The sequence below is a fragment of the Streptomyces sp. NPDC002671 genome (genome assembly GCF_053592475.1).
This window is the reverse complement of the sequence record NZ_JBSFVU010000002.1, coordinates 227,106-339,954: the sequence shown is the minus strand read 5'-3', so window position 1 is coordinate 339,954 and position 112,849 is coordinate 227,106. Positions and strand designations below refer to the sequence as shown.

The 112,849-nt window shown below is 71.4% G+C and carries 106 protein-coding genes, 1 tRNA gene and 3 pseudogenes (1 of these 110 running past the window's edge); 73 read left to right on the top strand and 37 right to left on the bottom strand.

Annotation, left to right across the window (positions count from 1 at the left end; all coding sequences use genetic code 11):
• Positions 1-51 precede the first annotated feature (51 nt).
• The 3 genes and pseudogenes from ACWD35_RS04330 to ACWD35_RS04320 all read left to right on the top strand — a co-directional run bounded on the left by ACWD35_RS04330 (position 52) and on the right by ACWD35_RS04320 (position 1,706).
• Complete coding sequence (locus tag ACWD35_RS04330; protein WP_451349610.1) at positions 52-825, top strand: SDR family oxidoreductase; 774 nt, start codon at positions 52-54, stop codon at positions 823-825.
• A gap of 18 nt (positions 826-843) precedes the next feature.
• Positions 844-1,071, top strand: a pseudogene (locus ACWD35_RS04325) (AMP-binding enzyme); the annotation flags it as partial.
• Positions 1,072-1,112: 41 nt separating this feature from the next.
• Entirely contained in the window at positions 1,113-1,706 is a 594-nt protein-coding gene (locus ACWD35_RS04320; protein ID WP_451349609.1) for a TetR/AcrR family transcriptional regulator, read from the top strand.
• Positions 1,707-1,757: 51 nt separating this feature from the next.
• Here ACWD35_RS04320 and ACWD35_RS04315 read toward each other — a convergent pair whose 3' ends face one another.
• Positions 1,758-2,972, bottom strand: a complete 1,215-nt coding sequence (locus ACWD35_RS04315; RefSeq protein ID WP_451349608.1) for an acyl-CoA dehydrogenase family protein — start codon at positions 2,970-2,972, stop codon at positions 1,758-1,760.
• A 5-nt stretch (positions 2,973-2,977) separates the two neighbouring features.
• Entirely contained in the window at positions 2,978-4,009 is a 1,032-nt protein-coding gene (locus ACWD35_RS04310) for a phosphotransferase family protein (RefSeq protein WP_451349607.1), read from the bottom strand.
• Between the two features lie 188 nt (positions 4,010-4,197).
• On the opposite strand from ACWD35_RS04310, the gene ACWD35_RS04305 reads away from it, so the two are divergent.
• On the top strand, positions 4,198-5,133 hold the full coding sequence (locus ACWD35_RS04305; RefSeq protein ID WP_451349606.1) for an NADP-dependent oxidoreductase: 936 nt from the start codon (positions 4,198-4,200) through the stop codon (positions 5,131-5,133).
• 39 nt (positions 5,134-5,172) lie between these two features.
• On the opposite strand, the gene ACWD35_RS04300 is transcribed toward ACWD35_RS04305, so the two are convergent.
• From ACWD35_RS04300 to ACWD35_RS04285, 4 genes are all read right to left on the bottom strand, one after another.
• A complete protein-coding gene (locus tag ACWD35_RS04300) occupies positions 5,173-5,499 on the bottom strand; it encodes a DUF202 domain-containing protein (protein ID WP_451349605.1) in 327 nt (108 codons plus the stop codon).
• The gene (locus tag ACWD35_RS04295; protein WP_451349604.1) at positions 5,487-5,879 is read right to left on the bottom strand and encodes a YidH family protein; all 393 of its coding nucleotides are present in this window, start codon (positions 5,877-5,879) and stop codon (positions 5,487-5,489) included. The genes ACWD35_RS04300 and ACWD35_RS04295 overlap by 13 nt, the downstream gene beginning before the upstream one ends.
• A 21-nt stretch (positions 5,880-5,900) precedes the next feature.
• Positions 5,901-6,416: an NUDIX domain-containing protein gene (locus tag ACWD35_RS04290; RefSeq protein ID WP_451349603.1), complete on the bottom strand. Its 516-nt coding sequence runs from the start codon at positions 6,414-6,416 to the stop codon at positions 5,901-5,903.
• Between the two features lie 320 nt (positions 6,417-6,736).
• A complete protein-coding gene (locus ACWD35_RS04285) occupies positions 6,737-7,630 on the bottom strand; it encodes a DMT family transporter (RefSeq protein ID WP_451349602.1) in 894 nt (297 codons plus the stop codon).
• Positions 7,631-7,968: 338 nt separating this feature from the next.
• Between ACWD35_RS04285 and ACWD35_RS04280 the strand changes: the two genes are divergently transcribed.
• The 3 genes from ACWD35_RS04280 (at position 7,969) to ACWD35_RS04270 (ending at position 10,430) form a co-directional block, all read left to right on the top strand.
• A complete protein-coding gene (locus ACWD35_RS04280; protein ID WP_451349714.1) occupies positions 7,969-8,973 on the top strand; it encodes a hypothetical protein in 1,005 nt (334 codons plus the stop codon).
• A gap of 112 nt (positions 8,974-9,085) precedes the next feature.
• Positions 9,086-9,820 carry a molybdopterin-dependent oxidoreductase gene (locus tag ACWD35_RS04275; RefSeq protein ID WP_451349601.1) on the top strand — a complete coding sequence of 245 codons (735 nt, stop codon included), beginning with the start codon at positions 9,086-9,088 and terminating at the stop codon, positions 9,818-9,820.
• A complete protein-coding gene (locus ACWD35_RS04270; RefSeq protein WP_451349600.1) occupies positions 9,804-10,430 on the top strand; it encodes a cytochrome b/b6 domain-containing protein in 627 nt (208 codons plus the stop codon). The genes ACWD35_RS04275 and ACWD35_RS04270 overlap by 17 nt, the downstream gene beginning before the upstream one ends.
• A gap of 85 nt (positions 10,431-10,515) precedes the next feature.
• On the opposite strand, the gene ACWD35_RS04265 is transcribed toward ACWD35_RS04270, so the two are convergent.
• Complete coding sequence (locus tag ACWD35_RS04265) at positions 10,516-11,913, bottom strand: GntP family permease (protein WP_451349599.1); 1,398 nt, start codon at positions 11,911-11,913, stop codon at positions 10,516-10,518.
• 59 nt (positions 11,914-11,972) lie between these two features.
• Positions 11,973-12,491 (bottom strand): gluconokinase, encoded by a 519-nt coding sequence (locus ACWD35_RS04260; RefSeq protein WP_451349598.1) that lies wholly within the window; start codon positions 12,489-12,491, stop codon positions 11,973-11,975.
• A gap of 142 nt (positions 12,492-12,633) precedes the next feature.
• On the opposite strand from ACWD35_RS04260, the gene ACWD35_RS04255 reads away from it, so the two are divergent.
• Positions 12,634-13,335 (top strand): FadR/GntR family transcriptional regulator, encoded by a 702-nt coding sequence (locus tag ACWD35_RS04255; protein WP_451349597.1) that lies wholly within the window; start codon positions 12,634-12,636, stop codon positions 13,333-13,335.
• Between the two features lie 46 nt (positions 13,336-13,381).
• On the opposite strand, the gene ACWD35_RS04250 is transcribed toward ACWD35_RS04255, so the two are convergent.
• Positions 13,382-13,759, bottom strand: a complete 378-nt coding sequence (locus ACWD35_RS04250) for a YchJ family protein (RefSeq protein WP_451349596.1) — start codon at positions 13,757-13,759, stop codon at positions 13,382-13,384.
• Positions 13,760-13,889: 130 nt separating this feature from the next.
• On the opposite strand from ACWD35_RS04250, the gene ACWD35_RS04245 reads away from it, so the two are divergent.
• Together ACWD35_RS04245 and ACWD35_RS04240 are read left to right on the top strand one after the other, a co-directional pair.
• Complete coding sequence (locus ACWD35_RS04245) at positions 13,890-14,201, top strand: dsRBD fold-containing protein (RefSeq protein ID WP_451349595.1); 312 nt, start codon at positions 13,890-13,892, stop codon at positions 14,199-14,201.
• Positions 14,202-14,239: 38 nt separating this feature from the next.
• Positions 14,240-15,352: a CapA family protein gene (locus ACWD35_RS04240; RefSeq protein WP_451349594.1), complete on the top strand. Its 1,113-nt coding sequence runs from the start codon at positions 14,240-14,242 to the stop codon at positions 15,350-15,352.
• A gap of 92 nt (positions 15,353-15,444) precedes the next feature.
• On the opposite strand, the gene ACWD35_RS04235 is transcribed toward ACWD35_RS04240, so the two are convergent.
• The gene (locus tag ACWD35_RS04235; RefSeq protein WP_451349593.1) at positions 15,445-16,353 is read right to left on the bottom strand and encodes an oxidoreductase; all 909 of its coding nucleotides are present in this window, start codon (positions 16,351-16,353) and stop codon (positions 15,445-15,447) included.
• A 70-nt stretch (positions 16,354-16,423) separates the two neighbouring features.
• Here ACWD35_RS04235 and ACWD35_RS04230 point away from each other — a divergent pair, with 70 nt between their 5' ends.
• From ACWD35_RS04230 to ACWD35_RS04220, 3 genes and pseudogenes are all read left to right on the top strand, one after another.
• On the top strand, positions 16,424-17,419 hold the full coding sequence (locus ACWD35_RS04230; RefSeq protein WP_451349713.1) for a DUF5937 family protein: 996 nt from the start codon (positions 16,424-16,426) through the stop codon (positions 17,417-17,419).
• Positions 17,420-17,433: 14 nt separating this feature from the next.
• A pseudogene (locus ACWD35_RS04225) lies at positions 17,434-17,790 on the top strand (JmjC domain-containing protein); the annotation flags it as partial.
• Complete coding sequence (locus ACWD35_RS04220; protein ID WP_451349722.1) at positions 17,766-18,152, top strand: hypothetical protein; 387 nt, start codon at positions 17,766-17,768, stop codon at positions 18,150-18,152. The pseudogene ACWD35_RS04225 and the gene ACWD35_RS04220, both read left to right, overlap by 25 nt.
• Before the next feature lie 14 nt (positions 18,153-18,166).
• On the opposite strand, the gene ACWD35_RS04215 is transcribed toward ACWD35_RS04220, so the two are convergent.
• Both ACWD35_RS04215 and ACWD35_RS04210 read right to left on the bottom strand, forming a co-directional pair.
• Positions 18,167-18,254, bottom strand: a tRNA-Leu gene (locus tag ACWD35_RS04215).
• Between the two features lie 98 nt (positions 18,255-18,352).
• Positions 18,353-20,021: pseudogene (locus ACWD35_RS04210) on the bottom strand (IS200/IS605 family accessory protein TnpB-related protein).
• Positions 20,022-20,333: 312 nt separating this feature from the next.
• Here ACWD35_RS04210 and ACWD35_RS04205 point away from each other — a divergent pair.
• From ACWD35_RS04205 to ACWD35_RS04195, 3 genes are all read left to right on the top strand, one after another.
• Positions 20,334-21,659 carry a M20/M25/M40 family metallo-hydrolase gene (locus tag ACWD35_RS04205; protein ID WP_451349592.1) on the top strand — a complete coding sequence of 442 codons (1,326 nt, stop codon included), beginning with the start codon at positions 20,334-20,336 and terminating at the stop codon, positions 21,657-21,659.
• Between the two features lie 147 nt (positions 21,660-21,806).
• Entirely contained in the window at positions 21,807-22,040 is a 234-nt protein-coding gene (gene chpH, locus ACWD35_RS04200; RefSeq protein WP_451349591.1) for a chaplin ChpH, read from the top strand.
• A gap of 116 nt (positions 22,041-22,156) precedes the next feature.
• The gene (locus ACWD35_RS04195) at positions 22,157-22,930 is read left to right on the top strand and encodes a chaplin (protein ID WP_451349590.1); all 774 of its coding nucleotides are present in this window, start codon (positions 22,157-22,159) and stop codon (positions 22,928-22,930) included.
• Positions 22,931-22,999: 69 nt separating this feature from the next.
• Here the strand turns inward: ACWD35_RS04195 and ACWD35_RS04190 are convergent, their stop codons facing one another.
• Positions 23,000-23,188 carry a DUF5703 family protein gene (locus tag ACWD35_RS04190; protein WP_043407302.1) on the bottom strand — a complete coding sequence of 63 codons (189 nt, stop codon included), beginning with the start codon at positions 23,186-23,188 and terminating at the stop codon, positions 23,000-23,002.
• Positions 23,189-23,235: 47 nt separating this feature from the next.
• On the opposite strand from ACWD35_RS04190, the gene ACWD35_RS04185 reads away from it, so the two are divergent.
• Positions 23,236-23,958, top strand: a complete 723-nt coding sequence (locus ACWD35_RS04185) for a hypothetical protein (protein WP_451349589.1) — start codon at positions 23,236-23,238, stop codon at positions 23,956-23,958.
• 97 nt (positions 23,959-24,055) lie between these two features.
• On the opposite strand, the gene ACWD35_RS04180 is transcribed toward ACWD35_RS04185, so the two are convergent.
• Together ACWD35_RS04180 and ACWD35_RS04175 are read right to left on the bottom strand one after the other, a co-directional pair.
• Complete coding sequence (locus ACWD35_RS04180; protein WP_451349588.1) at positions 24,056-26,302, bottom strand: helix-hairpin-helix domain-containing protein; 2,247 nt, start codon at positions 26,300-26,302, stop codon at positions 24,056-24,058.
• The gene (locus ACWD35_RS04175) at positions 26,299-27,282 is read right to left on the bottom strand and encodes an aldo/keto reductase (protein WP_451349587.1); all 984 of its coding nucleotides are present in this window, start codon (positions 27,280-27,282) and stop codon (positions 26,299-26,301) included. The genes ACWD35_RS04180 and ACWD35_RS04175 overlap by 4 nt, the downstream gene beginning before the upstream one ends.
• A gap of 150 nt (positions 27,283-27,432) precedes the next feature.
• On the opposite strand from ACWD35_RS04175, the gene ACWD35_RS04170 reads away from it, so the two are divergent.
• A complete protein-coding gene (locus ACWD35_RS04170) occupies positions 27,433-28,488 on the top strand; it encodes an LLM class F420-dependent oxidoreductase (RefSeq protein ID WP_451349586.1) in 1,056 nt (351 codons plus the stop codon).
• A gap of 248 nt (positions 28,489-28,736) precedes the next feature.
• Entirely contained in the window at positions 28,737-29,525 is a 789-nt protein-coding gene (locus tag ACWD35_RS04165) for a ferritin-like domain-containing protein (protein ID WP_451349585.1), read from the top strand.
• Between the two features lie 16 nt (positions 29,526-29,541).
• Here ACWD35_RS04165 and corA read toward each other — a convergent pair whose 3' ends face one another.
• Positions 29,542-30,537 (bottom strand): magnesium/cobalt transporter CorA, encoded by a 996-nt coding sequence (corA, locus tag ACWD35_RS04160; protein WP_451349584.1) that lies wholly within the window; start codon positions 30,535-30,537, stop codon positions 29,542-29,544.
• A 62-nt stretch (positions 30,538-30,599) separates the two neighbouring features.
• On the opposite strand from corA, the gene ACWD35_RS04155 reads away from it, so the two are divergent.
• From ACWD35_RS04155 to mshC, 4 genes are all read left to right on the top strand, one after another.
• Positions 30,600-31,289 (top strand): histidine phosphatase family protein, encoded by a 690-nt coding sequence (locus ACWD35_RS04155; protein ID WP_451349583.1) that lies wholly within the window; start codon positions 30,600-30,602, stop codon positions 31,287-31,289.
• Positions 31,290-31,414: 125 nt separating this feature from the next.
• Positions 31,415-32,005, top strand: a complete 591-nt coding sequence (locus ACWD35_RS04150; RefSeq protein WP_451349582.1) for a DUF3090 domain-containing protein — start codon at positions 31,415-31,417, stop codon at positions 32,003-32,005.
• Positions 31,969-32,838, top strand: coding sequence for an SCO1664 family protein (locus ACWD35_RS04145; protein ID WP_451349581.1), 870 nt, complete (start codon positions 31,969-31,971; stop codon positions 32,836-32,838). The genes ACWD35_RS04150 and ACWD35_RS04145 overlap by 37 nt, the downstream gene beginning before the upstream one ends.
• A gap of 200 nt (positions 32,839-33,038) precedes the next feature.
• Positions 33,039-34,268, top strand: a complete 1,230-nt coding sequence (mshC, locus tag ACWD35_RS04140) for a cysteine--1-D-myo-inosityl 2-amino-2-deoxy-alpha-D-glucopyranoside ligase (RefSeq protein ID WP_451349580.1) — start codon at positions 33,039-33,041, stop codon at positions 34,266-34,268.
• Between the two features lie 59 nt (positions 34,269-34,327).
• Here the strand turns inward: mshC and ACWD35_RS04135 are convergent, their stop codons facing one another.
• The 5 genes from ACWD35_RS04135 to ACWD35_RS04115 all read right to left on the bottom strand — a co-directional run bounded on the left by ACWD35_RS04135 (position 34,328) and on the right by ACWD35_RS04115 (position 40,841).
• Entirely contained in the window at positions 34,328-35,311 is a 984-nt protein-coding gene (locus ACWD35_RS04135) for a PAC2 family protein (protein WP_451349579.1), read from the bottom strand.
• Between the two features lie 287 nt (positions 35,312-35,598).
• Complete coding sequence (locus tag ACWD35_RS04130; RefSeq protein WP_451349578.1) at positions 35,599-37,215, bottom strand: FAD-dependent oxidoreductase; 1,617 nt, start codon at positions 37,213-37,215, stop codon at positions 35,599-35,601.
• A 47-nt stretch (positions 37,216-37,262) separates the two neighbouring features.
• Positions 37,263-38,801 carry a glycerol kinase GlpK gene (glpK, locus tag ACWD35_RS04125; protein WP_451349577.1) on the bottom strand — a complete coding sequence of 513 codons (1,539 nt, stop codon included), beginning with the start codon at positions 38,799-38,801 and terminating at the stop codon, positions 37,263-37,265.
• A 98-nt stretch (positions 38,802-38,899) separates the two neighbouring features.
• Positions 38,900-39,694: an MIP/aquaporin family protein gene (locus tag ACWD35_RS04120; RefSeq protein WP_451349576.1), complete on the bottom strand. Its 795-nt coding sequence runs from the start codon at positions 39,692-39,694 to the stop codon at positions 38,900-38,902.
• 382 nt (positions 39,695-40,076) lie between these two features.
• Positions 40,077-40,841, bottom strand: a complete 765-nt coding sequence (locus ACWD35_RS04115; RefSeq protein ID WP_451349575.1) for an IclR family transcriptional regulator — start codon at positions 40,839-40,841, stop codon at positions 40,077-40,079.
• Positions 40,842-41,136: 295 nt separating this feature from the next.
• On the opposite strand from ACWD35_RS04115, the gene metH reads away from it, so the two are divergent.
• The 4 genes from metH to ACWD35_RS04095 all read left to right on the top strand — a co-directional run bounded on the left by metH (position 41,137) and on the right by ACWD35_RS04095 (position 49,264).
• The gene (metH, locus tag ACWD35_RS04110; RefSeq protein ID WP_451349574.1) at positions 41,137-44,655 is read left to right on the top strand and encodes a methionine synthase; all 3,519 of its coding nucleotides are present in this window, start codon (positions 41,137-41,139) and stop codon (positions 44,653-44,655) included.
• 217 nt (positions 44,656-44,872) lie between these two features.
• A complete protein-coding gene (locus ACWD35_RS04105) occupies positions 44,873-45,613 on the top strand; it encodes an HAD family hydrolase (protein WP_451349573.1) in 741 nt (246 codons plus the stop codon).
• Between the two features lie 399 nt (positions 45,614-46,012).
• Positions 46,013-47,617, top strand: a complete 1,605-nt coding sequence (locus ACWD35_RS04100) for an ABC transporter substrate-binding protein (RefSeq protein ID WP_451349572.1) — start codon at positions 46,013-46,015, stop codon at positions 47,615-47,617.
• Positions 47,618-47,683: 66 nt separating this feature from the next.
• Complete coding sequence (locus ACWD35_RS04095) at positions 47,684-49,264, top strand: ABC transporter substrate-binding protein (RefSeq protein ID WP_451349571.1); 1,581 nt, start codon at positions 47,684-47,686, stop codon at positions 49,262-49,264.
• Positions 49,265-49,326: 62 nt separating this feature from the next.
• Here ACWD35_RS04095 and ACWD35_RS04090 read toward each other — a convergent pair whose 3' ends face one another.
• Both ACWD35_RS04090 and ACWD35_RS04085 read right to left on the bottom strand, forming a co-directional pair.
• On the bottom strand, positions 49,327-49,998 hold the full coding sequence (locus tag ACWD35_RS04090; RefSeq protein WP_365703869.1) for a response regulator transcription factor: 672 nt from the start codon (positions 49,996-49,998) through the stop codon (positions 49,327-49,329).
• A 14-nt stretch (positions 49,999-50,012) separates the two neighbouring features.
• The gene (locus ACWD35_RS04085) at positions 50,013-50,927 is read right to left on the bottom strand and encodes a RecB family exonuclease (protein ID WP_451349570.1); all 915 of its coding nucleotides are present in this window, start codon (positions 50,925-50,927) and stop codon (positions 50,013-50,015) included.
• Between the two features lie 179 nt (positions 50,928-51,106).
• Between ACWD35_RS04085 and ACWD35_RS04080 the strand changes: the two genes are divergently transcribed.
• The 3 genes from ACWD35_RS04080 (at position 51,107) to ACWD35_RS04070 (ending at position 54,351) form a co-directional block, all read left to right on the top strand.
• A complete protein-coding gene (locus tag ACWD35_RS04080; protein ID WP_451349569.1) occupies positions 51,107-52,561 on the top strand; it encodes a site-2 protease family protein in 1,455 nt (484 codons plus the stop codon).
• A 61-nt stretch (positions 52,562-52,622) separates the two neighbouring features.
• Positions 52,623-53,525: a tRNA (adenine-N1)-methyltransferase gene (locus tag ACWD35_RS04075; protein WP_451349568.1), complete on the top strand. Its 903-nt coding sequence runs from the start codon at positions 52,623-52,625 to the stop codon at positions 53,523-53,525.
• A 244-nt stretch (positions 53,526-53,769) separates the two neighbouring features.
• Entirely contained in the window at positions 53,770-54,351 is a 582-nt protein-coding gene (locus ACWD35_RS04070; protein ID WP_451349567.1) for a hypothetical protein, read from the top strand.
• Positions 54,352-54,382: 31 nt separating this feature from the next.
• Here the strand turns inward: ACWD35_RS04070 and ACWD35_RS04065 are convergent, their stop codons facing one another.
• Entirely contained in the window at positions 54,383-54,685 is a 303-nt protein-coding gene (locus tag ACWD35_RS04065; protein WP_451349566.1) for a ferredoxin, read from the bottom strand.
• 625 nt (positions 54,686-55,310) lie between these two features.
• Here ACWD35_RS04065 and arc point away from each other — a divergent pair.
• The 6 genes from arc to prcA all read left to right on the top strand — a co-directional run bounded on the left by arc (position 55,311) and on the right by prcA (position 61,466).
• Positions 55,311-57,077 (top strand): proteasome ATPase, encoded by a 1,767-nt coding sequence (gene arc, locus ACWD35_RS04060; protein WP_451349565.1) that lies wholly within the window; start codon positions 55,311-55,313, stop codon positions 57,075-57,077.
• Between the two features lie 231 nt (positions 57,078-57,308).
• Positions 57,309-58,820 carry a depupylase/deamidase Dop gene (gene dop / locus ACWD35_RS04055; protein WP_451349564.1) on the top strand — a complete coding sequence of 504 codons (1,512 nt, stop codon included), beginning with the start codon at positions 57,309-57,311 and terminating at the stop codon, positions 58,818-58,820.
• Between the two features lie 172 nt (positions 58,821-58,992).
• A complete protein-coding gene (locus tag ACWD35_RS04050; RefSeq protein WP_125499188.1) occupies positions 58,993-59,211 on the top strand; it encodes a ubiquitin-like protein Pup in 219 nt (72 codons plus the stop codon).
• A gap of 49 nt (positions 59,212-59,260) precedes the next feature.
• Positions 59,261-59,866: an endonuclease VII domain-containing protein gene (locus ACWD35_RS04045; protein ID WP_451349563.1), complete on the top strand. Its 606-nt coding sequence runs from the start codon at positions 59,261-59,263 to the stop codon at positions 59,864-59,866.
• A complete protein-coding gene (gene prcB / locus ACWD35_RS04040) occupies positions 59,818-60,660 on the top strand; it encodes a proteasome subunit beta (RefSeq protein ID WP_451349562.1) in 843 nt (280 codons plus the stop codon). Before ACWD35_RS04045 ends, prcB begins: the two co-directional genes overlap by 49 nt.
• Positions 60,661-60,719: 59 nt before the next feature.
• Positions 60,720-61,466, top strand: a complete 747-nt coding sequence (prcA, locus tag ACWD35_RS04035; protein ID WP_451349561.1) for a proteasome subunit alpha — start codon at positions 60,720-60,722, stop codon at positions 61,464-61,466.
• Between the two features lie 60 nt (positions 61,467-61,526).
• Here the strand turns inward: prcA and ACWD35_RS04030 are convergent, their stop codons facing one another.
• Complete coding sequence (locus ACWD35_RS04030; RefSeq protein WP_451349560.1) at positions 61,527-62,543, bottom strand: LacI family DNA-binding transcriptional regulator; 1,017 nt, start codon at positions 62,541-62,543, stop codon at positions 61,527-61,529.
• 117 nt (positions 62,544-62,660) lie between these two features.
• Here ACWD35_RS04030 and ACWD35_RS04025 point away from each other — a divergent pair, with 117 nt between their 5' ends.
• The 16 genes from ACWD35_RS04025 to ACWD35_RS03950 all read left to right on the top strand — a co-directional run bounded on the left by ACWD35_RS04025 (position 62,661) and on the right by ACWD35_RS03950 (position 79,047).
• Positions 62,661-63,920, top strand: coding sequence for an MFS transporter (locus tag ACWD35_RS04025; protein WP_451349559.1), 1,260 nt, complete (start codon positions 62,661-62,663; stop codon positions 63,918-63,920).
• Between the two features lie 9 nt (positions 63,921-63,929).
• Positions 63,930-65,291 carry a Pup--protein ligase gene (gene pafA, locus ACWD35_RS04020; RefSeq protein WP_451349558.1) on the top strand — a complete coding sequence of 454 codons (1,362 nt, stop codon included), beginning with the start codon at positions 63,930-63,932 and terminating at the stop codon, positions 65,289-65,291.
• 144 nt (positions 65,292-65,435) lie between these two features.
• Entirely contained in the window at positions 65,436-66,440 is a 1,005-nt protein-coding gene (locus ACWD35_RS04015; RefSeq protein WP_451349557.1) for an FKBP-type peptidyl-prolyl cis-trans isomerase, read from the top strand.
• Positions 66,441-66,557: 117 nt separating this feature from the next.
• On the top strand, positions 66,558-66,938 hold the full coding sequence (locus tag ACWD35_RS04010) for an FKBP-type peptidyl-prolyl cis-trans isomerase (RefSeq protein ID WP_451349556.1): 381 nt from the start codon (positions 66,558-66,560) through the stop codon (positions 66,936-66,938).
• A 140-nt stretch (positions 66,939-67,078) separates the two neighbouring features.
• A complete protein-coding gene (locus ACWD35_RS04005; RefSeq protein WP_451349555.1) occupies positions 67,079-68,056 on the top strand; it encodes a helix-turn-helix transcriptional regulator in 978 nt (325 codons plus the stop codon).
• 17 nt (positions 68,057-68,073) lie between these two features.
• The gene (locus tag ACWD35_RS04000) at positions 68,074-69,081 is read left to right on the top strand and encodes a helix-turn-helix transcriptional regulator (protein WP_451349554.1); all 1,008 of its coding nucleotides are present in this window, start codon (positions 68,074-68,076) and stop codon (positions 69,079-69,081) included.
• A 29-nt stretch (positions 69,082-69,110) separates the two neighbouring features.
• Positions 69,111-69,371, top strand: a complete 261-nt coding sequence (locus ACWD35_RS03995) for a hypothetical protein (protein ID WP_451349712.1) — start codon at positions 69,111-69,113, stop codon at positions 69,369-69,371.
• A 42-nt stretch (positions 69,372-69,413) separates the two neighbouring features.
• Positions 69,414-69,608, top strand: a complete 195-nt coding sequence (locus tag ACWD35_RS03990; protein ID WP_451349553.1) for a hypothetical protein — start codon at positions 69,414-69,416, stop codon at positions 69,606-69,608.
• A gap of 243 nt (positions 69,609-69,851) precedes the next feature.
• Positions 69,852-70,136, top strand: a complete 285-nt coding sequence (gene tatA, locus ACWD35_RS03985) for a Sec-independent protein translocase subunit TatA (protein WP_451349552.1) — start codon at positions 69,852-69,854, stop codon at positions 70,134-70,136.
• Between the two features lie 48 nt (positions 70,137-70,184).
• Positions 70,185-71,126 (top strand): twin-arginine translocase subunit TatC, encoded by a 942-nt coding sequence (gene tatC, locus ACWD35_RS03980; RefSeq protein WP_451349551.1) that lies wholly within the window; start codon positions 70,185-70,187, stop codon positions 71,124-71,126.
• 105 nt (positions 71,127-71,231) lie between these two features.
• The gene (locus ACWD35_RS03975) at positions 71,232-74,084 is read left to right on the top strand and encodes a DEAD/DEAH box helicase (protein ID WP_451349550.1); all 2,853 of its coding nucleotides are present in this window, start codon (positions 71,232-71,234) and stop codon (positions 74,082-74,084) included.
• Between the two features lie 329 nt (positions 74,085-74,413).
• A complete protein-coding gene (locus ACWD35_RS03970) occupies positions 74,414-76,090 on the top strand; it encodes a sensor histidine kinase (protein ID WP_451349549.1) in 1,677 nt (558 codons plus the stop codon).
• Entirely contained in the window at positions 76,087-76,491 is a 405-nt protein-coding gene (locus ACWD35_RS03965; protein ID WP_451349548.1) for a roadblock/LC7 domain-containing protein, read from the top strand. The genes ACWD35_RS03970 and ACWD35_RS03965 overlap by 4 nt, the downstream gene beginning before the upstream one ends.
• Positions 76,488-76,889 carry a DUF742 domain-containing protein gene (locus tag ACWD35_RS03960; RefSeq protein ID WP_451349547.1) on the top strand — a complete coding sequence of 134 codons (402 nt, stop codon included), beginning with the start codon at positions 76,488-76,490 and terminating at the stop codon, positions 76,887-76,889. The genes ACWD35_RS03965 and ACWD35_RS03960 overlap by 4 nt, the downstream gene beginning before the upstream one ends.
• Positions 76,870-77,490 carry a GTP-binding protein gene (locus ACWD35_RS03955; protein WP_451349546.1) on the top strand — a complete coding sequence of 207 codons (621 nt, stop codon included), beginning with the start codon at positions 76,870-76,872 and terminating at the stop codon, positions 77,488-77,490. The genes ACWD35_RS03960 and ACWD35_RS03955 overlap by 20 nt, the downstream gene beginning before the upstream one ends.
• Positions 77,491-77,541: 51 nt before the next feature.
• The gene (locus ACWD35_RS03950; RefSeq protein ID WP_451349545.1) at positions 77,542-79,047 is read left to right on the top strand and encodes a cytochrome P450; all 1,506 of its coding nucleotides are present in this window, start codon (positions 77,542-77,544) and stop codon (positions 79,045-79,047) included.
• 12 nt (positions 79,048-79,059) lie between these two features.
• Here the strand turns inward: ACWD35_RS03950 and ACWD35_RS03945 are convergent, their stop codons facing one another.
• From ACWD35_RS03945 to ACWD35_RS03935, 3 genes are all read right to left on the bottom strand, one after another.
• The gene (locus ACWD35_RS03945) at positions 79,060-80,016 is read right to left on the bottom strand and encodes an RluA family pseudouridine synthase (protein ID WP_451349544.1); all 957 of its coding nucleotides are present in this window, start codon (positions 80,014-80,016) and stop codon (positions 79,060-79,062) included.
• A gap of 97 nt (positions 80,017-80,113) precedes the next feature.
• Complete coding sequence (locus ACWD35_RS03940; protein ID WP_451349543.1) at positions 80,114-80,959, bottom strand: siderophore-interacting protein; 846 nt, start codon at positions 80,957-80,959, stop codon at positions 80,114-80,116.
• A 192-nt stretch (positions 80,960-81,151) separates the two neighbouring features.
• Positions 81,152-82,072 (bottom strand): 5'-3' exonuclease, encoded by a 921-nt coding sequence (locus tag ACWD35_RS03935; RefSeq protein ID WP_451349542.1) that lies wholly within the window; start codon positions 82,070-82,072, stop codon positions 81,152-81,154.
• A 383-nt stretch (positions 82,073-82,455) separates the two neighbouring features.
• On the opposite strand from ACWD35_RS03935, the gene ACWD35_RS03930 reads away from it, so the two are divergent.
• The gene (locus ACWD35_RS03930; protein WP_451349541.1) at positions 82,456-83,028 is read left to right on the top strand and encodes a helix-turn-helix domain-containing protein; all 573 of its coding nucleotides are present in this window, start codon (positions 82,456-82,458) and stop codon (positions 83,026-83,028) included.
• The gene (locus tag ACWD35_RS03925; protein ID WP_451349540.1) at positions 83,028-83,747 is read left to right on the top strand and encodes a helical backbone metal receptor; all 720 of its coding nucleotides are present in this window, start codon (positions 83,028-83,030) and stop codon (positions 83,745-83,747) included. The genes ACWD35_RS03930 and ACWD35_RS03925 overlap by 1 nt, the downstream gene beginning before the upstream one ends.
• On the opposite strand, the gene ACWD35_RS03920 is transcribed toward ACWD35_RS03925, so the two are convergent.
• Positions 83,659-84,825, bottom strand: a complete 1,167-nt coding sequence (locus ACWD35_RS03920; protein ID WP_451349539.1) for a TDT family transporter — start codon at positions 84,823-84,825, stop codon at positions 83,659-83,661. The two genes, ACWD35_RS03925 and ACWD35_RS03920, sit on opposite strands and share 89 nt — an antisense overlap.
• A gap of 71 nt (positions 84,826-84,896) precedes the next feature.
• Between ACWD35_RS03920 and ACWD35_RS03915 the strand changes: the two genes are divergently transcribed.
• Entirely contained in the window at positions 84,897-85,820 is a 924-nt protein-coding gene (locus tag ACWD35_RS03915) for a LysR family transcriptional regulator (RefSeq protein ID WP_451349538.1), read from the top strand.
• A gap of 9 nt (positions 85,821-85,829) precedes the next feature.
• On the opposite strand, the gene ACWD35_RS03910 is transcribed toward ACWD35_RS03915, so the two are convergent.
• A complete protein-coding gene (locus tag ACWD35_RS03910; protein ID WP_451349537.1) occupies positions 85,830-86,516 on the bottom strand; it encodes a gamma-glutamyl-gamma-aminobutyrate hydrolase family protein in 687 nt (228 codons plus the stop codon).
• A 53-nt stretch (positions 86,517-86,569) separates the two neighbouring features.
• On the bottom strand, positions 86,570-87,307 hold the full coding sequence (locus tag ACWD35_RS03905) for a FadR/GntR family transcriptional regulator (protein ID WP_451349536.1): 738 nt from the start codon (positions 87,305-87,307) through the stop codon (positions 86,570-86,572).
• A 97-nt stretch (positions 87,308-87,404) separates the two neighbouring features.
• Between ACWD35_RS03905 and ACWD35_RS03900 the strand changes: the two genes are divergently transcribed.
• Genes ACWD35_RS03900 through ACWD35_RS03890 form a run of 3 tightly spaced genes read left to right on the top strand, consistent with a single transcriptional unit; the run spans position 87,405 to position 90,933 of the window.
• Positions 87,405-88,769: a glutamine synthetase family protein gene (locus tag ACWD35_RS03900; RefSeq protein WP_451349535.1), complete on the top strand. Its 1,365-nt coding sequence runs from the start codon at positions 87,405-87,407 to the stop codon at positions 88,767-88,769.
• 11 nt (positions 88,770-88,780) lie between these two features.
• Positions 88,781-90,154 (top strand): aldehyde dehydrogenase family protein, encoded by a 1,374-nt coding sequence (locus ACWD35_RS03895; RefSeq protein WP_451349534.1) that lies wholly within the window; start codon positions 88,781-88,783, stop codon positions 90,152-90,154.
• Entirely contained in the window at positions 90,151-90,933 is a 783-nt protein-coding gene (locus ACWD35_RS03890) for a 3-oxoacyl-ACP reductase (RefSeq protein ID WP_451349533.1), read from the top strand. The genes ACWD35_RS03895 and ACWD35_RS03890 overlap by 4 nt, the downstream gene beginning before the upstream one ends.
• A gap of 3 nt (positions 90,934-90,936) precedes the next feature.
• Here ACWD35_RS03890 and ACWD35_RS03885 read toward each other — a convergent pair whose 3' ends face one another.
• On the bottom strand, positions 90,937-92,139 hold the full coding sequence (locus ACWD35_RS03885; RefSeq protein ID WP_451349532.1) for an amino acid deaminase/aldolase: 1,203 nt from the start codon (positions 92,137-92,139) through the stop codon (positions 90,937-90,939).
• 295 nt (positions 92,140-92,434) lie between these two features.
• Here ACWD35_RS03885 and ACWD35_RS03880 point away from each other — a divergent pair, with 295 nt between their 5' ends.
• Genes ACWD35_RS03880 through ACWD35_RS03870 form a run of 3 tightly spaced genes read left to right on the top strand, consistent with a single transcriptional unit; the run spans position 92,435 to position 95,786 of the window.
• The gene (locus ACWD35_RS03880; RefSeq protein WP_451349531.1) at positions 92,435-93,844 is read left to right on the top strand and encodes a hypothetical protein; all 1,410 of its coding nucleotides are present in this window, start codon (positions 92,435-92,437) and stop codon (positions 93,842-93,844) included.
• The gene (gene mycP / locus ACWD35_RS03875; RefSeq protein WP_451349530.1) at positions 93,841-95,028 is read left to right on the top strand and encodes a type VII secretion-associated serine protease mycosin; all 1,188 of its coding nucleotides are present in this window, start codon (positions 93,841-93,843) and stop codon (positions 95,026-95,028) included. Before ACWD35_RS03880 ends, mycP begins: the two co-directional genes overlap by 4 nt.
• Before the next feature lie 26 nt (positions 95,029-95,054).
• Positions 95,055-95,786, top strand: coding sequence for an SseB family protein (locus ACWD35_RS03870; RefSeq protein ID WP_451349711.1), 732 nt, complete (start codon positions 95,055-95,057; stop codon positions 95,784-95,786).
• A gap of 1 nt (position 95,787) precedes the next feature.
• Here the strand turns inward: ACWD35_RS03870 and ACWD35_RS03865 are convergent, their stop codons facing one another.
• Positions 95,788-96,159 (bottom strand): DUF1844 domain-containing protein, encoded by a 372-nt coding sequence (locus tag ACWD35_RS03865; RefSeq protein WP_451349529.1) that lies wholly within the window; start codon positions 96,157-96,159, stop codon positions 95,788-95,790.
• A 386-nt stretch (positions 96,160-96,545) separates the two neighbouring features.
• Here ACWD35_RS03865 and infC point away from each other — a divergent pair, with 386 nt between their 5' ends.
• The 10 genes from infC (at position 96,546) to ACWD35_RS03815 (ending at position 107,464) form a co-directional block, all read left to right on the top strand.
• Complete coding sequence (gene infC / locus ACWD35_RS03860; protein WP_451349710.1) at positions 96,546-97,220, top strand: translation initiation factor IF-3; 675 nt, start codon at positions 96,546-96,548, stop codon at positions 97,218-97,220.
• A 137-nt stretch (positions 97,221-97,357) separates the two neighbouring features.
• Positions 97,358-97,552: a 50S ribosomal protein L35 gene (gene rpmI / locus ACWD35_RS03855; protein WP_004933563.1), complete on the top strand. Its 195-nt coding sequence runs from the start codon at positions 97,358-97,360 to the stop codon at positions 97,550-97,552.
• Between the two features lie 106 nt (positions 97,553-97,658).
• Entirely contained in the window at positions 97,659-98,042 is a 384-nt protein-coding gene (gene rplT, locus ACWD35_RS03850; protein WP_451349528.1) for a 50S ribosomal protein L20, read from the top strand.
• Positions 98,043-98,134: 92 nt separating this feature from the next.
• Positions 98,135-98,995: a TrmH family RNA methyltransferase gene (locus ACWD35_RS03845; RefSeq protein WP_451349527.1), complete on the top strand. Its 861-nt coding sequence runs from the start codon at positions 98,135-98,137 to the stop codon at positions 98,993-98,995.
• Positions 98,996-99,051: 56 nt separating this feature from the next.
• Positions 99,052-100,233: an ATP-binding protein gene (locus ACWD35_RS03840; RefSeq protein WP_451349526.1), complete on the top strand. Its 1,182-nt coding sequence runs from the start codon at positions 99,052-99,054 to the stop codon at positions 100,231-100,233.
• 129 nt (positions 100,234-100,362) lie between these two features.
• Complete coding sequence (pheS, locus tag ACWD35_RS03835; RefSeq protein WP_451349525.1) at positions 100,363-101,508, top strand: phenylalanine--tRNA ligase subunit alpha; 1,146 nt, start codon at positions 100,363-100,365, stop codon at positions 101,506-101,508.
• The gene (gene pheT, locus ACWD35_RS03830; RefSeq protein WP_451349524.1) at positions 101,508-104,030 is read left to right on the top strand and encodes a phenylalanine--tRNA ligase subunit beta; all 2,523 of its coding nucleotides are present in this window, start codon (positions 101,508-101,510) and stop codon (positions 104,028-104,030) included. The genes pheS and pheT overlap by 1 nt, the downstream gene beginning before the upstream one ends.
• A gap of 184 nt (positions 104,031-104,214) precedes the next feature.
• Positions 104,215-105,312, top strand: a complete 1,098-nt coding sequence (locus tag ACWD35_RS03825; RefSeq protein WP_451349523.1) for a PP2C family protein-serine/threonine phosphatase — start codon at positions 104,215-104,217, stop codon at positions 105,310-105,312.
• A 209-nt stretch (positions 105,313-105,521) separates the two neighbouring features.
• Positions 105,522-106,862, top strand: coding sequence for a transcriptional regulator (locus tag ACWD35_RS03820; RefSeq protein ID WP_451349522.1), 1,341 nt, complete (start codon positions 105,522-105,524; stop codon positions 106,860-106,862).
• 65 nt (positions 106,863-106,927) lie between these two features.
• Positions 106,928-107,464 (top strand): NUDIX hydrolase, encoded by a 537-nt coding sequence (locus ACWD35_RS03815; protein ID WP_451349521.1) that lies wholly within the window; start codon positions 106,928-106,930, stop codon positions 107,462-107,464.
• Positions 107,465-107,492: 28 nt separating this feature from the next.
• Here the strand turns inward: ACWD35_RS03815 and ACWD35_RS03810 are convergent, their stop codons facing one another.
• Together ACWD35_RS03810 and ACWD35_RS03805 are read right to left on the bottom strand one after the other, a co-directional pair.
• On the bottom strand, positions 107,493-107,750 hold the full coding sequence (locus ACWD35_RS03810) for a hypothetical protein (protein WP_451349520.1): 258 nt from the start codon (positions 107,748-107,750) through the stop codon (positions 107,493-107,495).
• A gap of 230 nt (positions 107,751-107,980) precedes the next feature.
• A complete protein-coding gene (locus ACWD35_RS03805; protein ID WP_451349519.1) occupies positions 107,981-108,841 on the bottom strand; it encodes a 3-hydroxybutyryl-CoA dehydrogenase in 861 nt (286 codons plus the stop codon).
• Positions 108,842-109,009: 168 nt separating this feature from the next.
• On the opposite strand from ACWD35_RS03805, the gene ACWD35_RS03800 reads away from it, so the two are divergent.
• On the top strand, positions 109,010-110,242 hold the full coding sequence (locus ACWD35_RS03800; RefSeq protein WP_451349518.1) for a glycoside hydrolase family 10 protein: 1,233 nt from the start codon (positions 109,010-109,012) through the stop codon (positions 110,240-110,242).
• A 2-nt stretch (positions 110,243-110,244) separates the two neighbouring features.
• Here ACWD35_RS03800 and ACWD35_RS03795 read toward each other — a convergent pair whose 3' ends face one another.
• Entirely contained in the window at positions 110,245-110,442 is a 198-nt protein-coding gene (locus ACWD35_RS03795) for a DUF1918 domain-containing protein (RefSeq protein WP_451349517.1), read from the bottom strand.
• Between the two features lie 19 nt (positions 110,443-110,461).
• Positions 110,462-111,379, bottom strand: coding sequence for a DMT family transporter (locus ACWD35_RS03790; RefSeq protein WP_451349516.1), 918 nt, complete (start codon positions 111,377-111,379; stop codon positions 110,462-110,464).
• On the opposite strand from ACWD35_RS03790, the gene ACWD35_RS03785 reads away from it, so the two are divergent.
• Positions 111,378-112,849 carry the 5' portion of an aminotransferase-like domain-containing protein gene (locus ACWD35_RS03785; protein WP_451349515.1) on the top strand. The gene runs 1 nt beyond the window's last position, so 1,472 of the gene's 1,473 nt are visible here — the first part of the coding sequence; the start codon lies at positions 111,378-111,380; the stop codon is cut by the window's right edge — 2 of its three bases fall inside, at positions 112,848-112,849. The two genes, ACWD35_RS03790 and ACWD35_RS03785, sit on opposite strands and share 2 nt — an antisense overlap.

The following is a 112,849-nucleotide window of genomic DNA, read 5'->3' as shown; positions in this document are numbered from 1 at the left end:
TGGGCCGCCACAGCCGTCGCGTGCCGCGCGAGCTCGTGTCGAAGGAGACCGATGGTGGAAGCCGTGCAGGATGCGGGAGTGGTCGTCACCGGAGCGGGTGGGGGGATCGGGGCCGCGTTGGCCCGGCGGTTCGCCGACGAAGGGGCCCGGGTCGTCGTGAACGACCTGGACGGGGACAGGGCGAAGGCGGTCGCCGAGGAGATCGGCGGGATCGCCGTGCCCGGGGATGCTTCAGCGATCGTCGGCGCCGCCCGCGACGCGCTCGGCGGCACCGTGGACGTCTACTGCGCCAACGCCGGCGTCGCCTTCGAGGACCAGGGTCCCGGTGAGCCCCTCGACGAGAAGTCCTGGACGCTGTCCTGGGACGTCAACGTCATGGCGCACGTGCGCGCGGCCCACGCCCTGCTGCCGGACTGGCTGGAGCGCGGTCGGGGCCGGTTCGTGTCCACCGTGTCGGCCGCCGGACTCCTCACCATGATCGGCGCCCCCTCCTACAGCGCCACCAAGCACGGCGCGCTGGCCTTCGCGGAGTGGCTGTCGCTGACGTACCGCCACCGGGGCGTCAACGTCCACGCGATCTGTCCGCAGGGCGTGCGCACCGACATGCTGGCCGCCACCGGCACCGCGGGCGACCTGGTCCTGCGGCCCACCGCGATCGAGCCGGAGGACGTCGCCGAGGCCCTGTTCCGGGGCATGGCGGAGGACCGCTTCCTGATCCTGCCGCACCCCGAGGTCGCCGAGTACTACCAGGCGCGGGCCGGCACTCCCGACCGCTGGCTGGCGAACATGAACCACATCCAGCAGAAGTGGGAGGCCGCCCGGTGAGCCCGTCGGCTGTCGCGGGGTGAGCCCGTCGGCTGTCGCGGGGAGACCGTCCAGGCGTACATCAGCCTCCGTCCGGGCACCGGGGCGGACCCGGATGAACCCGCGGTGTACTGCGGGGAGAGACTGACCGCATACAAGTACCCGAGTCAGGTGGAGATCCTGCCCGACCTGCCCAGGGCGGCGAGTGGGAAGATCCTCCGACGGGAACTGCGTTCCCGCGCGCACGACAATCGGCAGACCTCGTAGACCACGCTCGGCAGAGACTCACGGAAAGGCAGGTGGCGGCAGTGCCCAGGACGACGGACGGAGACGGGACGCCTGTTCCGCAGCGGCTGCTGGCCGCCGCCACCCGCCTCTTCGCCGAGCGGGGCTACGACCGCACCTCGGTGCAGGAGATCGTGGAGGCGGCCGGCGTCACCAAGGGGGCGCTGTACCACTACTTCGGCTCCAAGGACGACCTGCTGCACGAGGTGTACGCGCGCGTGCTGCGCCTCCAGCAGGAGCGGCTGGACATGTTCGCGAACGCCGACGCGCCCGTGGAGAAGAGGCTCAGGGACGCGGCGGCGGACGTCGTCGTCACGACGATCGAGAACCTCGACGACACGATGATCTTCTTCTACTCGATGCACCACCTGAGCCCGGAGAAGAGCAAGCAGGTGCGCGCCGAGCGCCGGCGCTACCACGAACGCTTCCGCGCGCTCGTCGAGGAGGGCCAGCGTGAGGGCGTCTTCTCCACGGCGACCCCCGCCGACCTGGTGGTGGACTACCACTTCGGATCCGTCCACCACCTGTCGACCTGGTACCGCCCCGACGGCCCGCTCAGCCCGCAGGAGGTCGCCGACCACCTGGCCGACCTGCTCATGCGGGCCCTGCGCCCGTAGCGGACGTCAGAGCCCGCAACGGCTCGGGCGGGCCGGCGGCTCACGCGAGCGTCAGAGGTACTTCTTCAACTCCCGCCGCGCCAGCGACCGCTGGTGCACCTCGTCCGGGCCGTCGGCGAGCCGCAGGGTGCGCGCCGCCGCGTACAGCTCGGCCAGCGGGAAGTCCTGGCTCACGCCTCCCGCGCCGTACAGCTGGATCGCCTGGTCGAGGATGGCGGTGACCGCCCGGGGCGTGGCGATCTTGATGGCCTGGATCTCGGTATGGGCGCCCTTGTTGCCGACGGTGTCCATCAGCCAGGCCGTCTTCAGCACCAGCAGCCGCAGCTGCTCCACCGTCACCCGGGCGTCGGCGATCCACTCCTGGACCACGCCCTGCTGGGCCAGCGCCTTTCCGAAGGCGTTACGGGACACCGCGCGCCGGCACATCAGCTCGATGGCCCGCTCGGCCATGCCGATCAGCCGCATGCAGTGGTGGATGCGGCCGGGGCCGAGCCGGGCCTGCGCGATGGCGAAGCCGCCGCCCTCCTCGCCGATCAGGTTCGACACCGGCACGCGCACCTGGTCGAAGATCACCTCGGCGTGGCCGCCGTGCGAGTGGTCCTCGTAGCCGAAGACCTGCATCGCGCGCTTCACGGTGACGCCCGGGGTGTCGCGCGGGACCAGGACCATGGACTGCTGGCGGCGGATGTCCGCGCCGTCCGGGTCCGTCTTGCCCATCACGATGAAGATCTTGCAGTCCGGGTTCATCGCCCCGGAGATGTACCACTTGCGGCCGGTGATGACGTACTCGTCGCCGTCCCGTGCGATACGCGTGGTGATGTTCGTGGCGTCCGAGGAGGCGACCTCCGGCTCGGTCATCGCGAACGCCGAGCGGATCTCACCGGCGAGCAGGGGCTCCAGCCACTGCTTCTTCTGCTGCTCGCTGCCGAACTGCGCCAGTACCTCCATGTTCCCGGTGTCGGGCGCCGCGCAGTTCGTCGCGGTGGGCGCCAGGTGCGGGGAGCGGCCGGTGATCTCGGCGAGCGGCGCGTACTGGAGGTTCGTCAGGCCGGCGCCGTACTCGGCGTCCGGCAGGAACAGGTTCCACAGGCCCTGCCGGCGGGCCTCGGCCTTCAGCTCCTCGACCACGGCCGGGGTGTCCCAGGGGGAGGCGAGCGCGGCGCGCTGCTCCTCCGCCACCGCCTCGGCCGGGTAGACGTGCTCGTCCATGAAGGCGAGGAGCTTGGCGCGCAGTTCCTCGGTGCGCGCGTCGAACGCGAAGTGCATGTCCGTCAGCCTTCCTGCAGCGTGGTCAGTCCGTGGTCGATGAAGACGGGCACCAGCTCGCCGATCCGGTCGAAGCCGCCCCCGACCGTCTTGCCCTGCGTGTAGCGGTAGTGGATGCCCTCCAGGATCACCGCGAGCTTGAACCAGGCGAACGCGGTGTACCAGGAGACGGCCGAGACGTCGCGCCCCGAGCGCGCGGCGTACCGCTCGATCAGCTCCTGCGGGGAGGGGTGCCCCGGGGCCTCGGCGGTGGTGGAGACGGGCGAGTCGAGCAGGTCCAGCGGGGTGGAGTACATCACCAGCAGGCCCAGGTCGGTGAGCGGGTCGCCGAGCGTCGACATCTCCCAGTCGAGGATGGCCTTGATCTGGTCGTCGGCGCCGATCAGGACGTTGTCGAGGCGGTAGTCGCCGTGGACGACGGCCGGGGCCGGGGAGGTGGGCAGGGCGCGGCCGAGGGCCGCGTGCAGCTCGTCGATGCCGGCCAGCTCGCGGTTGCGGGAGGCGTCCAGCTGCTTGCCCCAGCGGCGCAGCTGGCGGTCGAGGAAGCCCTCGGGCCGGCCGAAGTCCGCGAGGCCCACCTCGGCGGGGTCCACCGCGTGCAGCTCGACCAGCGTGTCCACCAGGGACAGCACCGCGTTCCGGGTGCGCTCCTCGCCCAGCGGGGCGAGCTGCTGGGCCGTGCGGTACGGGGTGCCCTCGACGAACTCCATGACATAGAACGGCGCCCCGAGCACCTCCTTGTCCTCGGGGTTCTCGCACAGCAGCACCGGACGCGGGACGGGCACCTGCGTGGGGTGCAGCGCGCTGATCACCCGGTGCTCGCGCTTCATGTCGTGCGCGGTGGCCAGGACGTGGCCGAGCGGCGGGCGCCGTACGACCCACCGGGACGTGCCGTCGGCGAGCATGTAGGTGAGGTTCGACCGTCCACCCTCGATCAGCCGTCCGGTCAGCGGGCCGTTCACGAGGCCGGGCCGCTCACGGTCGAGCAGGGCGCGCAGCCGGTCGAGATCGAGCCCGGGCGGGTGGTCGGTGCTCATACATCACTCCTACGAACGGGTGTACACGACCCGACTCATGATGCCGACCGGTCGGTATGCAGTCCAGTGGGCGAGGCCAACAGGACGGCAAACGTGACCGGGGCCACGATAGGCCGACGGCGTCCATGACGGCCGTACTCGGGGTACACCGGTTGCGTGACATGCGCCGACCCCGGAGGGTCGAGACCATGAGGGCGATCAACTACAGCCGCTACGGCGGACCCGAGGTGCTGGACTACGGCGAGGTGCGCGACCCGAAGGTCGGCCCCGACCAGGTGCTGGTCAAGGTGCGCGCGGCGGGCGTCAACCCGGTCGACTGGAAGTGCCGCGAGGGCTATCTCGATCCCTTCCTCGACGCCGTCTTCCCCGTGATCCCCGGCTGGGACGTCAGCGGTGTGGTGGTGCAGCCGGGCCTCGCCGTCACGGAGTTCGCCGTCGGCGACGAGGTCATCGGCTACGTCCGCGAGGACTTCCTGTCCCGGGGCACCTTCGCCGAGTACGTCGCCGCGCCCCTGCGCACCCTCGCCCGCAAGCCGCGCAACCTCTCCTTCGAGGAGGCCGCCGGGCTGCCGCTGGCCGGGCTCACCGCCTACCAGGTGCTCGTCAAGGCGCTGGAGGTCCGACGCGGCGAGACCGTGCTGGTGCACGCGGCGGCCGGCGGGGTCGGCTCCCTGGCCGTCCAGATCGCCGCCCACCTCGGCGCCCGGGTCATCGGCACGGCGAGCGAGCGCAACCACGACTTCGTACGGCAGCTCGGCGGCGAGCCGGTGACCTACGGCGAGGGGCTGGCCGACGGCGTGCGCGGCCTCGCGCCCGGCGGTGTGGACGCGGTCTTCGACACGGTCGGCGGCGAGGCGCTGAGGGTCTCGGCCGAGCTGCTCGCCCCCGAGGGCCGGATGGCGTCGGTCGCCGACCCGGACGTGGTGGGCTACGGCGGTCACTACTGCTTCGTCCGCCCCGACGCCGAGGACCTGCGACACCTGTCCGAACTGGCGGAACAGGGAGTCGTGTCCGTGCACGTCCAGGAGACCTTCCCGCTGGACCGGACGGCGGACGCGCACCGCGTGAGCCAGGAGGGCCGGACCCGCGGCAAGATCGTCGTGACGGTCGACTGGGAGGACTGAACGCCCGAGTACGGCCCGCACCACGAGCTAGACCACGGGCTAGACCACGAGTACGGCCGCGCACACCGCCGTGGCCACCGTGCACAGCACCGCCGCCGTCGCGTACCGGGGCGGCAGCGCGGGCGGCCGGGGGTGTGCGGCGAGGGCGTGGATCCGGCGGTGGGCCACCCAGAGGAAGCCCAGCCAGAGCCCACAGCACAGCGCGCACATCACGACACCGAGGGGCGTCGCACCGCCGTGCAGCGCGGTCTTCCCGGCGAGTACGGCGGCCACGGAGGCGGACAGGGTCGTACGGCGCCAGGCCAGCCGGGTGCGCTCGGGCTGCAGCCCGGGGTCCCGGCCGCCCGCCGGGGCTACCCCGCCCATCCGGCCAGCACCACCACGACCATCGCGACGGCGACCACGGCGACAACCAGGCTCAGCACCGCGGGGAAGCGGGAGGCGGGCAGGTCCTCGCCGCGCCGCATGGCCTGCTCGCAGCGCACCCAGTGGTTCACCGCGCGCAGGGAGCACAGCACCCCGGCGCCGAGCAGCGCGAGGGCCAGCCCGGCCCGCCAGGCCCAGCGCAGGTGCGGCAGGAACTGGTCCACCGCGAACCCGCCGCCGATCAGCGCGAGCGCGGTGCGCAGCCAGGCCAGGAACGTGCGCTCGTTGGCCAGGGAGAAGCGGTAGTCGGGCGTGCCGCCCTCCGCCCGCACCTGCTCCGGTGCGAACCACAGCCGCAGGTTCCGTACGAATCCGATCACGCTCAGGACCCTACCGGCGGGTCAGCGGGCCGCTCGGAACGCCCGCAGCCGCTCGTACGCCGCGAGCCCGTCGGGCACCCACTCCCAGTCGCCGAGCCGCCGCTCGACCTCCTCCTCGGGCAGGAAGTCGTACCACTGGACCTCCTCCGCCTGCGGGCGCACCGGCAGCTCGCAGCGCACCTCGTACACCGCCGACCACCAGCTCTGCCCGTCCCCGTTGTCGTACAGGAACGTGAAGAGGTGCTCCGGCCGGGCCAGGCCCTGCACGCCCAGCTCCTCCTCGGCCTCCCGCAGCGCCGCCTCGTCGTAGGACTCGCCGGCGCCCACGACCCCGCCGACGAACATGTCGTACAGCGAGGGGAACACCAGCTTGGCCGCCGTGCGCCGGTGCACGAAGAGCCGCCCGTCCGCGTCCCGCGCCTGCACGAAGACACACCGGTGACGCAGCCCCCTGGCATACACCTCACCACGCGGCGCCTGCCCGACGACCCGGTCCTGCTCGTCGACGACGTCGAGAATCTCCTCAGCGGGGTTCATACACCCATCCAAGCAGGACCGGGCCGAGCGGGGCGGGCGGGGATCATCCGCCGGCTCAGTGTGGCTGGGGGCCCGGACCTTCGCCGGATTGGGCTCAGGCGGCCGGCGGCCCCGCGTGGGCTCAGTGGGGCCGGGCCTCGCGCGGGCTCAGGCGGTCGGGGACCCCGGGTCGGCCCGAGCGGGACCGGTGGGGATCGCCAGGTCGGGCTCGGTTGGTCAGAAGCCGCGGCGGGCCCGGGCGGCCTGTGCCCTGGACCGACCCCGGCAGGGCCGACGGGATCGCCAGGTCCGGCTCAGTGCGGCCGAGGCCCCGCGAGGGCTCAGTGCGGCTGGAGGTCCCGTGCGGGTTCCTCCTCCGACTGGCCGCGGGGCATCGCCGGGTGCAGGCTCAGGAGGACGATGCCTGCCACGACGGCCGCGAGGCCTGCCGCCTGCCAGGCCAGGGCTCCGGTGTCGGTGCGGAGCCGGTCGCCGAGGAAGCCCACGCCGCACAGGATGCCCGCCAGCGGCTGGGCCGCGGTGAGGGCGGGCAGGGACATGCGCAGGGGAGCGGTCTCGAACGCGCTCTGCACCAGGATCAGGCCGGTGACGCCCAGCGCGAGCACGCCGTACGGCTGCCAGCCGGTGAACAGCTCCGCGAAGCCACCGTCGGAGAAGCGGGTGCTGCTCACCCGGGTCAGCGCGTCCTGCACGCCGTAGAGCAGTCCGGCGGCCAGGCCCAGCAGCACCGGGGCCCAGATCAGGCGGGAGCGTTTCGCGTAGGCCGTCAGGACCAGTGCCGAGCCGACCACCAGGCCGATGATCAGCCAGTGGCGCAGCGGAGCGGTGACGGCGGTGCCGCCGTGCGGCTGGCCCGCGAGGATGAACGCCGAGACGCCACCCGCGAGCAGCACGACGCCCGTCGCGCCCTGGTGGCTCAGTCTGTGCTTGGTCTGGTGCCGGGAGAGCGCGAAGGCGAACAGGAGGTTCGTCGCCAGCAGTGGCTCCACCAGCGAGATCTGGCCGTTGCCCAGGGCGACCGCGCCCAGGATCATGCCGGCCACCATCAGCCCGATGCCGCCCAGCCAGCGCGGCACCTTCATCAGGTCCAGCAGCAGCCGGGGGGAGAGGAAGTCGCTGAGCGGTGCCTCCTGGGCGGCGTTCTGCTGGAGCACGAACCCGAAGCCCAGACAGCAGGCCGCGCTCACGGCGAGAAGGAGAACCAGTACGGACACGCTGCGAACCTCGATCATCGGGCCGGACCACGGGTGCGTAGTGGCCGACTGTAGCGCTCCCGGGGCGGCATTGCCCCGGTGACGGCGGGACCGTACGGCCATCGTCCGCCGCCCGGCGGCACGACGCCATCGCGCACGCCACAGAATCAGCCCAAAGCGGGTATCCGCCCCCCTGCCGGTCTGCCTCGTTCACCTCAAGTTCCCCTTCTTTCACCGTAGTTGAAGCCAGTAAGGCCGTCGTCCGGCTTGACGCGATCCTTGGCTGGGGGTTTGCTGTGAGTGATCGGCTGATGGCAGCCCGAGATACAGGAAGTTCCGCGGTGCCCCCACTCCCGTCTCTGCTCGACCCTGAGGCCGACCCCGGACCCGACCCCGGCCCGGCCGCGGGCGCCCCGGACCCCTCCGGTGCCGGTTCCTCGGGCAGCGCCCACGACCCCGCGCTCGACGGCTCCTTCGACGGCGCTTTCGACGACGCCGAACTGCGCACCGCGCGCGCAGTCCTGGCCCAGGGCCGCCGACAGGCCGCCCGCGCCCTGCTGGTGCACACCGGCGACGACTGGGACCGCCGCGGCCACCGCCTCACCGTCCTCGCGACCGAGCCGTACGCCGCCGCCTGGGCCCGCGACTGGCTGCTCGCCGAACCCGGCTCCGCCGACGCCGCCGGCCTGCTCGCCCTGGCCCTGGTCCACCGCGCCCTGGGCGGCAAGGAGGAGCCCGACCGGGCCCGCGAGGCCTGCCGCACCGCCGCCGCGCTCGCCCCCGCCGACCCCACCCCGTGGCTCGGTTTGCTCCTGCTGGCCCGCACCCTGGGCCCCGAACCCGAGCTGCTCGCCGCCTTCGCCGAGCTGCGCCACCGCCACCCCGAGCACCACCACGCCCACCACCTGCTGATCGCACGCCTCGCCGAGCGGCCCGCGGGCGGCGCCGCCGAGGCCCACGAGGTGTACGACCTCGCCGAGCAAGCCGCCGCCGAGGCCCCCGCGGACTCCCCGCTGGCATTCCTGCCCGTCATCGCCTACGCCGAGCGCTACCGGGTCCTGGCCGCCACCGGCCTGGCCCCGGCCGGCCCCGCCGCCTCCGGGCACTGGTCGGGGCCCCGGGCCCGCCGGATCCTGCGCGCCTCCTTCGACTGGTGGCTGGAGTGGGAGCACGACGGCCACCCCCGCCGCCACGTCGACCTCAACCACCTCGCGTTCGCCATGTCCTGCGCCGGCCGCCCCGCCGAGGCCGCGGCCCTGTTCCAGCACATCGGCCCGCACGCCACCCGGGCGCCCTGGTCCTACCCGCACCACGACCCGGAGACGGCTTTCCGCACGGCCCGCGACCGCGCCCTGAACGCGTGAGGCAGTCACCTCTCAGAGCCACTCTCAGAGCCACGCGGGCCAATCCTTACGGAACCCTGACCGACGGCCGTACTCCCTGGCCCTCGGGGCGCCCGAGTGCTCGAATGATGCTGTGAACCCTGAACGATCCGAGGCGTCCGAGCCCGAAGGCAGGCCGATAGGCCGCCGCATCTTCCTCGGCACGCTCGGCCTGGGCGCCCTGGGCATGGCCGCCGCGCCGACCCTGCAACGCGGCCTGGAGGACTTCCTCGGCGGCATCGCCGGCAAGGACCCCACGGGCCTGACCGGACTCCTGCCCAACGGCGGCGGCTTCCGCTACTACTCGGTCGCCGCGTCCGTCCCGCACAAGAGCCCCGCCGACTACCGGCTCACCGTCGACGGCCTCGTCGACCACCCGCGCGCTTTCACCCTCGCCGAGCTGCGCGCCCTGCCGAGGACGCGGCTGGTCAAGGACGTCCAGTGCGTCACCGGCTGGCGCGTCCCGGGCACCCCCTTCGAGGGCGTACGCCTCTCCCACCTGCTGGACCTGGCGGGTGTCCGCCCCTCCGCCAAGGCCCTCCGCTTCACCTGCTTCGACGGCACCTACACCGAGAGCCTCACCCTCGACCAGGCCCGCCGCCCCGACGTCCTGGTCGCGCTGCGCATGCAGGACAAGGACATCGGCCACGACCACGGCGGCCCCGTCCGCCTCTACGTGGCCCCGATGTACTTCTACAAGTCCGCCAAGTGGCTCTCCGGCATCACCGTCACCGACCATGTCCAGCCCGGCTACTGGGAGAAACTCGGCTACGACGTCGACGCCTGGGTCGGCCGTTCGAACGGACGCACCGATGTCCCTACAAGCTGACGCCCCGGCGCCCCCGAGCGCCCGCATCCGCCGCTTCGGCCGGGCCCAACGGTGGGTGCACCGCACCACGGCCGTACTGATGGGGATCTGCGTGGCGACGGCGGCCATCCTCTACATCCCGCAGCTCGCCGTGCTGGTCGGCCGCCGCGAACTGGTCGTCCGCGTCCACGAGTGCGCGGGCCTGGCCCTGCCGGTGCCGGTCCTGCTGGGCCTGGCCTCCCGCGCCTTCCGGGCCGACCTCGGCTTCCTCAACCGCTTCGGCCCGCACGACCGGGTCTGGCTGCGCGCCGTGCTCCTGCGCGACAAGCGGCGCGCCTCCCGCCCGGCGGGCAAGTTCAACGCCGGGCAGAAGATCTACGCCGCCTGGATCTCCGGAGCGACCCTGGTCATGCTCGGCACGGGCCTGATCATGTGGTTCACCCACCTCACCCCCCTGATGTGGCGCACGTCGGCGACGTTCGTCCACGACTGGCTGGCCCTGACGATGGGCGTGGTCCTGGCCGGGCACATCGGCATGGCGCTCGGCGACCCGGAGGCGCGCAGGGGCCTGCGGACGGGAACGGTGAGCAGGCAGTGGGCCGAGCGGGAGCACCCGCTCTGGCGGCCATGACGAGAGGGCCCACCCGCTTCTCGAACGGGTGGGCCCTCATCGCCGTACTCCTCCTGGACCGCGAGGGTCCTGGATCAGGAGGTTCCTAGACCACGAGCCACAGCAGCATGACCAGCGAGCCGGCGACCACGGAGATGATCGTCTCCATGACCGACCAGGTCTTGAGGGTCTGCACCACGTTCAGCCCGAAGTACTCCTTCACCAGCCAGAACCCGGCGTCGTTGACGTGGCTGAAGAACAGCGAGCCGGAGCCGATGGCGAGGACCAGCAGAGCGGCGTGCACGGTCGACATGTCCGCGGCCAGCGGGGCGACCAGGCCGGCCGCCGACACCGTCGCCACGGTCGCCGAACCGGTGGCGAGCCGGATGCCGACCGCGATCAGCCAGGCCAGCAGCACCGCCGGGATCGACCAGTCCTTGGAGATGTCCAGGATCATCTGGCCCACACCGGAGTCGATCAGCGTCTGCTTGAAGCCGCCGCCCGCGCCGACGATCAGCAGGATGCCGGCGATGGGCATCAGGCCCTTGTCGACGGTCTGCGAGATCTGCTCCTTGCTGAACCCGGCGGGCCGGCCCAGCGTGAAGATGCCGACGAGGACGGCGGTGAGCAGGGCGATGAGCGGGGAACCGGCGATGTCGAAGACGCGCTGCGTCAACTTCGCGGGATCGTCGACGATGATGTCCACCAGTGCCTTGGACAGCATCAGCACGACCGGCAGCAGCACGGTGCCCAGCGTGGCAACGAAGCTCGGACGGCGCTCCAGCTGCTCCGAGGGGCGCTGCGGCAGCATCCGGTCGGGTGCCGGGACGTCCACCCAGCGGGCCGCGACCTTGGAGAACAGCGGACCGGCGATGATCACCGTCGGGATGGCGACCAGGATGCCGAACGCCAGGGTCACGCCCAGGTTGGCCTTGACCGCGTCGATCGCGACCAGCGGGCCGGGGTGCGGCGGGATCAGGCCGTGCATCACGGACAGACCGGCCAGCGCGGGGATGCCGATGCGCATCAGGGAGTAGTTGCCGCGCTTGGCGACCATCAGCACGACCGGGATCAGCAGCACGATGCCGACCTCGAAGAACAGCGGCAGACCGACCACCGAGGCGATGAGCACCATCGCCCACGGCATCGCCCGCCCGCCTGCCTTGGCGAGGATCGTGTCCACGATCTCGTCGGCGCCGCCGGAGTCCGCGAGCAGCTTGCCCAGGATCGCCCCGAGCGCGATCAGGACGCCCACGCCGGAGACCGTGGTACCGAGGCCGGTGGTGAAGCTGGTGATGACCTTGTCGAGCGGCGCCCCCGCGACCGCCCCGAGCACCAGAGACCCGATGGTCAGGGACAGGAACGCGTGGAGCTTGAACTTGGTGATGAGCACAACGATGACGGCGATGCCCACCAGGACGGCGATGCCGAGCTGGGCGTGGCCGGCGGAGGTGATCGGCGGAGGCGCGTCCGCTGCCAGCATCTCGACGCTGAGTCTGGTCACGGGGGTTCCCTTGCAGAGATGGGGAGTGGGGAGGGTGTCTGTTGCGGCGGTAGGGGGAGTTACCGCTGCGCGTCGGGAAGCGTCGCGAGCGCCTTGACGGCCCGCTCGGTGATCTCCTCGGGGGTGCCGGAGACGTCCACGGCGACTCCCGCCTCGTCCGCCTCCAGCGGCTGGAGCGTGGCGAACTGGGAGTCCAGCAGCTTGGTCGGCATGAAGTGACCCTGCCGGTGGGACATCCGGTCCTCGATGAGCCCCCGGTCGCCCGTCAGGTGCACGAACACGACACCGGGGGCCTGCGCGCGCAGGCGGTCACGGTACGACCGCTTCAGCGCCGAGCTGCTGACCACCCCGCCCAGCCCGGCCCGCCCGTGAGCCCAGCTGCCTATGGCGTCCAGCCACGGCCACCTGTCCTCGTCGTCCAGCGGGATTCCGGCCGTCATCTTGTCGATGTTGGCCTGTGGGTGGAAGTCGTCGCCTTCGGCATACGGGACGCCGAGCCGGGTGGCGAGCAAGGGACCGATGGTGGTCTTGCCCGTGCCCGCGACGCCCATCACCACGACGACGTGGGGGGTACGCATTACTGCCTCGCTGTCTTCATCGACGCATGACGTCTGACATCCGACGTCGCGTAGATGAAACCCATTAGGTACGACGAATTCAAGAGTCTGTGAAAATAAGTCTGACTTTTTGTTCCCGTGACCTGCCCCGTACTCTGAGTGCATGAGCAATCCGGGCCGGGGGCTGCACGGCCGCGTACTGGACACCCTTGGCCCCGCGATCACGGCCGGCGAGTACCCGCCGGGCAGCATCCTGCGCACCGACGAACTGGCACAGCACTTCGAGGTGTCACGCTCCGTGATGCGCGAGGCCGTGCGCGTTCTGGAGTCCATGCACCTGGTCGAGTCCCGCCGCCGCGTGGGCGTGACGGTCCGTCCGAAGGCCGAGTGGAACGTCTACGACCCCCAGGTCATCCGCTGGCGCCTCGCGGGCGCCGACCGCCCGCACCAGCTGCGCTCCCTGACCGTGCTGCGCTCCGCGATCGAACCGGTGGCGGCGGGCCTGGCGGCGAAACACGCGACGGCGGAGCAGTGCGCCGAACTCACCGAGTGCGCGCTCGGCATGGTGGCCAACTCACGCGGCCACAGGCTGGAGGGCTACCTGATCCACGACATCGCCTTCCACCGGGTGATCCTCGCGGCCTCGGGCAACGAGATGTTCGCTCGTCTCGGTGACGTCGTCGCCGAGGTACTGGCCGGCCGCACCCACCACGAGGTCATGTTCGAGGACCCCGACCCGGCGGCCGTCACCCTGCACGTCCAGGTCGCGGAGGCGGTCCGCGAGGGCGACGCCCTGCGCGCCGAGGAGCTGACCAGGGAGATCACCGTGGGCGCCCTCCAGGAACTGGACATCCTGGCGCCGTAGCCCTCGTTGCTTGACGAACTCCCCGGCCGCTCCGGGGAGTTCCCGGCTACTCCAGGAAGTCCCCGTCGACGTACACCCATGCCCCGTCGACCCGCTCGAACCGGCTGCGCTCGTGCAGCGAGCCGCCCCGGTACGAGGCCCGGAACGTCACGGTCCCGTTCTGGTGGAAGGCGGACCCGTCGGTGACGCCGAGGATCTCCAGACCGGTCCACCGCATCCCGGGATCCAGTTCCAGCCGCGCGGGCCGGGTCCGCGGATGCCAGGTGCGCAGCAGATACCCCGCGTCCCCCTTCACGAACGCGCTGTACCGGGACCGCATGAGCGCCTCGGCGGTCGGCGCCGCGGCTGCCCCGACGGGGAGGAAGCGCCCGCAGCAGGCGTCGTAGGGCTGGGGGAGGCCGCAGGGGCAGGTACGCGTGGTCATGGCCCCATTCTGCCCGGCCCCGGGGAGGCGCCCGGCGCCCCCGCGAGGCACAGTGGAAGCGGCGCCGTAGAGGAGGCGACCCGCAGTCCCAACAGACCCGGTCTCACCAGGCAGTGAGGAGAGACGGACGATGTCCCGACCCGCGAGCAGTCGTCCAGTGTCCGGCAAGGAATGGCGGCTGAACCTGTACCTGTCCGAGCACGACCCGGACACCACCGCCCGGATCGTCCTGGACACCGGCGACAACGTCCTGGAGAGCCACGCGGAGGCACGCCGCAACCCCCGGGACACGGACATACCGGAGATCGGCGACGAACTCGCGGCCGGACGCGCGCTGATCGCCATGGGCCGCCTGCTGCTGAACGCCGCCGAAGGCGACATCAAGGCGGTGTGCCCGCCCGACGAGGCGGCCCCCGCCCCCCTCTGGCAGTCCCTGGAATGACCCAACCGGTCCCGGACCTCCGCGAGTAGCTTGGGAACATGCCCGAGGGCGCCCTCACCCTGTTCCTCGCCGGCGACGTCATGCTCGGCCGAGGCGTCGACCAGATCCTCCCGCACCCCGGCTGCCCCGCCCTGCGAGAGGACTACGTACGCGACGCCCGGGAGTACGTCGCCCTCGCGGAGCAGGCGAACGGCCCCATACCCCGGCCGGTCGACCCCGCCTGGCCCTGGGGCGAGGCCCTCACGATCCTCGACCGTGCCGCGCCGGACGTACGGGTCATCAACCTGGAGACCGCCGTCACCGGGGGCGGCCACTTCGCGCCGGGCAAGGCCGTCCACTACCGGATGCACCCGGCCAACCTGCCCTCCCTGGCCGCGGTCCGTCCCGACGTCTGCGCCCTCGCCAACAACCACGTCCTCGACTTCGGGCCGGCCGGCCTGGAGGAGACCCTGGACTCCCTCGCCGAGGCCGGGCTGCGCACGGCGGGAGCGGGCCGTGACGAGCGGGAGGCCTGGCAGCCGGCGATCGTCCCGCTGCGGTCCGGCGGACGCGTGCTCGTCTTCTCCTTCGGACTGCCCTCCAGCGGGATCCCGCACGGCTGGGCGGCGACCGCCGAACGGGCCGGGGTGGCCCTCGTGCCCGCGCTGACCGCCGCCGCGGCGGCCGACTTCGCCGACCGCGTGCGCAGGATCGTGCGACCGGGCGACCTCGTGGTCGCCTCCGTCCACTGGGGCGCCAACTGGGGATACGACGTCTCCCACGCCGAGACCCGCTTCGGGCACGCGCTCGTCGACGCCGGCGCCGACCTCGTCCACGGCCACTCCTCGCACCACCCGCGCCCCCTGGAGGTGTACCGGGGCAGGCTCGTCCTGTACGGCTGCGGCGACCTCGTGGACGACTACGAGGGGATCGGCGGCTACGAGCGCTACCGCGACGACCTGCGGCTGCTGTACCTGGTCTCGCTCGACCCCGGAACCGGCCGGCTCGCCGGACTGCGCATGGTGCCCCTCCAGGCGCGCCGGATGCGCCTGGAGCACGCATCGGCCGAGGACACCGCCTGGCTGCGCACCGTCCTCGACAGCCACGCCCGCGGCCTCGGCACCCGCGTCGAGCGGACGGACGACGGCATGCTCACGGCCCAACCGCTCTGACCTGGGGAAACGCCCTGCTGCCATGCCGGGAGGTCAGGCCAGTCGGTGACCGATCAGGAGAAGCGGGCCACGACGTCATCGGGATGATTTGGTCATGCGGCTGTGAGGTGGAGGGAGTCCAGGTCGGCCAGTTCCTCCTCGGAAAGGCGCAGAGAGCCGGCCGCCACGTTCTGGGCGAGATGATCGAGGTCACCGGTGCCGGGAATGGCCAGGACCTGAGGACCGCGGTGCAGCGTCCACGCCAGCCGGACCTGGGCTGTGCTCACCCCCCGGACGCGGGCGATGGCGCGCACCGTGCTGCTGTCGTTCGCAGGCGCGCCGGCCGTGCGTCCGCTGCCGGCGATCGAGTAGAACGGCACGAACGCGATGCGCTGTTCACCACAGAGGCGCAGAAGCTCCTCCTGCTCGGGCGATGCGCCGATGCCGTACATGTTCTGGACGCAGACCACTGGTGCGATGGCCTGGGCCTCGGCGAGGTGATGGGGACGGACGTTGGACAGGCCGAGGTGGCGGATGAGTCCGGCGTCGCGCAGTTCGGCGAGCGCACCGAAGCGGTCAGCGATGGAATCGGAGCCGACGATGCGCAGGTTCACCACGTCGAGGTGGTCCCGGCCGAGCTGGCGCAGGTTCTCCTCGACCTGGCCGCGCAACTGCTCGGGGCTGGCGTGCGGCAGCCAGGCGCCTGAGGGATCGCGTCCGGGCCCAACCTTGGTGGCGATGACGAGATCGTCCGGATAGGGCGCGAGGGCGCGGTTGATCAGCTCGTTGGCACAGCGCAGCGGCGAGAAGTAGAACGCGGCGGTGTCGATGTGGTTCACACCGAGCTCGACCGCATGGCGCAGCACCTTGATCGCCTGGTCGCGGTCGCGCGGGACGGCACGGGACGCGAACGCCTCGCCGTGCTGGGTGAGGCGCATCGCGCCGAAGCCGAGCCGGTTGACCGTGCGGTCGCCGAGCTTCCAGGTCCCCGATGCCGCCGCGGTGATCGTCTGTGAGGTCATGGCGGGATGATCGGTGCACGGTAGCCTGACGGGCCATTGTTTAAGGCATGCCTGAATCCATTGAGAGGCGATTGTCGTGGCGGAGCTGGCGTTCTCAGCGAACGATCTCGCGAAAGTACGGTTCGCCATCTCGCCGATGTGGGAGGTCGCGCCCAGCTTCCGGCTGCTGACGTCGAACGCCGCGCACTCGGTCCACCGGCCCTGGATCGAGCAAGTACGGCCACGCGTGATGGCCGCCGGCCTGGACCGAGGATGGCTCGCCGAGCTGATCGTAGCCTCCGGCTACGTGCCCGACTTCCTCAACCCGGCCCCCACCCAACCGGCCCCCACACCGGCGGCAGAGTGGGGTGCGATCTTGGCCTCGCCCGCCGACCGGGTACGCCAGGACCTCGACCACCTCGCCCGCCACCAAGGACATCTCGGCCCACGCCTATCGAGCCTCCACGCCGACCCAGCCTCCCGCCTGGCGAAAGTCACACAAGAGATCGAAATGTACTGGGAGTTGGCCCTCGCTCCGTACTGGGCGCGAATCAGGGGCGTACTGGACGCCGACATCCTCCATCGGGCCCGCACCGTCGCCGAGCACGGCACAGGCCACGTCTTCAACGACCTGCACACCTCGGTGAGCTGGGACGACAACGCGCTCAGACTGGTCCGCCGAAAACGGAACATGCGCCGCCAGGCCGCAGGCGCGGGACTGCTGCTGATCCCGTCCGCGTTCACCGGCCCCGGTCTGCGCACCCGGGTGCGACCGCCGGACCCGCCACAACTCGCCTATCCCGCCCGCGGCGTCGGCACGCTATGGGAGACGCGGCCTACCACCACTGGAACCTGCACCCTCACCCCCGTCCTCGGCCGCTCGCGAACCCTGCTCCTGACCGAGCTGGAGACCCCGGCCTCCACCACCGAACTGGCCCGCCGCACCGGGCTCTCCCCGGCCGGGGTATCCCAATACCTCACGGCCCTGCGCAACGCGGGTCTGGTCAGCGCCCACCGCGCCGGCCGTTCCGTCCTCTACGCCCGCACCGCCGCCGCCGAAACCCTCCTCAAAGCCTCGTCGACCTGAAGATCCAGGAGTCAACAAAGCGGTGGCGCCTCTGGGGGCTGACCCGTGAGGCGCCCACCTTCCGTGACATGGCGTCGCCGGAGGAACCGGAGTGCGAGCCCGTGGCGGACCTCGCCCTGTCCCCGGGTGACGTGCTCTACCTGCCGCGCGGCAGGTGGCACGCGGTCACCGCCGACCAGTGGACAGAATCCCTGCACCTCACGTTCGGCATGGTCCCGCACACGGGCGCTGACCTGATGCTCTGGGGCGTGGATCAGCTTCGGGCGTCACTCGCGCTCCGCAGGGACATTCCGCGCTTCGGTTCGCCGGCGGAACAGTCGGACTTCCTGGACGACGTCTGCCGGTCGTGGACGGACTCCCAATGGAGGCCGCCCACGACCGGGCGGCCAAGGCGCTTGGCCTCACCTGCCTGGGGCCGCTGGCGTGGGGCTTCCTCGTCACCCTCGGACGCCGAGTGGGCCTTCGAGGCCGAAGTCCTGGACTACCTCAGACGACGGTCCGGGACGGCTGGATCGAACGGGCCTTCCCCCAGTTCCTCGGCATCCCGGCCCCCGCCAAGGTGGAGCGGGTGACCCGTGACGGTGACCCGCACTGGGGCAACCTCAGGCGCTCTCACCGCTTCCAGCGCCAGCCGCCTCGGCCCGTCATCCCTGGTCTGACCATGAAGTTCGCTCGGCTGTTGATCACGTGGTCGGTGACGCCACAGCCGGAGAAACAGAAAAACCCCAGATGAACTGGGGTTTCTGCTGGTGTCCGAGGGGGGACTTGAACCCCCACGCCCGATAAAGGGCACTAGCACCTCAAGCTAGCGCGTCTGCCATTCCGCCACCCGGACAAGGTGTCTGTCGTGCGAGGTTCTTCCCTTTGGTGGGGTTTCCCTCGCGGCGACGAAGAGAACAATACCAGGCTTTCGGGGGTGGCTGATCACCGTTCCTAAGGACTGAGTGGGAGTGGGTCCTGTTGCCAGAACCCATGCTCAGCCGCGTGTCCCGAACGGTGTTGGGCACTCCCCCACTGCCTTAAGGGCGTGGGAGGTACCCCCAGGTCGCCCGCTTTCGCTCCGCGTCCGGGCGGCACGCATCTGGTGCGTGGTCCGGGAACGCGGGGGCGGGGTCCCTCACGCCCCGGGGCGCCTGGTCCGGCCTGGGCGGTCCGATGCCCGTAACGATCACTCCGGTCGTTGCGGGGCGGTGCCGTCCGTCGCCGGATCGGGTGCCCGAGGGCGCGTCGTCCGATCGCCGCGGCTGCCGCGTCGTGGCGCGTGGTTGTACGAGTCTTGGTGGTCAGGGGGTTTTGCCAGTGCTGGGCGCCCCAGCGGCTGGTGTAGGCGGGGTCGACCGCGACGACGGCGATGTCCTGCTCGGCGGCCATCGCCACCAGCCGGGCCCTGAGCTTCGCGGTGGGGAAGCGGGAGATCAGCCGGCGGAAGCGCTTGTTGCGGCCGTGCTTCTCCCGGGATGTGCCGTCGGTGAAGTCGAGATCCTCGACCGCGACCGCCACGGCCCCACTGTGGCGGGTGTGGTGCAGCAGTCGGGTCAGCGCGTGCCGAATCTGGGCGTCCCGGTGCGCGGTGCTGCCGGACAGGTCGTAAGAGAAGCGGCGGGGTTCGCCGACCGGGTTGCCGTGTGCGTCGAGGTGCCAGGCGGCGACGGGGGTGATCGTTCATGTCCACCGCCACCACACCGCGCGCGAGGGCCGCCTCCAGCGGCAACACCGGGGCAGGGGTGCGCTGCCATGAGGCGGTGACATACCAGCGGCCTCGCAGGGTGTCGTGGTGGATGCGGTAGGCCACCGCCCGGTCGGCGGTGATCCGTTCCGCCCACTCCTGGCCGCGGTGCTTGAACTCGGCGGTCGCATCGAGCACGTACCGGCCGTGCGGGGCGTTGGCGAGACGGGCCAGGGCGGCGGGCAGCCTGACCGAGACCTGCCCGGTGGCGGTGACACGGATGGTCTCGTTACCCAGACGCTTGCCGGACTCCCCATCGGCGGCCAGGAACATCCGCGCCGCCTGCCACCGCTGCCGCCACGCCTCCTCACTGAGCCCAGCCTCGTCCAGGTGATGGCGCAGGCGGGCAAGTTGTTTACCGCCGCGCACCACGTGCACCCGGCCTGCCGCCCAGTCCGCCTCCAGCCCTGCCAGCCGGTCCTTGAGCGCGTGCAGGCGGCGGGACTTGGCATGCCACTCTGTCCGCGAGCCGTAGCCGCGCGGCAGCCCCGCCCGTTTGTCGGCCTTGGCGCCCAGCGGCCGTGCCAGGCGGGCTTCGATCGACGTGATCTGCCCGCGCACCCAGGCCGCCTCCGCCGCCTGCCCGCGCCGCGCGAGCGCCCACTGATCGTGGGTGGCCTTGGTGATGCTCCCCGCCCAGCGAGCCGACGAGACCCCTGCCAGCCCCCGCTTCCGCGCCGCCCACGCGCCGGCGTCGTGGCCCAGGCCCTGCCCGCACCGCACCGCGAGATCGCCGGCCGCCAGGGAGCCGAGGAACACCCCGACCTCGGCCAGCACCGCAGCATCCGTCTCCGACACCCGCAGCCGGGTCCGCACGGCCACCCCCGCCGGGCCGGGCATCACGAACGACGCAGCCAGCTCCCGCAGCCCGCCCACCCGCCACCCCCCGTACCGGCGCCGAAGATCCTTTCATCACCTCCAACGACCACCACCCGCAAAGGTCACACATTCGACGCAAGAACCCCTGTCCCCTTCCGGAGATTTACACCCGCAACACGGGACCACCGACACGCACTCATATATGCCAGAACTCACTCGGACCCAGCCAAACCCCAGCAGCTCCCAACCCCGTCCCCGGCGGCCGGTCCGGCGTGAACGGCGTGTGACGGGCCGGGACCGGTCTTGGGTCCGGGCGGGCGCGGGGGCAGGATGAGGAGGACCACAGCAGCCACAGCGGGAGGATGCAGCGTGAGCGACACGCACACGGCCAAGGGCGTCACCGGCGAGGACGAGGTCGTCGACCTCTGCCGGGAGTTGATCCGGTTCGACACCAGCAACTACGGCGACCACTCCGGCCCGGGCGAGCGCAAGGCCGCCGAGTACGTCGCCGAGAAGCTCGCCGAGGTCGGGCTGGAGCCGGAGATCTTCGAGTCCCACCCGGGCCGCGCCTCCACGGTGGCCCGCATCGAGGGCGAGGACCCGTCCCGGCCCGCGCTGCTCATCCACGGCCACCTGGACGTCGTACCGGCCAACGCCGACGACTGGACCCACCACCCGTTCTCCGGCGAGGTCACGGACGGCTGCGTCTGGGGGCGCGGTGCCGTGGACATGAAGGACATGGACGCGATGACCCTCGCGGTCGTGCGCGACCGGCTGCGCAGCGGCCGGCGCCCGCCGCGGGACATCGTGGTCGCCTTCCTCGCCGACGAGGAGGCCGGCGGCACGTACGGCGCCCGGTACCTGGTCGACAACCACCGCGGGCTGTTCGAGGGCGTCACCGAGGCGATCAGCGAGGTGGGCGGGTTCTCGTTCACCGTGAACGAGCAGCGGCGGCTGTACCTGATCCAGACGGCCGAGAAGGGCATGCACTGGATGAAGCTCACCGTGGCCGGTACGGCAGGCCACGGGTCGATGATCCACCGGGACAACGCGATCACCGAGCTGTCCGAGGCGGTGGCCCGCGTCGGCCGGCACAAGTTCCCGGTGCGGGTCACCAAGACCACCCGGGCCTTCCTCGACGAACTGGGCGACGCGCTCGGGACCGAGCTGGACCCGGAGGACATGGAGTCCACCCTCGCCAGGCTCGGCGGCATCGCCAAGCTCATCGGCGCCACCCTGAGCAACACCGCCAACCCCACCCAGCTGAACGCCGGTTACAAGGTCAACGTCATCCCGGGCGAGGCAACCGCCCACATCGACGGGCGCTTCCTGCCGGGCCACGAGGAGGAGTTCCTGGGCGAGCTCGACCGGCTCCTCGGCCCGCACGTCCGGCGCGAGGACGTGCACTCCGACAAGGCGCTGGAGACCAGCTTCGACGGGGACCTGGTGCAGGCCATGCAGTCCGCGCTGCTGGCCGAGGACCCGACCGCCAAGGCGGTCCCCTACATGCTCTCCGGCGGCACCGACGCCAAGTCCTTCGACGACCTCGGCATCCGCGGCTTCGGCTTCGCCCCGCTCAAGCTGCCGCCGGAGCTGGACTTCGCCGGCATGTTCCACGGCGTGGACGAGCGCGTGCCGGTGGACGGGCTGAAGTTCGGCGTGCGCGTGCTCGACCGGTTCATCGACGCGTCGTGAGGCCATGACCCTCGCGCAATCGGGCAGCCGTGCGAGGCCGACTGAGAAGGGTGATTGCGACCATAAGCTCGTAGCTTCATTACTCCCTCCTCGTTACACGTGATGCGATCCCGCACCTTGGGATCGCATTGCCAACAAGGAGGAACAATGATCAAGAAGGTCGTCGCTGCTGCGGCTGCCACCGGTGGGCTGGTTCTCGCGGGCGCGGGCCTGGCCGTAGCCGACTCGGGTGCCCAGGGTGCCGCCGTGCACTCGCCGGGCGTCATCTCCGGCAACGTCGTCCAGGTGCCCGTCCACGTCCCGGTGAACGTGTGCGGCAACACGATCAACGTGATCGGGCTCCTGAACCCCGCCTTCGGCAACGCCTGCGTCAACAAGTGACGCAGGCTCTCTGAGGGGCGTCTGTGACAAGCCGTCGGCCCCGGAGCGCGTCCCATGCGCTCCGGGGCCGACCGGCCTTTTCTTTCCAGGAGAAGCGACAGCAGGGGGCATTCAGCATGCGACAGAGCACTCGTAAGGGCCTGATGACGATGGCCGCCGCGACCGGGGTGATCGCCGCCGCGGGCGGCTACGCCCACGCCGACTCGGGCGCGTCCGGCTCCGCCGCCGGCTCACCCGGCGTACTGTCCGGCAACACGGTGCAGGCGCCGGTGCACGTGCCGGTGAACATCTGCGGGAACACGGTGAACGTCGTCGGGCTGCTCAACCCGTCGGCGGGCAACAGCTGCGCCAACCACAGCGCGGGGGGCGGCACCTCGGGAGGCCACGGCGGCTCCGGCGGCTCGCACGCGGGCGGGCACACCGGGGGCTCGCCCGGCGTAGGCTCCGGCAACACCGTGCAGGTGCCGGTCGACGTGCCGGTCAACGTGTGCGGCAACAGCGTGGACGTCATCGGCGCGGGCAACGCCACCACGGGCAACGACTGCGCCAACGGCGGCGATCGGCACGAGCAGCCACCGGGTGGCGGCGGACACGGCAACCCACCCGGGAACCCGGGGCACCCAGGTCACCCTGGCCATCCGGGGCATCCGGGGCACGGCCATCACGGCCACCCGGGCCACGGTCAGACCGGCACCCCGCACCACCCGGGGACGCCGGGCCGCACCACCCACCACGTCCATCAGCAGGGCGGAGGCTCCGGCCTGCCGCCGACCGTCGCCCAGCTCGCGCACACCGGCAGTGACCTGCCGCTGGGCGTCGTGCTGCCGGCGGGCGCGGGCGCGCTGCTCGCGGGTACGGTGCTCTATCGCAAGGCGCGCGCGTCGGCGTAGTACAGGAGCACGGTGAACCGAGCGGGCCCCGCCACGGCGGCGGGGCCCGCTGCGTTCATGCGTCCCGCCTCACCATGTGGCCCGCACCTGGCGGATGATCCGCCGGCGCAACCGCACCTTGCGGCTGCCGTCGCGGAGCAGGCTCAGTCGGTCCAACTCCCAGTGTCCGTACTCGGCATGGTCCGTCAGCAGACGCGTCGCCTCCTTGCGGGAGACCCCGCGTGGCACGTACACGTCGACAAATTCGTATTCCGGCATCGCATCTATTGTGCGGGCTGGTGCCTGGTACGGATAGCGTCTGCACTATGTCTGATGCTGCGCAGCCCACCGCTGCCGAGGTACGCGCCGCCGCCGAGGCGATCAAGACCGCGCTCGACCGTCATCTGGCCGCGGTCGAACGCAGGTCGGGAGAGGACGACCCCGCCGTCTACGAGGCGTTCAACGAGCTGGCCGCTGCCGCCGAGGTGTACGACGAGCTGCTCTACGACCGCTACGACGAGGTCACACCCTTCGAGATCCCCGGTGCGGACGACTCGTTGCCGCCGTACGCCGGCCCCGAGGAGCCGAACGCGATCAGCGTGCTGATCCGCCGCGACTACACGGTGGCGGAACCCCAGCGGCTGCTGGCGCAGGCCCAGCGGGTCGAGGCTGCGGAGTACGAGGACGGCGGCGAGAGCGAGGATGCCGCCGGTTCGGTTCCCGGGGCGCTGGGTGTCCTCTTCGGCGAGTTCGAGCCGGACGAGATCGCCTCCCGGCACAAGGAGTTCGGCCTGGAGGAGGGCGACTCCACGCTCTGGGTCACCGCCGCGGAGGAGCCCGGCGAGGCCGGTGAGTGGCTGGAGGCGCCGTTCGAGCAGATCGATCCGCAGCGGGTGGTGTGCCGGTTCGACGTCAGCGCGGTGTTCGACGACGAGGACGACGAGGACGACGCGCACGACGAGCACGAGGAGTCCGACGAGATCGACGAAGACGGTCTCGAAGAGCTGGACGAGAACGACGATCTGGAGCCGCTGGACGCGGAGAGGTGAGACGGTACGGCGGTGCCGTGGGACCGGTTCGAGGCCGGCCCCACGGCACCGCCGTCTTTCGCCGTCGCGGCGGCGAAGGCGGAAAAGAGCGAGCAGATCAGCTCGTTGACGCGACCTGCGTCCGCAGCAAGGTCTGCAGGCGCGTCGTGCGGGGCTTCGCCGGGACCTCCGCCACCGCCCTGGGCAGGGCCTGCTCCACGCCGTGCACCACCGAGAGATGACGCTCGGCCCGGCCGAACGCCGTGTACACCCACGGTCTGCTGAGCGCCTGCGCGGCGTCGCCGGGCAGGACGACGACCGCCGCCGGCCACCGGCTGCCCACCGCCTGGTGCGCGGTCAGCGCCCAGCCGTGCCGCACGCACTGCTCCACCCGCTCCCGCGGTACGACGACCCGGGTGCCCGCGCACGACAGGTGCAGCCCGTCGGCGTCGGCCTCCACGACCGTGCCCGGCACCGTACGGCCAGCGGCGGGGGAGTATGCGATCCGGTCGCCGGGGTCGAAGCCGCTGAAGCGGCCGGGGCCCGGGTTGAGACGTTCCTTGAGGGCGGTGTTGAGGGTGCGGGTGCCCGCGGCGCCCCCGTGGCCCGGGGTGATCACCACCGTCTGCTCGGCCGGGACGCCGATCGCGCGCGGCACCGAGTCGGCGACCAGCTGCACGGTCCGGTGCACGGCCTCGCCCGGGTCCCGCACCGGCACGATGACGAGCTCCTTGCCGGGCGCCTCGACCTGGTTCAGCTCGCCGATGCCGATGCCGGAGACCAGCTCGCCGAGCGGGCCGGGGTCGGGGGTGCGGGAGGCGAGCAGCGGGCACGCGCGGGCCGCGAGCAGGTCGGCGAAGACCCGCCCGGGCCCGGCCGACCACAGCACCGCAGGGTCGCCGCTCAGCACCAGCCGCGCTCCGTCGGGCAGCGACTCCACCAGCATCGCGGCGCTCTCCACGTCGAGTTGGGGAGCGTCCAGGACGATCAGCAGGTCGAGGTCCAGGGCGCCGTCCGCGTCCCGGCCCGGCCCTTCCGCACCGGAGAGCAGACCGGCGACCGTGCCGACGGGAGCGGACTCGTCGCCCGCGCCGAGCAGCCCGGCGAAGCGGCGGCTTCCGTCCGGGGTGTGGCAGGCCGCCCAGGCGCGCAGCCCCGCGGCGCGGGCGGCGCCGAGCAGCGCGGCCGGTTCGGCGCGGGCCGCCTCGCCGCCCGTGTGCAGCACCAGGCCGTGCCCACCGACCGCGCGCGCCAGCTCGGCCGCGCCGCCCGTCGCCACGGCGACGGCTTCCTCCCAGGGCTCCGCGGCCTCCTTGGGCAGGGAGTTGAGCAGGCGGGCCAGGCCGTCGGCGAGGCTCTCCTCGGCGAGTGCGTACCGCTCCAGGCCGACGAGGACCCGCACCGGCCGCTCCGCCTCCTCGCCCTCTTCCTCCTCCGAGACCTGAGATGCCTGTGATGCCTGCGGGGCTTGCGTTGCCTGCGGGGCTGGGGCGCCGGGCTCCTCCAGGGCGTCCTGGAAGACCAGGGCCTCGCCCTCCGCGAGCGCGCTCTGCACGGCCGCGTCCGGGTCGGGCACCCCGCGCTGGGCGAGTGCCTGGGTGAGCGCCGACAGCTCCAGGGCGGTGTGCCCGGCCAGGGCCGCCTGCTCCAGGAGCCAGCCGGTCACCGCACGGCCCCGCCGCTCGTCGTCCGGGCGGCACTCGGCGCCGAGCAGCGCCCGCGCGAACCCGTCGGCCTGCTCGGGCCGTACCCCGCCGACCCGGAGCAGCTGCCAGGGGTCCTCGCGCAGCGCGGTGTCGGCGCCCTCGCCCAGGGCCGCGGCCACCTGGGGCGCCAGCGCCTCGGGCGCGCCGCCCTCGGCCAGCACGCGGCGCACGGCCTCGACGGTTTCCGGGGCCGGGGCGGCGGGCGCCGCGACGGCGGGGGCGGGCTGCGGCCGGCGCACGGGCTCCGGGGCCGGGCGGCGCGGGGCGGGCGCGGGCTCGGCGAAGACCGCGGCCACCGGCTTCTCGCCGCTCTCCACCGCGCGGACCGCCGCGAGCAGGTCGGCGGCCTTGCCGCTCAGCTTGGTGCCGCTCTCGATCGGGCCCTTCTTCTCGGCCTTGCGCCGCTCGATGCGCTCCCGCTCGACCCGTTGCGCGGCCAGCTCGGCCTCCGCCCCGGACGGGGCGGGCGCATCGCCGGAGCCGTCACCCTCACCCGCACCGGAGTCCGTGCCGTCGGCTTCGCCCTCGCCGGTGCCCTCACCGGCGCCGTCGGCGCCCTCCGCGCCGTCCGCCGTGTCCTGCTCGGGGGCGTCCGGGCGCTCCGGGGTGTCCGGGGTCCCCGGCCCGGCTTCGTCCGTCGTCTCCGGCTCCGTGCTCACAGCGTGCTCCAGTCGTGATCGGGATAGCGGTGCACGGGCGCCGACACGTCGTCGAGGGCCCGGCAGATCTCGTCAGGAAGACTAAGCGCCTCCACTGACAATGCCGCCGTGAGCTGCTGCCCGTTGCGTGCGCCGACGATCGGCGCGGCCACGCCAGGCCGGTCCCGGACCCAGGCGAGGGCCACCTGGAGCGGGGTGACCGCGAGCCCGTCCGCGGCGGTCGTCACCGCGTCCACGATGCGCGTCGCCGTGTCGTCCAGGTAGGGCGCGACGAACGGCGCCAGGTGCTCGGAGGCACCGCGCGAGTCCGGGGGAGTGGTGTGCCGGTACTTTCCGGTCAGCACGCCCCGGCCCAGGGGGGAGGAGGGCAGCAGGCCGACGCCCAGGTCGAGCGCGGCGGGCAGCACCTCGCGCTCGGCGCCGCGCTGGAGCAGCGAGTACTCCAGCTGCGTGGCGGCGAGCCGGGTGCGCGCGCCCGGTGCCGTCAGCTGCCAGGTGGCCGCCTTGGCGAGCTGCCAGCCGCAGAAGTTGGAGACCGCCACGTAGCGGGCGCGGCCACTGCTCACCGCGAGGTCCAGGGCCTGGAGGGTCTCCTCCAGCGGGGTGCCGGGGTCGTAGGCGTGGACGTGCCACAGGTCGACGTAGTCCGTGCCGAGGCGGGCCAGGGAGGCGTCGAGCGCGGCGAGCAGATGGCCCCGGGAGCCGTCGAAGCGGCGGTCGGGATCGGGCACGCTGCCCGCCTTGGTCGAGATGACCAGGTCCCGGCGCGGCACCAGGCCGTCTATCAGATGCCCGAGCAGATACTCCGCCTCCCCGTCGCCGTACACGTCGGCGGTGTCGACGAGGGTGCCGCCGGCCTCCCAGAACGCCTTCAGCATGTCCGCGGCGTCATGCTCGTCGGTGTCCCGTCCCCAGGTCAGGGTGCCGAGCCCGATCCGGGACACACGCAGGCCGGTGCGGCCGAGTTGCCTCTGCTCCATGCCCGCGAGATTACTGGCCAGAACCGATGCGGTGGGTTGCCTGTGGACAACTCACCGGCCCACGGCTGCGCGGGTCCCCTGCCCCCGGCCCCCACCCCCGCGCTAAGGTCTGCGCCACAGGACGTTACTCATGGGTAAGGGGAATCGGCCATGCAGCTCGGGATCAACCTCGGCTACTGGGGTGCCGGGATGGACGCGGACAATCTGGCCGTGGCGCAGGAGGCCGACAGGCTGGGCTACTCCGTGTGCTGGGCCGCCGAGGCGTACGGCTCCGACGCGGCCACGGTGCTCAGCTGGGTCGCCGCGCAGACCGAGCGGATCGACATCGGCTCGGCCATCTTCCAGATCCCGGCCCGGCAGCCCGCGATGACCGCGATGACCGCGGCGACCCTGGACTCGCTGTCCAAGGGCCGCTTCCGGCTCGGCCTCGGCGTCTCCGGCCCGCAGGTCTCCGAGGGCTGGTACGGCGTCAAGTTCGACAAGCCGCTGGCTCGCACGCGCGAGTACGTGGAGATCGTCCGCAAGGCGATGTCGCGGGAGCGGCTGTCGTACGAGGGCGAGCACTGGACGCTGCCGCTGCCCGGCGGCCCGGGGAAGCCCATCAAGCTGACCGTGCACCCGGAGCGCGAGCACATCCCGCTGTACATCGCCGCGATCGGCCCGAAGAACCTGGAGCAGACCGGCGAGATCGCCGACGGCGCCCTGCTCATCTTCCCCTCCGCCGAGCACCTGGAGGAGACCACGATGACGTACCTGCGCGCGGGCCGGGAGAAGGCGGGCAAGACCCTCGACGGGTTCGACGTCTGCCCGACCCTGCCGCTCGCCGTCGGCGACGACAAGGACGTGGCGAAGCTCGCCGACACCTTCCGCCCCTACACCGCGCTGTACGTCGGCGGCATGGGCAGCGCCAAGCAGAACTTCTACAACCAGCTCGCCAAGCGCATGGGGTACGAGAAGGAGGCCGCCGAGATCCAGGAGAAGTACCTGTCCGGCGACAAGGCCGGTGCCGCGGCGGCGATTCCGCAGGACCTCATCGACAGGACGACGCTGCTCGGCTCCGTCGACCGCATCGCCGACCGGATGAAGGCGTACGCCGCCGCCGGTGTCACCACCCTCAGCCTCGCCCCGGCCGGCTTCACGCTGGACGAGCGGCTCGCCTCCCTCCGGGCGGGCACCGAGGCCCTGGAGCGCGCCGGACTGGCGTAGGCCCGGTCGCCTGGCAGCGGGGGGAGTTTTCAGCGGCCGTGGTGGGGGCTCGGGGGTCTTCCCCGCCACGGCCGTCACGGGTAACAACGCGTCTGCCGCCGGGCGGTTACGCCCCCGGGGGATCCCCCTTTCGGCCCAGTCGGCGCGCACAGCTGTTGCGCCCCCTCTCTGCCCGCATTTGACTCGTTCTTTGCGGGATCCTGCGGAATCTGCGTAAACCTGCGGAATCGTGCGGAGAGGCGGCTTCCATGCTTTCGGCCAAGAGTCTGTTCCAGGAGATCCTCGACAACGACGAGTCCTTCCGGCTCTTCTGCTCCATCGCGGCCGGCGGGGAGGCCCAGGGCGGCTGGGAGAACGGACGGATCGCCGCCCTCGTACCGCAGAGCCAGCGCGCACTGGCCCCCAAGATCAGCCGGCACGGCGCGGACGAGGACAAGCACGGGCGCATCTTCAACGCCCTCATGAAGAAGCGCGGCCTGCGACCGGTCGCCGTCCCGCCCGAGACCGACTACACGATGCTGCTGGAACGGCGCGGCATCGGCCTCGCCCACGACAAGCTGAAGAAGGACGAGCCGCTCACCGTGCGGGACCTCATCGTCTACCTCGCGCACAGCCGGGTCACCGAACAGCGCGCCGCGGACCAGATGGTGATGCTCCGCAGGCACTTCTCCGACCACCCCGAGGTCGGCAAGGCCGTCCGCATGATCTCCCACGACGAGGACAACCACCTCGCCTACACCCACGAGGAACTGCTGCGCTTCGCCGCCGCCGGGCACGGCCGGCTCATCCAGCGCACCCTGCGCGCGTGCGCGCTCGCCGAGATCCGCGTCTACCGCGACGTCAGCCTCGCCGTGATGGCCCACATGGGCCGCATCCTCGGCTGGCCGAAGACCAGGTCCGCGCTCCTCGCCGCCGCGATCCACGGCGTGTACGCCTACGAACGCCTCCTGGGCTGGCACCGCATGGTCACCCTCCGCATGCCCGAGCGCCGCGACCCGCTCGGCGGACCCGCCGCCCCCGCCCACGAGTTCGCCTAGGCCGACATGCCACGGGTCACAGCCAGCCACGCCGCTTGAACATGCGGTACAGCAGCACCTCCAGGGCGGCCATCGCCAGGATCACCGCCGGGTACGCCCACAGCCAGTGCAGCTCGGGCATGTGGTCGAAGTTCATGCCGTAGATCCCCGCGATCATCGTGGGGATCGCCGCCATCGCCGCCCACGCGGAGATCTTCCGCATGTCGTCGTTCTGCCGCACGCTCATCTGCGCCAGATGCGCCGCCAGGATGTCCGACACCAGCCGGTCCAGGGCCTCGATGGACTCGTTCACGCGCGCGAGGTGGTCGAGGACGTCACGGAAGAACGGCCGCGCCTTGTCGTCCACGAAGGGCAGCCCGGCGCCGAACTGGCCGGTGCCGGCCAGCCGGGTCAGCGGCAGCGCCAGCGGCCCGGTGGCCCGCCGGAACTCCAGGATCTGCCGCTTGAAGGTGTAGATCCGGGACGCGGTGTGCCGTGAGCCGCCGCCCTCCGGCCGGAACACCTCCGCCTCCAGCTCCTCCAGGTCGGTCGCCAGCTCCGTCGCCACCTCCAGGTAGTGGTCGACGGTGGCGTCGGAGATCGCGTACATCACGGCGGTGGTGCCCTTGCCCAGCATCTCCGGCTCCTCCTCCAGCCGGTGCCGTACGGCGGCCAGCGGGGAGGCCTCACCGTGCCGGACGGTCACCACGAAGCAGTCGCCGATGAAGACCATGATCTCGCCGGTGGTGACGGTGTCGCTGTGGGGCTCGTACACGACCGGTTTCAGGACCATGAACAACGAGTCGGCGTACACCTCCAGCTTGGGCCGCTGATGCGCCTTGAGCGCGTCCTCGACCGCCAGCGGATGCAGTCCGAACTCCTCGGTGACCAGGTCGAACTCCCGCTCCGAGGGTTCGTACAGCCCGATCCACACGAACCCGCCGGCCGCCCGCGCCTCGGCGAGCGCGTCGGACAGGTCGTCCGGGGCCTCGGTGCGGTGCCCATGCCGGTAGACGGCGCAGTCGACGATCACGGAGCGCATTCTCCCGTCGCCCGCCCGCCCCCGCATCTCGGAGTGCGCCTACCCTGGGCCGCATGCCCACGCTGATCCTCGTAAGGCACGGACGTTCCACCGCCAACACCTCGGGTGTGCTCGCCGGGTGGACCCCCGGCGTCGCCCTGGACGAGCGCGGGGCCGCACAGGCCGCCGCACTGCCCGGACGCCTCCAGGCGCTGCCCATCGCCGAGGTCGTCGCCAGCCCTCTCCAGCGCTGCCAGGAGACCATCCGGCCACTGCTCGACGCCCGCCCCGGACTGCGCGCCCACACCGACGAGCGCATCGGCGAGTGCCACTACGGCGACTGGTCCGGCCGCAAGCTCGCCGAGCTGGCGGACGAACCGCTGATGGAGGTCGTACAGGCGCACCCGTCGGCCGCCGCCTTCCCCGGCGGGGAGTCCATGCGGGCCATGCAGACCCGCGCCGCCGAGGCCGTACGCGAGTGGAACGCGCGCGTGGAGCGCGACCACGGCGCCGACGCCGTCTACCTCATGTGCTCCCACGGCGACATCATCAAGTCCCTCGTCGCCGACGCGCTCGGGCTCCACCTCGACCTCTTCCAGCGGATCTCCGTGGAACCGTGCTCCGTCACCGCCATCCGCTACACCCGCCTCAGGCCGTTCCTCGTCCGCCTCGGGGACACCGGAGACCTCGCCTCCCTCGCCCCGCGCGAGGAAGCACCCCCAGGAGGCGACGCTCCGGTCGGAGGCGGTGCGGGCGCACCGTGATCGTCGCCCGCAGTAGGGTGAAGCGGTCCGCACAGTCGCGCTCACACGCGGCCCGTGCCGCCGAAACCCCCGACTGCTGAAACTTTCGCAACTCCCGCAACTCTCGAATCCAATGGAGACAGGACGTGTCCCGTCAGGTGTTCCTCTACGACCCGCCGGACCGTTTCGTGGCCGGCACGGTCGGACTGCCCGGACGCCGTACGTTCTTCCTCCAGGCCGCCGCAGGCTCCCGGGTGACCAGCGTGGTTCTGGAGAAGACCCAGGTCGCCGCGCTCGCCGAGCGCATGGACGAGCTGCTCGACGAGGTCGTACGGCGCAGCGGCGGCAGCGCCGCCGTGCCCGCCGTGGCGCCCACGGAGATCGCCGACACCGCCCCGTTGGACACCCCCGTCGAGGAGGAGTTCCGCGTCGGCACGATGGCCCTGGCCTGGGACGGCGAGGAACAGCGCATGATCGTCGAGGCGCAGGCCCTCGTGGAGCTGGACGCCGAGACCGAGGAGGACCTCGCCGAGGCCGAGGAGCGGCTGCTCCAGGACGAGGAGAACGGGCCCCCCATGCTGCGGGTCCGGCTGACCGGCGCGCAGGCCAGGGCCTTCGCCAAGCGCGCCCTCGACGTCGTCAACGCCGGAAGGCCGCCGTGCCCGCTGTGCAGCCTCCCGCTCGATCCGGAAGGACACGTATGTCCGCGCCAGAACGGATACCGCCGCGGAGCGTGACCGCCGCCGACGCAGGGGCTGACGCAGGGGCTGACGCGGCGGCCGACGCAGCCGCCGCCGACCTGCTCGCCCGCGGTGAGCTGACCGTCCGCGGCCGGATCCGCGAGGCCTCCAACGCGGCGCTGTTCTGCTCGGTCGCGTACGACGGCCAGGAAGCCGCCTGCGTGTACAAGCCCGTGGCCGGGGAGCGCCCGCTGTGGGACTTCCCCGACGGCACCCTCGCGGGCCGCGAGGTGGCCGCCTACGAGGTCTCCGAGGCCACCGGCTGGGGGCTCGTGCCGCCGACCGTGCTGCGCGACGGGCCGTACGGCGAGGGCATGTGCCAGCTGTGGATCGAGGCGAGCGCCGAGGCCGAGCTGCTCGCCCTGGTCGATGCCGAGGAGCCGGAGCCGGGCTGGAAGGCGATCGGTCTCGCCGACGTCGGCGAGGGCCGCACCGCGCTGCTCGTACACGCCGACGACGAACGGCTGCGCCGGCTCGCCGTCCTCGACGCGGTGATCAACAACGCCGACCGCAAGGGCGGCCACCTGCTCCCCACCGCCCAGGGCCGGCTCTACGGCATCGACCACGGGGTCGCCTTCAACGTCGAGGACAAGCTCCGCACCCTCCTGTGGGGGTGGGCCGGGGAACCGCTGACGGACGAGGCCGTCGACGTGCTCCAGGGGCTGTGCGAGAGCCTCAGCGAGGGCGGCGACCTGGCCGCGCGGCTGACGGGACTGATCACCCCGGCCGAGATCGCCGCCACGCGCGCGCGTGCCGAGGCGCTGCTCGCCACCGGGCTGCACCCGGAGCCGAGCGGACAGTGGCCGGCCATCCCGTGGCCGCCGGTGTGAGAACGGTGGCATGCGGTGTGAGAACGGTGGCATGCGGTGTGCGGACGACGGTGGTATGCCGGTGTCAGGAACGGTGTGGGGACACTGGTGTGAGAACGCCGGTGTGATCACATCGGCCGCGGATGCGCAAGAGTGCCTTACCGGCCAACCGGCCCGGTCCGGTTCGTATCCGCAACTCCGGTCCGGTTACGCTCATGTACATGCATGCCTGGCCCGCTTCCGAGGTCCCCGCCCTGCCTGGTCAGGGCCGCGACCTGAGGATCCACGACACCGCGACCGGCGGTCCGGTCACCCTGGACCCCGGTCCCGTCGCCCGTATCTACGTCTGTGGCATCACGCCGTACGACGCGACCCACATGGGGCACGCGGCGACCTACAACGCGTTCGACCTCGTGCAGCGCGTGTGGCTCGACACCAAGCGGCAGGTCCACTACGTCCAGAACGTGACCGACGTCGATGATCCGCTGCTGGAGCGCGCCAACCGCGACGGCCTCGACTGGGTCGCCCTCGCCGAGCGGGAGACGGCCCTCTTCCGCGAGGACATGACCGCCCTCAGGATGCTCCCGCCGCGGCACTACATAGGCGCCGTCGAGGCGATACCCGGCATCGTCCCGCTCGTGGAGCGGCTGCGCGAACTCGGCGCGGCCTACGAGCTGGACGGCGACATCTACTTCTCCGTCGAGTCCGACCCGCACTTCGGCGAGGTCTCGAACCTCGACGCGGCGGCGATGCGACTGCTGTCCGCCGAGCGCGGCGGCGACCCGGACCGTCCGGGCAAGAAGAACCCGCTGGACCCGATGCTGTGGATGGCGGCCCGCGAGGGCGAGCCCAGCTGGGACGGCGGCTCGCTCGGCCCCGGGCGCCCCGGCTGGCACATCGAGTGCGTGGCCATCGCCCTCGACCACCTCGGCATGGGCTTCGACGTCCAGGGCGGCGGCTCCGACCTCGCCTTCCCGCACCACGAGATGGGCGCCTCGCACGCCCAGGTGCTCACCGGCGAGTTCCCGATGGCCAAGGCCTACGTCCACGCCGGCATGGTCGCCCTGCACGGCGAGAAGATGTCCAAGTCCAAGGGCAACCTCGTCTTCATCTCGCAGCTGCGCCGCGACGGCGTCGACCCGGGCGCCATCCGGCTGGCCCTGCTCGCCCACCACTACCGCGCGGACTGGGAGTGGACCGACCAGGTGCTCGAGGACGCCATGGCCCGCCTCGGCCGCTGGCGTGCCGCCGTCTCCCGCCCCGACGGGCCGTCCGCCGACGCGCTCGTCGAGGAGATCCGCGAGGCCCTGGCCGACGACCTGAACGCGCCCGCCGCGCTCGCCGCCGTGGACCGCTGGGCGGCCCGCCAGGAGCAGGAGGGCGGCACCGACATCGGCGCCCCCGGCCTGGTCAGCCGGGCCGTGGACGCGCTGCTGGGCGTGGCCCTGTAGGCCGCACGGCATGACGAAGGGGCGGTTCCCCACCACGGGGAACCGCCCCTTCGCGCTGTTCAGTCCTCCGAGCTGTCCTCGTCGTCGCCCTTCGAACCGCCGGAGGCATCCGGCTTCGGCGGCCGGGTCCGGCCGCTCGGGTTGTCCCGCAGGTAGGAGCCGCCGTCCGCGCCGTCCGCCGTGGCGTGCCCGCCGGGCGGGTTCACGTCCCGGCGCCGCAGATACCGTTCGAACTCGCGGGCGATCGCCTCACCCGACGCCTCGGGCAGCTCCGCGGTGTCCCGGGCCTCCTCCAGCGTCTGGACGTACTCGGCGACCTCGCTGTCCTCGGCGGCCAGCTGGTCCACGCCCACCTGCCAGGCCCGCGCGTCCTCGGGCAGCTCGCCCTGCGGGATCCGCAGGTCCAGCAGGTCCTCCAGACGGTTGAGCAGCGCCAGGGTGGCCTTCGGGTTGGGCGGCTGGGAGACGTAGTGCGGCACGGCCGCCCACAGCGACACCGCCGGGACGCCCGCGTGCGTGCACGCCTCCTGCAGGACGCCGACAATGCCTGTCGGGCCCTCGTACTTGGTCTCCTCCAGGTCCATCCGGCGGGCCAGGTCCGGGTCGGAGGTCACCCCGCTCACCGGGACCGGACGCGTGTGCGGGGTGTCACCGAGCAGGGCGCCCAGGATGACCACCAGCTCCACTCCCAGCTCGTGCGCGAAACCGAGCAGCTCGTTGCAGAACGAGCGCCAGCGCATGGATGGTTCGATGCCGCGCACCAGCACCAGGTCGCGGGGCTTGTCGCCGCCGACCCGGACCACCGACAGCCGCGTCGTCGGCCATGTGATCTTTCGCACTCCGGCGTCCATGAACACCGTGGGGCGGTTCACCTGGAAGTCGTAGTAGTCCTCGGCGTCCAGCGCCGCGAACACCTCGCCCTTCCACTCGCGTTCCAGATGCGCGACCGCCGTGGAGGCGGCGTCGCCGGCATCGTTCCAGCCCTCGAACGCGGCCACCATGACTGGGTCGATCAGCTCGGGAACCCCCTCCAGCTCGATCACCCAGTGCCTCCTTCCGACGTGCCCTCGCTTGACGTCCCAACCTTACGGCGTCCGGCGGGGGCGCCCGCAGCCCCCTTGCGCGGGGCAGTGACCGGATCACTGCCCCGATCGCCGCCTCGGAACACCCACCGTCGACCGGGAGCCCCGGAGACGGTCACGGCCTCGGCGCAGGCGCACGCCAAGGGCGGCCCCGTCGGCAGGGGGCCGCCCTTGACAGCCTGTCAGGTCCCGCTTGCTGTCCTCGGATCCCGCTTCGAGGGACCCTCCGGTGCTCCTGCAGGCAGGTCCTACTTCTTGTCGAGCAGGTCCTGGACCTTGGCGCGGACCTCGTCGGTGGCAAGACCGCGGATGGTCAGCGTCGTACGGCGGCGCAGCACGTCGTCCGCCGTCTCGGCCCACTCGTTGTCCCGGGCGTAGACGACCTGCGCCCAGATCTCCGGGGCGTCCGGGTGGACGCGCTCGGCCAGCTCCGGGTTCTCGTTCGCCAGGCGGGCGATGTCGAAGGACAGGGAGCCGTAGTGGGTGGCCAGGTGCCTGGCGGTGTCGGCGGCCATGCGCGGGCCGGGCGCCGGGTGGTCCACCAGCAGCCGGTGGGCCACCGCGCGCGGGTTGGCGACACCGGGCAGCGGCAGCCGCTTCGGCAGCGAGGAGACGGGCTCGAAGTCGTCGCCGAGCGGGTGCCCGGGCAGCGCCTCCAGCTTCTTCATGATCGTGCGGCCGATGTGCCGGAAGGTGGTCCACTTGCCGCCCGCGATGGACAGCATGCCGCCCCTGCCCTCGGTCACCACGGTCTCGCGCTTGGCCTTGGCGGTGTCGCCGGGGCCGCCCGGCAGCACGCGCAGACCCGCGAAGGAGTAGGTGATCAGGTCACGGCTCAGCTGCTGGTCGCGGATGGAGAAGGCGGCCTCGTCCAGGATCTGGGCTATGTCCTTCTCGTTGACCGCGACGTCCGCCGGGTCGCCCTCGTACACCTCGTCGGTGGTGCCGAGCAGCAGCATGTCCTCCCAGGGGAGGGCGAAGGTGATGCGGTACTTGTCGATGGGGGTCGCGAGAGCGGCCTTCCACGGCGAGGTCCGCTTCAGGACCAGGTGCGCGCCCTTGGACAGACGGATGGACGGGGCCGAGTTCGGGTCCTCCATCCGGCGCAGGTGGTCGACCCAGGGGCCGGTCGCGTTCAGGACGAGCCGGGCGTTGACGCCGAACTCCTCGCCGGACAGCCGGTCGCGCAGCTCCGCGCCCGTCACCCGGCCCTTGGTGAAGCGCAGCCCGGTGACCTCGGCGTGGTTGAGTACGACCGCGCCCGCGTCGACGGCCGCGCGGACCGTCATCAGCGCCATACGCGCGTCGTTCATCTGACCGTCGCCGTACACGGCCACGGCCTTGAGGTTCTCGGTGCGCAGCTCGGGCACGTCCTGCGCCGCCTTGGCGGGGGAGAGCAGATGGCCCACGCCGTCACCGAAGGCGGAGAGCGCGGAGTAGGCGAAGACGCCCGCCCCGAGCTTCGCAGCGCCGTGCGGCCCGCCCTTGTACACGGGGAGGTAGAAGGTGAGCGGGTTCGCCAGGTGGGGAGCCACCTGGTGGGAAACCGCACGGCGCTCGAAGTGGTTCTCCGCCACCAGCTTCACCGCGCCGGTCTGCAGGTAGCGCAGACCGCCGTGGAGGAGCTTGGAGGAGGCGGAGGAGGTGGCACCGGCGAAGTCGCCGGAGTCGACCAGCGCCACCCTGAGCCCGGACTGCGCGGCGTGCCAGGCGGTGGAGATGCCCAGGATGCCGCCGCCGATCACAAGAAGGTCGTACGACGCCTTGGAGAGCTGCTCTCTGGTCTCGGCCCGGCTCGGGTTCGAGCCGGAGGCCGGGTGCGTCCCCAGGGCAGGCACGGACATCAGGGTGGTCTGACTGGTCATGTCGGGTACTTACTCCTCGTCAGAGCTGTCTGAGCGGTTCGGGCCGCTCAGTCCTCGTCCTCGATCCAGCCCATGGTCCGGTCGACGGCCTTGAGCCAGTTCTTGTACTCACGGTCGCGGGTCTCCGCGTCCATGTGGGGGGTCCACTCGGCGGCCCGGCGCCAGTTGGCGCGCAGCTCGTCGGTGCTGGACCAGAAGCCGACGGCGAGACCGGCGGCGTAGGCGGCGCCGAGGCAGGTGGTCTCGGCGACCATCGGGCGCACGACCGGTGCGTCCAGGACGTCGGCCAGGGTCTGCATCAGCAGGTTGTTGGAGGTCATGCCGCCGTCGACCTTCAGGGCCACCAGCTCGTCGCCGGAGTCCTTGACCATGGCGTCGGCGATCTCCCGCGTCTGCCAGGCGGTCGCCTCCAGGACGGCGCGCGCGAGGTGCGCCTTGGTGACGTACCGGGTCAGGCCGGCGATCACACCGCGGGCGTCGGAGCGCCAGTGCGGGGCGAACAGGCCCGAGAAGGCCGGCACGAAGTAGGCGCCGCCGTTGTCCTCGACCGAGAGCGCGAGCGTCTCGATCTCGGCGGCGGTGGAGATCAGGCCCATCTGGTCGCGCATCCACTGCACCAGCGAGCCGGTGACGGCGATCGAGCCCTCGAGGGCGTACACGGTCGGCTGGTCGCCGATCTTGTAGCCGACCGTGGTCAGCAGGCCCGCGTAGGAGTTGATGATCTTGTCACCGGTGTTCATCACCATGAAGGTGCCGGTGCCGTAGGTGGACTTGGTCTCGCCCTCGGCGAAGCAGGTCTGGCCGAACAGGGCCGCCTGCTGGTCGCCGAGCGCGGAGGCGACCGGGATGCCACCGAGCAGGTCGCCGAGCTTGCCGCCGGTGACCTCGCCGTAGACCTCGGCGGAGGAGCGGATCTCGGGCAGGATCTGCAGCGGCACGCCGATGGACTCGGCGATCTTCTCGTCCCACTGCATCGTGTGCAGATTCATGAGAAGGGTGCGGGAGGCGTTGGTGACGTCGGTGACGTGGTGGCCGCCGTTGACACCGCCGGTCAGGTTCCAGATGACCCAGGTGTCCATGGTGCCGAAGAGGATGTCGCCCGCCTCGGCGCGCTCACGCAGGCCCTCGACGTTGTCGAGCAGCCAGCGGGCCTTCGGGCCGGAGAAGTACGACGCGAGCGGCAGGCCGGTCTCGCGGCGGAAACGGTCCTGCCCGACGTTGCGGCCCAGCTCCCGGCAGAGGGCGTCGGTGCGGGTGTCCTGCCAGACAAGGGCGTTGTGGACGGGCTCACCGGTGTTCTTGTCCCACAGCACGGTGGTCTCGCGCTGGTTGGTGATACCGATGGCCTTGATGTCGTCACGGGTGATGCCGGCCTTCTGCATGGCCCCGGCGACGACTTCCTGGACGTTGGTCCAGATCTCGTTGGCGTTGTGCTCGACCCAGCCCGGCTTCGGGAAGATCTGCTCGTGCTCCTTCTGGTCGACGGAGACGATACGGCCGTCCCGGTCGAAGACGATGCAGCGCGAAGAGGTCGTGCCCTGGTCGATGGCGGCGATGAAGGGGCCTGCGGTGTGGGCGTCGGTCACTGTGTGCTCCTGAAAGATCCGTGGTGGTGGGGCTTTACGTACGGCGCGTGCTCGAAAGGTCGGTGCTTCTGGGCTTCTCGGCCTTATGAACCGGCTTCTTAAGCGAAGGCGACGTTGTAGATGCCTGCGGCGATGGCGGCGCCGATCAGCGGACCGACCACCGGGATCCAGGCGTAGCTCCAGTCGGAGCCGCCCTTGTTGGGCAGGGGCAGCAGGGCGTGCACGATGCGCGGACCGAGGTCACGGGCCGGGTTGATCGCGTAGCCGGTCGGGCCGCCGAGCGACAGACCGATGCCGACGACCACCAGCGAGGTGATCAGGGCACCGAGGGTGCCCAGGCCGTTGCCGTTGTCGTTCAGGCCCTGCGTGAGGACGGCGAGCACCAGCACGATGGTGCCGATGATCTCCGTGGCGAGGTTCTGCACCACGTTCCGGATCTCCGGACCGGTGGAGAAGACACCGAGGACCGGGCCTGCGCCCTTCTCCGCGGCCTCGACGGCCTTGGCCGCCGTGGCCTGCGCGCCCGGACCGCCGACGATCTCCTTGTCGGTGAGGTGGGCGTGGAACTGGCCGTAGTAGGCGATCCAGACCAGGGTCGCGCCGATCATGGCGCCGAGCAGCTGACCGCCCCAGTAGGCGGGCAGGTTGCTGAAGTCCTTGTCCTTGATCGCGAGCGCGAGCGTCACGGCCGGGTTCAGATGGGCGCCGGAGAGCGGCGCCGAGGTGTAAACGGCCGTCAGAACGGCGAAACCCCACCCGAAGGTGATGGCGAGCCAACCGGCGTTACGGGCCTTGGAGGCCTTCAGCGTGACCGCGGCACAGACGCCGCCGCCGAGCAGGATGAGTATGGCGGTACCGATGGTCTCGCCGATGAAGATGTCGGAGCTGGACACCCGCGACTCCTTTGTCCTTCGTCCAGGGTTAGCCGAACCCCGGGTCCCTCCGGGGGTCTGGCGCCCTCGGGGGTGAGAGCGAATCCGGCCTCTGGCGTTGCCACACTCTAGCGCGTATTGCCGGTAGGTGTTCGACAATGCCGACCGATGGACGGGAGTCTTGCTTCGGCGTTACGTATGCGTCAAGGGTTCTCTTGTCGAAAACAGGATCGTTATTGATCGGCGAGGCTTATCGATCTTGTGCGGGTCCGGTATGCGATTTGATCGTTTTCGTTCATTTCAGAGCATGGCGAAAGCCGGAACGCCGCCCGGCGTCCCGGTCATCCCCCAAAAAACGAGCGTTCGGCACTCGCGCGGCGCCCATGCGGCGCTCGCCCGGCGCTCAGAACCGGCTCGCGCCCAGGTCCCTGGAGACGGCGCGGGCACAGTCGCGCACCGCCGCGATCAGCTCGGGGCGCACCTCTCCGTCCCGGCACAGCCGCTCCACGGCGCCCGTGATCCCGACCGCCCCCACGGGCATGCGTCGCCGGTCGTGGATGGGCGCGGCGATGGACGCCACGCCCTCCCAGGTCTCCTCCACGTCCGACGCGTACCCACGCGCGCGCGTGACGTCGAGGAGGTTCTCGAAGTCGCCCAGGTCGCACACGGTGCGGTCCGTGAACGCCTTCCGGTCGCTGTCCAGGGCCTCGCTGTGCGCCACCGGGTCGTACGCCGACAGCACCTTGCCCAGTGCCGTGGAGTGCAGCGGCTGCATCGCCCCGATCTCCAGCACCTGCCGGCTGTCGTCGGGCCGGAACACGTGGTGCACGATCAGCACGCCCTGCTGGTGCAGGACGCCCAGGTACACGCTCTCCCCGCTGGACCGGGCCAGGTCGTCCGTCCACACCAGGGCCCGCGCGCGCAGCTCGTGCACGTCCAGGTAGGTGGTGCCCAGGCGCAGCAGCTCCGCGCCCAGCTGGTAGCGCCCGGAGGCGTCGTCCTGCTCCACGAACCCCTCCTGCTGGAGGGTGCGCAGGATGCCGTGGGCCGTGCCCTTGGCGAGGCCCAGCGACGAGGCGATGTCCGACAGGCCGAGCCGCCGCTCGCCGCCCGCGAGCAACCGCAGCATCGCCGCCGCCCGTTCGAGCGACTGGATGTTCCGTGCCATCGCCGTCCTGCCTCCGTCCCCTTCGACTGCCGACGGACGTTTTCGTCAGCGCCGTTCGGCAATGTCGAACACTATCGTTCCATGGCGACCTCCCGCTAATGGATCGGCCGACCCCTGTTCCCTCACGCGTGACCTGGGCGTGGCACACCGGCCCCCCGTCCGCATGCCACGCGTCCGCCTCGTGGACGCCGGTCCCCATCCAAGCCCACTCCCGGTTACTCTGACGCCGTGCGGCAGCCCGGCATGTTCCGGGAAGCCGCATAGCCGACAGCCGTCGCATCCCAGGGAGCCCTTCATGGCCGCGTTGCCACCGTCCCCTTCCGCCGCCGACAGCCGGACCCGTGCGTCCGCGCTCCGGGAGGCGCTCGCCACACGTGTGGTGGTCGCCGACGGAGCCATGGGCACCATGCTCCAGGCGCAGGAACCGACGCTCGAGGACTTCCAGCACCTTGAGGGCTGCAACGAGATCCTCAACCTCACCCGCCCCGACATCGTCCGCTCCGTCCATGAGGCGTACTTCGCCGTGGGCGTCGACTGCGTCGAGACCAACACCTTCGGGGCGAACCACTCCGCGCTCGGCGAGTACGAGATCTCCGAACGCGTGTACGAGCTGTCCGAGGCGGGCGCCCGGGTGGCCCGCGAGGTCGCCGACGAGTTCACCGCCAAGGACGGCCGCGACCGCTGGGTCCTCGGCTCCATCGGCCCCGGCACCAAGCTGCCCACCCTCGGCCACGCCCCCTACACCATCCTGCGCGACGCCTACCAGCAGAACGCCGAGGGTCTGGCCGCCGGCGGCGCCGACGCGCTCCTGGTGGAGACCACCCAGGACCTGCTCCAGACCAAGGCCGCCGTCCTCGGCTCCCGCCGCGCCCTCGACGCCCTCGGCCTGAACCTGCCGCTGATCGTCTCGGTGACCGTCGAGACCACCGGCACCATGCTCCTCGGCTCCGAGATCGGCGCGGCCCTCACCGCCCTGGAGCCGCTCGGCATCGACATGATCGGCCTGAACTGCGCCACCGGTCCGGCCGAGATGAGCGAACACCTGCGCTACCTGGCCCGCAACGCGCGCATCCCGCTGTCCTGCATGCCCAACGCGGGCCTGCCGGTCCTCGGCAAGGACGGCGCCCACTACCCGCTGACCGCGCCCGAGCTGGCCGACGCCCAGGAGACCTTCGTCCGCGAGTACGGCCTCTCGCTCGTCGGCGGCTGCTGCGGCACGACCCCCGAGCACCTGCGCCAGGTCGTCGAGCGCGTCCAGGGCCTCACCCCGCCCGCGCGCGACCCCCGCCCCGAGCCGGGCGCCGCCTCCCTCTACCAGTCGGTGCCGTTCCGGCAGGACACGTCGTACCTGGCCATCGGCGAGCGGACCAACGCCAACGGCTCCAAGAAGTTCCGCGAGGCCATGCTGGCGGCCCGCTGGGACGACTGCGTGGAGATGGCGCGCGACCAGATCCGCGAGGGCGCGCACTTGCTCGACCTGTGCGTGGACTACGTCGGCCGTGACGGCGTCGCCGACATGGCGGAGCTGGCGGGCCGGTTCGCCACCGCCTCCACGCTGCCGATCGTGCTGGACTCCACCGAGGTCGACGTCATCGAGGCGGGTCTGGAGAAGCTGGGCGGCCGTGCGGTCATCAACTCGGTGAACTACGAGGACGGTGACGGTCCGGAGTCCCGTTTCGCGAAGGTCACGAAGCTGGCCCGCGAGCACGGCGCCGCGCTGATCGCGCTGACCATCGACGAGGAGGGCCAGGCCCGCACCCCGGAGAAGAAGGTCGAGATCGCCGAGCGGCTGATCGACGACCTGAGCGGGAACTGGGGCATCCGTGAGGAGGACATCCTCGTCGACTGCCTCACCTTCACCATCTGCACGGGCCAGGAGGAGTCCCGCAAGGACGGCATCGCCACGATCGAGGCGATCCGCGAGCTGAAGCGGCGTCACCCGGCGGTGCAGACCACGCTGGGCCTGTCGAACATCTCCTTCGGCCTCAACCCGGCCGCCCGCATCCTGCTCAACTCCGTCTTCCTGGACGAGTGCGTGAAGGCGGGCCTGGACTCGGCCATCGTGCACGCCTCCAAGATCCTGCCGATCGCCCGCTTCGAGGAGGAGCAGGTCCGGACGGCGCTCGACCTGATCCACGACCGCCGGGCCGAGGGCTACGACCCCCTCCAGAAGCTCATGCAGCTCTTCGAGGGCGCCACCGCGAAGTCCCTCAGGGCCGGCAAGGCCGAGGAGCTGGCCGCGCTGCCGCTGGAGGAGCGCCTGAAGCGGCGCATCATCGACGGCGAGCGCAACGGCCTGGAGGCCGACCTGGACGAGGCCCTCCAGGACCGGCCCGCCCTCGACATCGTCAACGACACCCTGCTGGACGGCATGAAGGTCGTCGGCGAGCTGTTCGGCTCCGGCCAGATGCAGCTGCCGTTCGTCCTCCAGTCCGCCGAGGTCATGAAGGCGGCCGTCGCCCACCTCGAACCGCACATGGAGAAGTCGGACGCCGAGGGCAAGGGCACGATCGTGCTGGCCACGGTGCGCGGTGACGTGCACGACATCGGCAAGAACCTGGTCGACATCATCCTGTCCAACAACGGCTACAACGTCGTCAACCTGGGCATCAAGCAGCCGGTCTCGGCGATCCTGGAGGCGGCCGAGGAGCACCGCGCGGACGTCATCGGTATGTCCGGCCTGCTGGTCAAGTCCACGGTGATCATGAAGGAGAACCTGGAGGAGCTGAACCAGCGCGGCCTCGCCGCCCGCTTCCCGGTCATCCTGGGCGGGGCCGCCCTCACCCGCGCCTACGTCGAGCAGGACCTGCACGAGATCTACGAGGGCGAGGTCCGCTACGCCCGCGACGCCTTCGAGGGCCTGCGCCTGATGGACGCCCTCATCGGTGTCAAGCGGGGAGTGCCCGGCGCCAAGCTGCCCGAGCTCAAGCAGCGCCGGGTCCGCGCCACGCCCGCCGTCGAGGTCCAGGAGCGCCCGGAGGAGGGCAGCGTCCGCTCCGACGTCGCCACCGACAACCCCGTGCCCACCCCGCCCTTCTGGGACACCCGCGTCATCAAGGGCATCCAGCTCAAGGAGTACGCCTCCTGGCTGGACGAGGGCGCCCTGTTCAAGGGCCAGTGGGGCCTCAAGCAGGCCCGCACCGGTGAGGGGCCGACGTACGAGGAACTGGTCGAGACCGAGGGCCGGCCGCGGCTGCGCGGCCTGCTCGACCGGCTCCAGACCGACAACCTGCTGGAGGCGGCCGTCGTCTACGGCTACTTCCCCTGCGTGTCCAAGGACGACGACCTGATCATCCTGGACGAGGACGGCAACGAACGCACCCGCTTCACCTTCCCGCGCCAGCGGCGGGGCCGCCGGCTGTGCCTGGCGGACTTCTTCCGCCCGGAGGAGTCGGGCGAGACCGACGTCGTCGGCCTCCAGGTCGTCACCGTCGGCTCCCGCATCGGTGAGGAGACGGCCAAGCTGTTCGAGGCCAACTCCTACCGCGACTACCTCGAACTGCACGGCCTGTCCGTCCAGTTGGCCGAGGCCCTCGCCGAGTACTGGCACGCCCGGGTCCGCGCCGAGCTGGGCTTCGGCGGGGAGGACCCGAGCGCCATCGAGGACATGTTCGACCTGAAGTACCGGGGGGCCCGCTTCTCCCTCGGCTACGGCGCCTGCCCCGACCTCGCGGACCGCGCCAAGATCGCCGGACTCCTCAAGCCCGAGCGGATCGGCGTCCACCTGTCCGAGGAGTTCCAGCTGCACCCCGAGCAGTCCACGGACGCGATCGTGATCCACCACCCCGAGGCGAAGTACTTCAACGCCCGCTGACACCCCGGTGCCCCCCCGGCCGGCACCCCTTCGCCCAGGGCGTCGAGGGCGCACCGAAGGCCCTCCTGGCCTGCGGCGGGGGTTTTTCAGGGGTACCCCAGGGCTCCAGGGATAAACAAGGGCGTTTCGGCGTCCTGAGACGTACACTGGTCGGCCCATCGCAGGCCGGTTCCCGCTAGGGAGCCGGCCTGATCGTCCCTCAAGGAGGTGCGCCCGGATGACCAGCACGGTCCCCGCGCAAGGAACCCTTCCCCAGGCTGTCGGCACCGCTCGGGCAGCCGAGCCCCGTATCGCCGAGGACTCCGTCCTGGAGGCGGTGCTCCTCGACATGGACGGCACCCTGGTGGACACCGAGGGCTTCTGGTGGGACGTCGAGGTCGAGGTCTTCGCTGCCCTCGGCCACACCCTGGACGAGTCCTGGCGGCATGTCGTGGTCGGCGGTCCGATGACCCGCAGTGCCGGCTTCCTCATCGAGGCCACCGGCGCCGACATCACGCTCGACGACCTCACCGTGCTGCTCAACGAGGGCTTCGAGGACCGTATCGGCCGCGCCCTGCCGCTGATGCCGGGCGCCGCCCGGCTGCTCGCCGAACTCCGCGAGCACGCCGTCCCGACCGCACTGGTCTCCGCCTCCCACCGGCGCATCATCGACCGCGTGCTCACCGTGCTGGGCCCGCACCACTTCGACCTGTCCATCGCCGGCGACGAGGTCTCGCGCACCAAGCCCTACCCCGACCCGTATCTGCTCGCCGCCGCCGGACTCGGCGTGAACCCGGTCCGCTGCGCCGTGGTCGAGGACACCCTCACCGGCGTCACCGCCGCCGAGGCCGCGGGCTGCCGCGTGGTCGCCGTACCCTCCGTCGCCCCCATCGCCCCGGCCGAGCGGCGCACCGTCGTCACCTCACTCGAAGAGGTCGACCTGCCATTTCTGCGCGGCCTGATGACGAAAATGCGCTAGCTGGACAGAATTCCGGAGAAGTACACCCACGGGAATTACAAGCAGGGCGACCGGCCGAATTCCGGTAACCGCCGCGCCAGTTGAAAGGTGTGACGTTCACCACTCCGGGCGGTCTCGACAACGTTGCCCAAGTGTGCTGACCCGCCCCGCTCCAGGGGAAGGGGCGTGCCCTTGTGTCCCGATTGGTGGAAGGCTGCACGAATCCTGCCGCTGTCGGGTGTTCGGTCTGTCCACAGCCGGTTTCACTGCGTGAGGGGGGCTCAACTCACACGACTGTGAACCGCCGTGCGGGCGCGGACTAATCTCATCGCGAGAACATCGCAGCAACCCCCCGTGATCCGCCGCACCACCCCTGCATGCCGGGTACACGGACCCGAACAGCTCTGGAGAAACTCCCGCATGAACCGCAAGACTTTGGTGCTGCCGGCGGTGGCCGGCCTGCTCACGCCGGTTCTCGCCGCGTGCGGCGGATCCGGCAGCGGGAGCAAGAGCGGCGACGCCATCGTCGTAGGTACCACGGACCGGTTCACCGTCACCCACGACGCCCCGGCACCCCTCGACCCCGCCTACGCATACGACGTCAACACCTGGAACATCCTGCGCCAGACGGTGCAGACCCTGATGGCCCAGCCCAAGGGCGAGGGCGACCCCGTGCCGGACGCCGCCGAGAGCTGCGCCTTCACCGACAGCGGCAGCGAGCGCTACGCCTGCAAGCTGCGCGACGGCCTGAAGTTCGCCAACGGCGACAAGGTCACCGCCGACACGGTCAAGTACTCCATCGAGCGTGCCCTGCACCTCAAGGCCGACAGCGGCGTCTCCGCCCTGCTGAACACCATCGACACGATCGAGACCCAGGGCGACCGCGAGGTCATCTTCCACCTGAAGACGGCCGACGCCACCTTCCCGTACAAGCTGTCCACGCCGGTCGCCGGCATCGTCGACCCCAAGAACTACGCCCAGGACAAGCTGCGCGACGGCTTCGAGGCCGACGGCTCCGGCCCCTACACCTTCCAGGCCGACGTCAAGGACAACGCGATCGTCAGCGCCACCTTCACCAGGAACCCGGACTACAAGGGCGCCGTGGAGATCAACAACGACAAGGTCGTGATGCGCTCCTACGCCGACGCGGACGCCATGGGCGACGCGATCGACAAGGGCGACATCGACGTCATGTCCCGCACCATGTCCCCGGCGCAGATCCAGAAGCTGGACGCGGGCACCGACGACAAGGTCGACCTGGTCGGCATGTCCGGCCTGGAAATCCGCTACCTGGCCTTCAACACCAACGCGCCCACGGTCAAGACCAAGGCCGTCCGCCAGGCCATGGCCCAGATCGTCAACCGCGGCGAACTCGTCTCCAAGGTCTACGGCACCCAGGCCGAGCCCCTGTACTCGTTGGTCCCCGCCACGGTCATCGGCCACTCCAACTCGTTCTTCAACAAGTACGGCAACCCCAGCGCCGCCAAGGCCAAGGACCTGCTGACCAGGGCCGGCATCACCACCCCGGTGAAGCTGACCCTGCACTACACCACCGACCACTACGGCTCGGCCACCAAGCAGGAGTTCGAGGTCCTGCAGAAGCAGCTCAACGACAGCGGTCTGTTCGACGCGAGCATCCAGGGCCACCCCTGGGAGACCTTCCGGCCCGCCGAGCAGAAGGGCCAGTACGACGTCTACGGCATGGGCTGGTTCCCCGACTTCCCGGACGCCGACAACTTCCTGGCGCCCTTCCTCGACAAGGACAACTTCCTCGGCTCGCCGTACTCCAACACCACGATCCAGCGGACGCTGATCCCGGAGTCCCGTCGCGACGCCGACCGGCTCAGCGCCAGCAAGAGCCTGACCCAGATTCAGGACACCGTCGCCGACGACGTCCCCGTGCTGCCCCTGTGGCAGGGCAAGCAGTACGTCGCCGCACGGGGCGATGTGACGGGCGTCGCCTACGCGCTCAACTCCTCCTCGACGCTCCAGCTGTGGGAGCTCGGCCGCGGTGTGAGCGGCTGACGGCTCTCCCCCTCGGGGCCAGGACGGCGGCCCCGGACCTGACGAACCGACGACAAGGCACATGCAGTGAACATGCGCAACCAGTGGCCGGTCCTGCCCATCGTGGCAGGGCTGGCCTCCGGCCTGTTGACCGGCTGCGGCTCGGAGACCGGTGGCTCCGGGGGCACCGGCTCCACCGTGGTGATGGGGATGTCCGACGACGTCCTCGCCACGGACCCGGCCTCCGGCTACGACCCCGGCTCCTGGCTGTTGTTCAACAACGTCTTCCAGTCCCTGCTCAGTTTCCCCAAGGGAGCCACGGAACCCCAGCCCGAGGCGGCGAAGGACTGTGCCTTCACCGACTCCCAGGCCACGGTCTACAAGTGCGAGCTCAAGGACGACCTGAAGTTCAGCAACGGTGACGACCTCACCTCCGAGGACGTGAAGTTCTCCTTCGACCGCATGCTGAAGATCAACGACTCCGCGGGCCCCGCCATCATGTTCCCGCTGCTCGACAAGGTCGAGACGCCGGACGCGAAGACCGTCGTCTTCAAGATGAAGGCCCCCGACGCCACCTTCCCCAGCAAGATCGCCTCCGGTGCCGGCTCCATCGTCGACCACCGGCAGTACGACGCGAACGGGCTGCGCAGCGACGGCAAGGCGGTCGGCTCCGGCCCCTACAAGCTGGACTCCTTCGACAAGGACAAGGCCGTCTTCTCCGTCAACGGGAACTACAAGGGCACCGCCGACACCAAGAACTCCGGCGTCACCATGAAGTTCTTCCACGACGACCGCAGCGGCCTGAAGAAGGCCCTCCTCGACGGCGACATCGACATCGCCTACCGAGGCCTGACCGCCTCCGACATCGCCGACATCGAGAACCAGGACGGCAGCAAGGGCGCCGAGGTCGTCGAGGGCACCAGCGCCGAGGTCCAGCACCTGGTCTTCAACATGAAGGACCCGGTCGCCGGCAAGCTCGGCGTGCGCAAGGCCATGGCCTACCTCATCGACCGCGACGCCCTGATCAAGAACGTCTACCAGGGCACCGCCACCCCGCTGTACTCGATCATCCCGGCGGGCATCGCCGGCCACAACACGGCCTTCTTCGACACCTACGGCGCCCGCCCCTCCCGGGACAAGGCCGCCACCGCGCTGCGGGCCGACGGCATCACCGGCAAGGTGAAGCTCACCCTGTGGTCCACGCCCTCCCGCTACGGCCCCGCCACCGACGAGGAGCTGAAGGCCATCGCCGGCCAGCTCAACGCCAGCGGGCTGTTCGAGGCCGACGTCAAGTCCGTCTCCTTCGACCAGTACGAGAAGGACATCGCCGCCGGCAAGTACGGCGTCTACGTGAAGGGCTGGGTGCCCGACTACCCGGACGCCGACAACTTCACCGCGCCCTTCTTCGGCAAGGGCAACGTGCTGGACAACAACTACACCAACCGCACCATCACCGGCGCCCTCATCCCGCACACGGCCGCACAGAGCGACCGCGGCGCGACCGACCAGGACTTCAGCCGGCTTCAGGACATCGTCGCCGACGAACTGCCCGTCCTGCCGGTCTGGCAGGCCAAGCAGTACGCGGTCGTCCGCGACGGCGTCTACGGCCTGGAGTACTGCCTGGACGCCTCGACGGTGTTCCGGTTCTGGGAACTCAGCAAGGGCTGACGCCGCATGCGCCGAGGGCGCCCTTCCCACCTGGGAGGGGCGCCCTCGTGCGTCCGTGCCGTCTACTGGGCGCCGGGACGCACCAGCCCGCTCTCGTACGCGTACACAGCGGCCTGCACCCGGTCCCTGAGGCCCAGTTTCGTCAGCACATGCCCGACGTGCGTCTTGACGGTGGTCTCGCTGACGAACAGGTCCGCCGCGATCTCCGCGTTCGACAGACCGCGCGCCACCAGCTTCAGCACCTCCACCTCGCGGTCGGTGAGCGTGTGCAGGGTGTCCGGCACCGGCTCCTCGCCCGAGGGCAGATGCGTCGCGTACTTGTCCAGCAGCCGGCGCGTGATGCTCGGCGCCAGCATCGCCTCGCCCGCCGCCACGACCCGGATCGCCTGCACCAGCTCGTCGGCGGGCGCGTCCTTCAGCAGGAAGCCGCTCGCCCCCGCGCGCAGCGCCTCCACCACGTACTCGTCCAGGTCGAACGTGGTCAGCACCAGCACCTTCGCCGGACCGTCCCGGCCGGGCCCGGTGATCTGCCGGGTGGCCTCCACCCCGTCCATCCGGGGCATACGGATGTCCATCAGCACGACATCCGGCTGCAGGGCCCGCACCTGGTCGAGAGCCTGCAGGCCGTCACCGGCCTCGCCCACGACCGCGAGATCCTGCTCGGCCTCCAGGATCATCCGGAACCCGGTACGCAGCAGGGGCTGGTCGTCGACCAGTAGGACGCGGATGGCCACGTGACACTCCTTCGCTAGTCCGGCCCCATTCTGCCCTGCGACAGTTCACCCGACTCGGCCGCCCTCACCGCCAAGGGGTACGGCGGGGGAGTGCCGCCGAACTCCGGGCAGTGCGCCTGGTGGTCGCACCAGCCGCACAGCTTCGTCGGCCGGGGCCGCCACTGACCGCTCTCCGTCGCCTGCCGGATCGCCTCCCACAGCGCGAGCAGCTTGCGCTCCACCCGCTCCAGGTCCGCGAGGACCGGGTCGTACGTCAGCACGTCCCCGCTGCCCAGATACACCAGCTGGAGCCGGCGCGGGATCACCCGCTTCAGCCGCCACACCACCAGGGCGTAGAACTTCATCTGGAACAGCGCGCCCTCCGCGTACTCCGGGCGCGGCGCCTTCCCCGTCTTGTAGTCGACGATCCGCACCTCACCGGTGGGCGCCACGTCGACCCGGTCGATGATGCCGCGCAGCCGCAGCCCCGACGCCAGCTCGGCCTCCACGAACAGCTCACGCTCGGCCGGCTCCAGGCGCGTCGGATCCTCCAGCGTGAACCAGCGCTCCACCAGCCGCTCGGCCTCACCGAGCCACCGCGCCAGCCGCTCGCCCTCCGGATCGTCGGCGAACAGCTCCGCGACCTCCGGCTTGTTCTCCCTGAGCCGGTCCCACTGCCCCGGGATCAGCGCCTTGGCCCGCGGCGCCGTGCGCTCCCCGGCCGGCGCGTCGAACAGCCGCTCCAGCACCGCGTGCACCAGCGTGCCGCGCGTCGCCGCCTCGCTCGGCTTCTCCGGCAGCCGGTCGATCACCCGGAACCGGTACAGCAACGGGCACTGCATGAAGTCACTGGCGCGCGACGGCGACAGCGACGTGGGCGCGACCGGCACGCGCTCCGTGCCGCCGGTCGTGCCGCGGTCGGCCCCGCCGTCCTCGATGCTGCTCTCCATGACCACAGACCATACGGCCCACCACTGACAGTGACCCAACCACGGGCCGTGGAGGCCGTGTGACCACGCGCCGAACACAAGGGGTGCCGGGGCGAAACGTGCCACCACGGCCGCATACCATCGACCCGAGACCCTTCCGCCCCGGCAGGCGTGGAAGACGCTTCGAACGAGGGGACACCGTGGACGTGAGCGGCGGGAGCGGACAGTCGCGGCCCGGCAAGAACGAGCCGGACGAGCACACCGCAGGTCCTGCGGCCCCGGCGACCGGATCCCCCGACCCCGGATCCACCGACCACCCCGGGCCGGAGCGCGACGACGCCCCCGACGGCCCGCAGGCCGACGCGGACGGCGCGGACGACACCGGCACCGATGCCGAAGCCGGCGCCGGCACCCGGACCGGCGGGCCCGAGCCCATCGAGCACCACCGCACCCTCGCCCACTCCGGCATCGCCAAGGGCGAACCGCCGCAGCGGCGCCCCAAGGAGCCCGGCGGCGGCATCCTCATGGGCCGCCCCTTCGGCGTCCCCGTCTACGTCGCCCCGAGCTGGTTCCTCGTCGCCGCCCTGATCACCTGGGTCTTCGGCGGCCAGCTCGACCGCGTCCTGCCCGAGCTCGGCGCCGCCCGCTACCTCGTCTCCCTCTTCTTCGCGGTCGCCTTCTACGCCTCCGTCCTCGTCCACGAACTCGCCCACACGGTCGCCGCGATCCGCTTCAAGCTCCCGGTCCGCCGCATCCAGCTCCAGTTCTTCGGCGGAGTCTCCGAGATCGAGAAGGAAGCCGAGACCCCCGGCCGCGAATTCGTCCTGGCCTTCGTCGGACCCCTGCTCTCCCTCGTCCTCGCCGGACTGTTCTACCTCGCGATGCAGCCCGTCGAGCCCGGCACCGTACCCGGCGTCCTGCTGGCCGGCCTCATGGTCTCCAACCTCATCGTGGCGATCTTCAACCTGCTGCCCGGACTGCCCCTCGACGGCGGCCGGATGCTCCGCGCCGTCGTCTGGAAGATCACCGGCAGGCCCATGACCGGCACCGTCGCCGCCGCCTGGGTCGGCCGCGCCCTCGCCATCTCCGTCCTCATCGGCCTGCCCCTGCTCAACCAGTCCGGCACCCTCGGCGGCGGCAGCGAGACCAGCGGCGGCATGGACACCGTCACCGACGCCCTGCTCGCCGCCATCCTCGCCGCGATCATCTGGACCGGCGCCGGCAACAGCCTGCGCATGGCCCGGCTGCGCGAACACCTCCCCGAACTGCGCGCCCGCACCCTCACCCGGCGCGCCGTACCCGTCCAGACCGACACCCCCCTCTCCGAAGCCCTGCGCCGCGCCAACACCGCCGGCGCCCGCGCCCTCGTCGTCGTCGACGCCGACGGCAACCCCCTCTCCCTCGTCCGCGAGGCCGCCATCGTCGGCGTACCCGAACACCGCCGCCCCTGGGTCGCCGTCGGCGGCCTCGCCCAGGACCTCACCGACGGCATGCGTGTCTCCGCCGAACTGGCCGGAGAGGACCTCCTCGACACCCTGCGCGCCACCCCCGCCACCGAGTACCTGGTCGTCGAGGAGACGGGCGAGATCTACGGCGTGCTGTCGGCGGCGGACGTGGAGCGGGCCTTCGTCAAGGCGATGGCCCGCCCCAGCTGACCCCGCCCGCACCCGCTCACCTGTGGTCGGCGGCCCCCTCGGGTGCCGGTAGGCTGGTCACATGTCCGAACCGACCGGTGCCGCCCGCAGGCGCGGGCCCTTCAAGGTCGGGGACCAGGTACAGCTGACCGACCCCAAGGGCCGCCACTACACGTTCACGCTCGAGGCCGGGAAGAACTTCCACACCCACAAGGGTTCCTTCCCGCACGACGAACTGATCGGCGCTCCCGAGGGCAGCGTTGTCCGCACCACCGGCAACGTGGCCTACCTCGCGCTGCGCCCCCTGCTCCCCGACTACGTCCTGTCCATGCCCCGCGGGGCAGCCGTCGTCTACCCCAAGGACGCGGGGCAGATCCTCGCCTTCGCCGACATCTTCCCCGGCGCCCGCGTAGTCGAGGCCGGCGTCGGCTCCGGCTCGCTCAGCAGCTTCCTGCTGCGCGCCATCGGCGACCAGGGCATGCTGCACTCCTACGAGCGCCGCGAGGACTTCGCCGAGATCGCCCAGCAGAACGTCGAGCGCTACTTCGGCGGCCCGCACCCCGCCTGGCAGCTCACCGTCGGCGACCTCCAGGACAACCTGTCCGACACCGACGTCGACCGCGTCATCCTCGACATGCTCGCCCCCTGGGAGTGCCTGGACGCCGTCTCCAAGGCGCTCGTTCCCGGCGGCATCCTGTGCTGCTACGTGGCCACCACCACCCAGCTCGCCCGGACCGTCGAGTCCATCCGGGAGATCGGCTGCTTCAACGAGCCGACCGCCTGGGAGACCATGATCCGCAACTGGCACATCGAGGGCCTGGCCGTCCGCCCGGACCACCGGATGATCGGCCACACCGGCTTCCTGCTCACCGCCCGTCGCCTCGCCGACGGCGTCGAGCCGCCCATGCGCCGCCGCCGCCCCGCCAAGGGCGCCTACGGCGAGGACTACGCCGGACCCAACGCCGACGGCGGCGCCGGCCGCTGACCGGTCCCGCACCAGCACAACGCAAGGGCGCCGTGCCGAAGTTCCCGAACCGAACCGGGAACCCGGCCACGGCGCCTTTGCGTTGACCGGGCACCAGGGCCCCCAAGGCCCCCTCGCCCCCGCGGCTCACCCCGCGCGGGCTGCCCGCCTGCGGCAATCCCCGACCCCGCCGTTCCCCCGCACCGTGACGTGTGGCACCATGCTGGCCACCCCACCGGCACAGCCCTCACAGGAGACACTCCTAGTGCAGTCATCCGCCGTTCCGGAGCTAGCTCACACCCACACCCGGCCCATCCACTGGGTCGCCACCGCCACAGCCGTCGCCGGCGTGGTCGCCCTCTCCGCCCTCGTACAGCCCGGCTCGGCCACCGCAGCCCAGCCCACCCCCGGGACCGAGACCGGATCCGCCCCCGCGGCCGTCGCCCCGCCCAGCACCAGGGGCGTCGCCTTCCCGCTGAACTGCGGACCGGTCAAGGCGATCGTCGTGAAGAAGGCCACCGGAGACCTCGACGGTGACGGCCGACCGGAAACCGTCGCCGTCGTGCACTGCAACGCCCCCATGGGCACCCCGCCCGACGGCGTCTACGTCCTCACCCGGGGCGCCGACGACGGCAAGGCCCGCGTCGTCGCCACCCTCGTCGACCCCAAGGACCGGCTCACCGTCACCGACTTCGCCCTGCGCGAGCGCACGGTCTCGGCCACCCTGCTCGGCTACTCCTCGGACGACGTGCCCAGTTGCTGCCCCGACGTGAAGACCGCGACGGCATGGAAGTGGAACGGCAGCGCCTTCATCCGCTCCACACCCGCCGCGGCCCACAGCGTCTGACCCACCGGATCCGGACGGACCCGGCCGGAGCTCACTCCGCGCCGGGTCCGTACACCTCGACCCCGTCCGCGACCCGGCGCACGTGAATGCACTCGCCGGGACACTCCTTCGCCGAGTCCACGACATCCGCCAGCAGCGGCAGCGGCACCGGCGTCGTCGCCCCCACGGACTGCAGCAGCTCGTCGTCCACGCCCTTCACATACGCCAGCCCGTCGATGTCCAGCTCGAACACCTCGGGCGCGTACTGGACGCAGATCCCGTCGCCGGTACACAGGTCCTGGTCGATCCAGACCTCCAGCGCCTCGCCGCCCAGGGCCTCCTGCTGCACGGTCATCTCTCCTGCCGTAGGTTCGCCGGACGGCCCCGGCGCGATGGCCGGCCAGGTCCGCACCAGCGGCTGTTGAACACCTCGACCCTACCTCCGCCGCTCTCCCCGCCCTTCCCCGCCTTTCTCTGCCCTCTCCTCTGCCTTTCCTGGTCGTGATCGACCGCATCCGGCCACCCGGACCGGCCGCCGCCGGGTTTCCGCCCACCCCCGCCCGGGTACGACCGCCCGACCGGAAAGGCACACCAGCGCCCGCCCGGCAGGGCAACCGACGCCCGACCAGGAGGGGACACCGGACGCCGGGACGGCCACTTCACGCCGCACCCGCCGTCACATCGACCGCCCGAACCGTCGCTCTGCGTGATGACCGCGCGAGCGCCCACCGGGCTGCCCCGGCACGGGCGCACCGGCCCGCAACGGACAACTCCGGCCAGTCCGGAAGGGTTTTGACCACCCCCGACATGGAACAACCCGCTTCTGAATCACGTTGAGTGGGTATCCCCTCCGTGCGAGAGGGAGCGCACCGGGTGACCGACGACACACCTTGACAGTCCATGTGATCTAGGGGTTTCAATCGACACCCACCCAGGTAGGGTCTGGAAGCGTCCAGCTCCCCTTGGAGGAGGTGAGGACCGTGGCAGCCCACGACGACGACATGAACCGCGGCATCCGCCCGGGACGAGGGTCCGAAGACCCGGCCGGGCAGATCGCCTACCTTGAGCAGGAGATCGCCGTCCTGCGACGTAAGCTCGCCGACTCTCCGCGACACACGAGGATTCTCGAAGAGCGGATCGTCGAGCTGCAGACCAACCTGGCCGGCGTCTCCGCCCAGAACGAACGACTGGCCAACACGCTCCGCGAGGCCCGCGACCAGATCGTGGCCCTCAAAGAGGAAGTCGACCGCCTCGCCCAGCCGCCGGCCGGCTTCGGAGTCTTCCTGCAGGCCAGCGAGGACGGCACCGCCGACATCTTCACAGGAGGCCGCAAACTCCGCGTGAACGTCAGCCCGAGTGTCGACCTCGACGACCTCAGGCGCGGCCAGGAGGTCATGCTCAACGAAGCCCTCAACGTGGTCGAAGCCATGGAGTACGAGCGCGTCGGGGACATCGTCACCCTCAAGGAGATCCTCGAGGACGGCGAACGCGCCCTGGTGCTCGGGCACACCGACGAGGAACGGGTGGTACGGCTCGCCGAGCCGCTGCTGGACGTCACCATCCGCCCCGGCGACGCCCTCCTGCTCGAACCCCGCTCCGGCTACGTCTACGAGGTCGTGCCCAAGAGCGAGGTCGAAGAACTCGTCCTCGAGGAAGTCCCCGACATCGGCTACGAGGCCATCGGCGGCCTCGGCAACCAGATCGAGGCCATCCGCGACGCGGTCGAACTGCCCTACCTCTACCCCGACCTCTTCAAGGAACACGAGCTGCGCCCGCCCAAGGGAGTCCTCCTCTACGGACCCCCCGGCTGCGGCAAGACGCTCATCGCCAAGGCCGTCGCCAACTCGCTGGCCAAGAAGGTCGCCGAAGTCACCGGCCAGGCCTCCGGCAAGAGCTTCTTCCTCAACATCAAGGGCCCCGAGCTGCTCAACAAGTACGTCGGCGAGACCGAGCGGCAGATCCGCCTCGTCTTCCAGCGTGCACGCGAGAAGGCCAGCGAGGGCACGCCCGTCATCGTCTTCTTCGACGAGATGGAATCCCTCTTCCGCACCCGCGGCTCCGGCGTCAGCTCGGACGTGGAGAACACCATCGTCCCCCAGCTGCTCGCCGAGATCGACGGCGTGGAGGGCCTGCAGAACGTGGTCGTCATCGGCGCCTCCAACCGCGAGGACATGATCGACCCCGCCATCCTGCGCCCCGGCCGCCTCGACGTGAAGATCAAGATCGAGCGGCCCGACGCCGAAGCAGCCAAGGACATCTTCGGCAAGTACCTCACCGAGCGCCTCCCGCTCCACACGGACGACCTCGGTGAACACGGCGGCGACAAGGCCACCACCGTCCAGAGCATGATCCAGACGGCGGTCGAGCACATGTACGCGGAAACCGAGGAGAACCGCTTCCTGGAAGTCACCTACGCCAACGGCGACAAGGAAGTCCTCTACTTCAAGGACTTCAACTCCGGCGCCATGATCGAAAACATCGTGGGCCGCGCCAAGAAGATGGCGATCAAGGACTTCCTGGAGAAGAACCAGAAGGGCCTCCGCGTCTCCCACCTCCTCCAGGCCTGCGTGGACGAGTTCAAGGAGAACGAGGACCTCCCCAACACCACCAACCCGGACGACTGGGCCCGCATCTCCGGAAAGAAGGGCGAACGGATCGTCTACATCCGTACCCTCATCACCGGAAAGCAGGGCGCCGACACCGGACGCTCCATCGACACAGTGGCGAATACCGGTCAGTACCTGTAACGGCGGGGCGGCTGCGGGTGCCCACACCGGGTACCCGCAGCCGCTGCTTTTCCGCCCACGACCGGAGCAGTCAATGACGCAAATGATCTCCCCACCAGCGCAAAGGCGCTCTAGGCTCTTTCCTACCGCCGAAACGCGCAGTGCGGGGACGGGCACCGCACACGCACCGGAGCGCCAGCGGTACGTCAGCGGCACCCACGACCGAGGGCGCCGCCGGGCAAGGAGGGCCGCATGACCGTACGGCGAGTAATGGGCATCGAGACGGAGTACGGCATCTCCGTCCCCGGCCACCCCAACGCCAATGCCATGCTCACCTCGTCCCAGATCGTCAACGCCTACGCGGCGGCGATGCACCGGGCCCGCCGGGCCCGCTGGGACTTCGAGGAGGAGAACCCGCTGCGGGACGCGCGAGGCTTCGACCTCGCCCGCGAGGCCGCCGACGCCAGCCAGCTCACCGACGAGGACATCGGCCTCGCCAACGTGATCCTCACCAATGGAGCACGCCTCTACGTCGACCACGCCCACCCCGAATACAGCGCCCCGGAGGTCACCAACCCCCGCGACGCCGTCCTCTGGGACAAGGCCGGCGAGCGGATCATGGCCGAGGCCGCGGAACGGGCCGCCCAGCTGCCCGGCGCCCAGCCCATCCACCTCTACAAGAACAACACCGACAACAAGGGCGCCTCCTACGGCACGCACGAGAACTACCTGATGAAGCGGGAAACCCCCTTCTCCGACATCGTGCGCCACCTCACCCCCTTCTTCGTCTCCCGCCAGGTCTTCGCCGGCGCCGGCCGCGTCGGCATCGGCCAGGACGGACACGAACACGGCTTCCAGCTCAGCCAGCGCGCCGACTACTTCGAGGTCGAGGTCGGCCTGGAGACGACACTCAAGCGGCCCATCATCAACACCCGCGACGAGCCCCACGCCGACGCCGAGAAATACCGCCGCCTGCACGTGATCATCGGCGACGCGAACCTCTCCGAGATCTCGACGTACCTCAAGCTGGGCACGACGGCCCTCGTCCTCTCCATGATCGAGGACGGCTTCATCGCGGTGGACCTCGCCGTGGACCAGCCCGTACGCACCCTCCACCAGGTCTCCCACGACCCGACCCTGAAGCGCCTCATCACCCTCCGCAGCGGCCGGACACTCACCGCCGTACAACTCCAGATGGAGTACTTCGAACTGTCCCGCAAGTACGTCGAGGAACGCTTCGGGGCCGACGCCGACGAACAGACCAAGGATGTCCTCGCCCGCTGGGAAGACACTCTGAACCGGCTCGAGAACAACCCGATGAGCCTCGCCGGCGAACTGGACTGGGTCGCCAAGCGCGAACTCATGGAGGGCTACCGCCGCCGCGACGGCCTCGACTGGGACGCCGCCCGGCTGCACCTGGTCGACCTCCAGTACGCCGACGTACGCGCCGAGAAGGGCCTCTACAACCGCCTGGTGGCCCGTGGACGCATCAAGCGGCTGCTGGACGAGACCGAGGTCGACAGGGCCCGCACGAAGCCGCCGGAGGACACACGCGCGTACTTCCGCGGACGCTGCCTGGAGCAGTACGCGGACGACGTGGCGGCGGCATCGTGGGACTCGGTGATCTTCGACCTCCCAGGCCGGGACTCCCTCCAGCGCGTTCCAACCCTCGAACCACTACGCGGAACGCGAAATCACGTCAAGGAGCTGCTGGACCGCTGCCGCACCGCGGAAGACCTGGTCAGGGTCCTGTCCGGCGGCTGAGCGCGCTCAGCGGGCACGCGTACCACCCCCGGCGGACAGGGTGGAAATCCCACCGCCCGGGAATCATCGAGGTGGCCCCCGTACGTTGGAGAAACTGCGGGGCCGATGTCGGACCCGGCTTGTAGGGTCTGATCATCACCGATCGGCAGGCGAACTGAGCGGGGTGAGGGTTATGGCGACCAAGGACACCGGCGGCGGCCAGCAGAAGGCTACGCGCTCCACCGAAGAGGTCGAGGAGCAGGCGCAGGACGCGCAGGCTGCGGAGGACCTCAAGGAGCGGCACGAGAAGCTGAGCGATGACGTGGACTCCGTCCTCGATGAAATCGATGACGTACTCGAGGAGAACGCCGAGGATTTCGTTCGGTCCTTCGTGCAAAAAGGTGGAGAGTGAAGGCGACTTGACTGCTTTAGCTTCGAAATGAAGTCTGCGGGGGAGCTGGGTGGCTGAGGAACCGAACGCGAAGGAATGCAGGAAATGCGGGCAGGATCTGCCTCTTGCGGCCTTTGCCGGGGACAGGAATCGGCGTGACGGCCTCCAGGTGCATTGCCGGGAGTGCGTGGCGGAGTACAGCGCCGCGCACTACCGGCGCCGCCGGGAGGCCATGGGTAAGTCTGTCCAGGAGAAGGTGGATGTCCCGGCCGGGCACAAGCTCTGTCGGATGTGCGGCGAGGTCAAGCCTCACAGCGAGTGGCATCGCAACGCGACCGCTTCGGACGGTCTATCGACGCGCTGCAAGGCCTGCCGGGCCGAGCGTGGGCGGCAGGACCATCTGAAGCGCCAGTACGGCATCACCGAAGCCGAGCGCGACGAGTTGATCGCCTCTCAAGGAGGCGTCTGCTGTATATGTCTGACGGCTCCGCCCGCACATGTGGATCACTGCCATGAGACGGGTAGGGTCCGTGGCGTACTGTGCTTCAGCTGCAACGCTGCACTGGGGCAGTTCAAAGATCAGCCCGAGGTGATAACGCGGGCTGCTGCATACGTGGAAGGAAACGCGTGGAAGCCAACACTCGTAGCACCGGGCGTCTACCAGCTGCCTTCCTGACGCCTGGGTCCTCCTCTTTCATGGACTTTCTCTCCGAGCACCAGCCCGAGCTGCTGCCCGGCAAGCGGCAGCTGCCCGTGCAGGGTGTGATCGAGGCGCCGCACGGCACGACCATCGTGGCGGCCACCTTCCCCGGGGGTGTCGTGCTGGCCGGTGACCGGCGGGCGACCATGGGGAACGTCATCGCCCAGCGGGACATCGAGAAGGTGTTCCCGGCGGACGAGTACTCGGCCGTGGGTATCGCCGGCACCGCCGGTCTCGCCGTGGAGATGGTGAAGCTCTTCCAGCTGGAGCTGGAGCACTTCGAGAAGGTCGAGGGTGCTCAGCTGTCGCTGGAGGGCAAGGCGAACCGGCTGTCGACCATGATTCGTTCCAATCTCGGGATGGCGATGCAGGGGCTGGCCGTGGTGCCGCTGTTCGCCGGGTACGACCTGGACCGGGAGAGGGGCCGCATCTTCTCCTACGACGTGACGGGCGGCCGTTCCGAGGAGCACAACTTCGCGGCGACCGGCTCGGGCTCGATCTTCGCGCGTGGTGCGATGAAGAAGCTGTTCCGTGACGATCTGACCGAGGAGCAGGCCATGACGCTGGTGGTCCAGGCTCTCTACGACGCGGCTGACGACGACTCGGCGACCGGTGGTCCCGATGTCGCCCGCCGGATCTACCCGATCATCACCGTGATCACCGACGACGGTTTCCGCAAGCTGACGGAGGGGGAGTCCTCCGAGCTCTCCCGTGCGGTGCTCCAGGGGCGTCTGGAGGAGCCGGACGGCCCGAAGGCCGCCCTGCTCTGAGCGCGGGCCCGGTTCTTGAAGGTGATCCAGTGACCATGACAGAAAGGGACGGATAACCGGTGTCGACGCCGTTCTATGTCTCACCCCAGCAGGCCATGGCCGACCGGGCGGAGTACGCCCGGAAGGGCATCGCCCGTGGCCGCAGCCTGGTCGTGCTGCAGTATGCCGACGGCATTGTGTTCGTCGGTGAGAACCCGTCCCGTGCGCTGCACAAGTTCAGCGAGATCTACGACCGGATCGGTTTCGCGGCGGCCGGTAAGTACAACGAGTACGAGAATCTGCGGATCGGCGGCGTGCGGTACGCCGATCTTCGTGGGTACACGTACGACCGTGACGATGTGACCGCGCGTGGTCTGGCGAACGTGTATGCGCAGACGCTGGGCACGATCTTCTCGTCGGCGGCGGAGAAGCCGTACGAGGTGGAGCTGGTGGTCGCCGAGGTGGGAGAGACCCCGGAGGGTGACCAGATCTATCGGCTGCCGCATGACGGTTCGATCGTGGACGAGCACGGTTCCGTGGCGGTCGGCGGCAACGCCGAGCTGATCAGCAACTATCTGGACCAGCGTCATCAGGACGGCATGAGTCTGGCCGAGGCGCTGAAGCTGGCCGTGCAGGCGCTGTCCCGTGAGTCGAACGGTTCGCAGCGGGAGATTCCGGCGGAGCGTCTGGAGGTCGCGGTCCTGGACCGTACGCGTCCGCAGAAGCGCAAGTTCAAGCGCATCGTCGGCCGCCAGCTGTCGCGTCTGCTGGAGGCGGAGGGTGCGGCGAACGAGGCGGAGTCCTCGGAGGAGTCCGAGGAGGAGTAGTCCTCGCGTTCTGCTCTGTGGCAGGCCCCGGTCGGTGTTCCGGCCGGGGCCTGCCGCGTTTCAGGGCGTGCGAGGCGGTGCCGTGGAGCCGCGGACGACCAGTTCGACGGGGATGTCGCCGCGGTCCGGCTCGCGGCCGTCCAGGACGGCGAGGAGGGCGTGCATGCCGCGTTCCCCGAAGAGCTCGGCGTCGAGGCGCACGGTCGTCAGCTCGGGGTCGATGGCGGTGGCGAGGGCGAGGTCGTCGAGGCCGGTGACGGAGACGTCGTCGGGGACGCGCAGGCCGAGGCGGCGGAGGGCTTTGTAGGCGCCGGCGGCGAGTTTGTCGTCGTCGCAGACGATCGCCGTGGGGCGGGGGCCCGGAGCGGTGAGGGCGGTCTCGGTGGCGGCGAGGGCGCCTTCGATGGAGATCGGGGCGCGGGCCGTGCGGACCTGGGTGCCGGGGACGGCGGTCATGCGCGCTGCCAGTTCCCGGGCGCGCATCTCGAAGGTCCAGGAGGGCACGTCGGCGGCCAGGTGGAGGATGCGGCGGTGGCCGAGGCCGAGGAGGTGCTCGGTGACCTGGCGGACGCCGTCGGCGATGTCGAGGTTCACGGTCGCGGCGCCGAGGCTGCCCTCGGGATCGCTGTCGAGCATCACCAGGGGCAGCTGGTCGCCGTGGATGGCGGTGAGGGCGTCGGCGGCCATGGAGGAGGCGATGACGCCGTCCAGGGCGGCCTGTGCGGAGGCGAAGGGGTCGCGGGCGGGGCCGATGCCTTCGGGGGAGGGGTAGAGGACGACTCCGAAGCCGTGCTGGGCGGCCACGCGTGCGGCGCCGGTGTAGACGCCGGCGAAGAACTCCGTCGTCAGGGCGGGGACGACGAGCAGGACCGTGCGGGTGCGGCCGAGGCGCAGGTTGCGGGCGGCGAGGTTGGGCCGGTAGCCCAGCTCGCGCGCGGCTGCGCGGACGCGCTCGGCGGTTGCCTCGGAGACCCGGCCGCGCCATTTGTCGCCCAGCACGAGGGAGACGGCCGCCTGGGAGACTCCGGCCGCCTGGGCGACGTCACGGCTGGTCGGGCGCGTGCTGCTGCGTGCCACCGCGGGTGCGCTCCTTCTCTGGACGTGTGAACAGCGCACATGGTACGTATGAGAGAGGAAGTTATACGTAACACTTGGGGCGTCGAGGCGTCCCGGTGAGCTGCTGAAGGGCAGGACATGGCCACGGGATACCTGGAGATCCTCCGGGCGAGACACGCGCTCCGGCTGCTCACGGGCACCCTGGTGGGCCGGCTGCCCAACGCGATCGCCTCGATCGCCCTGGTGCTGTTCGTGCGTGCCGAGGGCGGCACGTACAGCCTGGCGGGCCTCCTGGCGGCCGTGTACGGCCTCGCCAACGCCGTGGGGCAGCCGCTGCTGGGCCGGCTGGTCGACCTGTACGGTCAGCCGCGTGTGCAGCTGCCGGCGGCCCTGCTGTCGGCGCTGTCCATGTCCGTCTTCGCCTTCTCGGGCATCGACCCGCTTCCGTCGGCGTACGTCGCCGTGGGGGCGGCCGGTCTGTTCACGCCGCCCCTGGAGGGCGGTCTGCGCGCCCTGTGGCCCTCGGTGCTGCGCCGTGAGGAGCAGGTGCACACCGCGTACGCCCTGGACGCCATCGCGCAGGAAATCATGTTCACGGTCGGCCCGTTGCTGGTGACGCTGTGCGTGGCGCTGTGGTCGGAGCGGACGGCGCTGCTGGTGCTGAACGCCCTGGGTGTGCTGGGCGCGCTCTCGGTGGTCGTCTCGCCGCCCTCGCGCGCGTGGCGTTCGGAGCCGCGCGAGGCGCACTGGCTGGGTGCGCTGCGCTCGCCGGGGCTGCTGGCGCTGCTCGGCTCCTTCCTGTTCATCGGCATGGCGCTCGGCTCGATCGCCGTGGCCTCGGTGCCGTACGCGGACGCGCACGGCGGTGACGCGGTGTACGGCTGGCTGATGGCCGGGCTGGGCCTCGGGGCGCTGGTGGGCGGCACGGTGTACGGGGCGCGGCAGTGGAGCGGTGCGCCGGAGCGGCGACTGCGGGTGCTGGTGGCGCTTCTGGCGGTGTGTTACCTGCCGCTGATGCTGATGCCGGGCGCGGTGGCGATGGTGGTGCTGAGCGCGGTCTCGGGGCTGTTCCTGGCGCCGACCATCGCCTGTGCGTTCATCATCGTCGACCGGCATGCGCCGAGCGGGACGGTCACCGAGGCTTTCTCCTGGCTTGTGACGACGTTCACGGTGGGTGCGTCGGTGGGAACGGCCCTGGCGGGGCCGGTGGTCGAGGCCGGCGGGGCGCTGTGGGGCTTCGCGGTGCCGGGTGCGGCGGGTGCGGTGTCGCTGCTGGTCCTGCTGGCCACGGGGCGGGTCCTCGCAGCTCCCGCGCGGGGCGGGGTCGTTGCGGCTTCATCGGAATCTGATCCAAATCGTGCTGTCGAACCCCGTTTCAGCTCGGGGGATCGGGCGTAATGTTCCCTCATGGACCGCCGCATTTTCGGGCTGGAGAACGAGTACGGCGTCACGTGCACGTTCAGGGGACAGCGGCGCCTGTCTCCTGACGAGGTGGCGCGGTACCTCTTCCGCCGTGTCGTGTCATGGGGTCGCAGTAGCAATGTCTTTCTGCGAAACGGCGCCCGCCTCTATCTCGACGTGGGGTCACATCCGGAATACGCGACACCCGAATGTGACAACGTGATCGAACTGGTCACCCACGACAAGGCCGGCGAGCGCATTCTCGAGGGACTCCTGGTGGACGCGGAACGACGCCTGCACGAGGAGGGAATCGCGGGCGACGTCTACCTCTTCAAGAACAACACCGACTCGGCGGGCAACTCCTACGGCTGCCACGAGAACTATCTGGTGGCCCGGCACGGGGAGTTCTCCCGGCTCGCGGACATTCTCATCCCGTTCCTGGTGACGAGGCAGTTGCTGTGCGGTGCGGGCAAGGTCCTGCAGACGCCGCGCGGCGCGGTGTACTGCGTCAGCCAGCGCGCGGAGCACATCTGGGAGGGCGTCTCCTCGGCGACGACCCGGTCCCGGCCCATCATCAACACCCGGGACGAGCCGCACGCGGACGCCGAGCGCTACCGTCGGCTGCACGTGATCGTGGGCGACTCGAACATGTCCGAGACGACGATGCTGCTCAAGGTCGGCGCGACCGATCTGGTGCTGCGCATGATCGAGGCGGGCACGGTGATGCGTGATCTCACGCTGGAGAACCCGATCCGGGCGATCCGTGAGGTCAGCCATGACATCACGGGGCGGCGCAAGGTGCGGCTGGCCAGCGGCCGGGAGGCATCGGCGCTGGAGGTGCAGCGGGAGTACTTCGACAAGGCGGTGGACTTCTGCGACCGCCGCGGGATCCGTACGGGCACGGTCGCGCAGGTGCTGGAGCTGTGGGGCCGTACGCTCGACGCGATCGAGACCGAGGAACTGGACCGCATCGCCACCGAGATCGACTGGGTGATGAAGTACAAGCTCATCGAGCGGTACCGGGCCAAGCACAACATGACGATGTCGCATCCGCGGGTGGCTCAGATAGACCTCGCGTACCACGACATCCACCGTCGTCGTGGCCTGTACTACCTGCTGGAGAAGAAGGGCCAAGCCGCCCGGATCTGCAATGACTTGAAGATCTTCGAGGGCAAGTCGGTTCCGCCGCAGACCACTCGGGCCCGGCTGCGCGGTGACTTCATCCGCAGGGCGCAGGAACAGCGCAGGGACTTCACGGTCGACTGGGTGCACCTGAAGCTCAATGACCAGGCGCAGCGCACGGTGTTGTGCAAGGACCCGTTCCGTTCGGTGGACGACCGGGTGGAGAAGCTGATCGCCGGAATGTAGCGCCGGGCTCGTCTGTCAAGCGTTTCGCCGCGGTTATGCGGGAACGCCACACGGGCGCCGTACGTTTCCCGTACGGCGCCCGTGTGGCGTCGTAGAGTTGCGCGCACGCCAATCCGCAAGATCGACCGATTACGAGGCTTCTCCGTGCGCCGACGTTCACTTCTCCTCGCCGCCGTTCCCGCAGGACTGGTCACGCTCGCCGGGTGCGGTGACGGCAAGTCCGAATCCAGCAAGGCCGGCGCGTCGCCGTCGGGCTCGGCGTCCGCTCCGCCGCCGCCCAAGATCGTGGAAGGGCCGTTGCCCGCGATCACGGCCGGGACGAAGTTCGGCGAGAAGCCGAAGGTCGCGAAGGGGCCGGGGGAGCCGTCGAAGAACCTGGCGGTGAAGACGGTGATCGCGGGCAGTGGCCGTACGGTCACGGAGAACGCCTTCATCCAGGCGAACTATCTGGGCCAGATCTGGAGCAGCGGCAAGGTCTTCGACAACTCCTACGACCGCAAGCGGCCCCTGCTGATGCAGCTCGCGCAGGGCAGCATCATCGACGGCTGGCGGTATGGCCTTGCGGGCAAGAAGGCGGGCAGCCGGGTCCTGATCTCGGTCCCGCCGGGCCAGGGGTACGGCAAGGCGGGCAACCCGCAGGCGGGCATCAAGGGCGACGACACGCTGGTCTTCGTCATCGACCTGATGGAGGTCTACAACTCCAAGAGCTCCGTGCAGGGCAAGCCGGTCGCGCAGAGCGACGCGGCGCTGCCGAAGGTCGCCACCAACACCGACGGTCTGGTGCCCAAGGTCACCGTGCCCAAGGTGGCCCCGCCGACGAAGCTCGTGTCGGAGTACGTCCTGGAGGGCGACGGGCCCGAGGTCACGGCCGAGCAGGCGGTCCTGTGCCAGTTCCAGGGCCTGGTGTGGGACAGCGGCAAGACGTTCCAGCGGACGTACGGCTCGGGCCGGCTCAGCCAGTTCTCGATCGCGCAGATGCAGCAGGCCGTCAAGGGCCTGGCCCAGGGACTGACCGGCAAGAAGGTGGGCAGCCGGGTCCTGATCGTCGTGCCGCCGGACCTGGGCTACGGCAACACCCCGCCGAGCGGCGGTGTGATCAAGAAGGGCTCCACGCTGGTGTTCACGGTGGACATCCTCGCGACGATGTAGCACGCGCGGTGGACGCGCCGTGGCACGCGCGCGTGGTGTGACCGGTGGCGGGCGGGAGGCCTGCGGGGATGAAAGACTGTTCGTGTTTCGTGTCGTACACATGCAGGAGCAAGTGACGTGAACAAGGACAAGCCCGAGATCGACTTCCCGGGCGGCGAGCCCCCGGCGGACCTTGAGATCAAGGACATCTGGGAGGGCGACGGCGAGGTGGCCGAGGCCGGCGACTTCGTCAAGGTCCACTACGTGGGTGTCGCGTTCTCCACGGGTGAGGAGTTCGACGCCTCCTGGAACCGGGGTCGGCCGCTGGACTTCCAGCTCGGTGTCGGCCAGGTCATCCAGGGCTGGGACAAGGGCGTGCAGGGCATGAAGGTCGGCGGCCGTCGCCAGCTGACCATCCCGGCGCACCTGGCCTACGGCGACCGTGGCGCCGGTAACGCGATCGCCCCGGGCGAGACGCTGATCTTCGTCTGCGACCTCGAGGGCGTTGCCAAGCGCTGACCGGTTCCGGTCGAGAAAGGGCCCATGCTGTCCGCATGGGCCCTTCTTGTTTGCGCCCATCTTTGCTCCGGCTTTTGCCTCGACACCCCGGAGCGGTACGGTCATCGGTCGTAAGCACCATAGGGAGGCGAAGGGCGTCGATGGCCATTGCCAAGGCCGAGCGGCTGATGAACCTGGCGCTGTGTCTGCTGGGGACGCGGCGTCCGCTCAGCAAGCGCGAGCTGCGTGAGTCCATCGAGGCGTACGTCGAGGCCTTCAGGCCGGAAGGCGGCGCAGCAGGCAGCGACGACTCCTTCAACCGCATGTTCGAGCGGGACAAGGACGACCTGCGCGAGCTGGGCTTGGTGATCGAGACCGTCGAGAACATCGACGGCGAGGTCGGCTACCTGGCCCGCCGGGACAGCAACCGCCTTCCGCCCATCACCCTGGACGCCGAGGAGGCCGCCGCCCTCGGGCTCGCCGCGAAGGTGTGGCAGCAGGCCCGGCTCGCGGGCGCCGCCAGCGGCGCTCTGCAGAAGCTGCGCGCCGCGGGACTGCCCGAGGACGTCGACCCGTACGAGGCGCACGGCGCGCTGGAGCCGCACATCCCGGTGCACGAGGCGGCCTTCGAACCGCTGATGCTGGCCTGCCGCGACCGCCGCCCGGTCGTCTTCGACTACCGCAAGGCCACCGCCGCGCACCCCGAGACCCGGCATGTCGAGCCGTGGGCGCTGGAGTGCTGGCGCGGCCACTGGTATCTGGCGGGCTGGGACCGCGACCGGGGTGCCGAGCGGGTCTTCCGGCTCTCCCGGATCACCGGCCGGGTCCGCTCCCGGGGCACCGGTTTCACCGCGCCCGTGCCGGACGTCGTCACCGTGCGTGAGACGGTCGCGGGCTGGGCGGGCGAGATAGCGGACCGTTCGGCGCTGATCCGGCTGCGTTCCGGCGCCGGTTACCCCCTTCGGGCGAAGGCCACCCGCGTCCGGGAACTCGGCGACGGCTGGGACGAGTTGGAGATCCCGTACGGGCACGGTCTGGACGCCTGGCTGGTGGAGTTCGGGCCGGACGTGGTGGTCCTGGAGCCGGCCGAACTGCGGGCCGACGTGGTGGACCGGCTGCGGGCCGTGGCGAAGGGCTGAGGGAGCGGAGCACGATCATGGCAGGCAAACCGGCGAGGCCCGTGAACGCCATCGACCAGACCCGGCGGATGCTGTCCCTGGTGACGTATCTGCGGGAGCGGCCCGGCGCCCGGATCGCGGACGTGGCGCGCGCCTTCGGCATCACCGAGGACGAGCTGGTCTCCGACCTGGATCTGCTGCCCATGTGCGGCACCAGCTTCCGGGGCGGCGACCTGCTGGACATCGACACCGACGGCGAGTGCATCTGGTGGCACAACCCGGCCGCGCTCGGCGAGGAGGCGGCCGAGCCGCTGCGGCTGGCCGCCGACGAGGCGACCGCGCTGCTGGTGGCGGCCCGCGCGGTGTCGACGCTGCCCGGCCTCAGGGAGGGCGACCGGCAGGCGCTGCTGCGGGCCACGGCCAAGGTGGAGGCCGCGGCCGGCGAGGCCGCGGGCGCCAGCTCCCGGCTGTCCGTGACCTTCGAGTCCGAGGGCGGTGTCTTCGCCGACGTCGACCGGGCGATCTCCGAGCGCCGCCGGCTGTGGATCCGCTACTACTCGCCCGCGCGGGACGAGCTGACCGAGCGCGAGATCGACCCGATCCGCCTGGTCAGCGTCGGGCACACGTACGTGGAGGCGTGGTGCCGCCGCTCCGAGGCCCGGCGCACGTTCCGGCTGGACCGGGTCGCCGAGATCAGGATCCTGGACGAGCCGTCCGCGCCGCCCGAGATAGAGCCGCGTGACCTGTCGGAGGCCCTGGTGCAGCCGGCCGCCGAGGACCCGGAGGTGGTGGTCGAGGTGGGTCCCGCCGGCCGCTGGGTCGCCGAGTACTACCCGCACGACAGTGCCGACGAGCTTCCCGACGGCGGGCTGCGCATCACCCTGCGCACCCCCGATCCGGCCTCGCTGAGGCGACTCGCGCTCCGGCTCGGCGGTGACGGCCGGATCGTCTCGCCGCCCGATCTGGCCGACAGTGCCCGCCGGGCGGCCCGCGAGGCGCTGGCGGCGTACGACAGGGTTCACGACAGGCAGGAGCAGGAGCGTTGAGCGAGTCTCCGGTGTCCGGTGCGGGTCAGATGACGGTGGCGGCGGCTTTCGCCGGGATGAAGCGGGTGGTCCCCGTGATGTTCAAGGCCGGCTGCCCGGACTGCCGGGGCCACTTCGAACTCGCGGCGAGCGCCCTGCGGCTGGCCATCGGCGCGACCAGCCGGACGACGTTCTACTCCTTCACCTGCCCCGAGTGCGGGGCCTCGGTGCGCAAGCCCGCGGGGGAGCGGATCGTCGAGCTGCTCACCGGCGGCGGGGTCCGGACCCTGCGGCTGCACTCCACGGTGTAGGCGGCTGTATTCCACGCAGCGGGACGGTCTAGTCTCGACGTCATGTTCTGGCCGATGTTCGCGGTAGCCGTGGGTTTCCTGGGTCTCGCTGTCCTGGGGGTGCTCGCCGTCCGGGTGTTCCTGGAGGCGCGGCGGCTGGGGCAGCAGGTCGCGGCCTCCGCGCGCCGTATCAACAGGGCGGCCGAGGACCTGGAGCGGGCCGCGGTGAGCGCGGCTCGGGCCGTGGACACCCTGTGAGTCTCGTCCGTGCCGCGCTTGTGCCGTGCTTGGGCCGCGCTTGTGGTGCGCTCTTCTGTGATGCGCATTGGGTCACTTCGCCCTGTCACCTTGCCGGTCGGGCCAGGTACGCTCTGATCGCGGCCCGGACAACGAGGCGCGGTCCGCAGAGCAGGAGTACGCACCGGGCTTGTCCCACGTTCATCCCGGGGCGATACGATCGCTGCACGCTCCGCCGCCCGCCTCAGTGAGAAGGTGAAACTTATGTTCCGCAACGGACTTGAGCCGTGGCACCTGCTGCTCCTCGCTCTTGTGATCCTCCTCGTGTTCGGCTCCAAGAAGCTCCCGGACATGGCGCGCTCGCTCGGCAAGTCCGCGCGCATCCTGAAGAGCGAGGCGAAGGCGATGAAGGACGACGGCAAGCAGTCCACCGAGACCGCCCAGTCCTCCGAGGAGCCCGCTCCGGCTCAGCGCACGATCCAGGCCGCCCCCGGCGACGTGACCAGCTCCCGCCCGGTCAACGAGCCGACGGACACGACCCAGCGCTGACGCGAGGGCCGGGGGTATCCGGTCCGCTGCACGAGATGAGGATGTGGGTTGCTCGAGTCTGCCCGCAAGAAGGAGAGGGATCCCGAGGGGCGGATGCCGCTCGTGGATCACTTGCGTGAGCTGCGTAACCGGCTCGCGAAGGGTGTCCTGGCGATCCTTGCCGTAACGATCATCGCGGCCTTCTTCTACAGAGACATCATCAACGTCATCACCCAGCCGGTGCTCGACGAGATCGGCTGCCACCAGTCCTTCGGGGAGCTGGCCAAGGCCAAGAACGTCCACTGCGCGCACATCACCGTCAGCGGCCTGCTGGCGCCGTTCACCCTGGCCCTGAAGGTCGCCCTGATGGCCGGAGTCGTGCTTGCGTCGCCGGTCTGGCTCTACCAGTTGTGGGCGTTCGTCGCGCCGGGCCTGCACCGCACCGAGAAGAAGTACGCCTACGCCTTCGTCGGCTTCGGCTTCCCGCTCTTCCTCGGCGGCGGCTACCTCGCGTTCCACGTGCTGCCCACCACGGCGAGGGTGATGATCGACCTCACACCCAGTGGTGCTGAGAACCTGTTGCCGCTCGACGACCTGCTGGACCTGGTCACCCGCATGATCGTCGTTTTCGGTCTCGCCTTCGAGATGCCGTTGCTGCTGGTCATGCTCAACCTCACCGGTGTCCTGTCCGGGCGGCGCATGCTGGGCTGGTGGCGCGGCATGATCGTCGGCATCACCGCCTTCGCGGCCGTGGCCACGCCCAGCCCTGACCCCATGACGATGCTGGCGCTGGCGGCACCGATCTGGATGCTCTACTTCATCGCCGTGGCCATCGCGTTGCTCAACGACCGGCGCCGGGCCCGCCGCGAGGCCGAAGGCCCCGGGGACGACGAGGCGTCCGAGCTGGACCTCACGCCCGAGGAGATCGGCGAGGTGGAGGCCGTGACCGCGAGCGCGACCCCCGAACGGTCCGGTACGGACCGGGTCAACGGCTACGACGACGTGACCTGACCGTCACCGCGCGCACATGCGATACCCCGGCCCGGGTGGCTTTTCCGGGCCGGGGTCTTTCGTGTCCTGGGGTCGCCGGCCGTCGATCAGTCCACGTTCCGGATAATGATCGTCCTGTTGTCAGTGCGGCCCGGTACGCTCGAAAGCACGATGACAGAGGACCTCTCTCCGGCCGAGCGGTACGCGGCAGCCCGCAGGCGGGCAGCCGAGCAGGCCACCGCGCTCGCGTCCTTCCGCGAGATGTACGACTTCGGCCTCGACCCCTTCCAGATCGAGGCCTGTGAGGCGCTCGAAGAGGGGAAGGGCGTGCTGGTGGCCGCCCCCACCGGCTCGGGCAAGACGATCGTGGGCGAGTTCGCCGTCCACCTCGCCCTGAGGCAGGGCAAGAAGTGCTTCTACACGACACCCATCAAGGCGCTGTCGAACCAGAAGTACGCCGACCTGTGCCGCCGCTACGGGGACGGCATGGTCGGCCTCCTCACCGGCGACAACAGCATCAACTCCGACGCCCCGGTGGTCGTGATGACCACCGAGGTCCTGCGGAACATGCTGTACGCGGGCTCGCAGACCCTTCTCGGCCTCGGCTATGTGGTCATGGACGAGGTGCACTACCTCTCCGACCGCTTCCGCGGCGCCGTCTGGGAGGAGGTGATCATCCACCTTCCCGAGTCCGTGACCCTGGTGTCGCTGTCGGCGACCGTGTCCAACGCCGAGGAGTTCGGTGACTGGCTGGACACCGTCCGTGGCGACACCGAGGTGATCGTCTCCGAGCACCGGCCGGTCCCGCTGTTCCAGCACGTGCTCGCCGGGCGCCGGATGTACGACCTGTTCGAGGAGGGCGAGGGCCACAAGAAGGCCGTCAACCCCGACCTCGTCCGCCTCGCCCGCATGGAGGCCACCAGGCCGTCGTACCAGGACCGGCGGCGCGGCCGGGCCATGCGCGAGGCCGACCGGGAGCGGGAGCGCCGGCAGCGCTCGCGCGTGTGGACGCCGGGCCGGCCCGAGGTCATCGAGCGGCTCGACTCCGAGGGCCTGCTGCCCGCGATCACGTTCATCTTCAGCCGTGCCGGCTGCGAGGCCGCCGTACAGCAGTGTCTGTACGCGGGCCTCAGGCTCAACGACGAGGAGGCGCGGGAACGGGTCCGCGCGCTCGTCGAGGAGCGCACCGCCGCCATTCCGTCCGAGGATCTGCACGTCCTCGGCTACTACGAGTGGCTGGAGGGGCTGGAGCGCGGTATCGCCGCCCACCACGCGGGCATGCTGCCGACCTTCAAGGAGGTCGTCGAGGAGCTGTTCGTGCGCGGCCTGGTCAAGGCTGTGTTCGCCACCGAGACGCTCGCGCTCGGCATCAACATGCCGGCCCGCTCGGTGGTCCTGGAGAAGCTCGTCAAGTGGAACGGCGAGCAGCACGCCGACATCACCCCCGGTGAGTACACGCAGCTCACCGGCCGGGCCGGGCGCCGCGGCATCGACATCGAGGGCCACGCGGTCGTGCTGTGGCAGCGCGGGATGAGCCCGGAGCACCTGGGCGGTCTCGCGGGCACGCGTACGTACCCGCTGCGCTCCAGCTTCAAGCCGTCGTACAACATGGCGGTCAACCTGGTCGAGCAGTTCGGCCGGCACCGCTCGCGTGAGCTGCTGGAGACCTCCTTCGCGCAGTTCCAGGCCGACAAGTCGGTCGTCGGGATCTCCCGGCAGGTGCAGCGCAACGAGGAGGGCCTGGAGGGCTACAAGGCCTCCATGACCTGCCACCTCGGCGACTTCGAGGAGTACGCGCGGCTGCGCCGCGAGCTGAAGGACCGCGAGACCGAGCTGGCCCGGCAGGGCGTGAACCAGCGCCGGGCCGAGGCCGCCGTGGCCCTGGAGAAGCTGAAGCCGGGCGACATCATCCACGTGCCCACGGGCAAGTACGCGGGCCTCGCCCTGGTCCTCGACCCGGGCCTGCCCGCCGGCCGCTCCAACGGCCACCGCGGCTTCGACCAGCACGACGGGCCGCGCCCGCTGGTGCTCACCGCCGAACGGCAGGTCAAGCGGCTGGCGTCGATCGACTTCCCGGTGCCGGTCGAGCCGCTGGACCGGATGCGGATCCCGAAGTCCTTCAACCCGCGCTCCCCGCAGTCCCGCCGGGACCTGGCCTCCGCGCTGCGGACCAAGGCCGGGCACGTCCCGCCGGAGCGGGCCCGCAAGAAGCGTTCGCAGGCCGCCGACGACCGCGAGATCGCCCGGCTGCGCACCGCCATCCGCGCGCACCCCTGCCACGGCTGCGACGAGCGCGAGGACCACGCCCGCTGGGCCGAGCGCTACCACCGGCTGCTGCGCGACACCTCGCAGCTGGAGCGCCGCATCGAGGGCCGGACGAACACCATCGCCCGCACCTTCGACCGGATCGTGGCGCTGCTGACCGAGCTGGACTACCTGCGCGCCGACGAGGTCACCGAGCACGGCAGGCGGCTCGCCCGGCTCTACGGCGAACTCGACCTGCTGGCCAGCGAATGCCTGCGCGAGGGCGTCTGGGAGGGCCTCGGCCCGGCCGAACTGGCCGCCTGCGTCTCGGCGTTGGTGTACGAGGCCCGGCTCAGCGACGACGCGATGGCGCCGAAGCTGCCCTCCGGCAAGGCGAAGGCCGCGCTCGGCGAGATGGTCCGCATCTGGGGCCGGCTGGACGCGCTGGAGGAGGAGTTCCGGATCAGCCAGACCGAGGGCGTGGGCCAGCGCGAGCCCGACCTCGGCTTCGCCTGGTCCGCGTACATGTGGGCCTCCGGCAAGGGCCTCGACGAGGTGCTGCGCGAGGCGGAGATGCCGGCCGGTGACTTCGTGCGCTGGTGCAAGCAGGTCATCGACGTCCTCGGGCAGATCTCCGCCGCGGCGCCCGCCGAGGGTTCCACGGTCGCGAAGAACGCCCGTAAGGCGGTCGACGCACTGCTGCGCGGAGTGGTGGCCTACTCGTCGGTGGGCTGAACCGGCACCACACCCACGCCCTGAGGGCCCGGACGGTCTGGAGAGCTCGTCCGGGCCCTTTCGCATGCCCGTACGCCGTGACCGAACGTGTGCGAAGAGCCGCTGAGCGTATAAATGGAGCCGAGCGTACTCCCGTTGCAGGGGGGATTTCAGGTGCTTGCCGAATATGACACGGCGATGATCCGGTCGGACTAAGCTCGCCCGCGGCGCATCGAGTTGAGATGAATTCGCGCGCCTGTTCCCAAACATGCGGAAAATCCCGTCTGTTCCATGAACCTTCCCCTCGCAAGCTCTCCCGACACCCAGCCGATTCGTCTCAGAAGGCATCCATGGTGAGTGTTCAGAAGCCTCCCGGCGGCCGTGAACGTCCCTATGCGCGCGTGCTGTTGCTGCCCGCCATAGCGCTGGCGGCGGCCACCGCAGCCGCCGTGGCCCTGGTCCCGGCCCACGCCCGGACGGCCGCCGCCGGCTTCGGGGCCGCGGCGGTGCTGCTGGTCCTCGCCACCGCCACGGAGGTCGTCCGCCGCGGCCGGCAGCTCCGGGCGGCCAAGGCCGAGCACGCCCGGCACACCGCGTACCTGGAGCACCGGCTCGCCGCCCACGACGCGGAGATCACCCGCCTCGGCAGCCAGGTCCTGCCCACCGGAGTGTTCCGGCTGCGCGCCGGTGAACCACTCCGGGACGTGCTGCGTAACGTCTACGACGCCGACCCCGAGCTGCGTCATCTCCCCGAGTCCTACCGCGAGTTGGTGCGCGTCGCGCTGCGCGGCGTCGACCAGCAGATCTCGATGCGCGACGCCACGGAGCGCTCCTTCGTGAGCATCGCCCGCCGCGTCCAGGCGATCGTCAACCAGCAGAACAACGAACTGCGGGAGATGGAGGAGGACCACGGCCGCAACCCCGAGGTCTTCGACGACCTGCTGCGGCTCGACCACGGCACCGCGCTGATCGGCCGCCTCGCCGACTCCATCTCCGTGCTCGGCGGCGGGCGCCCCGGCCGCCAGTGGCCGCTGCCCGTCTCCCTGTACAGCGTGCTGCGCGGCGCCATGTCGCGGATCCTGGAGTACCGGCGCATCGAGCTGAACTCCATCGTCAACATCAACATCAAGGGCACCGCCGTCGAGCCGGTCATCCACGCCGCCGCCGAACTCCTCGACAACGCCACCCGCTACTCGCCCCCGTCGACCAAGGTGCACGTCACCGCGGCCGAGGTGCAGACCGGCATCGCCATCGAGATCGAGGACGCCGGCGTCAGCCTCAACGAGGAGTCCCGCGCCCGCATCGAGAAGATGATCGAGGACGCCAAGACGGGCGACGACGAGCAGAACCTCGGCGAACAGCCCCGCCTCGGCCTCGCCGTCGTCGGCCGCCTGTGCAAGCAGTTCGACATGGAGGTCTCGCTGCGCGCCTCCGCCTACGGCGGCGTCCGCGCCATCCTCGTCGTGCCGCGCGTCATGACGACCACCGAGCCCGGTGTCGGCGCCGCCCACGGCATCGGCGCCACCGGCTCCCCGATGCCCGAACTCGGCGCGGTGGAAGGCCCCAAGCGCCCGCCCAAGAAGCGGCGCCCCACCAGCCCCAAGATCCCCGCCGGGATCTCCATGGAGGACGACGTCCCCGAGGTCACCGAGTGGACGGCGAACGGGCTGCCGCAGCGTCGCAGCCGCGTGAAGACCCCGCTCAGCCAGCGGATCGCCGAACAGGCCGCCATCGAGCGCGCCGAGCGCGAGGGCAAGCCGACCATCTGGTCGCAGACCAGGCCCGAACCTGAGCCCGAGCCCGAGCCGGAGATCGACCCCGAGATCCAGAAGCTGCGGGACCGGCCGCCTGGCATGTGGGTCGAGGCCTTCTGGGACGGCCTGCGCAAGGGCATGCCCGAGGACGCCACCGCGAGCGAACTGACGGACTTCACGCTCAACCCGACCAAGTACCTGCACCTGCTCAACGATTCGGACACCCCCACCGAGGCCGCCACCGGCGCCGACGACCAGGGAGACCTCAAGTGATCCAGCAGCGAGGCAACTTCGACTGGATGCTCAAGCAGCTGAACGACGGCGTACCGGGCATCCAGATGATCGTCGTCCTCTCCGCCGACGGCCTCCGCATCGCCCGCTACGGCGGCGAGCCGGACGCCGCCGACCGGGTGGCCGCCGCCTGCGCGGGAGTCCAGAGCCTGGCCGGTGCCATCATCCAGGAGATGAAGGGCGCCGGCGAGATGAAGCTCGTCGTCTTCGAGATCCACGGCGGCTACTTCTACCTCATGAACGCCGGCGCCAACGCCTACCTCGCCGTGCTCGCCGACGTCACCTGCGAACCGGGCCGGATGAGCGGCATGATGCGCGACCTCGTCGTCCGGATCGGCGCCCACCTGACCAGTCCGCCCCGGCGGAACGGGCACACCGTATGACTCCTCCGCAACGCCGACGGCGCCACCCCAAACCCCTGCCGCCTCCCCAGGAGCCGGGCGGCGAGGGTGAGATCAAGAACCCGGAACGGCTGTACGCCATCACCGGGGCCGCCGATGGAGGGCGCGCCGAACTCGACCTGGTGACCTTGATCGTGGCGCGCTCAGCGCCGTCGCCGTCGGCCACCCCCGAGCAGGCCGCGCTGCTCCGGCTCTGTCAGGCCCCCCTGTCCGTGGCCGAACTCTCGGCCTACCTCAATCTGCCGTTCAGCGTGATGACCGTACTGATCACCGAGCTGATCACGGCCGAACTGGTGCAGGCGCGCGCCCCGATCGTCCGCCAGGCGCTCCCCGACCGTTCACTCCTCGAAGCGGTGATGCATGGACTTCAAAGGCTCTGACACCATCCCCGGCCCGCGCACCGAGGACCATCTCCCGCACTCGGCCCAGGCCGCGGTGAAGATCGTGATCGTGGGCGGCTTCGGCGTCGGCAAGACCACCATGGTCGGTTCGGTCAGCGAGATCAGACCGCTGACCACCGAGGAGACCATGACCCAGGCCGGCATCGGCGTGGACGACAACTACGGGTCCGAGTCCAAGACGGCCACCACCGTGGCCATGGACTTCGGCCGCATCAGCATCACCGACAAGCTGGTGCTCTACCTCTTCGGCACCCCCGGCCAGGAACGCTTCTGGTTCCTGTGGAACGGCCTGTTCGAAGGAGCGCTCGGCGCGGTCGTCCTCGTCGACACCCGGCGCCTGGAGGTCAGCTTCGACGTCATGGGGCGCCTGGAGGAGCGCGGCGTGCCCTTCGTCGTCGCCGTCAACACCTTCCCGGACGCGCCCCGTTACCCCGCCGAGGAGCTGCGCACGGCGCTGGACCTCTCCCCGGACATCCCGATCGTCGAGTGCGACGTGCGCCGCCGGGCCTCCAGCAAGGACGTGCTGATGACCCTGATGCGCTTCCTGCACTCGCTCGCCATGAGCGGCGCCCTCACCTGACCCGCAGCCCACCGACTCACCGCACACTTTTTCCGCTTCGGAGCGACCACTGTGACGCCTGAACCCTCATCCCTGACCGGCACACACGACCCCTCGTCCGTCCCGCCCCCCGGCTGCCCGGCACACGGCCTCGGCCTCGGCCCCGGGGGACTGCACCGGCTCTACGGCCTCGACGCGGACGACCTCGGCGACCTGTACGAGCGGCTGCGCGAGGAACACGGCTCGGTGGCGCCCGTCCTGCTCCACGACGACGTACCGATGTGGGTGGTCCTCGGGCACGCCGAGAACCTGCACCTGGTGCGCAGCCCCTCGCAGTACACCCGTGACAGCCGCGTCTGGACCCCGCTGCTGGAGGGCATGGTCAAGCCCGACCACCCGCTCATGCCGCACATCGCCTGGCAGCCCATCTGCTCGCACGCCGAGGGCGACGAGCACCAGCGGCTGCGCGCGGCGGTCACCGGCGCCATGTCGACCATCGACCACCGCAGCGTCCGCCGCGACATCGGCCGCTACACGCAGGGGCTGGTCAACAGCTTCTGCGAGCGGGGCCGGGCCGACCTGGTCTCCCAGTTCGCCGAGCATCTGCCGATGGCCGTGCTGTGCGAGATCCTCGGCATGCCCGAGGAGTACAACGACCGCATGGTGCAGGCCGCCCGCGACGCGCTGAAGGGCACCGAGACCGCCATCCAGAGCCACGCCTACGTGATGGACGCGCTGAGCCGGCTCACCACCCGCCGCCGTGCCCGGCCCGAGGAGGACTTCTCCAGCCACCTCATCACCCACCCGGCGCGGCTCACCGACGACGAGGTCCGCGAACACCTGCGGCTTGTCCTCTTCGCCGCCTACGAGGCCACCGCGAACCTCCTCGCCAACGCGCTGCGCATGGTCCTCACCGAGCCGGGCTTCCGGGCCCAGCTCAGCGGCGGCCAGATGACCGTGCCCGAGGCGATCGAGCAGTCCCTGTGGGACGAGCCGCCGTTCAGCACGGTCCTCGGCTACTTCGCCAAGCAGGACACGGAGCTGGGCGGCCAGCGCATCCGCAAGGGTGACGGGCTGCTGTTCGCGCCCGCCCCCGGCAACGTCGACCCGCGGGTGCGGCCCGATCTCTCCGCCCACATGCAGGGCAACCGCTCGCACCTCGCCTTCGGCGGCGGCCCGCACGAGTGCCCCGGCCAGGACATCGGCCGCGCCATCGCCGACGTCGGCGTCGACGCGCTGCTGACGCGGCTGCCGGACCTCCGGCTCGACTGCGCCGAGGAGGAGCTGAGCTGGCGCTCCTCCATCGCTTCCCGGCACCTGGTCGCGCTCCCGGTGTGCTTCGAACCGAAGCCGCAGCAGGACGTGCAGGTCTCGCCCAGCCCCATGCCGGTCCCGCCGCCGAGGCCCGCCTGGCACGTCGGCACCCAGCGCCCCGGCTCCATGCCGGCCGCCGAATCGCAGCCGATGCCCGCCCACCAGCCCCCGCAGCCCGCCCACGCCCCCCTGCCGACGGCCCCGGCGCCGGCCGGCCGCAAGGGCGTGTGGCGGCGCCTGCTGCTCTGGTGGCGCGGGGAGTGAGCGCAGAGCGGGCTACGGCTCCTGTCCGGCGGCCCACTCGTCGTACGAGGACCACGCCTGGAGCGTGCGTCCGCTGACGAAGGCGTGCTCCGTGCCCGTGACCGGGTCGGTGAACTCCAGCCTCCGCGCGAGCAGTTGCAGCGGACGTCGGAAGTCATCGGCCGGCACGGGGGCGGTCACCTCCGGGTACAGCGGATCGCCGAGGATGGGTATGCCGAGCGCGTTCAGATGCACCCGCAGCTGGTGGGTCTGCCCGGTCTCCGGGATCAGCCGGTAGCGGCCCAACCCCTCGCGGAACTCCGCCAGTTCGACCCGGGTCACCGCGTTCGGCTCGCCCTCGACCTCCCGTGCGGCCTGCACCCCGCGCTCCTTCACGATCCGGCTGCGCACGGTCCGGGGCAGGGCGAGCGAGGGCTCGTACGCCGCGACCGCCGCGTACTCCTTGCGGACCCGCCGGTCCGAGAACAGCGTCTGGTACGCGCCGCGCTCCTCGGGCCGCACCGTGAACAGCACCAGCCCGGCGGTGAGCCGGTCCAGGCGGTGCGCGGCGGTCAGCGTCGGCACGCCCAGCTCATGCCGCAGCCGGGCCAGCGCGGTCTGGGCGACGTGGCTGCCGCGTGGGGTGGTGGCGAGGAAGTGCGGCTTGTCGGCCACGACGATGTGCTCGTCCCGGTACACCACCTCCACCGGGAACGGCACCGGCACCTCCGGGGCCAGTTCGCGGTGGAACCACACGAACATCCCCGGTTCGTACGGTGCGTCCGGCGCCACCGCGCGGCCGTCGGCGCCCACGACCAGCCCCTGCGCGAACAGCTCCTCGACGACCCCGGGACCGGCCCCCGTCAGCCGCGCCACCAGATGCTCCCGCACGGTGGCCCACGCGCCGTCGTACGGCAGCCGCACCCGCACCGGGTCGACGCCGTCGCGCTGCGGGAGCGGGGCGGGCGGGGGAGGGGTACGGCGTCTCATCGGGGTCAAGGGTACGGCGGCGCAGGCAGGACGTGAGCATGCGAGAGCGGCGGCGCCCGAAGGTGCCGCCGCTGTCAGGGTCCGCCGCCGCGCACGCTCAGGCGGCTGCCGGCGTGCCCTCCTGTTCGGACTCGATGCGGGCGTTCCACTCGCGCTTGGAGGCCTGCCAGCCGTCCTCGTTGTGGCCGAGCCGCCAGTAGCCCGAGATGGACAGGTCCTCGCGCGGGATCTCCAGCTCGACCCGCAGCATCCGGCGCAGCTCCTTCACGAAGCCCGCCTCACCGTGCACGAACGCGTGCAGCCGGCCCTCGGGGAACTCCAGCGCGCGGACGGCCTCCAGCAGGGCCTCGCCGACCGGCCGGTCCCCGCGGTGCACCCAGGCGATCTCCACGTCGGAGTCGACCTTCTGCTCCTCCTCGGGGCCGGACACCTCCACGAGGGCATGGGCCCTGGCGCCCCGCGGCAGCGTCTCCAGGGAGCGGGCGATCGCGGGCAGCGCGCTCTCGTCGCCGACCAGCAGATGCCAGTCGGCGCCCGGGTCGGGCGCGTAGGCGCCGCCGGGACCCATGAAGCGGACGGACTCGCCGGGCCGGACCCGCAGGGACCACGGCCCGGCCAGGCCCTCGTCGCCGTGGATGACGAAGTCCAGGGCCAGTTCGAGGCGTTCGGGGTCCCAGGCCCGCACGGTGTACGTCCGCGTCACCGGCCACTGCTCGCGCGGGAACTCGGCGCGGATCCGCTCCAGGTCGAAGGGCTCCGGGTAGGTCACGCCCGCGGGGCCGAACAGCAGCTTCACGTAGTGGTCGGTGCAGGAGTCCGCCGCGAAATCGCGAAGGCCGTCACCGCCGAGCACCACGCGCTGCATGTGCGGTGTCAGCCGCTCGGTGCGCACGACCTGGGCGGTGTAGGGCCTACGCGGCTTTCGTTCCGGACGCACTGCCATCACGGGCCTCCTGCGACATTGGTTAGGTTTACCTAAGTTACCATCCCGTTCCTGTGCCGGATCTTCGTCGCGGCGACACGGCTCTGCGCTTTGCCGGAAAATTGCCGGTTCTGCTTCACGGTAGTCCCGCGTCGGTCCCGCGTCAGTTCCTCGTCGGTCCCTCGTCAGCCCCTCGTCAGCCCCGCGCCGCCGTCATTCTCCGAGCGTGGTCAGCAGCCGGTGCAGGGAGCCGCCCAGTCCCCAGCGCACGGCCAGCGCGTCCAGTCCGGCCGGGTCGCGGGGGGTGCGCGGCAGGGTGGTGTCGACGTCCGGCAGCGGCACGTCGCCGGCCACGCGCACCACCTTCGGCGCGACCGCGACATACGGCTGCGCCTCCGTCAGCCGCTTGCGCTGCGAGGGCGTGAGCTTGGCGCCCGGGTCGTCCGCCGCCGCCATGATCCCGGCCAGGTCGCCGAACTCGGCGAGCAGCTTGGCGGCCGTCTTCTCGCCGATCCCGGGCACGCCCGGCAGACCGTCGCTCGGGTCGCCGCGCAGCAGCGCCAGGTCCGCGTAACCCCGCCCGTTCACCCCGTACTTCTCGCGCAGCACCGCCTCGTCGGTCAGCTGGAGCGTGCCGACCCCCTTCAGCGGGTACAGCACGCGGACGTCGCGCTCGTCGTCGACCAGCTGGTACAGGTCGCGGTCACCGGTGACGATGTCGACCGGGCCGTCGGCGCGCGCCGTGAACGTGCCGATCACGTCGTCCGCCTCGTACCCCGGGACGCCGACGCGCGCGATGCCGAGCGCGTCCAGCACGGCCTCGATGACCGGCACCTGCGGGGAGAGCGTGTCCGGCACCTCCTCCTCGTCCGGTGCGCCCTCGTGCTCCTCGGCGACCCGGTGGGCTTTGTAGGTGGGGATGAGGTCCACCCGCCACTGCGGGCGCCAGTCGGCGTCCATGCAGGCCACCAGCCGCGCCGGCCGGTGGTCCTTGACCAGCCGGTCGATGAAGTCCAGCAGCCCGCGCACGGCGTTCACCGGGGAGCCGTCCGGCGCCCGCACGGAGTCCGGGACGCCGAAGTAGGCGCGGAAGTACAGCGAGGCGGTGTCGAGAAGCATGAGTCGTCCGGTCACGCTCGCATCATGCCGTACGGCCGCTCCCCGGCCGCCTTGTCAACGCAAGAGGGCTCCGGTAGCCAAGGAGGATGGCGGGCCCCGCCTGGCGTATTCACCCCTACGGAACGGATCCGGCCAACCACAGAACGCCACGGACGCGCGCCGGGCGGGAACACCGGAGCCCGCCGGCGCCTTGAACCAGGGGACATTCCCTCCGTGCGGCCCGCCGGCGCACTGGCGCGAACCCTGGTGGTTCCGGTCCCTGGGTATGACAGGGATGTGACAGGTGCCTGAAACGGTTTGACGAACATGCATAGGGTGCAGAGAAGTCACAGGGCGAGGTGTGCCTGACGCCGGGCACCCGGACGGCCGTACGACGAGTGAGGGAGGGAGCCGGAGCGATGGGCGACCACAAAGAGCAGCAGCCCGTACGGGTGGGCGCGGCCGTCCGGCGGCGCCGCCGTGCGCTGGAACTGACCCTCGCCGCGGTGGCCGAGCGCAGCGGACTGTCCGTGCCCTTCCTCAGCCAGGTCGAGAACGACCGGGCCCGCCCCAGCCGCACCTCCCTGGAGAAGGTGGCCGACGCCCTGCGCACCACCGCGGTGGAACTCCTCGCCGCCGCCGACCCGGCGGCCACCGTGGACGTCGTGCGCGCCGAGCCCGGCGCCGAGGACGACTTCGCCCCGCGCACCCGCTCCCTGGTCCGCGGCCACCACCAGCTGCACGCCTCCGAGTTCACCGGCGACCACGACGCGGGCCGCGAGTTCCAGCACCGCAACGACGAGCTGATGTACGTCGCGGACGGCGCGGTGGAGATCGAGGCGGAGGGCCGCGCGTACCGCCTCGGCCGTGGCGACACCCTCTACCTGACCGGCGGGGTCCGCCACCGCTGGCGCGCCACGGTCCCGGACACCCGGGTGATCGTGGTCGCGGTCGCCGAGCACATCGAGGCCGTCCAGGACCGGGCGCGTTAGTGCGGGTCGTCTCGCTCGTCCCGTCGCTGACGGAGGCGGTCGCCGTCTCGCTGCCCGGGGCGCTGGCCGGTGCCACGGACTGGTGCAGTCATCCCGAAAGCCTCGCCGTCACCCGGATCGGTGGCACGAAGAACCCCGACGTGGAGCGGATCGTCTCGCTCGCGCCCGACCTGGTGCTCGCCAACGAGGAGGAGAACCGCGCCCCCGACCTCGACGCCCTGCGCGCGGCGGGCCTTCAGGTGCTGGTCACCGAGGTGCGTACGGTGCCGCAGGCCTTCGCCGAGCTGGAGCGGGTGCTGGCCGCGTGCGGGGCGCCCGCGCGGCCCCGCTGGCTGGACGAGGCGGAGGCGGCCTGGTCCGCGCTCCCGGAACCCGTCGAGCGGCGCACGGCGGTCGTCCCCGTCTGGCGGCGCCCCTGGATGGTGCTGGGCCGGGACACCTTCGCCGGTGACGTCCTGGCCCGGCTGGGTGTGGACCACCTCTATGCCGGCCACCCCGACCGCTATCCCCGCATCCCCCTCGACGAGCTGCGCGCGGCGGCCCCGGACCTCGTCGTCCTCCCGGACGAGCCGTACCGGTTCACCGCCGACGACGGCCCGGAGGCGTTCCCGGGGCTGCCCTGTGCTCTGGTCAGCGGACGGCACCTGACTTGGTACGGCCCTTCGCTCGCAAAGGCGCCACGGGTGCTGGCGCAGGCCCTGCGGGCAGCTCACCGCTGAGCAGCCCGCGCACCGTGCCCCGGGCAGCCGCGCCCCATGCCACGGCCAGCAGCGCGTACAGCCCGACGGCCAGGGCGTCGTAGCAGGCCAGGTGGGTGTGCCGGGCGAGGGTGGCCGTGCCGGTGACACACGTGCCCACCGGGAAGGTGAACGCCCACCAGGTCAGCGCGAAGCCCATGCCCTGCCGCCGGGCCCGCACCACGTACGCCGTCGCGAAGGCCAGCCACAGCAGAGCGAACCCCATCACGGGCACCCCGTACAGCACGGCGAAAACGCCGAGGCCGCGGTCGTACGGGGCCGGTACGACCCCGGGGGCGGCGTCCGCGATCAGGCCGAGGGCGGTCGTGGACTGCCCGAGCGGGCCGAGGACCAGGAAGAGCGTCGGGGTGAGCGCGAGGGGCAGCGGGCCCCCGGTGACCAGCCGCGCGAAGACCAGCGGCAGCATCAGCAACGTGGCCAGCAGGCTCAGCCCGAACAGCGCGAAGCAGGCGAACAGCAGGGTCTCGCGGGGCTGGCCGGGCGGCAGGTGCGGCACCAGCAGCGGGCCGAGCGCGGCCGACACCATGGGCGCGACCAGCGGCAGCAGCCACACCGGGGTGGCCTCGGCGGCCTGGGCCCGGTGGCGTACGGCCATCAGGTACGGCACGGCGACGGCCGCCGCGAGCCCCACGGCCGTACCGGCGGTGAACAGCACGGTGTCGACGGCGACGGCCGCGGGCGCGCCGATCCAGTCCCGCCCGACGGTCATCGCGCCGCCGCCCACCGCGAGCAGCGCCATGGACAGGCAGCCGTAGAACGGGGCCATGGCCGCATCGAGGAGGTGGCCGCGGGCCTGGTCGCGGTGGTGGGTCCAGTGCCGGACGCGGGCGGTCAGCAGGGTCACGAGCAGCAGGAGGGACAGCGCCCAGAACGCCGTGCACAGGCCGCGCGGAACGCCCGTGGGCACGGGAAGCGCGGCGCCGGCCGTGCCGACGGCGGCGGTGCCCATCACGGAGGCGTACCAGTTGGGACCGAGGTGCCGGACGCGGGCGGCGCGGACGCCGGCAGGGGCTGTCAGGGAAGGTGCTGCGGTGACCATGAGTCCCACCGTCCCGCCGTCATCCGCCCCTGACCAGGGACTTCGCTTCTATGAGGGCATAAGCTGGTCTTATGAGCGAGGTCGAGGGACAGCGAGGCACAGCGGGATCACTGGCGCACCGGGTGCCCGATCTGGCCGCGCTGGAGCTGCTGCTGGCTGTCGCGCGGCTGGGCAGCCTCGGCGCGGCGGCACGGGAGGTCGGCATCACCCAGCCCGCCGCCAGCAGCCGGATCCGCTCCATGGAACGGCAGCTGGGCGTGGCCCTGGTCGACCGCTCCCCGCGCGGCTCCCGGCTCACGGACGCGGGTGCCCTCGTGACCGACTGGGCCCGCCGGGTGGTGGAGGCCGCGGAGGCCTTCGACGCGGGGGCGCAGGCCCTGCGGGACCGGCGGGACTCGCGGCTGCGGGTCGCGGCGAGCATGACCATCGCCGAGTACCTGCTGCCCGGCTGGCTGCTGGCGCTGCGCGCCGAACGACCGGACACGGCGGTGTCGCTGCTCGCGGGCAACTCGGCGAGGGTCGCGGAGCTGCTGCTGGAGGACGAGGCGGACCTCGGCTTCGTGGAGGGCCTGACGGTCCCCACCGGCCTGGACTCCGTGGTCATCGCCCACGACCGCCTGATCGTGGTCACTGCCCCCGGCCATCCCTGGGCGCGGCGCAGGCGCCCGGTGACGGCGCAGGAGCTGGCGGCCACGCCCCTGATCCTGCGCGAGCGCGGCTCCGGCACCCGCCAGGTCCTGGACGCGGCCCTGGGCGGCCTCGCCCGCCCGCTGATCGAGCTGTCCTCGACGACGGCAGTGAAGGCCTCCGCGGTGAGCGGCGCGGGCCCCTCGGTCCTGAGCGAACTGGTGGTGGGGGAGGAGCTGGCGATGCGTCGCCTGGTCAGCATCCCGGTGGAGGACGTGTCCCTGCGCCGCGACCTACGGGCGGTATGGCCGACGGGACACCGCCCTGCGGGGCCGGCACGGGAGCTGCTGTCGCTGACGCGGGGGTGAGCGAACCGGTCAGGCCGATGCCTCCACCAGTGCCCGCATGACCCGTACGTCCTCGCCCATCTCCGGATGCCACTGCACCCCGAGCACCCACCCTTCGCTCCGCAGCAGTTCGATCGCCTCCACCGTCCCGTCCTCCGCGTAGGCCGACGGCACGAGCCCGGTGCCGAGCCGCTCCACCGCCTGGTGGTGATGCGTGGGTACGGAGGTATCCTCCGGCACGATCCCGGCGTACAAGGTCCCCGGCACCGGTTTGACCGCATGCCGTCCGAAGACGCCGGGTACCTCCACGTGCCCCTCGATGTGCTGCACGAGCGTCCCGCCGAGGGCCACGTTCAGCAGCTGCATGCCGCGGCAGATCCCCAGCAGCGGCACCCCCGCGGCCAGCGCGGCCTCGATCAGGGCGAGTTCCCAGGCGTCCCGCTCCCGCGCCGGCGGCCCCGTGCGGGGCTCGCGCTCGGCGCCGTAGCGCACCGGCTCCACGTCCGGCCCGCCCGCGATCACCAGCCCGTCCAGCCGGGCCACGGCCTCAGCCGCGTGTTCCGGCGCGTCCGGCGGGAGCAGCGCGGCCAGTGCCCCGGCCCGCTGCACCAGCCGCGGATACCCGGCCGGCAGCAGCGCCGCGTCCAGCTCCCACACGCCCCAGCGCGTGCCGGCCTCCAGGTAGCTGCTGACCCCGATCAGCGGTCGTACGGTCACTGGGGCCTCCCCTCGACTTCAATGGTGTGGAAACATACCTTTGCAGAGAAGGCTTACGCCAGGAAGCCCCGCAGCAGTGCCGCCGTACCGGCGCAGTGCTCGCGCATCATCTCCCGCGCCCCGTCCGCGTCCCCGTCCAGCACCGCCTCCACCAGCGCGATGTGCTGACGCTGCGAGTGCTCCAGGTTGCGCACCAGCAGCGGGATGCAGTCGAGCAGCTCGTTCACCGTGGCCCGGACCGCCGCGTACTGCGCGGTCAGCGACGGCGACCCGCACAGCTCGGCCAGCGTCAGATGCAGCATCGTGTCCAGGCGCCGGTAGTCGGCGAGCGGCGCGTCGTGCGTGCGGGCCAGCGCCTCGCGCAGCCGCTCCGCCTGCTCGTCCGTCAGCCCGTGTGCCGCGCACAGCCCGGCCGCGCCCACCTCCAGCACCTCGCGGAAGCGCAGCACGTCCTCGATGTCGACCTCGGCGATGCGCCGGCGCAGCTCGTCCTCGCCGCCCGCGTCCGCGCGCGGCAGCACGAACGTTCCGCCGTAGCGCCCGCGCCGCGACTCCACCAGGCCCTGGTCCTGGAGCACCTTCAGCACCTCGCGCAGCGTCACCCGGCTGATCCCGAGCCGGTCCGCCAGCTCCCGTTCGGCCGGCAGCCGCTCGCCGCCCGGCACCAGACCGAGCCGTACGACCTGGAGGATCTGTTCCAGCGCCTCCTCGAAGCCGTTCCCGGCGCGCACCGGCCGCAACACCGGAGCGAGCCGGTTGTCGACCTCCTGCGCACCCGCGTCCTGCGACATCCGGCCGTACCCCCTTCCCAAGCAATGGTTCTCGGCAATACCTTATGGCTCCCGGCCCGGCCGAGAAAGCGCCGAGGACGCCGAAGGAGGCTCTCCCGTGGCAGACCGCACACCCCCGCTGAGCGTCGAGGAACTCCATAGCCTCGTCGCGAGCGGTGAGATCGACACTGTCGTCCTGGCCTTCCCCGATATGCAAGGGCGGCTCCAGGGAAAGCGGTTCGCCGCCCGCTTCTTCCTCGACGAGGTCCTGCACCACGGCACCGAGGGCTGCAACTACCTGCTCGCCGTGGACACCGAGATGAACACGGTCGACGGTTACGCGATGTCCTCCTGGGACCGCGGCTACGGCGACTTCGCCATGCACCCCGACCTGTCCACCCTGCGCCGAGTGCCCTGGCACCCCGGCACCGCCCTGCTGGTCGCCGACCTCGCCTGGAACGACGGCTCCCCGGTCGCCGCCGCCCCCCGCCAGATCCTGCGCCGCCAGCTCGACCGGCTCGCCGAGCTCGGCTACACCGCCCAGGTCGGCACCGAGCTGGAGTTCATCGTCTTCAAGGACACCTACGAACAGGCCTGGGACGCGAACTACCGCGGCCTCACCCCGGCCAACCAGTACAACATCGACTACTCCGTCCTCGGCACCGGCCGCATCGAGCCCCTGCTGCGCCGGCTGCGCAACGACATGGCCGGCGCCGGCCTCACCGTCGAGTCCGCCAAGGGCGAGTGCAACCCGGGCCAGCACGAGATCGCCTTCCGCTACGACGAGGCCCTGGTCACCTGCGACCAGCACGCCCTGTACAAGACCGGCGCCAAGGAGATCGCCGCCCAGGAGGGCGTGTCCCTCACCTTCATGGCCAAGTACAACGAGCGCGAGGGCAACTCCTGCCACATCCACCTCTCGCTCGCGGACGCCGAAGGCAACAACGCCATGGCCGGGGACCTGGAAGGCGGGATGTCGCCCGTCATGCGGCACTTCCTCGCCGGACAGCTCGCCGCCCTGCGTGACTTCTCCCTCCTCTATGCCCCGAACATCAACTCCTACAAGCGGTTCCAGCCGGGCTCCTTCGCCCCCACCGCCGTCGCCTGGGGGCACGACAACCGCACCTGCGCGCTGCGCGTGGTCGGCCACGGCCGCTCGCTGCGCTTCGAGAACCGCCTCCCCGGCGGAGACGTGAACCCGCACCTCGCCGTCGCCGGTCTGGTCGCGGCGGGCCTGTACGGCGTCGAGCAGCAGCTGGAACTGCCCGAGGCCTGCCCCGGCAACGCCTACACCGCCGGCTTCGAGCACGTGCCGACCACCCTGCGCGAGGCCGCCGAGCTCTGGGAGAACAGCCCGATCGCCAAGGCCGCCTTCGGCGACGAGGTCGTCGCGCACTACCGCAACATGGCGCGCGTCGAACTGGAGGCCTTCGACGCCGCGGTCACCGACTGGGAGCTGCGCCGCTCCTTCGAACGCCTGTGAAAGGTCAACCCGTGTCCGACCCGCACGAGCTGATTGTCCTCAACCCCGCCACCGAGGAAGTCGTCGCCACCGTCCCCGCCGCCACCGCCAAGGACGTGGACGCCGCCGTCGCACGGGCCTCGCGCGCCCAGACGGCCTGGGCGGCCCTCCCGCCCGCCGACCGCGCCCGGCTGCTGCGCCGCTTCGCCGACACCGTCGACGCCCACATCGAGGAACTGGCCCAGCTGGAGGTCCGCGAGGCCGGCCACACCGTGGGCAACGCCCGCTGGGAGGCCGGCAACGCCCGCGACCTGCTGCTGTACGCGGCCGGCGGCGCCGAGCGCCTGCTCGGCAAGCAGATCCCGGTCCCCGGCGGCTGGGACGTCACCTTCCAGGAACCCCTCGGGGTCGTCGGCGTGATCGCCCCCTGGAACTTCCCGATGCCGATCGCCGCCTGGGGCTCCTTCCCGGCGCTGGCCGCGGGCAACGCCGTCGTCCTCAAGCCCGCCGAGACCACCCCGCTGACGGCCCTGCGCCTGGCCGAACTCGCCCTGGAGGCGGGCCTGCCGGAGGGGTTGTTCCAGGTTCTTCCCGGCTACGGCCACATCGCGGGCCGGGCCCTGGTGGACCACCCCGACGTCGCCAAGATCGTGTTCACCGGCTCCACCCGCACCGGCCGTGAGGTCATGGAGCGCTGCGCCCGGCTGGTCAAGCCGGTCACCCTCGAACTCGGTGGCAAGAGCCCCAACGTCGTCTTCTCCGACGCCGATCTCAAGGCCGCCCTCGACCCCTTCTCCTTCCTGGACAACTCCGGCCAGGACTGCTGCGCCCGGACCCGCATCCTCGTCCAGGAGACGGTGTTCGAGGAGGCCCGCGCCTTCCTCGCCGACGCGCTGGCCGCCGTCGTCGTCGGCGACCCGGCCGACGAGAAGACCCAGATGGGCCCGCTGATCTCCCGTCAGCAGCTGGACCGCGTACGGTCGTTCGTCCCCGAGGACGTGCCCGCCCTGCGCGGCAGCGCCCCCGACGGACCCGGCTTCTGGTTCCCGCCGACCGTCCTGACGGGGGAGCGGCCGGACAGCGCGGCGGCCCGCGAGGAGATCTTCGGCCCCGTGGCCGTCCTGCTCCCCTTCACCGACGAGGCGGACGCGATCCGCCTCGCCAACGACACCCCGTACGGCCTCTCCGGCTCCGTCTGGACCCGGGACCTCGGGCGCGCCCTGCGCGTCTCCCAGGCCGTCCGCGCGGGCAACCTGTCCGTCAACTCCCACTCCAGCGTCCGCTACTGGACCCCGTTCGGGGGCTTCAAGCAGTCCGGCCTCGGCCGTGAACTGGGCCCCGACGCCCTGACCGCCTTCACCGAAACCAAGAACGTCTTCATCAGCACGGAGGGCACCGCACAGTGACCGACACCAATGTTTGCCGCCGCCTGGTCGGCCGTACCGCCGTCGTCACCGGAGCCGGCAGCGGCATCGGCCTCGCCACCGCCCGCCGGCTCGCCTCCGAGGGCGCCCACGTGGTCTGCGCCGACGTGGACGAGGCCCGCGGCAAGGCCGTCGCCGACGAGGTCGGCGGACTGTTCGTGAAGGTCGACGTCACCGACCCGGAGCAGGTCGAGGCGCTGTTCAAGACGGCGTACGACACCTACGGCAGCGTCGACGTCGCCTTCAACAACGCCGGCATCTCCCCGCCCGACGACGACTCCATCCTGGAGACCGGCCTGGAGGCCTGGAAGCGCGTCCAGGAGGTCAACCTCACCTCCGTCTACCTGTGCTGCAAGGCCGCCATCCCCTACATGCGCCGCCAGGGCAAGGGCTCCATCATCAACACGGCGTCCTTCGTGGCGCGGATGGGCGCGGCGACGTCCCAGATCTCCTACACCGCGTCCAAGGGCGGCGTCCTCGCGATGTCCCGCGAGCTGGGCGTGCAGTTCGCGCGCGAGGGCATCCGGGTCAACGCCCTGTGCCCGGGCCCGGTCAACACCCCGCTGCTGCAGGAGCTGTTCGCCAAGGACCCCGAGCGGGCCGCCCGCCGCCTGGTGCACATCCCGCTGGGCCGGTTCGCCGAGGCCGAGGAGATCGCCGCCGCCGTCGCCTTCCTGGCCAGCGACGACTCCTCCTTCGTCAACGCCACCGACTTCCTGGTGGACGGCGGGATCTCCGGGGCCTACGTCACCCCGCTGTAGGCCCTAGAGGAACGTCTGCCCCTCGCCGCGGTAGGTGGGCACGGTCGCCGTGACCGTGTCCCCCTCGACGAGGTGCAGCTTCTCGAACCGCTCGCACAGCTCGCCCGCCTTGGCGTGCCGGAACCACACCTTGTCGCCGATCAGCAGATCGTCGGCGGGCGAGCCGAGCAGCGGGGTCTGCACCTCGCCGGGGCCCTCCTGGGGGTCGTACGCCAGCCCCTCCGGCAGGTACGGCACCGGCAGCCGGTCGGGGCCGGCGGCGCCGGAGGCCGGGTAGCCGCCGCCGAGCACGGTGACGACACCGACGCCGGGCCGTCGTACGACCGGCAGCGCGAAGAGGGCGGCCGGACGGCCGCTGAAGGACGTGTAGTTGTCGAAGAGCCGGGGGACGTACAGCCCGGAACCGGCCGCGATCTCGGTGACCGCGTCCTCGGCCGCGGTGTGCTGCACGCTGCCCGTGCCGCCGCCGTTGACGAACTCCAGGTCCGGGGCGACGGCCCGCACCGCCCGGACCACCGTGGCCCGCCGCTCGGCCAGTTCACGGCGCGCGGCGGCCTGCATCAGCCGGATGGCGCGCGAGCGGAACGGGCGCCCGGCGACCGCGTCCCCGACCCCGGCGATGTGCCCCTCGTACGCCATGATCCCCACCAGCTTGAACCCCGGCCGCCGGGCCACCGCCCGAGCCAGGTCGGCGACTTGGGCGGGGGAGTGCAGCGGCGATCGGCGCGCGCCGACCCGCACCCGGCCGCCGAGCAGCTTCAGCGCGGTGTCCAACTCCAGGCAGACGCGCACCACTTCGCGTCCGCCGGCGCGGGACGCGTCGATGAGTTCGAGCTGGGCGACGTCGTCCACCATCACCGTGACCGCGGTGGCGAGCTTGGGATCGGCGGCCAGCTCCGCGAAGCCGGACCGGTCGGCGGACGGATAGGCGAGCAGGACGTCGTCGAAGCCGGAGCGCGCGAGCCACAGCGACTCGGCCAGGGTGAACGACATGATCCCCTGGAAGCCGTCCTTCGCCAGGACGCGTTCCAGCAGGGCCCGGCAGCGCACGGACTTGCTGGCGACCCGGACCGGCTTGCCGGCGGCGCGGCGGACCAGATCGGCCGCGTTGGCGTCGAAGGCCTCCAGATCCACGATCGCGAGCGGGGCGTCGAGAGGGGCGGTGGCCCGGTCGTAACGGGCCCTGTCAGCGGCGCGCGCAGTCATGAACGAAGCGTGCCAGACCCGAATACCGCAGGGTAGGGGGACGTTCCGGGCAGATGCCCCGGGGGTGTGGACAGGTTCCCTGTAGGCGCCCGACAACCCGTAGAGTGACGCGCACGTACGGCGGAACGCGCCCCACCGCATCACCTGCACCGGTCTGCCGGTCCGGTGAACCGGGATGCCGGTCCGGCCGTACGGGTATGCGTGCCCGGGACGGAGTCTGCGCACCGGGTGCGGCCGAGCAGCAGGACGGCCCGCGTACGAGGAAACGGCCCGGGCACGAGGAAACGGGGGGTGCATGAGCACGGAAGCGCGCCGCGCCCCGGTCCCGCCGCGCCCGTCGACTCCACCCCCGAGCAACATCCCTGCGGCGCCCTCGGGCCCGGGGGAGACGGACAACGGCACCGGAGCGGGCGCGATCTTCCCGCCGGTCGGAGCCGGGCCCGAGCCCGCCCGGCGCGGCGTCCCCGCTCCCGCCCAGCCTCCGGTGGCCCCCGGCTTCGACCCCGCTCCCGCTCTCGCTCCCGATCTTGATCTTGATCTTGATTCCGACGAGGAGCCCTCCGTCTTCGCCCCGCGCGCTTCGCGGACCTCGCAGCCCTCCGCCGTGCCCGAGGCCGGTGCCCCCGCGAGCCCGCCTCCGCCGCCCGCCTCCGCCCGCTTCCCCGACGCGCCACCGCGCCCGTCCCACCGCCAGGGGCCGCAGACCGGCCGCCCCACGGCACCGCCGGAAGCCCCGTCGGAGACGACGACCCGGCTGCGCCCCGTGCCCTCGGCACCCGCACCGCAGCCCCCCAGGTCCGCGCCCGCGCGGCCGGCTGCCCCGGCTCCTGCCCACCCCGGCCCCCGGCCGCCCGCCGCCGTCCCGCCGGACCCCGCCCTGTCCTGGAGTGCCGCCGCGGCGGCACGGCCCATCGTGTCGTTCGCGGAGCCGGAGACGCGTGGCCCGCGCAGCCGCGTGCGGTCCCGTACCGCCGCTGCCGGTGTCTGTCTCGTGTTCGGGCTCGGGCTCATCGGCGGTGCCGTGACCGGGAGCTGGCTCACCGGAGACGGTGGGGACGGGGACACCCGGCAGGGGTTCGCCACCGCCGGGACGCTGTGGCACAACGTGCCCGTCGACCGGCTCTTCCCGCCCACCGTCCAGGGCACCGGTGCCGGACCCGGCGGCGCCGACCGCACCTGGACGCGGATCGCCGTCGCCCCCGACACCGGCTGCGCCCACGCCTTCGACCCGCTGCTGCACAAGGCCCTCGCCCCCGTCGGCTGCCAGCGGCTGCTGCGCGCCACCTACACCGACGCAACGCAGAGCTACGTCACCACCGTCGGCCTGCTGTTCACCAAGGCCGACCCGGCCGGCATGGCCGCGCTCGCCGCCCGCTTCCGCGACGAGCACCTGGACCGCCGTGCCGACCTGATGCCCCGCCCGTACCCGGCCAAGGGCACCGCCGCGGCCGGCTTCGGCGACCGGCAGCGCGCCTCCTGGACCGTCTCCGTCCTGACCGACGCCCCCGTCGTCGCCTACGCCGTCTCCGGCTGGGCCGACGCTCGCACCGTCGACACGCCCCAGCCCGCCGCGGACGCCGTACGGTCCGGCGCCGGCACGCCGGCCGCCCAGTCCGGCCTCGGCAACGAGGCCCAGGGCCTGGCCGACCGCATCGAACGACGCCTGCGCCAGACCGTCGGCACGGCCACGGAGAAGCCCTCATGAGGCGATCGACAGGCGGCCCCCGCCGCAAGCGCGCGGCCGGAGCCGCGGTGAGCCTCCTGCTCACCGGCTCCCTCCTCCTGCTGCCCACCGCCGCCGCCCACGCCGACGGCATCCGCGCCCAGCAGTGGGGCCTGACCGCCCTCCACCTCGACGAGGCCTGGCAGACCACCAAGGGCCGGGGCGTCACCGTCGCCGTCCTGGACACCGGAGTCGAGGCCGACCACCCCGACCTGGCCGGCAACGTCCTGCCCGCCAAGGACCTGATCGGCTTCGGCTCGGGCCCCGGCGACCGCACCTGGGCCCGGCACGGCACCGCCATGGCCGGCATCATCGCGGGACACGGCCACGGCCCCGGCGACACCGGCGGCGTCATGGGCGTCGCGCCCGAGGCGAAGATCCTGCCCGTCCGGGTCATCCTGGAGGACAGCGACCCGGCCCGCGCCAAGGCCCGCACCACCCGCGGCAACGCCCTCGCCGACGGCATCCGCTGGGCCGCCGACCACGGCGCCGACGTCATCAACCTCTCCCTCGGCGACGACTCCGCCTCCGCGCACCCCGAGCCCAGCGAGGACGAGGCGGTGCAGTACGCCCTGAAGAAGGGCGTGGTCGTCGTGGCCTCCGCGGGCAACGGCGGCGACAAGGGCGACCACGTCTCCTACCCGGCCGCCTACCCCGGCGTCATCGCGGCCACCGCCGTCGACCGCTACGGCACCCGCGCCTCCTTCTCCACCCGCCGCTGGTACGCCACGGTCAGCGCGCCCGGCGTCGACGTCGTCATCGCCGACCCCGACCACAAGTACTACGCGGGCTGGGGCACGAGTGCGGCCTCCGCCTTCGTCTCCGGAGCGGTGGCCCTGATCAGGGCGGCCCACCCCGCGCTCACCCCGGCCCAGATCAAGAAGCTCCTGGAGGACACGGCCCGCGACGCCCCCGTCGGCGGCCGGGACGACTCCCGGGGTTTCGGCATGATCGACCCCGCGGCAGCCCTCAGGGCGGCCGACCGGCTGAAGCCGAAGGGTCTGCGCCCGGCGTCGTACGGCAAGGAGTACTTTGGTCCGGGCCCGGACGCGGCCAAGTCGACAACGGGTACGTCGGCCTGGGCGGGCGCCCTCGCGGGCAGCACCGGGGCGGTGCTGCTCGTCGCGGCCGTGGTTCTGTGGAGGGGCCGCAGGGCCGGCCTCTGAAGGCGGTGACGATAGGGTCGGTGACCGTGGCGAACAAGAACATTCCCGACCCCGGCTTCTCCGACGACGACGGCTCCGCCGACCCGAGGCTGAGCGCCGCGCTCGCCGCCTGGGCCGAGGACCGCAGCGCGCTCGGGCCCGTGCTGGAGGCGCTCAAGGGCGCTCGCCTGCTCGTCCCCGTCGTCGCCGTGCTCGGTGAGGTCGAGGAGGACGAGCACGGGCTGCGCCGCGAGAAGACCAGCGACATGGCCGTACCCACCTTGAAGGCCGGCCCGCGCACCGCCCTGCCCGCCTTCACCTCCATCGACTCCCTCGCCCGCTGGGACCCCGAGGCCCGCCCGGTCGCCGTACCCGTGCACCAGGCGCTGCAGGCCGCCGCGCACGAGAAGGCGGACACGGTCGTGCTGGACCTGGCCGGGCCCGTGCCCTTCGAGCTGACCGGCCCGGTGCTGCTCGCCCTCGCCGAGGGCCGCGTCAGCACCGACCCGCTCACCGACCCGGCCGTCGTCGAGGCCGTCCGTACGGCCGTGGCGGCGGAGCCCGCCGTGCTGCGCGCCCACCTGGGGCCGGGACAGGCCGACGGCACCCTCGCCCTCGTGCTCGACCCGGCCGCCGCGCCCGCCGAGGCCGCCCGCGCGGTCGCCGCGCGGCTCGCCGCCGACGAAACGCTGAGGGCCCGCCTGGTGCGCGGTCTCGACCTGGCACTGCTGCCGGCCGGGACCACCCCTCCGGGCGAGCCCCTGTACGTGAAGGAATAGATCAGCCGTAGACCGGGCCGGTGTACTTCTCGCCCGGCCCCTGGCCCGGCTCGTCCGGGACGATCGACGCCTCGCGGAACGCCAGCTGCAGCGACTTCAGGCCGTCGCGCAGCGGCGCCGCGTGGAAGGAGCTGACCTCGGTCGCGCTCGCGTCCAGCAGACCGGCGAGCCCGGAGATCAGCTTGCGGGCCTCGTCCAGGTCCTTGTACTTCTCGCCCTCCTCGCTCAGCCCGAGCTTCACGGCGGCGGCGCTCATCAGGTTGACGGCGACCGTCACGATCACCTCGACGGCGGGGACCTCGGCGATGTCCCGGGTCATCGCGTCGTAGTCGGTGTTCACGGGGCCGGGGTGCTCAGGAGGGGTCTCACTCATGCCCCACACGATAGGCGGCGACGGGCGCCGGGCCCCAGTTGGCCTCGGTTAGCCCTTCCTGCGCGGAGCTGCTAACCTTGTGTGACGACCGGCCGGAGACGCATGCCTCGCGGTGAGCGTACCGGCCCACAAGTGGAGGCTTCGAACTCCCACCTGACCGCCCTCCGGGGCGGCGGGTCACCGGTCAGACGGCTCCGTCGCCCCTTGAGGCGTGGATCCGTCCGATAGTGCGCCCCGCGACATCGCGGCGGTGTTCCGGTAGTTCGAGGAGCCCCGCCTGTGATCGTCCGGGGCATTTTTTGTGCTTCGGCGCGGTTAGGTCTAACGAACACAGACGTTACGCGGCTGTCCGCCAGACCGCCGCGTGGTGCTACCGAGGAGGATCCATCAGCGCCGAGCCCCGCATCAACGACCGGATTCGCGTTCCCGAGGTGCGACTTGTCGGTCCCAGCGGCGAGCAGGTCGGCATCGTGCCGCTTGCCAAGGCCCTGGAGCTTGCGCAGGAGTACGACCTGGACCTGGTCGAGGTCGCGGCGAACGCCCGTCCGCCCGTGTGCAAGCTCATGGACTACGGGAAGTTCAAGTACGAGTCGGCCATGAAGGCCCGTGAGGCGCGCAAGAACCAGGCGCACACGGTCATCAAGGAGATGAAGCTCCGGCCGAAGATCGACCCGCACGACTATGACACCAAGAAGGGTCACGTCGTACGGTTCCTCAAGCAGGGCGACAAGGTCAAGATCACGATCATGTTCCGTGGTCGCGAGCAGTCCCGGCCCGAGCTGGGCTACCGGCTGCTGCAGCGTCTCGCGGAGGACGTCCAGGACCTCGGCTTCGTGGAGTCGAACCCGAAGCAGGACGGCCGAAACATGATCATGGTTCTCGGTCCGCACAAGAAGAAGACCGAGGCGATGGCCGAGGCCCGTCAGGCGCAGGAGGCCCGCAAGGCCGAAGCGAAGGCCAACCCCGGTCGCTCGCAGAACCCTGCCGAGGCCGAGGTGTCCGCCGAGGCCGAGGTGCCTGCCGAGGCCGAGGTGCCCGCCGAGGAGCCCGCCGAGGCGTGATCCCGGGGTGTGCTTGCCCCGGGCGCAAGACCCGGGACGCGAGTCCCAGGATGTAACCGAAACAAGAGCGACGCTCCACCGTGCCCGGTTTTCGTGACCGGGCACAGGAGCGCCACCGACGAGGAGAGAACGGCGCTATGCCGAAGAACAAGTCGCACAGCGGTGCCAGCAAGCGCTTCAAGGTCACCGGCTCCGGCAAGGTGCTCCGTGAGCGCGCCGGCAAGCGCCACCTGCTCGAGCACAAGTCGTCCCGCGTGACGCGTCGCCTGACCGGCAACGCCGAGATGGCCCCGGGCGACGCCGCGAAGATCAAGAAGCTTCTCGGCAAGTGACGTACCCGGCGCTCGCCCTTCTCTGAGCGCCGTACGTCAGGACCGGGACCCAATCGTTTCCGGGCCGCGTGAGGACAACCGCGGCCCCGCTACAAGGAGTTAACAAGTGGCACGCGTCAAGCGGGCAGTCAACGCCCACAAGAAGCGCCGGGCGATCCTCGAGCAGGCCTCCGGCTACCGCGGTCAGCGCTCGCGCCTGTACCGCAAGGCCAAGGAGCAGGTCACCCACTCGCTGGTCTACAACTACAACGACCGCAAGAAGCGCAAGGGCGACTTCCGTCAGCTGTGGATCCAGCGCATCAACGCCGCTGCCCGCGCCAACGGCATGACGTACAACCGCTTCGTCCAGGGTCTGAAGGCCGCGAACGTCGAGGTCGACCGCAAGATCCTGGCCGAGCTGGCCGTCAACGACGCGGGTGCCTTCGCCGCCCTCGTCGAGGTCGCGCAGAAGGCGCTGCCGGCGGACGTCAACGCGCCCAAGGCTGCGTGACGCTGCGCTGGCTTTAGGCCGACGTGATTCGGACCCGCGGGCTGGTGCCTGCGGGTCCGTTTATGTGTGGACAACAATTGAGGTGACTTTCGATGCCCCCCGTCAGCCCCGAGCTGATCTCCCCCCGGTCCGCCCGTGTCGCCGCTGCCCGGCGGCTTGCCAAGCGGAACTTCCGGGGTAAGGACCGGCTGTTTCTTGCGGAGGGGCCGCAGGCCGTGCGGGAGGCGGCCGGGCATCGGGCCGGTGGGGAGGCGACGCTCGTCGAGCTGTTCGCCACCGTCGAGGCCGCGGAGCGGTACGCCGACATCATCGGGGAGGCGCGCGCCGCGGGCGCCCGGGTGCACCTCGCCTCCGAGGAGGTCATCGCCGACATCTCCACCACCGTCACCCCGCAGGGCCTCGTCGGGGTGTGCCGGTTCCTGGACACGCCGTTCGAGGAGATCCTCGCCGCCCGGCCCAAGCTGGTCGCCGTGCTCGCGCACGTGCGGGACCCCGGCAACGCCGGGACCGTGCTGCGCTGCGCCGACGCCGCCGGTGCCGAGGCCGTGGTCCTCACCGACGCCTCCGTCGACCTGTACAACCCCAAGGCCGTGCGCGCCTCCGTGGGCTCGCTGTTCCACCTGCCCGTCGCCGTGGGCGTGCCCGTCGAGCGGGCCGTGGCCGGGCTGAAGGACGCCGGGGTGCGGATTCTCGCCGCCGACGGAGCCGGGGACCGCGACCTGGACGAGGAGCTGGACAAGGGGAGCATGGGCGGGCCGACCGCCTGGGTGTTCGGCAACGAGGCCTGGGGGCTCCCGGAGGAGACCCGCGCGCTCGCGGACGCCGTCGTACGCGTCCCGATCCACGGAATGGCCGAGAGCCTGAACCTCGCCACGGCCGCCGCCGTATGTCTCTACGCCTCGGCCCGTGCGCAGCGCGCCTCCGGAGGGTGCCGCGCCGTCACCGAGAGCTAGGGCCTGTAGGGTGACGGGCTCGGGGCCCTGCGCCGTCTGAGAGGTGGGCTACGGGGATGAGTGTGGTCGGCACGAGCACTGCGCCGGAAGGGCGGGAGGCGCGCCGCACGCCCGCGCCCCGGCCCGCTGCCCCCACCGGGACCGACGGCCCCGCCGAGGTCGGGGACCGCACCGAGATCCGGCTCGGCATCGACCCCGACCAGCTGCCCGACGGCCTCGTCGTCGCCGACGAGCACGGCCGGATCGTCTGCTTCAACGCCGCCGCCCAGCGCATCACCGCCGTACCCGCCGCCGAGGCTCTCGGCAAGCCCCTGGAGCGGGTCCTGCCCTTGGAAGACCTGGAGGGGCGGCGCTGGTGGCAGCTCACCGACCCCTACGGCGGGCTTGCGATCCGGGTGCGGCAGCCCGAGCGCAACCTGCTGCTGCCCGGCGGCCGGGAGGTGCTGGTCTCCGCCCGGTACGTGCGCGCTGAGCCCCTGGGGCCCGTACGGCGCGTCGTCGTCTCGCTGCGCGACACCGAGGCCCGCCGGCGCACCGAGCGCAGCCACGCCGAGCTGATCGCCACCGTCGCCCACGAACTGCGTTCCCCGCTGACCTCCGTCAAGGGGTTCACCGCCACCCTCCTCGCCAAGTGGGCACGTTTCACCGACGACCAGAAGCGGCTGATGCTGGAGACCGTCGACGCCGACGCCGACCGCGTCACCCGGCTCATCGCCGAGCTGCTCGACATCTCCCGGATCGACAGCGGCCGGCTGGAGGTGCGCCGGCAGCCCGTCGACATAGGCGCGGCCGTCTCCCGGCACATCCAGGCCTACGTCGCCGCCGGCCAGCCCGCCGGCCGCTTCCTGCTCCGCATCGACCAGCCGCTGCCCGACCTGTGGGCCGACCCCGACAAGGTCGACCAGGTGCTGAGCAACCTCATCGAAAATGCCGTGCGGCACGGCGAAGGAACCGTCACCATTGACATCACGCCCACGGCGTCCCCCCGCGAGGGCGAGGAAACCGGCACGTCGGTCACGGTGAGCGACGAGGGGCCCGGCATCCCGGAGGAGTCCATGAACCGCGTCTTCACCCGCTTCTGGCGGGGCAGCAAGCGCGGTGGCACCGGCCTCGGGCTCTACATCGTCAAGGGCATCGTCGAGGCCCACGGCGGCCTCATCACGGTCGGCCGCGCCCCCGGCGGCGGCGCGGAATTCCGATTTACGTTGCCCGTGAGCGCACCGGCGTATCTCGCCTAGTGGGCCACGGGCGCATTCACATTCCCCAACCCCGTTAGACTCGGCCTTTGGCACCTTTGTGTCCTGCACGCGGCCCTCAGCGCCGGTCATGGGGACCATTCAGCCAGCCAATCGGAAGCACGGGAAGAGATGTCGGCACCGAATAAGTCGTACGACCCTGTCGAGGTCGAGGCGTTGAAACCGGAAGAGATCGAGCGCATGCGGGACGAGGCGCTCGCCGCCTTCGCCGCCGCGGACTCCCTCGACGCGCTCCACGAGGCCAAGATCGCCCACACCGGCCCGGCCTCCCCGCTGGCCCTCGCCAACCGCGAGATCGGCGCCCTGCCCCCGCAGGCCAAGGCCGAGGCCGGCAAGCGCGTCGGCATGGCCCGCGGCGCCGTGAACAAGGGCCTCGCCGCCCGCCAGAGCGAGCTGGAGGCCGAGCGCGACGCCCGAGTGCTGGTGGAGGAGGACGTCGACGTCACGCTGTCCCACGACCGCGTCCCGGCCGGCGCCCGCCACCCCCTGACCACGCTCTCCGAGCGGATCGAGGACATCTTCGTGGCCATGGGCTACGAGGTCGCCGAGGGCCCGCAGGTCGAGGCGGAGTGGTTCAACTTCGACGCCCTGAACATCGGCCCGGACCACCCGGCCCGCGGCGAGGCCGACACCTTCTTCGTGCAGACTGCATCCGACAGCGGCTCCGCCGCGGGGTCCGGCGGCACCGAGTCCGGCGTCGTGCTGCGCACCCACACCTCGCCCGTGCAGATCCGCTCCCTGCTCGACCGCGAGCTGCCGGTCTACGTGATCTGCCCCGGCCGCGTGTACCGCACCGACGAGCTGGACGCCACCCACACCCCGGTCTTCCACCAGGTCGAGCTGCTCGCCGTGGACGAGGGCCTGACCATGGCCGACCTCAAGGGCACCCTGGACCACATGGTCCAGTCCCTGTTCGGCGAGGGCATGAAGACCCGGCTGCGGCCGAACTTCTTCCCCTTCACCGAGCCGAGCGCCGAGATGGACATGCTCTGCTACGTGTGCAAGGGCGAGTCCGTCGGCAACCCCGACCGCCCCTGCCGCACCTGCTCCAGCGAGGGCTGGATCGAGCTGGGCGGCTGCGGCATGGTCAACCCGAAGGTGCTGACCGCCTGCGGCGTCGACCCGGAGAAGTACAGCGGCTTCGCCTTCGGGTTCGGCATCGAGCGGATGCTGATGTTCCGCCACAACGTCGAAGACATGCGAGACATGGTCGAGGGTGACATCCGGTTCACCCGGCCGTTCGGGATGGAGATCTGATGCGGGTCCCGCTTTCTTGGCTGCGGGAGTACGTCGACCTGCCGGCGACCGAAACCGGCCGTGACGTCCAGGCCAAGCTCATTTCGGCAGGTCTGGAGGTCGAGACCGTCGAGCAGCTCGGCGCCGACCTCAAGGGTCCGCTGGCCGTCGGCCAGGTGCTGACCATCGAGGAGCTGGAGGGCTTCAAGAAGCCGATCCGCTTCTGCACCGTCGACGTCGGCCAGGCCAACGGCACCGGCGAGCCCCAGGAGATCGTCTGCGGCGCCCGCAACTTCGCGGTCGGCGACAAGGTCGTCGTGGTCCTGCCCGGCGCCGAGCTGCCCGGCGGGTTCTCGATCGCCGCCCGCAAGACCTACGGCAAGACCTCCCACGGCATGATCTGCTCCAGCGACGAGCTGGGCATGGGCGACGACGGCAACCACGGCATCATCGTGCTGCCGCCGGAGACCGAGGTCGGCAAGGACGCCATCGAGCTGCTGGAGCTGGTCGACGAGGTCCTGGACATCGCCGTCACCGCCAACCGCGGCGACTGCCTGTCCATCCGCGGCGTGGCCCGCGAGACCGCCATCGCCTACGGCCTGCCGCTGCGCGACCCGGCCCTGATCGACGTACCGGCCCCGAACGCCTTCGGCTACCCGGTCCAGGTCTCCGACGCGCACGGCTGCGACCGCTTCACCGCCCGCACGGTGACCGGCCTGAGCCCCGAGGCGCGCTCCCCGATCTGGCTGCAGCGCCGCCTGCAGAAGGTCGGCATGCGCCCGATCTCGCTCGCCGTCGACGTCACGAACTACGTGATGATGGAGCTGGGCCAGCCCCTGCACGCCTACGACCGCACGCTGGTCAAGGGCACCATCGGCGTGCGCCGCGCCGCGGAGGGCGAGAAGCTCGTCACCCTCGACGGCGTCGAGCGCAAGCTGCACGCCGAGGACCTGGTCATCACCGACGAGCGCGGCCCGATCGGCCTCGCCGGCGTCATGGGCGGCGCCAACACGGAGATCGCCGACCACGAGGCCACCGAGAACGGGGCGAACGCCACGTCCGACGTGGTCATCGAGGCCGCCCACTTCGACGCGATCTCGATCGCGCGTACGGCCCGCCGCCACAAGCTGCTGTCCGAGGCGTCCCGCCGCTTCGAGCGGGGCGTCGACCCGCAGGCCGCGTCCGCCGCCGCCCAGCGCACGGTGGACCTGCTGGTGCTGCTCGCGGGCGGCACCGCCGAGGCCGGTGTCACCGAGGTCGTCGCTCCGTCCGAGCCGCAGACCGTCACCATCCCGGCCAGCCACCCGGACGAGGTCGCGGGCGTCGACTATGGCCGTGAGACGGTCGTGCGCCGTCTCCAGGAGGTCGGCTGCCACGTCTACGGGCAGGACGAGCTGGTCGTCAGCGTCCCGTCCTGGCGTCCCGACCTGGCCGACCCCAACGACCTGGCCGAAGAGGTCATCCGCCTGGAGGGCTACGAGAACCTGCCCTCCACGCTGCCCAAGCTCCCCTCGGGCCGCGGCCTCACCCACCGGCAGCGGCTGCACCGCCGCGTCGGCCGGGCACTGGCCGGCGCCGGCTACGTCGAGGCGCCGAACTACCCCTTCGTCGGCGAGCAGGTCTTCAACCAGCTCGGCCTGGAGTCCGACGACCCGAAGCGCCGCGTCGTCAAGCTCGTCAACCCGCTCAACGACGAGGAGCCCGCGCTCCGTACGACGCTGCTGCCGGGCCTGCTCGGTGCCTTGCGGCGCAACGACGGCCGGGGCTCGCACGACCTGGCCCTGTTCGAGACCGGTCTGGTCTTCCTGCCGCGCGAGGAGCAGCGCGTCGCCGGGCACCTGCCCGTCGACCGCCGTCCCACCGACGAGGAGATCGCGCGGCTGAACGCCGCGCTGCCCGACCAGCCGCGGCACGTGGCCGTCGTCCTCACGGGCGCCCGCGAACAGGCCGGCTGGTGGGGCGCAGGCCGCCCGGCCGGCTGGGCCGACGCGATCGAGGCGGCGCGTGCCGTCGCCCGCGAGGCCGGTGCCGACCTGGTCGTGCGCAAGGGTCAGTACGGCCCGTGGCACCCCGGTCGCTGCGCCGAGCTGGTGGTCGTCGCCGACGGCGCGGAGCGCGTCGTGGGCCACGCCGGCGAACTGCACCCGCGTGTGGTGAAGGCCCTGGGTCTGCCTGAGCGCACCTGCGCGATGGAGCTGGACCTGGACGCCCTAGAGGCGGTGGGCGACGGTGTCCCGCAGGCGCCGAGCATCTCCACGTTCCCGGTCGCCACGCAGGACGTCGCCCTCGTCGTCGACAAGCCCATCCCGGCCACGGAGGTCGAGGCGGCGCTGCGCGAGGGTGCGGGTGAACTCCTGGAGTCCATCCGGCTGTTCGACGTGTATGAGAACGCCGAGCACCTGGGCGAGGGCAAGAAGTCCCTGGCGTATGCGCTCCGCTTCCGGGCCGGGGACCGGACGCTGACGGTTGATGAGGCGTCGGCCGCTCGGGATGCGGCTGTGGCCCTCGCCGGCGAGCGGACCGGGGCTGTGCTTCGGGGCTGATCGCCGTAGGGGTATCCCACCCGGGTCAACCTGCATAAATGCAGGTTGACCCGGGTGGGATCACTCTTTTGGGTGGGAACTCGGGGTGATCTGGTGCCCCCGGGGCATGCCGTCGACAGAATCGGACCGGCCTTTCGGGGTCGGTCCGTCTGCTCTGTCAGAGCCCACATGGGGGACCAGAGGCATGATCCGCATCAAGGCACGGGCACCCACCGCGAGGGGAGCCGTACTGCCCACGGTCTGGGGAGCCGCGGCGGTCGCCTACAAGTTCGGCTGCCCCCTCGCCCAGCAGAACGGGCTCGGCGCGCGCATCGTGACGTGCGCCGTGTTCTTGGCCGTCGGCGCCGGGCTGATATTCCACGTCCGCCGCACGCTGCTGCGCGAACTCCGGCAGGCCCGACGGGTCGCGGGCGCCGCGCAGAGCGTGGTGCTACGGCCGCCGCCGCCCCGGCTCGCCGGCCTGAATCTCGCCGCCGCCCAGCTCTCCGCCGACCGGGGCGCGAGCATCGGCGGGGACCTGTACGAGGCGGTCGCCACCGAATACGGCGTCCGGGTCGTCATGGGGGACGTGCGCGGCCACGGGCTCGGCGCGCTCGGCACCGTCGCCGCCGTCCTCGGCAGCTTCCGCGAGGCGGCCCACGACGAGCCCGAACTCGGGCTCGTGCTCCGGAGACTGGAGCGTGCCCTGGCCCGGCACCTGCGTGAACGGGCCCGCGCCGAACACCCCTCGAACGGCGCCCCGGACCTCGACAACCCGGTCGCCGAGGAGTTCGTCACCCTCCTGCTGCTGGAAATCGGCAAGGACGGCGAGCTGCGCACCCTCAACTGCGGCCATCCGTGGCCGTATCTGCTCCGCGGCACCAGCGTGCAACTGCTGAGCCGCGCGGATCCGCTCCCGCCACTGGGCCCGTTCCCCCTGCCGGCGGAGCTGACGGACCGCTCCTGCGGGCGGCTGCTGCCAGGTGACTCCCTGGTCCTGTACACGGACGGCGCGGAGGACGCGAGAGATGCCCGAGGCCGGTTCTTCTCCCTGCCGACAGTGCTGCGCGAGGCCGTGCGCGAGGCCCCGGTCTCGCCCCAGACGGTCCTGCGCACCTTTTTCACGGCTCTTCTGCACCACACAGCGGGCAGACCCACGGACGACGTGGCGGTACTGGTCCTCCGGAACGACCGGAGCCGGGCGCTGTCCAACTCCCCAGGAGCGCGGGACGGTGACCTCAGCGGCCCTGCCGCGGGGGCGCGATCAGCCCCCACAGACCCGCAGCCGACAACGAACCGCTAGCCGCACCCTCTTGGCCGCCCCCGGCCAAGCCGCCGCTGTTCGAGGGGGAGCCGGCGGCTTGGCCGGTCTCTTGCGAGGCACCCCAGTCAACCGACCCGCCACGCTCCGCAACAGCGTGCACACACCCTGGATGCGCGCACTCGGTTCACACCCCGTGTGAACGGACCCGCACTAGTCTGACTGCCACCACGCCACTTGGGGGGCATCCCATGCAGCCCAACACTCTGCTCGACGCGATCCTGGACGAGGCGGGGATCTCGCACGCCGGTCTCGCCGCCCACGTCAACCAGGCCGGCCGCAGGAGAGGGCTGGCGCTGCGGTACGAACACACCGCTGTCGCCCGGTGGTTGAAGGGCCAGCGGCCCCGCGGTCAGGTGCCCGACCTGATCTGCGAGGTGCTCGCGGTCCGGCTGCAGCGGCCCGTCACCCTGGACGACATCGGGCTCGGTGTGCCCGGTGAGCCGAGCAGCACGCACGCCGGTTCGCTGTCCGGCTTCGTGGAGCGGGCCACCGCGCTGTGGCGCTCCGACGAACAGCAGCGGCCTCATGTGCTGGGCGCCCCGGCCGTCACCGGCACCCCGGCCGTGATGCCGGTGTGGGAGTGGGAGAACCCGCCCGAGGACGTGGACGTCTCCCGGGGCGGCCGGCATCGCGTCACGACGGCCGACATCGAGATGCTGCGCTCCGCCCGCACCCACTACGAGCAGATGTACCGCAAGGCGGGCGGCATCGCGACCCGCACCCGCATCGTCGGCTTCCTCAACGCCGAGGCGGCGCCGCTGCTGCGCGGCAGCTACACCGATGCCACCGGCCGCCAACTGCACCGAGCCACAGGCGGGTTGGTGGCGATCGCCGGCATCTGCGCGTACGACTCCGACGCACACGGACTCGCACAGCGCTACTTCCACCAGGCACTCAGGCTGGCAAAGGCCAGCGGGGACCGGGGACTTGGCGCGTATGTGATCGCGCTGCTGGTCAACCAGGCGCTGTACATGCAGGAGTTCCGGCAGGCCGTCGCCTTTGCGGAGGCCGCGCTGCGCGCCGCCGGAAAGCACATCACCCCGGCGCTCGCCTCCGACCTGTACGCGATGCAGGCGAAGGCGTACGCCCACCTCGGCGACTCCGGCAGCGCCCTGTCCTGCATCCGCCGGGCCGAGACGGCCGCCGAGCGCATCCGGCGCGGGTACGAGCCCGACGAGACCGGCTACGTCCAGCCCGGCCTCGTCAACGTCCAGGTGGCCGAGGCGCTGCTCAGCCTCGGCGAGCTGGCCGCCGCCGGGGAGCACGCCGCGGCGGCGGTGGACAACCCGGCCCACGACCGGGGGCGGGTGCACCGGCTCGCCATGCTCAGCACCGTCGAACTGCGCCAGGGCCATGCCGACAAGGCGGTGGCCACGGCCGTGCAGATGGCCGAGCAGGCCCGCGGGATGGAGTCCCAGCGGCTGCGCGACAGACTGCGCGCGGTACGCGAGCACCTGGTGCGCAGCGGCTCCGCCGGAACCGCCGAAGCCGCCGAACTCATCGACGGCGCACTGCGCGTACCGCTGTAGACGCACTGTGACTGCACCGTCCCTGCTGCGATATTGCCACTTACTCGGCGGAAGGTGGCAGAACCGTGCAGTGGACGAAACAGAACGAACAAACTGTGTATGAAAACCGCTGGTTCAGCGTCAATCTCGCAGATGTCGAGCTGCCGGACGGCCGGCACCTCGACCACTTCCTGATCCGGCTGCGGCCCGTGGCCGTGGCCACGGTGGTCAACGAGGCGGGCGAAGTCCTGCTGTTGTGGCGCCACCGCTTCATCACCGACAGCTGGGGGTGGGAACTGGCCGCGGGCGTCGTGGAGGACGGCGAGGACATTGCGAGCGCCGCCGCCAGGGAGCTGGAGGAGGAGACCGGCTGGCGGCCGGGGCCCCTGCACCACCTCATGACCGTGGAGCCGTCCAACGGTCTCACCGACGCCCGGCACCACATCTACTGGTCCGACCGGGGTGAGTACGTCGGGCATCCCGTGGACGACTTCGAGTCGGACCGCCGGGAATGGGTCCCCCTCAAGGTCGTCCCCGACCTGATCGCCCGTGGGGAGGTCCCGGCCGCCAACATGGCGGCTGCGTTACTCCTGCTGCATCACCTCAGGCTCGCCGAGGGCTAGCGGGCCGGAGGGCGAGAAGGCCGGAGAGCTAGTGGGCCAGCGTCTGCCAGACCGTGACGACGAGCGCTCCCAGGGCCGCGAGCGCGGCGACCGACGGCAGCGGCCAGCGTGCGTGTTCCAGGGAGATCATGCGGGAGTTCAGCTCGTCCACTTCCTTGGCGGTCTCCTTGGTGCGGTGACTGAGCAGCGCCAGCCCGCCCTCGACGCGGGCGTACGCCACATCGAGGCGGCGACGTAACTCTGCGAGTTCCTCCTGGGCCACGGGATGATCGGAATCGGTGGTCACGGTTTCGTTCCTCTCTGTAGCCGGACGGGGTCGTTCCCCATCTCTTGCATGGGCATGAAGAGTGAACTCGCCTGGTGGGCGCGTGGGGAGCGTGTGTGACGGGCATATGCGTGCCCGGCGCGCACACGGTGTGTGAAACAGACGGGCCCGGCACCGCATCCGGTGCCGGGCCCGCAGGGCGTCACTCCCTGTAGTCAGACAGGGGGTCAGACAGGTAGTCAGCCGGTTGATCAGTTGTAGACGTAGAAGCCCGAGCCGGTCTTCCGGCCCAGCCGGCCTGCCTCGACCATGCGCTGGAGCAGCGGGGGAGCGGCGTACAGCGGCTCCTTGTACTCGGCGTACATCGAGTTGGCGATGGAGACGATGGTGTCCAGGCCGATCAGGTCGGACAGCTTCAGCGGGCCCATCGGGTGGGCGCAGCCCATCTCCATGCCGTTGTCGATGTCCTCGCGGCTCGCGATGCCCGACTCGAACATGCGGATCGCGGACAGCAGGTAGGGCACGAGCAGCGCGTTGACCACGAAGCCGGAGCGGTCCTGGGCGCGGATGGCGTGCTTGCCGAGCGACTTCTCGGCGAACATCTGGGCGCGGCTGAGGGTGCCCTCGGAGGTGGTGAGCGCCGGGATCAGCTCGACGAGCTGCTGCACCGGGGCCGGGTTGAAGAAGTGGATGCCCACGACGTGGTCGGGGCGGGAGGTGGCGACCGCCAGCTTCACCAGCGGGATCGAGGAGGTGTTGGAGGCCAGGATCGCGTCCGGCCGGGTCACCACCTGGTCGAGGACCTGGAAGATCTCGGTCTTCACGGCCTCGCTCTCCACCACGGCCTCGATCACCAGGTCACGGTCGGCGAACTCGCCGAGGTCCGTGGTGAAGCTGAGCCGCGCCTGCGTGGCGTCCCGCTCCTCCTCGCTGATCTTGCCGCGCTCGGCGGCCTTGGCCAGGGAGTTGAACAGCCGGGTACGGCCGATCTCCAGGGCCTCGCCGGTGGTCTCGGCGACCTTGACGTCCAGTCCCGCGCGGGCGCACACCTCGGCGATGCCCGCGCCCATCTGGCCGCAGCCCACGACTCCGACGCGCTCGATGTCGGTCACATCGTTCCCTTCGCTGGTTTGCCGGCTCTGGCAGGACCTCCGGGTGGGCGCCTGCTCCAATCGTGCACGTTACCGCCAAGTATCGATGATCGATCGTCCGGGTGGAGGCATCCTAGGGCCGAAAACGATCCGTGATGGAGCGGGTCCGGAGCGTATGGGGGTGTGCTGATGGGGCGCATGTCACGGCGGGCCTTCACGCTGGCGGCGCTGTCCACGCTGGCCACGGGCGCGGCAGCCCAGGGGATGGCCGTGGAGCCGGACCGGCCGCGGGCGACCGCCGAGATGCGGGGCGTGTGGCTCGCGACCGTCGTCAACCGGGACTGGCCCTCGCGGCCCGGCCTCACGGCCGCTGTCCAGCGCAAGGAGCTGATCGCCCACCTCGACAGGGCCGTCCGCCGCCGGCTCAACACGGTGATCCTCCAGGTGCGGCCCAGCGCGGACGCGCTGTGGCCTTCGCCGTACGAGCCCTGGTCGCAGTACCTGACCGGCACCCAGGGGAAGAGTCCCGGCTGGGACCCGCTCGGCACGGCGGTGCAGGAGGCCCACGCGCGCGGCCTGCAACTGCACGCCTGGTTCAACCCGTACCGGATCGCGATCCACACCGACCCGAAGCGCCTCGCCCCCGCGCACCCGGCCCGCAAGCACCCGGACTGGGTGGTGCCCTACGACGGCAGGCTCTACTACAACCCCGGCCTGCCGAAAGTCCGCGCCTTCGTGCAGAAGGCCATGCTCGACGCGGTCGCCCGGTACCCGGTCGACGCGGTGCACTTCGACGACTACTTCTATCCGTATCCGGTCGCCGGACAGACCTTCGACGACGACGCGGCGTACGACACCTATGGCGGCGCCTTCTCCAGCCGGGCCGCCTGGCGGCGCGACAACATCGACAAGCTGGTGAAGGAGATGGCCGCCGGGATCAAGCGGGTCCGGCCCGGCACCCGGTTCGGGATCAGCCCCTTCGGGGTGTGGCGCAACGCCTCGACCGACTCACGGGGCTCCAGCACACGCGCGGGCGTACAGACGTACGACGACCTGTACGCGGACACCCGGAAATGGGTCCGCAACCACTGGATCGACTACATCGTCCCGCAGCTGTACTGGCACATCGGCTTCGGCCCCGCCGACTACAAGACCCTGACCGCCTGGTGGGCGTCGGTCGCCAAGGGCACGAAGACACACCTGTACCTGGGCGAGGCGCTGTACAAGGCGGGGGCCGCAGGACAGCCCTCGGCCTGGCAGGACCCGGTCGAACTGTCCCGGCACCTCACTCTCGCCGCCCGTTATCCCGAGGTGCGCGGGCATGTGTTCTTCGCCGCCGGGGACGTGGCGGCGGACCCGATCGGGGCGCTGGCGCGGGTGGTCGCCGACCACTACGGGAAGCCGGCGACGCCACCGCGCTGAGGTTACTTCCGCCGGACTTCCGTGTGCCGGATCTCGGTGTCGGGACCGGGGGAGCAGACGCCCTCGTGCCCGTCCTCGAAGCGGACGCGGAACGGCGGGTTGCCCTCCTGGCCCAGAACTTCGACGATCTCGCCGACCTTGTCGTGTTGGCCGACCACCCTGCCGTGCTGGATCAGCTGGTCGCCCTTGCGTGCGCGCATCTGCAGGCCCTCCTCACGATCACGACCGCTGAGTGACGGCGATGCACACGAGCACCGCGACGGCGGTCAGCGGAGCAGCCGCCGTGAAGTGCTCGCCCAGCAGCAGCGCCGACCACACCAGTGTGAGCAGCGGCTGAGCCAACTGCAACTGGCTGGCGCGCGGGATGCCGATGGCCGCCATTCCCCGGTACCAGACCAGCAGGCCGAGGAAGGTCGAGCCCACGGACACCCACAGCACGCCCACCACCCCGTGGCCGGTCAGGTGCACCGGCTCGAACGACAGCCCCAGCGCGGCGGCCGGCGCGGTCAGCGGCAGGCACAGCACCAGCGCCCAGCCGACGACCTGCCAGCCCGGCATGACCCGGGCCAGCCGGCCGCCCTCGGTGTACCCGGCCGCGCACACCAGCAGCGCCGCGAACAGATAGCCGTCGGCCGCCGTGAGCGCGCCGCCGCTCTGGCCGATCGTGAAGGCGAGCACGGCCGCCGCGCCCGCCACGGCCGCCAGCCAGAACCGGCGCGAGGGCCGGTGGCCCATGCGCAGGGCGGAGAAGGCGGCGGTGGTCAGCGGCAGCAGGCCCACGACGACGGCGGCGTGCGCGGTGGTGGAGGTCTGCAGGGCGAGCGTGGTGAGCATCGGGAAGCCGAGCACGACTCCGGCGGCGACGACCGCCAGCCCCGGCAGATGGCGCCGCGCGGGCAGCCGCACCCGGAGGGCCAGCAGACAACTGCCCGCGACGAGCGCTGCGAGCACGCTGCGCACGGCCACCAGGGACCAGGGACCGAAGCTCTCCAGACCCCAGGCGGTCGACGGGAAGGTCAGCGAGAAGGCGGTCACACCGAGGGCGGCCTGGACGGTGCCCAGGCTGGCGGTCCGGTGCTCGCGGGGAGCGGTGACTGCTATCGGCTTCGCGGTAGTAGCGCTACTCTGTGCTCTCATGCATGAGCGTAGCAGTGTGGGTGAACTCGCGGAACAGTTGCGGAGAGAGCTGAACCGCTACTCACCAGGTGGAAAGCTCCCGTCGAGCCGGGCCCTGGTCGAGCGGTTCCGGGTGAGCCCGGTGACCGTCTCGCGGGCGCTCGCCCAGCTGGCCGCCGAGGGGCTGGTGGTCACCCGGCCCGGCGCCGGCGCCTTCCGCGCCCGGCCGCAGGAGACGCCCGCGCCCGCCGGGGACACCTCCTGGCAGGAGGTCGCGCTGAGCGCCGACGGCACCCCCGACCTCGTACCGCGCACGGTGGACGCCTCCGGAGTCACCGTCTCGCTCGCCGCGCCGCCGCCCGGCGTGCTGGAGTTCAGCGGCGGCTATCTGCACCCGTCCCTGCAGCCCGAGCGGGCGATGGCGGCGGCCCTGGCCCGCGCCGGACGGCGGCCCGGCGCCTGGGGGAGGCCGCCCCTGGAGGGGCTGCCCGAGCTGCGCGAGTGGTTCGCGCGCGGCATCGGCGGTGCCGTCACCGCCGCCGAGGTGCTGATCGCCGCAGGCGGCCAGTCGGCGCTGGCCACCGCTCTGCGCGCGCTCGCCCCGCCCGGCGCGCCGGTGCTCGTGGAGTCGCCCACCTACCCGGGCATGCTCGCCCTCGCCCGCGCGGCCGGCCTGCGCCCGGTCCCGGTGCCGGTCGACTCCGAGGGCGTGAAGCCGCAGCTGCTCGCGGACGCCTTCAAGGCCAGCGGCGCCCGGGTGTTCGTCTGCCAGCCGCTGTTCCAGAACCCGACCGGCGCCGTGCTCGCCCCCGACCGGCGCGCCGAGGTGCTGCGCATCGCCCGCGCGGCCGGTGCCTTCGTCATCGAGGACGACTTCGTACGCCGCCTCGTCCACGCGGACTCCGGCCCGCTGCCCCGCCCGCTGGTCGCCGACGACCCCGATGGCGTCGTCGTCCACGTCGGCTCGCTGACCAAGGCGACCTCGCCCAGCTTCCGGGTGAGCGCGCTGGCCGCGCGCGGTCCCGTGCTGGAACGCCTGCGCGCCATCCAGGTCGTGGACAGCTTCTTCGTTCCCCGGCCACTCCAGGAAGCGGCCCTGGAACTCGTCGGCTCCCCGGCCTGGCCCCGCCATCTGCGGGCGCTCTCGGCCGAGTTGAAGGCCCGCCGCGACGCCATGACGGCCGCGCTCGCGCTGCACCTGCCCGAACTCGCCGTCCCGCACGTGCCGTCCGGCGGATACCAGCTCTGGGTGCGCCTCCCTGACGGTACTGGGGGCACCTCCCAGGCTTTCGGCTCTGAGGGAGAGGCTGCCCTGACCGCCGCCGGCCTGCGCGCGGGCGTCGCCCTCACCCCCGGCCGCCCCTACTTCAGCGCCGAACCCCCCGCCCCCCACCTGCGGTTGAGCTTCGCGGCGGTCGCCGGCACCGGGGAGATCGCGGAGGGTGTACGACGGCTGCGCCAGGCGTACGACGAGGTTATGGGGACGCCGTG

What these genes read in the sequence shown, in the direction of transcription:
- ACWD35_RS03920 (WP_451349539.1), bottom strand. Translation starts at nt 84,825, where the DNA reads ATGGTCACCGCAGCACCTTCCCTGACAGCCCCTGCCGGCGTCCGCGCC.
- ACWD35_RS04170 (WP_451349586.1), top strand. Translation starts at nt 27,433, where the DNA reads ATGCAGCTCGGGATCAACCTCGGCTACTGGGGTGCCGGGATGGACGCG.
- ACWD35_RS03865 (WP_451349529.1), bottom strand. Translation starts at nt 96,159, where the DNA reads ATGAGTGAGACCCCTCCTGAGCACCCCGGCCCCGTGAACACCGACTAC.
- ACWD35_RS03915 (WP_451349538.1), top strand. Translation starts at nt 84,897, where the DNA reads ATGAGCGAGGTCGAGGGACAGCGAGGCACAGCGGGATCACTGGCGCAC.
- ACWD35_RS04260 (WP_451349598.1), bottom strand. Translation starts at nt 12,491, where the DNA reads ATGCGTACCCCCCACGTCGTCGTGGTGATGGGCGTCGCGGGCACGGGC.
- ACWD35_RS04175 (WP_451349587.1), bottom strand. Translation starts at nt 27,282, where the DNA reads ATGGAGCAGAGGCAACTCGGCCGCACCGGCCTGCGTGTGTCCCGGATC.
- ACWD35_RS04145 (WP_451349581.1), top strand. Translation starts at nt 31,969, where the DNA reads ATGTCCGCGCCAGAACGGATACCGCCGCGGAGCGTGACCGCCGCCGAC.
- ACWD35_RS04130 (WP_451349578.1), bottom strand. Translation starts at nt 37,215, where the DNA reads ATGACCAGTCAGACCACCCTGATGTCCGTGCCTGCCCTGGGGACGCAC.
- ACWD35_RS04190 (WP_043407302.1), bottom strand. Translation starts at nt 23,188, where the DNA reads ATGCCGGAATACGAATTTGTCGACGTGTACGTGCCACGCGGGGTCTCC.
- ACWD35_RS04255 (WP_451349597.1), top strand. Translation starts at nt 12,634, where the DNA reads ATGAGCAATCCGGGCCGGGGGCTGCACGGCCGCGTACTGGACACCCTT.
- ACWD35_RS03970 (WP_451349549.1), top strand. Translation starts at nt 74,414, where the DNA reads ATGGTGAGTGTTCAGAAGCCTCCCGGCGGCCGTGAACGTCCCTATGCG.
- ACWD35_RS03885 (WP_451349532.1), bottom strand. Translation starts at nt 92,139, where the DNA reads ATGACTGCGCGCGCCGCTGACAGGGCCCGTTACGACCGGGCCACCGCC.
- ACWD35_RS04250 (WP_451349596.1), bottom strand. Translation starts at nt 13,759, where the DNA reads ATGACCACGCGTACCTGCCCCTGCGGCCTCCCCCAGCCCTACGACGCC.
- ACWD35_RS03995 (WP_451349712.1), top strand. Translation starts at nt 69,111, where the DNA reads ATGACGGTGGCGGCGGCTTTCGCCGGGATGAAGCGGGTGGTCCCCGTG.
- rpmI (WP_004933563.1), top strand. Translation starts at nt 97,358, where the DNA reads ATGCCGAAGAACAAGTCGCACAGCGGTGCCAGCAAGCGCTTCAAGGTC.
- ACWD35_RS04245 (WP_451349595.1), top strand. Translation starts at nt 13,890, where the DNA reads ATGTCCCGACCCGCGAGCAGTCGTCCAGTGTCCGGCAAGGAATGGCGG.
- ACWD35_RS04165 (WP_451349585.1), top strand. Translation starts at nt 28,737, where the DNA reads ATGCTTTCGGCCAAGAGTCTGTTCCAGGAGATCCTCGACAACGACGAG.
- ACWD35_RS04050 (WP_125499188.1), top strand. Translation starts at nt 58,993, where the DNA reads ATGGCGACCAAGGACACCGGCGGCGGCCAGCAGAAGGCTACGCGCTCC.
- ACWD35_RS04305 (WP_451349606.1), top strand. Translation starts at nt 4,198, where the DNA reads ATGAGGGCGATCAACTACAGCCGCTACGGCGGACCCGAGGTGCTGGAC.
- ACWD35_RS03795 (WP_451349517.1), bottom strand. Translation starts at nt 110,442, where the DNA reads ATGCGCGCACGCAAGGGCGACCAGCTGATCCAGCACGGCAGGGTGGTC.
- ACWD35_RS03845 (WP_451349527.1), top strand. Translation starts at nt 98,135, where the DNA reads ATGCCCCCCGTCAGCCCCGAGCTGATCTCCCCCCGGTCCGCCCGTGTC.
- mycP (WP_451349530.1), top strand. Translation starts at nt 93,841, where the DNA reads ATGAGGCGATCGACAGGCGGCCCCCGCCGCAAGCGCGCGGCCGGAGCC.
- ACWD35_RS04155 (WP_451349583.1), top strand. Translation starts at nt 30,600, where the DNA reads ATGCCCACGCTGATCCTCGTAAGGCACGGACGTTCCACCGCCAACACC.
- ACWD35_RS04235 (WP_451349593.1), bottom strand. Translation starts at nt 16,353, where the DNA reads ATGACCTCACAGACGATCACCGCGGCGGCATCGGGGACCTGGAAGCTC.
- ACWD35_RS03840 (WP_451349526.1), top strand. Translation starts at nt 99,052, where the DNA reads ATGAGTGTGGTCGGCACGAGCACTGCGCCGGAAGGGCGGGAGGCGCGC.
- ACWD35_RS04300 (WP_451349605.1), bottom strand. Translation starts at nt 5,499, where the DNA reads ATGGGCGGGGTAGCCCCGGCGGGCGGCCGGGACCCCGGGCTGCAGCCC.
- ACWD35_RS04270 (WP_451349600.1), top strand. Translation starts at nt 9,804, where the DNA reads ATGTCCCTACAAGCTGACGCCCCGGCGCCCCCGAGCGCCCGCATCCGC.
- ACWD35_RS04240 (WP_451349594.1), top strand. Translation starts at nt 14,240, where the DNA reads ATGCCCGAGGGCGCCCTCACCCTGTTCCTCGCCGGCGACGTCATGCTC.
- metH (WP_451349574.1), top strand. Translation starts at nt 41,137, where the DNA reads ATGGCCGCGTTGCCACCGTCCCCTTCCGCCGCCGACAGCCGGACCCGT.
- ACWD35_RS04075 (WP_451349568.1), top strand. Translation starts at nt 52,623, where the DNA reads ATGTCCGAACCGACCGGTGCCGCCCGCAGGCGCGGGCCCTTCAAGGTC.
- ACWD35_RS03905 (WP_451349536.1), bottom strand. Translation starts at nt 87,307, where the DNA reads ATGTCGCAGGACGCGGGTGCGCAGGAGGTCGACAACCGGCTCGCTCCG.
- ACWD35_RS03820 (WP_451349522.1), top strand. Translation starts at nt 105,522, where the DNA reads ATGCAGCCCAACACTCTGCTCGACGCGATCCTGGACGAGGCGGGGATC.
- ACWD35_RS04085 (WP_451349570.1), bottom strand. Translation starts at nt 50,927, where the DNA reads ATGGAGAGCAGCATCGAGGACGGCGGGGCCGACCGCGGCACGACCGGC.
- ACWD35_RS04115 (WP_451349575.1), bottom strand. Translation starts at nt 40,841, where the DNA reads ATGGCACGGAACATCCAGTCGCTCGAACGGGCGGCGGCGATGCTGCGG.
- ACWD35_RS03940 (WP_451349543.1), bottom strand. Translation starts at nt 80,959, where the DNA reads ATGGCAGTGCGTCCGGAACGAAAGCCGCGTAGGCCCTACACCGCCCAG.
- pheS (WP_451349525.1), top strand. Translation starts at nt 100,363, where the DNA reads ATGTCGGCACCGAATAAGTCGTACGACCCTGTCGAGGTCGAGGCGTTG.
- chpH (WP_451349591.1), top strand. Translation starts at nt 21,807, where the DNA reads ATGATCAAGAAGGTCGTCGCTGCTGCGGCTGCCACCGGTGGGCTGGTT.
- ACWD35_RS04185 (WP_451349589.1), top strand. Translation starts at nt 23,236, where the DNA reads ATGTCTGATGCTGCGCAGCCCACCGCTGCCGAGGTACGCGCCGCCGCC.
- ACWD35_RS04100 (WP_451349572.1), top strand. Translation starts at nt 46,013, where the DNA reads ATGAACCGCAAGACTTTGGTGCTGCCGGCGGTGGCCGGCCTGCTCACG.
- ACWD35_RS04330 (WP_451349610.1), top strand. Translation starts at nt 52, where the DNA reads ATGGTGGAAGCCGTGCAGGATGCGGGAGTGGTCGTCACCGGAGCGGGT.
- ACWD35_RS03930 (WP_451349541.1), top strand. Translation starts at nt 82,456, where the DNA reads ATGGGCGACCACAAAGAGCAGCAGCCCGTACGGGTGGGCGCGGCCGTC.
- ACWD35_RS03960 (WP_451349547.1), top strand. Translation starts at nt 76,488, where the DNA reads ATGACTCCTCCGCAACGCCGACGGCGCCACCCCAAACCCCTGCCGCCT.
- dop (WP_451349564.1), top strand. Translation starts at nt 57,309, where the DNA reads ATGACCGTACGGCGAGTAATGGGCATCGAGACGGAGTACGGCATCTCC.
- ACWD35_RS03955 (WP_451349546.1), top strand. Translation starts at nt 76,870, where the DNA reads ATGGACTTCAAAGGCTCTGACACCATCCCCGGCCCGCGCACCGAGGAC.
- ACWD35_RS03975 (WP_451349550.1), top strand. Translation starts at nt 71,232, where the DNA reads ATGATCGTCCTGTTGTCAGTGCGGCCCGGTACGCTCGAAAGCACGATG.
- ACWD35_RS04065 (WP_451349566.1), bottom strand. Translation starts at nt 54,685, where the DNA reads ATGACCGTGCAGCAGGAGGCCCTGGGCGGCGAGGCGCTGGAGGTCTGG.
- pafA (WP_451349558.1), top strand. Translation starts at nt 63,930, where the DNA reads ATGGACCGCCGCATTTTCGGGCTGGAGAACGAGTACGGCGTCACGTGC.
- mshC (WP_451349580.1), top strand. Translation starts at nt 33,039, where the DNA reads ATGCATGCCTGGCCCGCTTCCGAGGTCCCCGCCCTGCCTGGTCAGGGC.
- ACWD35_RS04000 (WP_451349554.1), top strand. Translation starts at nt 68,074, where the DNA reads ATGGCAGGCAAACCGGCGAGGCCCGTGAACGCCATCGACCAGACCCGG.
- ACWD35_RS04025 (WP_451349559.1), top strand. Translation starts at nt 62,661, where the DNA reads ATGGCCACGGGATACCTGGAGATCCTCCGGGCGAGACACGCGCTCCGG.
- ACWD35_RS04005 (WP_451349555.1), top strand. Translation starts at nt 67,079, where the DNA reads ATGGCCATTGCCAAGGCCGAGCGGCTGATGAACCTGGCGCTGTGTCTG.
- ACWD35_RS03800 (WP_451349518.1), top strand. Translation starts at nt 109,010, where the DNA reads ATGGGGCGCATGTCACGGCGGGCCTTCACGCTGGCGGCGCTGTCCACG.
- ACWD35_RS03825 (WP_451349523.1), top strand. Translation starts at nt 104,215, where the DNA reads ATGATCCGCATCAAGGCACGGGCACCCACCGCGAGGGGAGCCGTACTG.
- ACWD35_RS04290 (WP_451349603.1), bottom strand. Translation starts at nt 6,416, where the DNA reads ATGAACCCCGCTGAGGAGATTCTCGACGTCGTCGACGAGCAGGACCGG.
- ACWD35_RS04310 (WP_451349607.1), bottom strand. Translation starts at nt 4,009, where the DNA reads ATGAGCACCGACCACCCGCCCGGGCTCGATCTCGACCGGCTGCGCGCC.
- ACWD35_RS03945 (WP_451349544.1), bottom strand. Translation starts at nt 80,016, where the DNA reads ATGAGACGCCGTACCCCTCCCCCGCCCGCCCCGCTCCCGCAGCGCGAC.
- ACWD35_RS04315 (WP_451349608.1), bottom strand. Translation starts at nt 2,972, where the DNA reads ATGCACTTCGCGTTCGACGCGCGCACCGAGGAACTGCGCGCCAAGCTC.
- ACWD35_RS03880 (WP_451349531.1), top strand. Translation starts at nt 92,435, where the DNA reads ATGAGCACGGAAGCGCGCCGCGCCCCGGTCCCGCCGCGCCCGTCGACT.
- tatA (WP_451349552.1), top strand. Translation starts at nt 69,852, where the DNA reads ATGTTCCGCAACGGACTTGAGCCGTGGCACCTGCTGCTCCTCGCTCTT.
- ACWD35_RS04195 (WP_451349590.1), top strand. Translation starts at nt 22,157, where the DNA reads ATGCGACAGAGCACTCGTAAGGGCCTGATGACGATGGCCGCCGCGACC.
- ACWD35_RS04105 (WP_451349573.1), top strand. Translation starts at nt 44,873, where the DNA reads ATGACCAGCACGGTCCCCGCGCAAGGAACCCTTCCCCAGGCTGTCGGC.
- ACWD35_RS03990 (WP_451349553.1), top strand. Translation starts at nt 69,414, where the DNA reads ATGTTCTGGCCGATGTTCGCGGTAGCCGTGGGTTTCCTGGGTCTCGCT.
- ACWD35_RS03790 (WP_451349516.1), bottom strand. Translation starts at nt 111,379, where the DNA reads ATGAGAGCACAGAGTAGCGCTACTACCGCGAAGCCGATAGCAGTCACC.
- pheT (WP_451349524.1), top strand. Translation starts at nt 101,508, where the DNA reads ATGCGGGTCCCGCTTTCTTGGCTGCGGGAGTACGTCGACCTGCCGGCG.